Source organism: Streptomyces sp. NPDC058457, from assembly GCF_042720695.1.
Lineage (GTDB): Bacteria > Actinomycetota > Actinomycetes > Streptomycetales > Streptomycetaceae > Streptomyces.
Map to the genome: position 1 here is coordinate 90,757 of NZ_JBHXLU010000006.1, position 113,862 is coordinate 204,618.

93 protein-coding genes, 1 tRNA gene and 3 pseudogenes (1 of these 97 only partly in view) are annotated in these 113,862 nt (G+C 72.4%); 44 read left to right on the top strand and 53 right to left on the bottom strand.

Going from position 1 to position 113,862, the window contains the following annotated elements:
• Positions 1 to 143: 143 nt before the first annotated feature.
• From ACFWPS_RS07375 to ACFWPS_RS07385, 3 genes and pseudogenes are all read right to left on the bottom strand, one after another.
• Positions 144 to 590, bottom strand: coding sequence for a hypothetical protein (locus ACFWPS_RS07375; protein ID WP_383702020.1), 447 nt, complete (start codon positions 588 to 590; stop codon positions 144 to 146).
• Between the two features lie 59 nt (positions 591 to 649).
• The gene (locus ACFWPS_RS07380; protein WP_383702228.1) at positions 650 to 1,201 is read right to left on the bottom strand and encodes a SigE family RNA polymerase sigma factor; all 552 of its coding nucleotides are present in this window, start codon (positions 1,199 to 1,201) and stop codon (positions 650 to 652) included.
• 248 nt (positions 1,202 to 1,449) lie between these two features.
• A pseudogene (locus ACFWPS_RS07385) lies at positions 1,450 to 2,651 on the bottom strand (IS110 family transposase).
• A 717-nt stretch (positions 2,652 to 3,368) separates the two neighbouring features.
• On the opposite strand from ACFWPS_RS07385, the pseudogene ACFWPS_RS07390 reads away from it, so the two are divergent.
• Positions 3,369 to 3,494: pseudogene (locus ACFWPS_RS07390) on the top strand (site-specific integrase); the annotation flags it as partial.
• 423 nt (positions 3,495 to 3,917) lie between these two features.
• Here ACFWPS_RS07390 and ACFWPS_RS07395 read toward each other — a convergent pair.
• The 3 genes from ACFWPS_RS07395 to ACFWPS_RS07405 all read right to left on the bottom strand — a co-directional run bounded on the left by ACFWPS_RS07395 (position 3,918) and on the right by ACFWPS_RS07405 (position 5,921).
• The gene (locus ACFWPS_RS07395; RefSeq protein WP_383702022.1) at positions 3,918 to 4,466 is read right to left on the bottom strand and encodes a hypothetical protein; all 549 of its coding nucleotides are present in this window, start codon (positions 4,464 to 4,466) and stop codon (positions 3,918 to 3,920) included.
• Between the two features lie 60 nt (positions 4,467 to 4,526).
• Positions 4,527 to 4,862, bottom strand: a complete 336-nt coding sequence (locus ACFWPS_RS07400; protein ID WP_383702024.1) for a hypothetical protein — start codon at positions 4,860 to 4,862, stop codon at positions 4,527 to 4,529.
• A gap of 291 nt (positions 4,863 to 5,153) precedes the next feature.
• Entirely contained in the window at positions 5,154 to 5,921 is a 768-nt protein-coding gene (locus ACFWPS_RS07405; protein WP_383702026.1) for an SDR family NAD(P)-dependent oxidoreductase, read from the bottom strand.
• A gap of 133 nt (positions 5,922 to 6,054) precedes the next feature.
• Between ACFWPS_RS07405 and ACFWPS_RS07410 the strand changes: the two genes are divergently transcribed.
• Positions 6,055 to 6,726 carry a TetR family transcriptional regulator gene (locus tag ACFWPS_RS07410; RefSeq protein ID WP_383702028.1) on the top strand — a complete coding sequence of 224 codons (672 nt, stop codon included), beginning with the start codon at positions 6,055 to 6,057 and terminating at the stop codon, positions 6,724 to 6,726.
• Positions 6,727 to 7,258: 532 nt separating this feature from the next.
• Here the strand turns inward: ACFWPS_RS07410 and ACFWPS_RS07415 are convergent.
• Positions 7,259 to 7,332, bottom strand: a tRNA-Gly gene (locus ACFWPS_RS07415).
• A 272-nt stretch (positions 7,333 to 7,604) separates the two neighbouring features.
• On the opposite strand from ACFWPS_RS07415, the gene ACFWPS_RS07420 reads away from it, so the two are divergent.
• The 3 genes from ACFWPS_RS07420 (at position 7,605) to ACFWPS_RS07430 (ending at position 8,945) form a co-directional block, all read left to right on the top strand.
• Positions 7,605 to 7,763, top strand: coding sequence for a hypothetical protein (locus ACFWPS_RS07420; RefSeq protein ID WP_383702030.1), 159 nt, complete (start codon positions 7,605 to 7,607; stop codon positions 7,761 to 7,763).
• Positions 7,764 to 7,846: 83 nt separating this feature from the next.
• Positions 7,847 to 8,422 (top strand): dCTP deaminase, encoded by a 576-nt coding sequence (gene dcd / locus ACFWPS_RS07425; protein ID WP_383702032.1) that lies wholly within the window; start codon positions 7,847 to 7,849, stop codon positions 8,420 to 8,422.
• 19 nt (positions 8,423 to 8,441) lie between these two features.
• Positions 8,442 to 8,945, top strand: coding sequence for a phosphoribosyltransferase (locus ACFWPS_RS07430; RefSeq protein WP_383702034.1), 504 nt, complete (start codon positions 8,442 to 8,444; stop codon positions 8,943 to 8,945).
• Positions 8,946 to 9,024: 79 nt separating this feature from the next.
• On the opposite strand, the gene ACFWPS_RS07435 is transcribed toward ACFWPS_RS07430, so the two are convergent.
• The 6 genes from ACFWPS_RS07435 to ACFWPS_RS07460 form a co-directional block, all read right to left on the bottom strand.
• Positions 9,025 to 9,978 (bottom strand): YIP1 family protein, encoded by a 954-nt coding sequence (locus ACFWPS_RS07435; RefSeq protein ID WP_383702036.1) that lies wholly within the window; start codon positions 9,976 to 9,978, stop codon positions 9,025 to 9,027.
• 142 nt (positions 9,979 to 10,120) lie between these two features.
• Positions 10,121 to 11,551 (bottom strand): FG-GAP-like repeat-containing protein, encoded by a 1,431-nt coding sequence (locus tag ACFWPS_RS07440; protein ID WP_383702038.1) that lies wholly within the window; start codon positions 11,549 to 11,551, stop codon positions 10,121 to 10,123.
• Between the two features lie 108 nt (positions 11,552 to 11,659).
• A complete protein-coding gene (locus ACFWPS_RS07445; protein ID WP_383702040.1) occupies positions 11,660 to 13,129 on the bottom strand; it encodes an FG-GAP-like repeat-containing protein in 1,470 nt (489 codons plus the stop codon).
• A 112-nt stretch (positions 13,130 to 13,241) separates the two neighbouring features.
• A complete protein-coding gene (locus ACFWPS_RS07450) occupies positions 13,242 to 14,720 on the bottom strand; it encodes an FG-GAP and VCBS repeat-containing protein (RefSeq protein WP_383702042.1) in 1,479 nt (492 codons plus the stop codon).
• 391 nt (positions 14,721 to 15,111) lie between these two features.
• Positions 15,112 to 15,489 carry a hypothetical protein gene (locus ACFWPS_RS07455; RefSeq protein ID WP_383702043.1) on the bottom strand — a complete coding sequence of 126 codons (378 nt, stop codon included), beginning with the start codon at positions 15,487 to 15,489 and terminating at the stop codon, positions 15,112 to 15,114.
• A gap of 308 nt (positions 15,490 to 15,797) precedes the next feature.
• Entirely contained in the window at positions 15,798 to 16,187 is a 390-nt protein-coding gene (locus tag ACFWPS_RS07460) for a hypothetical protein (protein ID WP_383702045.1), read from the bottom strand.
• Positions 16,188 to 16,656: 469 nt separating this feature from the next.
• On the opposite strand from ACFWPS_RS07460, the gene ACFWPS_RS07465 reads away from it, so the two are divergent.
• Positions 16,657 to 16,977: an antibiotic biosynthesis monooxygenase family protein gene (locus ACFWPS_RS07465; protein ID WP_383702047.1), complete on the top strand. Its 321-nt coding sequence runs from the start codon at positions 16,657 to 16,659 to the stop codon at positions 16,975 to 16,977.
• 40 nt (positions 16,978 to 17,017) lie between these two features.
• Here ACFWPS_RS07465 and ACFWPS_RS07470 read toward each other — a convergent pair whose 3' ends face one another.
• From ACFWPS_RS07470 to ACFWPS_RS07480, 3 genes are all read right to left on the bottom strand, one after another.
• Positions 17,018 to 18,247, bottom strand: coding sequence for an NAD(P)/FAD-dependent oxidoreductase (locus ACFWPS_RS07470; protein ID WP_383702049.1), 1,230 nt, complete (start codon positions 18,245 to 18,247; stop codon positions 17,018 to 17,020).
• Positions 18,248 to 18,359: 112 nt separating this feature from the next.
• A complete protein-coding gene (locus ACFWPS_RS07475) occupies positions 18,360 to 19,304 on the bottom strand; it encodes an RNA polymerase sigma-70 factor (RefSeq protein WP_383702052.1) in 945 nt (314 codons plus the stop codon).
• 34 nt (positions 19,305 to 19,338) lie between these two features.
• Positions 19,339 to 20,241: a hypothetical protein gene (locus ACFWPS_RS07480; RefSeq protein WP_383702054.1), complete on the bottom strand. Its 903-nt coding sequence runs from the start codon at positions 20,239 to 20,241 to the stop codon at positions 19,339 to 19,341.
• A 293-nt stretch (positions 20,242 to 20,534) separates the two neighbouring features.
• Between ACFWPS_RS07480 and ACFWPS_RS07485 the strand changes: the two genes are divergently transcribed.
• Complete coding sequence (locus ACFWPS_RS07485; protein ID WP_383702056.1) at positions 20,535 to 22,751, top strand: SpoIIE family protein phosphatase; 2,217 nt, start codon at positions 20,535 to 20,537, stop codon at positions 22,749 to 22,751.
• A gap of 10 nt (positions 22,752 to 22,761) precedes the next feature.
• On the opposite strand, the gene ACFWPS_RS07490 is transcribed toward ACFWPS_RS07485, so the two are convergent.
• A complete protein-coding gene (locus tag ACFWPS_RS07490) occupies positions 22,762 to 24,903 on the bottom strand; it encodes a sigma-70 family RNA polymerase sigma factor (protein WP_383702058.1) in 2,142 nt (713 codons plus the stop codon).
• Positions 24,904 to 25,066: 163 nt separating this feature from the next.
• A complete protein-coding gene (locus ACFWPS_RS07495; RefSeq protein ID WP_383702060.1) occupies positions 25,067 to 26,443 on the bottom strand; it encodes a pyridoxal phosphate-dependent decarboxylase family protein in 1,377 nt (458 codons plus the stop codon).
• Positions 26,444 to 26,571: 128 nt separating this feature from the next.
• Between ACFWPS_RS07495 and ACFWPS_RS07500 the strand changes: the two genes are divergently transcribed.
• The 5 genes from ACFWPS_RS07500 (at position 26,572) to ACFWPS_RS07520 (ending at position 33,133) form a co-directional block, all read left to right on the top strand.
• Positions 26,572 to 27,063, top strand: coding sequence for a MarR family winged helix-turn-helix transcriptional regulator (locus tag ACFWPS_RS07500; protein ID WP_383702062.1), 492 nt, complete (start codon positions 26,572 to 26,574; stop codon positions 27,061 to 27,063).
• A 214-nt stretch (positions 27,064 to 27,277) separates the two neighbouring features.
• Positions 27,278 to 28,447: a sugar ABC transporter substrate-binding protein gene (locus ACFWPS_RS07505; protein ID WP_383702230.1), complete on the top strand. Its 1,170-nt coding sequence runs from the start codon at positions 27,278 to 27,280 to the stop codon at positions 28,445 to 28,447.
• Between the two features lie 25 nt (positions 28,448 to 28,472).
• On the top strand, positions 28,473 to 29,252 hold the full coding sequence (locus ACFWPS_RS07510) for an ATP-binding cassette domain-containing protein (protein WP_383702064.1): 780 nt from the start codon (positions 28,473 to 28,475) through the stop codon (positions 29,250 to 29,252).
• A complete protein-coding gene (locus tag ACFWPS_RS07515) occupies positions 29,243 to 30,481 on the top strand; it encodes a sugar ABC transporter permease (protein WP_383702066.1) in 1,239 nt (412 codons plus the stop codon). The genes ACFWPS_RS07510 and ACFWPS_RS07515 overlap by 10 nt, the downstream gene beginning before the upstream one ends.
• Positions 30,482 to 30,733: 252 nt before the next feature.
• Entirely contained in the window at positions 30,734 to 33,133 is a 2,400-nt protein-coding gene (locus tag ACFWPS_RS07520; RefSeq protein WP_383702068.1) for a SpoIIE family protein phosphatase, read from the top strand.
• A 1-nt stretch (position 33,134) separates the two neighbouring features.
• Here ACFWPS_RS07520 and ACFWPS_RS07525 read toward each other — a convergent pair whose 3' ends face one another.
• Positions 33,135 to 33,533, bottom strand: a complete 399-nt coding sequence (locus ACFWPS_RS07525) for a hypothetical protein (RefSeq protein WP_383702070.1) — start codon at positions 33,531 to 33,533, stop codon at positions 33,135 to 33,137.
• A gap of 405 nt (positions 33,534 to 33,938) precedes the next feature.
• Here ACFWPS_RS07525 and ACFWPS_RS07530 point away from each other — a divergent pair, with 405 nt between their 5' ends.
• From ACFWPS_RS07530 to pip, 3 genes are all read left to right on the top strand, one after another.
• Positions 33,939 to 35,891, top strand: a complete 1,953-nt coding sequence (locus ACFWPS_RS07530; RefSeq protein WP_383702072.1) for a BTAD domain-containing putative transcriptional regulator — start codon at positions 33,939 to 33,941, stop codon at positions 35,889 to 35,891.
• A 101-nt stretch (positions 35,892 to 35,992) separates the two neighbouring features.
• Positions 35,993 to 36,910: a peptidoglycan-binding protein gene (locus ACFWPS_RS07535; protein WP_383702074.1), complete on the top strand. Its 918-nt coding sequence runs from the start codon at positions 35,993 to 35,995 to the stop codon at positions 36,908 to 36,910.
• Between the two features lie 231 nt (positions 36,911 to 37,141).
• Positions 37,142 to 38,125: a prolyl aminopeptidase gene (gene pip, locus ACFWPS_RS07540; protein WP_383702232.1), complete on the top strand. Its 984-nt coding sequence runs from the start codon at positions 37,142 to 37,144 to the stop codon at positions 38,123 to 38,125.
• 20 nt (positions 38,126 to 38,145) lie between these two features.
• On the opposite strand, the gene ACFWPS_RS07545 is transcribed toward pip, so the two are convergent.
• Positions 38,146 to 39,168 carry an aldo/keto reductase gene (locus tag ACFWPS_RS07545; RefSeq protein WP_383702076.1) on the bottom strand — a complete coding sequence of 341 codons (1,023 nt, stop codon included), beginning with the start codon at positions 39,166 to 39,168 and terminating at the stop codon, positions 38,146 to 38,148.
• 149 nt (positions 39,169 to 39,317) lie between these two features.
• Here ACFWPS_RS07545 and ACFWPS_RS07550 point away from each other — a divergent pair, with 149 nt between their 5' ends.
• Together ACFWPS_RS07550 and ACFWPS_RS07555 are read left to right on the top strand one after the other, a co-directional pair.
• On the top strand, positions 39,318 to 39,959 hold the full coding sequence (locus ACFWPS_RS07550; protein WP_383702078.1) for a TetR/AcrR family transcriptional regulator: 642 nt from the start codon (positions 39,318 to 39,320) through the stop codon (positions 39,957 to 39,959).
• Positions 39,960 to 40,021: 62 nt separating this feature from the next.
• On the top strand, positions 40,022 to 40,195 hold the full coding sequence (locus tag ACFWPS_RS07555; protein ID WP_383702246.1) for a hypothetical protein: 174 nt from the start codon (positions 40,022 to 40,024) through the stop codon (positions 40,193 to 40,195).
• A gap of 26 nt (positions 40,196 to 40,221) precedes the next feature.
• On the opposite strand, the gene ACFWPS_RS07560 is transcribed toward ACFWPS_RS07555, so the two are convergent.
• Positions 40,222 to 41,403 (bottom strand): FAD-dependent oxidoreductase, encoded by a 1,182-nt coding sequence (locus ACFWPS_RS07560; protein ID WP_383702080.1) that lies wholly within the window; start codon positions 41,401 to 41,403, stop codon positions 40,222 to 40,224.
• A gap of 115 nt (positions 41,404 to 41,518) precedes the next feature.
• Here ACFWPS_RS07560 and ACFWPS_RS07565 point away from each other — a divergent pair, with 115 nt between their 5' ends.
• The 3 genes from ACFWPS_RS07565 (at position 41,519) to ACFWPS_RS07575 (ending at position 44,166) form a co-directional block, all read left to right on the top strand.
• The gene (locus tag ACFWPS_RS07565; protein ID WP_383702083.1) at positions 41,519 to 42,283 is read left to right on the top strand and encodes a TetR/AcrR family transcriptional regulator; all 765 of its coding nucleotides are present in this window, start codon (positions 41,519 to 41,521) and stop codon (positions 42,281 to 42,283) included.
• A 29-nt stretch (positions 42,284 to 42,312) separates the two neighbouring features.
• A complete protein-coding gene (locus ACFWPS_RS07570) occupies positions 42,313 to 43,188 on the top strand; it encodes a PhzF family phenazine biosynthesis protein (RefSeq protein ID WP_383702234.1) in 876 nt (291 codons plus the stop codon).
• 369 nt (positions 43,189 to 43,557) lie between these two features.
• Positions 43,558 to 44,166, top strand: a complete 609-nt coding sequence (locus ACFWPS_RS07575; RefSeq protein ID WP_383702236.1) for a TOPRIM nucleotidyl transferase/hydrolase domain-containing protein — start codon at positions 43,558 to 43,560, stop codon at positions 44,164 to 44,166.
• Positions 44,167 to 44,252: 86 nt separating this feature from the next.
• On the opposite strand, the gene ACFWPS_RS07580 is transcribed toward ACFWPS_RS07575, so the two are convergent.
• The gene (locus tag ACFWPS_RS07580; RefSeq protein WP_383702086.1) at positions 44,253 to 45,107 is read right to left on the bottom strand and encodes an LLM class F420-dependent oxidoreductase; all 855 of its coding nucleotides are present in this window, start codon (positions 45,105 to 45,107) and stop codon (positions 44,253 to 44,255) included.
• Between the two features lie 202 nt (positions 45,108 to 45,309).
• Between ACFWPS_RS07580 and ACFWPS_RS07585 the strand changes: the two genes are divergently transcribed.
• Positions 45,310 to 46,482 (top strand): right-handed parallel beta-helix repeat-containing protein, encoded by a 1,173-nt coding sequence (locus tag ACFWPS_RS07585; RefSeq protein WP_383702088.1) that lies wholly within the window; start codon positions 45,310 to 45,312, stop codon positions 46,480 to 46,482.
• 66 nt (positions 46,483 to 46,548) lie between these two features.
• Here ACFWPS_RS07585 and ACFWPS_RS07590 read toward each other — a convergent pair whose 3' ends face one another.
• Together ACFWPS_RS07590 and ACFWPS_RS07595 are read right to left on the bottom strand one after the other, a co-directional pair.
• Positions 46,549 to 47,067, bottom strand: a complete 519-nt coding sequence (locus ACFWPS_RS07590) for an adenylate kinase (protein WP_383702090.1) — start codon at positions 47,065 to 47,067, stop codon at positions 46,549 to 46,551.
• A 37-nt stretch (positions 47,068 to 47,104) separates the two neighbouring features.
• A pseudogene (locus ACFWPS_RS07595) lies at positions 47,105 to 48,163 on the bottom strand (chitinase); the annotation flags it as partial.
• A gap of 198 nt (positions 48,164 to 48,361) precedes the next feature.
• Here ACFWPS_RS07595 and ACFWPS_RS07600 point away from each other — a divergent pair.
• Complete coding sequence (locus tag ACFWPS_RS07600; RefSeq protein WP_383702092.1) at positions 48,362 to 49,402, top strand: NlpC/P60 family protein; 1,041 nt, start codon at positions 48,362 to 48,364, stop codon at positions 49,400 to 49,402.
• 15 nt (positions 49,403 to 49,417) lie between these two features.
• Here ACFWPS_RS07600 and ACFWPS_RS07605 read toward each other — a convergent pair whose 3' ends face one another.
• Both ACFWPS_RS07605 and ACFWPS_RS07610 read right to left on the bottom strand, forming a co-directional pair.
• Positions 49,418 to 50,080 (bottom strand): response regulator transcription factor, encoded by a 663-nt coding sequence (locus ACFWPS_RS07605; protein WP_383702238.1) that lies wholly within the window; start codon positions 50,078 to 50,080, stop codon positions 49,418 to 49,420.
• Positions 50,081 to 50,153: 73 nt separating this feature from the next.
• Positions 50,154 to 51,482 (bottom strand): sensor domain-containing protein, encoded by a 1,329-nt coding sequence (locus ACFWPS_RS07610; RefSeq protein WP_383702094.1) that lies wholly within the window; start codon positions 51,480 to 51,482, stop codon positions 50,154 to 50,156.
• 187 nt (positions 51,483 to 51,669) lie between these two features.
• Here ACFWPS_RS07610 and ACFWPS_RS07615 point away from each other — a divergent pair, with 187 nt between their 5' ends.
• The 3 genes from ACFWPS_RS07615 to ACFWPS_RS07625 are packed head-to-tail and all read left to right on the top strand — an operon-like array spanning position 51,670 to position 55,405.
• Entirely contained in the window at positions 51,670 to 51,915 is a 246-nt protein-coding gene (locus ACFWPS_RS07615; protein WP_383702096.1) for a hypothetical protein, read from the top strand.
• Complete coding sequence (locus tag ACFWPS_RS07620; protein ID WP_383702098.1) at positions 51,912 to 52,661, top strand: ABC transporter ATP-binding protein; 750 nt, start codon at positions 51,912 to 51,914, stop codon at positions 52,659 to 52,661. The genes ACFWPS_RS07615 and ACFWPS_RS07620 overlap by 4 nt, the downstream gene beginning before the upstream one ends.
• Before the next feature lie 2 nt (positions 52,662 to 52,663).
• Positions 52,664 to 55,405: an FtsX-like permease family protein gene (locus ACFWPS_RS07625; protein WP_383702100.1), complete on the top strand. Its 2,742-nt coding sequence runs from the start codon at positions 52,664 to 52,666 to the stop codon at positions 55,403 to 55,405.
• Positions 55,406 to 55,575: 170 nt separating this feature from the next.
• Here ACFWPS_RS07625 and gndA read toward each other — a convergent pair whose 3' ends face one another.
• Positions 55,576 to 57,015: an NADP-dependent phosphogluconate dehydrogenase gene (gndA, locus tag ACFWPS_RS07630; RefSeq protein ID WP_383702102.1), complete on the bottom strand. Its 1,440-nt coding sequence runs from the start codon at positions 57,013 to 57,015 to the stop codon at positions 55,576 to 55,578.
• Between the two features lie 329 nt (positions 57,016 to 57,344).
• Between gndA and ACFWPS_RS07635 the strand changes: the two genes are divergently transcribed.
• Both ACFWPS_RS07635 and ACFWPS_RS07640 read left to right on the top strand, forming a co-directional pair.
• Entirely contained in the window at positions 57,345 to 58,175 is an 831-nt protein-coding gene (locus ACFWPS_RS07635; RefSeq protein ID WP_383702104.1) for a M23 family metallopeptidase, read from the top strand.
• Between the two features lie 96 nt (positions 58,176 to 58,271).
• Positions 58,272 to 59,219 (top strand): glycoside hydrolase family 26 protein, encoded by a 948-nt coding sequence (locus tag ACFWPS_RS07640; protein WP_383702106.1) that lies wholly within the window; start codon positions 58,272 to 58,274, stop codon positions 59,217 to 59,219.
• On the opposite strand, the gene ACFWPS_RS07645 is transcribed toward ACFWPS_RS07640, so the two are convergent.
• The 8 genes from ACFWPS_RS07645 to ACFWPS_RS07680 are packed head-to-tail and all read right to left on the bottom strand — an operon-like array spanning position 59,216 to position 67,394.
• Positions 59,216 to 60,601, bottom strand: coding sequence for an NADase-type glycan-binding domain-containing protein (locus tag ACFWPS_RS07645; protein ID WP_383702108.1), 1,386 nt, complete (start codon positions 60,599 to 60,601; stop codon positions 59,216 to 59,218). The two genes, ACFWPS_RS07640 and ACFWPS_RS07645, sit on opposite strands and share 4 nt — an antisense overlap.
• Positions 60,598 to 61,158, bottom strand: coding sequence for a phage tail protein (locus ACFWPS_RS07650; RefSeq protein ID WP_383702110.1), 561 nt, complete (start codon positions 61,156 to 61,158; stop codon positions 60,598 to 60,600). The genes ACFWPS_RS07645 and ACFWPS_RS07650 overlap by 4 nt, the downstream gene beginning before the upstream one ends.
• Before the next feature lie 28 nt (positions 61,159 to 61,186).
• Complete coding sequence (locus ACFWPS_RS07655) at positions 61,187 to 63,148, bottom strand: putative baseplate assembly protein (protein ID WP_383702112.1); 1,962 nt, start codon at positions 63,146 to 63,148, stop codon at positions 61,187 to 61,189.
• A gap of 5 nt (positions 63,149 to 63,153) precedes the next feature.
• On the bottom strand, positions 63,154 to 63,597 hold the full coding sequence (locus tag ACFWPS_RS07660) for a GPW/gp25 family protein (RefSeq protein WP_351738448.1): 444 nt from the start codon (positions 63,595 to 63,597) through the stop codon (positions 63,154 to 63,156).
• A 40-nt stretch (positions 63,598 to 63,637) separates the two neighbouring features.
• On the bottom strand, positions 63,638 to 65,545 hold the full coding sequence (locus ACFWPS_RS07665) for a VgrG-related protein (protein ID WP_383702114.1): 1,908 nt from the start codon (positions 65,543 to 65,545) through the stop codon (positions 63,638 to 63,640).
• Complete coding sequence (locus ACFWPS_RS07670; protein WP_383702116.1) at positions 65,545 to 66,267, bottom strand: LysM peptidoglycan-binding domain-containing protein; 723 nt, start codon at positions 66,265 to 66,267, stop codon at positions 65,545 to 65,547. The genes ACFWPS_RS07665 and ACFWPS_RS07670 overlap by 1 nt, the downstream gene beginning before the upstream one ends.
• A gap of 22 nt (positions 66,268 to 66,289) precedes the next feature.
• Positions 66,290 to 66,712: a phage tail protein gene (locus tag ACFWPS_RS07675; protein ID WP_089100302.1), complete on the bottom strand. Its 423-nt coding sequence runs from the start codon at positions 66,710 to 66,712 to the stop codon at positions 66,290 to 66,292.
• A 52-nt stretch (positions 66,713 to 66,764) separates the two neighbouring features.
• Complete coding sequence (locus ACFWPS_RS07680) at positions 66,765 to 67,394, bottom strand: hypothetical protein (RefSeq protein WP_383702118.1); 630 nt, start codon at positions 67,392 to 67,394, stop codon at positions 66,765 to 66,767.
• A gap of 937 nt (positions 67,395 to 68,331) precedes the next feature.
• Here ACFWPS_RS07680 and ACFWPS_RS07685 point away from each other — a divergent pair.
• On the top strand, positions 68,332 to 70,227 hold the full coding sequence (locus ACFWPS_RS07685; RefSeq protein WP_383702120.1) for a hypothetical protein: 1,896 nt from the start codon (positions 68,332 to 68,334) through the stop codon (positions 70,225 to 70,227).
• Here ACFWPS_RS07685 and ACFWPS_RS07690 read toward each other — a convergent pair.
• The 4 genes from ACFWPS_RS07690 to ACFWPS_RS07705 form a co-directional block, all read right to left on the bottom strand.
• Positions 70,164 to 70,334 (bottom strand): DUF6760 family protein, encoded by a 171-nt coding sequence (locus ACFWPS_RS07690; RefSeq protein ID WP_361297466.1) that lies wholly within the window; start codon positions 70,332 to 70,334, stop codon positions 70,164 to 70,166. The genes ACFWPS_RS07685 and ACFWPS_RS07690 overlap by 64 nt on opposite strands.
• Positions 70,331 to 70,801, bottom strand: coding sequence for a hypothetical protein (locus ACFWPS_RS07695; protein ID WP_383702122.1), 471 nt, complete (start codon positions 70,799 to 70,801; stop codon positions 70,331 to 70,333). The genes ACFWPS_RS07690 and ACFWPS_RS07695 overlap by 4 nt, the downstream gene beginning before the upstream one ends.
• Positions 70,801 to 71,244, bottom strand: coding sequence for a phage tail protein (locus tag ACFWPS_RS07700; RefSeq protein WP_351494137.1), 444 nt, complete (start codon positions 71,242 to 71,244; stop codon positions 70,801 to 70,803). Before ACFWPS_RS07700 ends, ACFWPS_RS07695 begins: the two co-directional genes overlap by 1 nt.
• 62 nt (positions 71,245 to 71,306) lie before the next feature.
• Positions 71,307 to 72,890, bottom strand: a complete 1,584-nt coding sequence (locus ACFWPS_RS07705; RefSeq protein ID WP_383702124.1) for a phage tail sheath subtilisin-like domain-containing protein — start codon at positions 72,888 to 72,890, stop codon at positions 71,307 to 71,309.
• Between the two features lie 394 nt (positions 72,891 to 73,284).
• Between ACFWPS_RS07705 and ACFWPS_RS07710 the strand changes: the two genes are divergently transcribed.
• The 4 genes from ACFWPS_RS07710 (at position 73,285) to ACFWPS_RS07725 (ending at position 83,105) form a co-directional block, all read left to right on the top strand.
• Entirely contained in the window at positions 73,285 to 78,534 is a 5,250-nt protein-coding gene (locus tag ACFWPS_RS07710; protein ID WP_383702126.1) for a hypothetical protein, read from the top strand.
• 93 nt (positions 78,535 to 78,627) lie between these two features.
• The gene (locus tag ACFWPS_RS07715) at positions 78,628 to 80,109 is read left to right on the top strand and encodes a DUF4157 domain-containing protein (RefSeq protein WP_383702128.1); all 1,482 of its coding nucleotides are present in this window, start codon (positions 78,628 to 78,630) and stop codon (positions 80,107 to 80,109) included.
• A 103-nt stretch (positions 80,110 to 80,212) separates the two neighbouring features.
• Complete coding sequence (locus ACFWPS_RS07720) at positions 80,213 to 81,658, top strand: hydrolase (protein ID WP_383702130.1); 1,446 nt, start codon at positions 80,213 to 80,215, stop codon at positions 81,656 to 81,658.
• A gap of 4 nt (positions 81,659 to 81,662) precedes the next feature.
• Positions 81,663 to 83,105 carry an RICIN domain-containing protein gene (locus tag ACFWPS_RS07725; protein WP_383702132.1) on the top strand — a complete coding sequence of 481 codons (1,443 nt, stop codon included), beginning with the start codon at positions 81,663 to 81,665 and terminating at the stop codon, positions 83,103 to 83,105.
• Between the two features lie 198 nt (positions 83,106 to 83,303).
• Here the strand turns inward: ACFWPS_RS07725 and ACFWPS_RS07730 are convergent, their stop codons facing one another.
• The 3 genes from ACFWPS_RS07730 to ACFWPS_RS07740 form a co-directional block, all read right to left on the bottom strand.
• A complete protein-coding gene (locus ACFWPS_RS07730) occupies positions 83,304 to 85,265 on the bottom strand; it encodes an ATP-binding protein (protein WP_383702134.1) in 1,962 nt (653 codons plus the stop codon).
• Positions 85,262 to 85,921: a DUF4255 domain-containing protein gene (locus ACFWPS_RS07735; protein WP_383702136.1), complete on the bottom strand. Its 660-nt coding sequence runs from the start codon at positions 85,919 to 85,921 to the stop codon at positions 85,262 to 85,264. The genes ACFWPS_RS07730 and ACFWPS_RS07735 overlap by 4 nt, the downstream gene beginning before the upstream one ends.
• Before the next feature lie 117 nt (positions 85,922 to 86,038).
• The gene (locus ACFWPS_RS07740; protein ID WP_383702138.1) at positions 86,039 to 86,689 is read right to left on the bottom strand and encodes a LuxR C-terminal-related transcriptional regulator; all 651 of its coding nucleotides are present in this window, start codon (positions 86,687 to 86,689) and stop codon (positions 86,039 to 86,041) included.
• Positions 86,690 to 87,132: 443 nt separating this feature from the next.
• Here ACFWPS_RS07740 and ACFWPS_RS07745 point away from each other — a divergent pair, with 443 nt between their 5' ends.
• A complete protein-coding gene (locus ACFWPS_RS07745) occupies positions 87,133 to 89,865 on the top strand; it encodes a LuxR C-terminal-related transcriptional regulator (protein ID WP_383702139.1) in 2,733 nt (910 codons plus the stop codon).
• Positions 89,866 to 89,966: 101 nt separating this feature from the next.
• Entirely contained in the window at positions 89,967 to 91,280 is a 1,314-nt protein-coding gene (locus tag ACFWPS_RS07750) for an XRE family transcriptional regulator (protein WP_383702142.1), read from the top strand.
• A gap of 19 nt (positions 91,281 to 91,299) precedes the next feature.
• Here the strand turns inward: ACFWPS_RS07750 and ACFWPS_RS07755 are convergent, their stop codons facing one another.
• The gene (locus ACFWPS_RS07755) at positions 91,300 to 92,535 is read right to left on the bottom strand and encodes an amidohydrolase (RefSeq protein ID WP_383702144.1); all 1,236 of its coding nucleotides are present in this window, start codon (positions 92,533 to 92,535) and stop codon (positions 91,300 to 91,302) included.
• Positions 92,536 to 92,757: 222 nt separating this feature from the next.
• On the opposite strand from ACFWPS_RS07755, the gene ACFWPS_RS07760 reads away from it, so the two are divergent.
• Positions 92,758 to 92,982, top strand: a complete 225-nt coding sequence (locus tag ACFWPS_RS07760; protein WP_383702146.1) for an antitoxin — start codon at positions 92,758 to 92,760, stop codon at positions 92,980 to 92,982.
• A 6-nt stretch (positions 92,983 to 92,988) separates the two neighbouring features.
• On the opposite strand, the gene ACFWPS_RS07765 is transcribed toward ACFWPS_RS07760, so the two are convergent.
• Both ACFWPS_RS07765 and ACFWPS_RS07770 read right to left on the bottom strand, forming a co-directional pair.
• Positions 92,989 to 93,933, bottom strand: coding sequence for an MIP/aquaporin family protein (locus ACFWPS_RS07765; RefSeq protein ID WP_383702148.1), 945 nt, complete (start codon positions 93,931 to 93,933; stop codon positions 92,989 to 92,991).
• Between the two features lie 132 nt (positions 93,934 to 94,065).
• Positions 94,066 to 94,731, bottom strand: a complete 666-nt coding sequence (locus tag ACFWPS_RS07770) for an SDR family NAD(P)-dependent oxidoreductase (protein ID WP_383702150.1) — start codon at positions 94,729 to 94,731, stop codon at positions 94,066 to 94,068.
• A 124-nt stretch (positions 94,732 to 94,855) separates the two neighbouring features.
• On the opposite strand from ACFWPS_RS07770, the gene ACFWPS_RS07775 reads away from it, so the two are divergent.
• Both ACFWPS_RS07775 and ACFWPS_RS07780 read left to right on the top strand, forming a co-directional pair.
• Positions 94,856 to 95,209 (top strand): VOC family protein, encoded by a 354-nt coding sequence (locus ACFWPS_RS07775; RefSeq protein ID WP_383702152.1) that lies wholly within the window; start codon positions 94,856 to 94,858, stop codon positions 95,207 to 95,209.
• Positions 95,194 to 95,418 carry a hypothetical protein gene (locus ACFWPS_RS07780; protein WP_383702154.1) on the top strand — a complete coding sequence of 75 codons (225 nt, stop codon included), beginning with the start codon at positions 95,194 to 95,196 and terminating at the stop codon, positions 95,416 to 95,418. Before ACFWPS_RS07775 ends, ACFWPS_RS07780 begins: the two co-directional genes overlap by 16 nt.
• A 182-nt stretch (positions 95,419 to 95,600) precedes the next feature.
• On the opposite strand, the gene ACFWPS_RS07785 is transcribed toward ACFWPS_RS07780, so the two are convergent.
• The gene (locus tag ACFWPS_RS07785) at positions 95,601 to 97,694 is read right to left on the bottom strand and encodes an NACHT domain-containing protein (RefSeq protein WP_383702156.1); all 2,094 of its coding nucleotides are present in this window, start codon (positions 97,692 to 97,694) and stop codon (positions 95,601 to 95,603) included.
• A gap of 348 nt (positions 97,695 to 98,042) precedes the next feature.
• Positions 98,043 to 99,578, bottom strand: a complete 1,536-nt coding sequence (locus ACFWPS_RS07790; protein WP_383702159.1) for a hypothetical protein — start codon at positions 99,576 to 99,578, stop codon at positions 98,043 to 98,045.
• 372 nt (positions 99,579 to 99,950) lie between these two features.
• On the opposite strand from ACFWPS_RS07790, the gene ACFWPS_RS07795 reads away from it, so the two are divergent.
• From ACFWPS_RS07795 to ACFWPS_RS07805, 3 genes are read left to right on the top strand one after another with little or no spacing between them, the layout of a single operon-like run.
• The gene (locus ACFWPS_RS07795) at positions 99,951 to 100,421 is read left to right on the top strand and encodes a GntR family transcriptional regulator (protein ID WP_383702240.1); all 471 of its coding nucleotides are present in this window, start codon (positions 99,951 to 99,953) and stop codon (positions 100,419 to 100,421) included.
• Positions 100,418 to 101,194 carry a GntR family transcriptional regulator gene (locus ACFWPS_RS07800; protein WP_383702161.1) on the top strand — a complete coding sequence of 259 codons (777 nt, stop codon included), beginning with the start codon at positions 100,418 to 100,420 and terminating at the stop codon, positions 101,192 to 101,194. Before ACFWPS_RS07795 ends, ACFWPS_RS07800 begins: the two co-directional genes overlap by 4 nt.
• Positions 101,195 to 101,219: 25 nt before the next feature.
• Entirely contained in the window at positions 101,220 to 101,489 is a 270-nt protein-coding gene (locus ACFWPS_RS07805) for a hypothetical protein (RefSeq protein ID WP_383702163.1), read from the top strand.
• Between the two features lie 12 nt (positions 101,490 to 101,501).
• On the opposite strand, the gene ACFWPS_RS07810 is transcribed toward ACFWPS_RS07805, so the two are convergent.
• Both ACFWPS_RS07810 and ACFWPS_RS07815 read right to left on the bottom strand, forming a co-directional pair.
• Positions 101,502 to 102,170 carry a hypothetical protein gene (locus ACFWPS_RS07810; RefSeq protein ID WP_383702165.1) on the bottom strand — a complete coding sequence of 223 codons (669 nt, stop codon included), beginning with the start codon at positions 102,168 to 102,170 and terminating at the stop codon, positions 101,502 to 101,504.
• On the bottom strand, positions 102,167 to 102,373 hold the full coding sequence (locus tag ACFWPS_RS07815) for a hypothetical protein (protein ID WP_383702167.1): 207 nt from the start codon (positions 102,371 to 102,373) through the stop codon (positions 102,167 to 102,169). Before ACFWPS_RS07815 ends, ACFWPS_RS07810 begins: the two co-directional genes overlap by 4 nt.
• A gap of 179 nt (positions 102,374 to 102,552) precedes the next feature.
• On the opposite strand from ACFWPS_RS07815, the gene ACFWPS_RS07820 reads away from it, so the two are divergent.
• The gene (locus ACFWPS_RS07820) at positions 102,553 to 103,467 is read left to right on the top strand and encodes a formylglycine-generating enzyme family protein (protein ID WP_383702169.1); all 915 of its coding nucleotides are present in this window, start codon (positions 102,553 to 102,555) and stop codon (positions 103,465 to 103,467) included.
• Positions 103,468 to 103,483: 16 nt separating this feature from the next.
• On the opposite strand, the gene ACFWPS_RS07825 is transcribed toward ACFWPS_RS07820, so the two are convergent.
• Both ACFWPS_RS07825 and ACFWPS_RS07830 read right to left on the bottom strand, forming a co-directional pair.
• A complete protein-coding gene (locus ACFWPS_RS07825) occupies positions 103,484 to 104,206 on the bottom strand; it encodes a DUF4232 domain-containing protein (RefSeq protein WP_383702172.1) in 723 nt (240 codons plus the stop codon).
• Positions 104,207 to 104,344: 138 nt separating this feature from the next.
• Positions 104,345 to 105,073: a DUF6445 family protein gene (locus ACFWPS_RS07830; protein ID WP_383702173.1), complete on the bottom strand. Its 729-nt coding sequence runs from the start codon at positions 105,071 to 105,073 to the stop codon at positions 104,345 to 104,347.
• A gap of 214 nt (positions 105,074 to 105,287) precedes the next feature.
• On the opposite strand from ACFWPS_RS07830, the gene ACFWPS_RS07835 reads away from it, so the two are divergent.
• Positions 105,288 to 106,157: a DUF4142 domain-containing protein gene (locus tag ACFWPS_RS07835; RefSeq protein ID WP_383702175.1), complete on the top strand. Its 870-nt coding sequence runs from the start codon at positions 105,288 to 105,290 to the stop codon at positions 106,155 to 106,157.
• A 6-nt stretch (positions 106,158 to 106,163) separates the two neighbouring features.
• On the opposite strand, the gene ACFWPS_RS07840 is transcribed toward ACFWPS_RS07835, so the two are convergent.
• Positions 106,164 to 107,810 carry an alpha-amylase family glycosyl hydrolase gene (locus ACFWPS_RS07840; RefSeq protein WP_383702177.1) on the bottom strand — a complete coding sequence of 549 codons (1,647 nt, stop codon included), beginning with the start codon at positions 107,808 to 107,810 and terminating at the stop codon, positions 106,164 to 106,166.
• Positions 107,811 to 108,064: 254 nt separating this feature from the next.
• Between ACFWPS_RS07840 and ACFWPS_RS07845 the strand changes: the two genes are divergently transcribed.
• Complete coding sequence (locus ACFWPS_RS07845) at positions 108,065 to 109,006, top strand: LAETG motif-containing sortase-dependent surface protein (protein ID WP_383702178.1); 942 nt, start codon at positions 108,065 to 108,067, stop codon at positions 109,004 to 109,006.
• Positions 109,007 to 109,082: 76 nt separating this feature from the next.
• Here the strand turns inward: ACFWPS_RS07845 and ACFWPS_RS07850 are convergent, their stop codons facing one another.
• On the bottom strand, positions 109,083 to 112,415 hold the full coding sequence (locus ACFWPS_RS07850) for a S8 family serine peptidase (protein ID WP_383702180.1): 3,333 nt from the start codon (positions 112,413 to 112,415) through the stop codon (positions 109,083 to 109,085).
• 409 nt (positions 112,416 to 112,824) lie between these two features.
• Between ACFWPS_RS07850 and ACFWPS_RS07855 the strand changes: the two genes are divergently transcribed.
• Positions 112,825 to 113,862, top strand: partial view of a GntP family permease gene (locus tag ACFWPS_RS07855; RefSeq protein ID WP_383702182.1) — the 5' portion only. 597 nt of this gene lie beyond the right edge of the window; 1,038 of the gene's 1,635 nt are visible here — the first part of the coding sequence; the start codon lies at positions 112,825 to 112,827; the stop codon falls past the right edge of the window.

Genomic DNA, 113,862 nt, shown 5'->3' on the forward strand with positions numbered 1-113,862 from the left:
CCCGTTCGCCCCACCCCCCGCCACGCGTACCCACTCGGCCGGGCGGGCGCGGGGTGGGTCTCGGGGGGGGGGGGGGCCCGGGGCCCCGCGGGCCCCACCACCCCCTGTCCTGCCTCTGTCCGGTCAGGCCGGTTCCGCCAGGGTCAGCGGTAGCAGGTGGTCACGAGGACCCTGTCACCCGCGTGGACGACCGTCGGGGCATGCGGCGAAAGCGCGACCACCGCGTCCTCCTGCTTCTTGCAGTCGGACATCCGGACCCGGGTGAATTCGGGCGTGAGGCGGAAATGCACAAGCGCCACCCTGGCCCTCGCCGCGCTCGCGCCGGCCAGCTGCTCCCTGGCGATCGTGCCGTCGCTGGTGCGGACAAGCAAGGTGGTGCTGTCGGCGACGGTGCTGCCGGCGGCGGTCTGCACCGAGGTGTGCGAACCGCTGCCGGCGACGCCGGCGGCCAGGGCGGTGCCTGCGCCGCAGGCCACGACCAGGGCGGCGGCGATGCCCGCGATGGCGGTGGCCCGCCTGCGGCGAGCCCCGCGCTCGATGACGGCCGTGTCGAAGTGCGGCGTCTCGGCGGTGTTCACGAAGTCGTTCATAGCGTTCACCAGTTCCTGCTCGAAGAGTGTGCAGCCAGAAGGCCGCGAATCGTGTGATCTCATCGGATTCCTTCCGTGGGCTGCTGCGGTGAAGGGCTGGAGAGTGCGGGGAACTGGCCTCTGAGCTTGTCGATGCCGCGAGCGAGCTGGGACCGCACGGTGCTTGGTGAGATCTTCAGGTCGGCCGCGATCTCGTCATCCGACAGGTCATGGAAGTACCGCAGTACCACGACCGTCCGCATGCGAATCGGCAGACCCTGGAGGGCCCGGACCAGTTGGTCCCTCGTGTCCACCTGCCCGTACTGGTCCCCAGGGGCGGCACGGTCGCCGCCGTCCTGGTGCGGGACCGTGCGACGGAACCTCCGCCACCGGTCGTTGACCAGGTTCACCATGATCCGCCGCACGTAGGCCTCCGGAGCGTCCTTGGCGGCGATGGTGCGCCACTTGCGGCAGGCCCGCTCCAGGGTCTCCTGGACCAGGTCCTCCGCGGTCTCACGGTTTCCCGTCAAGACGAGGGCCCCGCGGAACAGTACGGCCGACCGGGCGACGACAAAGTCGTGGAAGTCGTACTCCGACTCCGACTCCGCCGGTCCGGGCTCACCGATTCCGATACGGACATCGCGCTCGGTTGCCAGGTCCACATCCCCATCCCTTCCTGTCACCCCTCCTCGACGGGAAAGCGGTCCCGTGTGCTGCACGCACATCGTGAGACCTGGGTCACAGCGCCGGGCCGCCAGAAGGAACGGGCCCGGCCCGGCGACCGGTGCGGACCAGGTTCGAGGCGGAAATGGACGCCGTCCGTGTCCCGCTTGCGGGCCCGCCCGCCCCGTCGCGGGGGGGGGTGCCTCTATGTCTTTGGTCAAGCGAGGCGTGGGGGTCTGGGTTCGTAGAGGGTGCCGTCGCGGAGCATCGCGAACAGCACGTTGATCCGCTGGCGGGCCAGGCGGAGAAGTGCCTGAGTGTGGGTCTTTCCGCGGGCCCGGCATCGGTCGTAGTAGGTGCGGGAGGCGGGATCGTGCAGGGCGGCGAACGCGGACAGGAACATCGCGCGTTTCAGTTGCCGGTTGCCGCCTCTGGGTGCGTGTTCGCCGTGGATCGAGGTCCCCGACGACTTCGTGGTCGGGGCGAGGCCGGCGTAGGAGGCCAGGTGGGCGGCGGTGGGGAAGCTGGTGCCGTCGCCGACGGTGACCAGCAAGGTGGCGGCGGTCCTGACCGCGACCCCCGGAATCGAGGTCAGGACCGCGGAAAGAGGGTGAGCCTCCAGCAGCTGTCCGATCTGCGCTTCCAGAGCTCGTCGCTGTTCGTGGACGGCCGCGAGCGAGCGGGCCAGGGACGGGATCACGATGTCGAGGGTGCCGGTGCCCGGGACCACGACGGTCTGCTCGTCGAGCGCGTCGAAGACCTCGTCGGTCAGCCGGGCAGCCATGCGCGGGGCCTTGGGCCGGATCACCTCAACGAGCCTGCGACGACCGGCCTTTCGCAGCGCGGCCGGGGATCCGTAGCGTCCAGCAGCCAGGTCACCGCGGGGTGGTCCAGGCGCGGCCCGAGGACGCGTTCCAGGCTGGGGTGGAACTGGGTGAGCAGGCCGCGTATCCGGTTGGAGGTGCGGGTGGCCTCGGCCGCCAGGTCCTGGTCGAAGCCGACCAGAACGGTCAGCTCGGCGGTGATCTCGTCGGCCAGCTGGAGCGAGCGCAGGGTGTGCGGCATGGTCCGGGCTGCGTCCGCGATCACCGCGGCGTCCTTCGCGTCGGTCTTCGCCTCGCCCGGGTAGAGGTCGGCGATCCGCCGCATGGACAGGCCGGGCAGGTAGGCGACCTTGCAGCCGGCGTCCCGGGCGACCGTGAGCGGGAGGGCTCCGATGGAGGCGGGCTGGTCCACGATCACCAGCACGGTGCCGAACTTCGCGGCCAGCTTGTCGAAGACGGCCCGCAGTTTCGGCTCGCTGTTGGGCAGCTGCTTGTCGAAGACTTTCTTGCCGGCCGGGGTGAGTCCGTGCCCGTGGTGGGCGCTCTTGCCGACGTCCAGACCGAGGAAGACGCCTATCTCGTCGCTGTTGTCCAAGCCGTCCTCCCGAACGGATGTCGTGCGTGCTGGCCTGGGCGTTGGCGTCGTGCGCGCATCCACGTTATGCAGACCTGCCACCCGCGAAGGGCCGGGCATTGCACCAGGCCAGGCGGTAGTCGGACCTCTCATCAGCGTCTCCAACGGCGCCTCTCGGGCCCGGTGGCACCACCCCCAGGTCATCGGTTCGACAGGGGGGACCAGCCATGCCGGGCCCGGAAGCCAGCGGCCCTCTTGCAGGACCGCGGAAAACCTTACGGGGGGAGTGTCCGACCAGCTGGTCAGGGCGGGTTGACCTGGTTTCTCAGCGGACCGCCAGATGATCTCCCCGACACGATCACGCTCGTGACATGCGCGAGCAGCCCAACCGCCCATCACGCCAGAGCCGTTGACCTGCACGAATCACGATGGAACTTCCTCGATGTGGACCCCGAGGTCACGAAGATGCCGGGCGTTGTCCGGGACCGGAAGATCGACTCGTCGAGCGACCCGGACACGTTGGGCCAGCGACATCGGTGGATTCATCGGCTTCGGCATCGCTGTTTCGTCGGCGGTCAGCAGACGCAGCGCGTCGCGATGGGTGAGATCCGGCGGAAGGTCGTCGTGGGACAGCCGTAAGCCGTAGGAGCGCAGTCGGGTCGCCGGCTCCCGGTTGCGTCCTTGGAAGTGGTGTACGGGTTCGCCCTGATCCGGGGGTTTGCTCCGGCGTCGGGGTGGGACACGACGGTCCGCGCCGGCCAGCCGTCCGAGAAGGCCGCGATGATCTACCAGCACTCCGACGACAAGCGGCAACGGGAGGTCGCCGCCGGGCTGGACGGCATGGTGCGCGCCGAGCGTGCGAAGCACCACACCGACGGCCGTCCGCACCACACTCAGGAGTCATCAGCGGGCTCATGGTGCGCTGGTGGTGCAGCACCCGCTCATTGGTCTAGACAACAAAGAACCCCCGGGTTCACGACCTGGGGGTTTCTGCTGGAGCGGGTGACGAGAATCGAACTCGCGCTCTCAGCTTGGGAAGCGACGGCGCTTGGACGGCTGCATGGACGCTGACCTGTGACTATGCACCTCAGGGGCGGATCCGTGAGTACGGATTCACACCCTTGTTGACCGCTGTTGTCCGCCCTTATGGGCACGCTATGGGCACGGCGCCGCAGCAGATCGCCGTCGGCGGCCCAGGTGACGTTCTTCAGGCTTGGGAGGACTCGGCTGCTAGGTAGGCCGAGCATCGCCATCGCGACTGCATACCTGGGCACCGTGCCCATGGGCTCATTCCGGCTCTGCCGAAGGTGCTCGCCTCACCCGCTCCGCGACGCTGAGGGTCACCTCCATCGTCACGTCCTCGCGATTGTCGTTGATTCTTACCGCGAGCGCCTGGATGGACTTCTGGTCGAACCGGAGCGGAGGCGGCCAGTCGAGCAGGGGACTGCTCGGGGGCCAAATCTGCAGGACGGAGTCACGGAAGTCCTCAAGAGGCGCGAGGTTGCCGTCGAAGAAGGGGATGAGGACCTGAAAGGCGACTTTGACGACTGAGAACGTGACGCACAGGCCGAGCAATTCGCCTCTCTGATCGTTCCTGGGCATGTAGATCGGACGCGACACCAGAGCCAAGGGATTGGGGTCGTGGTAAGCGGCGATCCAGACTCGAATGCCGTGATGTGGCTGCCGGTGGATCTCCAGACCCTGCCCGACGCCGTGCGGAACGATGTTGTCACCGATCGCGTCCATGAGGACGGCCATCTTGGCGGCCCGGCACATCCCAGCGAGGCGTCCGCTGACCGGGCGGCGCCGTTTCGTGCTGCTGGAGAGCCACCTCATTGGGCGACGGTACGGCGACACAACTGCCGGATGTGCCGGGGCGGACTGTTCCCTGGCCTGTCAGGGGGCGGGCTTCGCCGTTCGAGGGCGGATCACGCGGATGAGGATTCCGGGCCGCATCAGGGTGGCAGGTGGGGCGATGCCGCAGATGACCTTGACGAAGTCGGTGGCGAGGTTCGGACCGTGGCTCACGGCTGTGAGGACGCGGTCAAGGTATCCGGTGGCGAGCCGCATGCTGGGAACCTTCGGCCCCTCGACGCCTGGCAGGTCGGAGTCGGCGAGGGTACTCATCCACCAGGGCAAGGAAGTCACCCGGATGGCGTCGGCGAAGAAGCGGCGGGTCAGCCCGTCGAGCCCGTTGTCGAGGGCATGCCCGAGTGAGACGGCCTGGGACACAGCGACCATGATGCCTGTCGCGTAGACGGGGTTGAGGGTGCACAGGGCGTCTCCCCGGACGATCAGTCCGGCCGGCAGGCGGGCGTGGGGGGACAGGCGGGCGGACCGCCGAACCGGGCCGGACGACCCCGCCGTTGCGACAACCGATCGAGCTGGTGCCCGTGACCGAGGGTCTGTTGGTGCGGCTTGTGTGGGTTCGCTGGTCGGGCCCGTCGCGGTGGGTGTCCGCGACGGGCCTTGCCTTGTCCCGCGGTTGGGGTGGTCGGCATGCGGGTGGCGCATGCGTGGGGGCTACTTCGCCTGGAAGCCACCGTCGATGTTGAGGACCGTGCCGGCGACGAAGGAGGACTCGTCGGACAGGAGCCAGTGGATGCCCGCGGCGATCTCCTGGGGCAGGCCCATGCGGCCGATCGGATGCATCGCGGTGATGGAGTCCTCGTCGTACTGACCGAGCGAGATGGCGTTGGCGATGATGTCGGTCTTGATCGCGCCGGGGGCGACCGCGTTCACGCGAACGCCCTGGGAGGAGTACTCCAGGCCCGCGGTCTTGGTCAGGCCGACGACCGCGTGCTTGGTGGCCGCGTACGGGCCGCTCCACGGGATGCCGTTGAGGCCGGCGATGGAGGCCAGGTTGACGATGGTGCCCCCGCGGCCGCCGGCGAGCATCTCCTGGATCTCGCGCTGCAGGCACAGGAACAGGCCCATCACGTTCGTGGACAGCATCTCCTGGAACTTCACCGGGTCGGCGTCGGCGATCGCGGCGGTCTCGTGGGCCAGACCGGCGTTGTTGACCGCCTGGTCCAGGCGGCCGTAGTCGGCCAGGACCGAGTCGAACAGGGCCTTGATGCTCTCCGGCGAGTCCATGTCCGCCACCACGAACGAGGCACTGCCGCCGTCCTTGGTCAGCTCCTCGACCGCCCGCGCACCCACGTCCGCACGCCGCCCGCTCAGGACGACATGCACGCCGTCCGCGACCAGCAGCCGCGCGGTCTCCTTACCGATACCCGTCGCACCGCCGGTGATGACTGCAACCTTCTTGTCACTCTTGTTGCTGCTCATGATGTGGATCTCCTCTAGGAATCGCTTGCGCACGTCCCGCCCCGCCCCCTTAACGGACCGGCGGTCTCTTGAGATAAAACATAAGAGACCGTCGGCCTGATGTCAACAGACCACCGGTCTGTAGAATGGGGTCATGACAACCTTTCAACGTGCTCGCAGCGATGAGCAGCGGGAGATCCGCCGGCAGGCGATCCTGGACACCACGGCCGCGATGCTCGACGAGATGCCGGTCGCCGAGGTCAGCCTCAACGAGCTGAGCCGGCGCGTCGGCCTGGCCAAATCCAACGTGCTGCGCTACTTCGAATCGCGCGAGGCCATCCTGCTGGAGCTGCTGGACAGTGCATGGAAACAGTGGACGGCCGAACTGCCCGACCGGCTCGCCGCCGGAATCGACCCCGACCACCCGGTGGGCCGGCGTGGCGACGCATTCGCGGCCGCGTTCACCCACTCCCTTGCGGAGCACCGGGTGCTGTGCGACCTGCTCAGCGCGCAGGCCGGTGTCCTGGAGCACAACGTGTCCGCGGAGGTCGCCGCCCGGTACAAGAAAGCGGCCATCGGCAATGTCGTCGCGCTGGCCGATCTGGCGCGCCAGTACCTGCCCGAACTGGGCGACGGGGCGGAGCAGCTCAGCGCGCAGGTCTACATGGTGGCCGGCGCCGTCTGGACCCACGCCCGGCCCTCCCCCGGCATGCTGGCCGCCTACGACACGGACCCGTCCCTGGCCACGCTGCGCATGGACTTCACCTCCTCCCTGCAGGAGATGGTGGCGACCCTCATCGCCGGCACCCTCGCCCGTACGGCATAGGCGTCGGGAAGCCCGGCCAGGTCCGGGGCCGCAGTCCACCGGCAAGAGCATCGGTCAGCGGGCGACTTCCTGGTTTCTCAGCACCAGCAGGGCCCGCACCAGCGCGGTCGAACGGTGACGACGAGGCGCTCGTCGACGGGGATGCCGGCGTCGCGCAGGGCGGCGTAGTACGCGCGGGAGCACCACGCTCCTGCTGCAGCGGGTCCGACCTCCGCCGCCCGCCCCTCCCCGCCGACCGGACAGGCCCTGGCCGAACCCTTTGCAGCGCCCGCACCTGACGGGCACGGTGCCCGTCCTCATCAAGCTGACGTTTACACTTGCCACTTGACGGCCATTTGCGCACCACGTCACGCAGGTCACTTAAAACGGATCTCGCCATTCGAGACGTAACGCCGCCACCTGCACCGAAATCAGCCCCGGGGACTCTCCCGGGCACCCTTTCGGCTCGCCTTAGGGCACGCGAAGGGCACGCCGACCCCAAATTGGTCTAAACAGCAAACAACCCCCAAGTCGATGACCTGGGGGTTCGCAATGGAGCGGGTGACGAGAATCGAACTCGCGCTCTCAGCTTGGGAAGCTGATGTTCTACCATTAAACTACACCCGCGTAAGACGTCGACGGAGTCGCTGTCCGAACGCCCGCTCACTGTACCTCATGACGGACCCCCGGCGCTGTGACCGTGGGGTCCGTGCGTGTTTCACGGGGTGGGATCCGGCTGCGCCGGGCGGGAGTTGGGGCGTACGGTGGAGGTGTGGGAGAGGGGCCCGGCAGGCCGGAGTGCCGCCTGGAGAGCCGTCCCTTTGATCCCGTAATGTGGCTTTCCGTCGTCACGGCAGTAAGCCCGACGCGGCTTCTGGGGAAGGGACTTAAGGGACTTGATGGAACACACCGTCGTCCGCTGTGCCGAAGGGCACGTGTTCAGCACCGCTTCGTTCCCGATGCAGCAGGCCGAGCGGCTCGGCCCCGGTCGGCTCGTGCGGTGCCCGAAGTGCGCCCGGCTGCGCAGCGTCGTGCCGGTCGCTCTTGAGAAGCGGTAGCGGCAGAGGAGAACAGCGGTAACAGAGGCGCGTGGACTCGTCACGGTTTTCGCGGGTCCGCGCGCCTTGCGTATCCTCGGGACGTGCTTCTCTCAGACAAGGACATCCGGGCCGAGATCGACGCCGGGCGGGTACGGATCGATCCCTACGACGAATCCATGGTGCAGCCGTCGAGCATCGACGTGCGGCTGGACCGTTTCTTCCGGGTGTTCGAGAACCACCGGTACCCGCACATCGACCCCTCCGTCGAGCAGCCGGACCTCACCCGGCTCGTGGAGCCCGAGGGCGACGAGCCCTTCATCCTCCACCCCGGCGAGTTCGTCCTCGCCTCGACGTACGAGGTCATCTCGCTGCCCGATGATCTCGCGTCCAGGCTGGAGGGGAAGTCCTCGCTCGGGCGGCTCGGGCTCGTCACGCACTCCACCGCCGGGTTCATCGACCCCGGGTTCAACGGGCACGTGACCCTTGAGCTGTCCAATCTCGCGACCCTCCCCATCAAGCTGTGGCCGGGCATGAAGATCGGGCAGCTGTGCATGTTCCGGCTCTCCTCCCCCGCCGAGCACTCCTACGGCAGCGAGCGCTACGGCTCCCGTTACCAGGGGCAGCGCGGGCCCACCGCCTCCCGCTCCTACCTCAACTTCCATCGGACGCAGGTGTGAGGACCAGGAGGGACCAGGCATGAGCGACAGCGGTGTGCGGGAGAACCTGACCTACGAGCGGTTCGGCGTCGCCGTCCGCGAGCTCGCCCAGACCATCGCCGACGACGGGTACGAGCCGGACATAGTGCTCTCCATCGCCCGCGGCGGGGTGTTCGTCGCCGGCGGGCTCGCCTACGCCCTCGACTGCAAGAACCTGCATCTGGTCAATGTGGCTTTCTATACGGGGGTGGGGACCACCCTGGAGATGCCCGTGATGCTCGCTCCCGTTCCCAACGTGATCGACTTCAGCGACAAGAAGGTCCTCGTCGCGGACGACGTCGCCGACACCGGCAAGACGCTGAAGCTGGTCCGCGACTTCTGCCTCGACCACGTGGCCGAGGTCCGGTCCGCCGTGATCTATGAGAAGTCCCACTCCCTCGTGAAGTGCGAGTACGTGTGGAAGCGGACCGACGACTGGATCAACTTCCCGTGGAGCGTCGAGCCGCCCGTGGTGAAGCGGGCCGGTCAGGTCCTGGACGCCTGAGGCGCACAGCAAGCGAAGAAGGGCCCCGGCGGACTCGCCGGGGCCCTTCTCGTAGGCGGTGCCGAGGCCGGCACGCCGGCTAGAACGTGCCCAGCTTCACGATCGACAGCAGGGCGATCAGCTGGATCGCCGACGCGCCCAGGGCCTTCGGCCACGGCAGGTCGTGGGACTTGGCGACCATCAGGGTGAGGAGGGCGCCCGCCGCGACCCAGGTGGCCCAGCCGAGGAGCTGGACGAAGCCGGCGTTGCCGCCGAAGAACATGGCGAAGAGGAGACGGGGGGCGTCCGTGATCGACATGATCAGCATGGACAGGCCCACCGTCGGCTGCCAGGCGCCGTCGCCGCCCAGCTGACGGGCCAGGGTGTGGGTCACCACGCCCAGGACGAAGGCGGAGAGGACCATCGCGATCGCCGTCACGAGGACGATCGGGACCGCGTTGGTGAGGGTGGCGTTTATCGCGTCCGCGCGGGCGCCGTCGAAGCCGAAGACGGCGAGCAGGCCGTAGAGGAACGTCACGATCAGGGCGGGGGCCCACATCGCGTAGTCCCGCATCTGGAGGAACGTCTGGTTCGGGGCGAGGACGATCCCCTTCAGCAGGTCCTTCCAGTGCAGGCGCGGGCCGATCGGGCCGGACGGCGCCGCCGACCCGGCGTGGTAGGTCGCGCCCTGCGTGTAGGCGCCGGCCTCGTCGACCGAGAAGGCCTGGGTGTGGCCCGGCTGGTTCGCCGCGTACGGGTCGGGACTGCCGGCGCCGTATCCGCCGCCGTAGCCGTTGTCGTCGCCGAAGTACTCCGGGCCGTCGCCGCCGGCGGCCTGGCCCGGGTAGCCGCCACGCGCCTGCCCCTGCGGCCAGCCGGACCCGCCGCCGTTCTGCGGGTACGGCTGCGGGGCCGACGGGTACCCGTACGACGGTCCCGCCGGCTGCCCGCCGAAGCTCTGGGGCGGTGCCTGCTGCCCGTACCCGGGTTGTTGCGGTCGCGCTTGCGGGGCGCGGTCGTCCCGGCCGCCGCGTCCGTTCCTGAATCCAGCCACGTCCTCGAACGTACCTGGTCCCGGGGATCCGTGTGGCGGGCTCGGTCACCCGGGCCCGCCATTGCGGCAGAGCTGTGACATCCCCTAAGGGACCCTCAGGGCCGCTGAGGGGGACCCTCAGCGGCCCGCCGATCGCCGGCGCTCACTGCCCGAACAGCGAACCCAGCTGCGCCGACGTCCCCGACACGCCCACCGACGTCGCGTGGAAGGACACCGCGCCGGTCGTCGTAAGGCCCCCGGCGGAGCCGGGCAGGGTCCACACCGCGCCCTGTCCGCCGTTCTCGTGCCGGGCGCCGACCGCCAGATCGGCCCGGCCGTCGCCGTCGAGGTCGGCCAGGTGGACGGCGGAGCCGAAGAAGTCGTCGTCCTCGTTCAGGTCGGGGATGCCCGGGGTGTTCTGGGTGTACCGCGTCGAGCCGACCCCCGTCAGCCCGGCCGCGGAGCCGCGGAGCAGGGTGACCGTGCCGGTCTGCGAGGCCGTGGTGACCGTCTCGTAGGGCGTGCCGACCGCGACGTCGTCGTAGCCGTCGCCGTCGGCGTCACCGACGGCGAGCGAGTCGCCGAACGAGCTGGTGCCCTGGGCCCGGGTGGCGCCGGGGACGCCCGGGCTGTCCTGGGTGATCGCCGCCTGCGGGTCGGGGCTGATGCCGTGCGGGCCGCCGAGGTACGTGATGACCTCGCCGGGTCCGACCTTCGAGCCGTGGACCAGGACTCTGCCGGTGATGACGTCGTCGTAGCCGTCGCCGTTGACGTCGCCGGCGACGACCGGCTGCCGGCCGTCGGTTTCCAGCGTCCGCTGGGCCTTCGGCCGGGAGGCCGCGCCCAGGTACACCACCTCGCCGTCGAAGGGCTCGTCGGACTGTCCCACGATCGTCCCGCTGACGACGAGGTCGTCGACGCCGTTACCGTTGATGTCGCCGGCGGCCAGGTACCGGACGCCGTAGGAGTCGCCGGTGCGGAACGAGGGCACCACCCAGGTGCGGGACGCGGCCCCGCCGGCCTTGGTGAAGCCGCCCCGGAAGATCTGCACGTCGGCGCCGGTGCTGCCGACGGCCAGGTCGGCCCGGCCGTCCGCGGTGAAGTCGCCGACCGCCAGGGACATGCCGAAGCGGGTGTGGGAGGAACGGGCCGGGTCGGCGACGGCACTGCCGCCGGACAAGCCCTTCCTGCTCCCCCAGAGGATCGTGACCGACCCGGCCCCGCCGTCCTCGCCCCCGGCGCCGACGACCAGGTCGGCGTACCCGTCCCGGTTCAGGTCACCGAAGGCGAGCGCCGAGCCGAACTCGTCGCCCTTCTCGGCGGTGCCGGGGACGGACGCCGAGTTCTGGGTGACGACCGTACGGTTCGACGCCCTGACACCGGACGTGGAGCCGTAGGTGACGACCACCGCGCCGGCGTCCTTCCTGCCGGCGACCGTGGCACCCGGCGCGGCGGTGGCGAGGTCGCGGTAGCCGTCGCCGTTGAAGTCACCGGCCAGGCCGGAGGGGGCGGCCGAGGCGGTGGCCGCGGGAAAGGCGGTCAGGAGACCCGTGGTGAGGGCCGTGGCTAGCAGCAGGGTGGTGCGCTTGGGCATGGTTTTCCCCCGCGAGGCGGTGAGGTGACGAGGTGTGGTCGGATGACGGTGCGTCAGTTGGTCCCGGGGGTCCACCCCCGGGGCCGGTTCCGGGGCCGCCCGGGGTCGTCAGCCGGTGAGGCCCGTGCCGAACGCGCCGTACGTACGGGAGAGCCCGAAGGTGCCCGGGCCGAAGGACTTGGCACCCGTGGTGGTGATGCCGGAGGCGCTGCCGCGCAGGGCGGTGACCGCGCCGACACCCCCGTCCTCGAAGGAGGCCCCGACGGTCAGGTCCGCCTTGCCGTCCTTGGTGACGTCCGAGAGCACGAGGTCCGAACCGAAGTAGTCCATGGACTCGGCGGTGCCGGGGACACCGGCGGTGTTCTGGGAGATCGTCCGGGCGCCGGTGCGGGAGACTCCGTCGGCCGAGCCGTTCATCAGCACGACGAGACCGGTGTCCTCGGCCGCGCCGATGTCCTTGAAGACGACACCGATGGCGAGGTCGCCGTAGCCGTCGCCGTTGGTGTCCCCGATGGAGACGGCGCCGCCGAAGCCGTCGTCCGCCTTGTCGGTGCCGGGGACGCCCGTGGCGGACTGGGTGAGCTCGGCCATGGGGGCGTCGCCGTTGACCGGGCCGCCCTTGCTGCCGCTGATGACGACGACCTGTCCGCCGAGGGTGCCGGTGTGGTCGTCGTCCTTCGAGAAGACGTTGCCGATCGCGATCTCGTCGTAGCCGTCGCCGTTGATGTCGCCCAGGGCGAGGGAGGTGCCGCCGTTCAGCACCCGCGGCTGGGTCGTGACCACGCCGCCCGACGCACCGAGGTAGGCGGCGCCCTTGGACCAGCTGCCCGACGGGTCCGAGGCGAGCGCGGTGCGGTAGGTGAGGACGAGGTCGGCCTTCTTGTCGCCGTTGGTGTCGCCCGCGGCGAGCGCGTCGATACCGAACTCCGCCTTCTCCGGCGTGGGGACCTTCTGCGTGCCGCCGGTGGTACCCGACTTGGTGAAGCCGCCCTTGACGATGTAGGCGTACGACGCGGCCGTGCCGGACGCCAGGTCGGCCTTGCCGTCGCCGTTGAAGTCACCGGCGGCCAGCACCGAGCCCCAGGCCTCGTGCTTGGCGGCCGAGGGGTCCTTGACCGTCGTACCGTTCTTCAGGCCGCTCGCCGAACCCCACAGGATCGTGACCGAACCGCCGTCGGTGTCCGAGCCGCTGTCCTCGCCGGGCGCGCCGACGGCGAGGTCGGTGTAGCCGTCCTTGTTGAAGTCGGCGACGGCGAGCGCCCGGCCGAAGAAGTCCTCGGCCTCGGCGGTGCCGGGGACACCCGCGGTGTTCTGGCTGACCACCGTGCGCTTGGCCGGGTTGAGTCCGGAGGCGCTGCCGTAGACCACGGCGACATACCCGGCCATGCTCTTGCCGCCGACCTTGGCGTAGGGAGCGGCGAAGGCGACGTCGCCGTAGCCGTCGTGGTTGAAGTCGGCCTTGTAGGCATGAGCGGCGGCGGCGGACGCGACGGGGGCCGAGAGGGTCAGCAGACCGCCGGTCAGCGCTGCGGCGGTGACCGTCGCGAGGGCGAGGCGGTGGCGGCGATGTCCGTTCATGGGCAGGGAGCTCCTGAGATCGTCGTCATCGGTGGCGTCGGGCAGGCCCGCGGGTCCTACGACCGGCGGGCCCGCCCGAACGCCTTGTGGAGAAGTTCTTTTGACCTGCGGTTCAGTCGGCGAAGACGGCGCCGAGCTGCGGCACGCCGGTCGTGGAGACGCCCAGCTTGCTCGCGGCGAGGGCCCGGGAACCCGTCGTGGTGATCTTCGAGCCGTTGGACGGCAGGTAGGTCACCGCGCCGTCGCCGCCGTTCTCGTACGAGCCGACGACCAGGTCGGCCTTGCCGTCGCCGGTGACGTCGTCGAGCTTGACGTCGGCGCCGAAGAGGTCGTTCTTCTCGTCGTCGCCGGGGACGCCGGCCGTGCTCTGCGCGAAGGACTGGGCGCCGGAGGCGAGGTTGATCCCGGTCTTCGAGCCGTAGAGGACGGTGACCTGGCCGGTGTTGCTGTTGCTGCCGATGTCCTCGTTGGGCGTCGAGACGGCCAGGTCGGCGTATCCGTCGCCGTTGACGTCACCGAGGTCTATCTCCCAGCCGAAGCCGTCGCCCTTCTCGGAGGTGCCGGGGACGTTGCTGGTGTTCTGGTTGAACATGGTGACCTTGGCCGGGCCGGAGGCGCTGCCGTAGGTGACGGCGACCCGGCCGCCGTTGGCGGAGTCCGGGAAGACGGTCCCGTCGCTGCTGGCGTCCCAGGAGGCGCCGCTGACGATGTCGCCGAAGCCGTCGCCGTTGATGTCGCCGACGCCGGTGACGATGCCGCTCTTCAGCGCCTTGGCACCGGTGACGGTCAGGCCCGTGGAGCTGCCCGGCAGCCAGTAGTTGGTGTTCCAGTGGTCGCTGGTCTTCGTCTCGTACCCGTCGACGATCAGGTCGGTACGGCCGTCACCGTTGACGTCACCGGCGGTGAGCTTCATCGGGCCGTACGGGTAGGAGCTGGTGCCCGGCTGGATCGGCGGCTTGACGGTGTACCGGCCGCCGGGCGTGCCGCTGCCGGAGAAGCCGCCCTTGAACACCCAGAGGGTGGCGGCGGAGCTGCCGACGGCGAGGTCGGCCTTGCCGTCGCCGTCGAAGTCACCGGCGGCGAGCTGCAGCCCCCAGTAGTCGTGGCTGCTCGGCGACGGGTCCTTGATGTCGACGCCCTTGCCGGTGAGGCCGCTCTCGGAGCCCCACAGGAGGGTGACGGTACCGCCGTCGGTGTCGGTGCCGACCTTCTCCGAAGGGGAGCCGACGGCGAGGTCGTCGTAACCGTCGGCGTTGAAGTCGGCGTACGCCAGAGTCTCGCCGAAGCTGTCGCCGGCCTCGGCGGTGCCGGGGACGCCGGCGGTGTTCTGGCTGATGGTGGTGCGCTTGGCGGTGGTGACGCCCGAGGCGGAGCCGTAGAGGGCGATGACCTGGCCGGCGCCCTTGTGACCGTTGACGTAGGCGGTGGTGGCCGAGGTGGCGATGTCGCCGATGCCGTCGCCGTTGAAGTCGGCGTGTGCGATCTTGACGGAGTCCGCGGCCGACGCCGAGGCGGCCGAGAAGGTGAGCAGACCGCCCGTCAGCGCGGCCGCGGTGGCCGTCGCGAGGGCGAGTCGCGGGAACGTGTGCATGCGGGTCGTCTCCTGCGGCATGCGGGGGCCGTCCACACCCGGCGGACGGCCGGAGTCAGTGTTGTCCGGCGATCAGGAGACCCGCGTCAAGGGGTAAGGGTTGTACATGAGTTCGATGAAATCTCTGGGGCTGCTGTGCCCTACAAGGACCCCGGTCGGCACTGATGCAGGACGAACTCCGCAACAGGTGCGCTGATGCACCACTGACCGCGGTTGTTCAGCGGGATCGAGCGAGCTGCCGCCCTGACAGCCAAAGAGACGCCCCCTGCGCGGACGCCGCCCGGCCGGTCTCGGGTCGGGCGGCGTCCGTGCTGTCGGTGTGTCAGGCGATGGCCTCGCCGGGGCTCACCTGCGCGGTGGCGCCGGTGGCCGTGCGTAGAGTCGCGTCTTCCTACTGCTTGTTGATCGCGGCGGATACCCTGCCAATCTCGTGGACAAGGGACTGTCCCCAGCTATCAAGGAGGGCCAGGTCCTTAAAAAGGAAGAAGAAAAAGACTCCCATGGACGACAGTCCGACTGCAACTATGGTTACCAGGTAGCCTTTTGCGCCGACTAACCCGTCCGGGAGGCTGTCCGCAATGTACATACCATTGTATGCGGATGCACACAGTGCCACCAGGCACGCCAATATAACGAGCGCGGCGAGGTAGAAACCTGGGATTGAATATGAGGTTTTCCAGAGCGCACGCACAAGCCAGCCAGAGACGGATGGTGTCGCGGCGCACACCCATTCAACTGCCTGGGACTTTATCTTCTCGAACGGGAACATCAACCCTTGGGTGATGTACTGGTCTCGCCCCGCCATGTATACGCGAGAGTCCTGGTGCGCCTCACCGTGCATGTTGACGGCACCGTAAGAGGTTTGACTGGGAGGGGTTTGACCATAACCTGATTCCCAGGAGGTCTGTGAGTAGTTCGGAGCATCACTGTGCGGGTTAGGCGACCAACTGGGATAACCGTATCCGCTACCCCAGTCCGCCGGTCCGTAATTTGACCCGTCGGGGGCTTGCAAGTGCTCCGGATTAGCGCTATATGGATTTTCCGGCTGCCCCTCGTCGCGGTACGGGCCGTAGTCAGTCATGGTCGCCCGAAATGCTGGTCGTTCGCGGCGATGTATATGTGGCTATGGTCGTGCGCGTTTCCGACCTGGTTAATTTCCTTACCGCCCTGCTGTTGCGCGGGCGCGAAAACCTCCATCAGGGCTCGGCCGGCCACAGGGTCCGCTTGAATCAGGTCGAGGAAGTAATTTCGCCAGCGGCGGCGAAATTCGTCCTCCGCTCCATGTCTTGTGTCGGCGGCAAGTTGGACGAGGAATGCCTGGTGCTCGTCCAGGGAGCGGCCTACGGATTCCACGGCCTCGGGTTGAGAGCGTCGCAGAACGGCAACTATTCGAGCGCGCGTGCTCTGCCAGGCGTCAGTTGCCATTGCCGACACTACGGCGGTGCCGAGAGTGCTGGCCAGCGCCATTGCTGCAGGGTCCATTCCGCCTCCCGTGGGCTGAGGCAGATTGAACCTCAGGCCGAACAGGCTACCCAGAGCTCCTAGTCAGAGGATATAGGGCGCTTTCCTGTCGTGCCCTCATCTGCGTAGCGTACGTTGACTACGCAAGACGGGCCGTCTGAAAGTCACTTCGACTTGAATCCCGCAGAGGTTCGGCATCCGCAGTCGGAGCCACTGACAACAACTGACGATCTGCAGAGAATTAGCCGGCCGACGCTGAGACTTGACGCCGCAGGTCAGCACGCTGTGGGCCCGCGTGTTGTTCTTCACGAACGGATCCAGAGTCCATCGCTGCCGTTCGTCCATGCGGGCCTCATCCCGATGCCGGAGCAAACCCCCGGATCAGGTCGAACCCGTACACCATTTCCATGGACGCAACCGGCGGAGTACCAAGTCACTCACACCCTCCTGATCACCCTTGCGCCAGGATGGGCTCATGAGCGTAGTGAAGATCAACGTGCTGTCCGTCCCCGCCGAGCAGCGGGAGACGCTGGAGAAGCGGTTCGCCTCGCGGGCGCATGCCGTGGAGAACTCGGACGGGTTCGAGTGGTTCGAGTTGCTGCGGCCGGTCGAGGGGACCGAGCAGTACCTGGTGTACACGCGCTGGAAGGACGAGGAGTCCTTCCAGGCGTGGATGGAGGGGCCGATGAAGGCCGCGCACCAGGGGGGTGCGGAGGGTGAGCGGCCGAAGCCTGCGGCCTCCGGTTCGACCCTGTGGTCCTTCGAGGTGGTGCAGTCGGCGGGGCCGAAGGGCTGACCCGGAGACCCTGCCGACGGGGACCGGCGGCGGTGTGCGGTCAGGCCGGCGTCGTGGTCGGGAGCGGGGTGTCCGTCCGAGCCGGTTGCGGTACGACGCGGCGGCGCCGGGCCGGGAGGCCGAGCGTCGGGTGGGCGACGGCCCAGGCCGCGCCCTTGCAGATCAGTTCCTTGTAGCGGGCGGCGGTGCGGCCCGTGAGGGCGGCCCGTACGGCGCGGTCGTCGGCCGTGACGTACTGGATCAGGCCCTCCCCGCGGCCCAGCGAGACGCACTGGTTGAAGTAGCGGAGCGGGGTCTCGGGGAGCTTTCCGCCGGTCAGGCGGGCCGCGATGGCGTCGGCGGCCTGCCAGGCCATCGGGAGGCCCGAGGCGCAGGACATGCGCAGCGGATTGCCGGCCGGGCCCGTCGCCATGGCCGCGTCGCCGACGGCGTACACGTCCGGGTGCGAGACCGAGCGCATGGTCCGGTCGACGACGATCCGGCCGGCGCCGGTGACCTCCAGGGCGGTGGCCCGGGAGATCGGGTGGACGGCGAAGCCGGTGGTCCACAGGGTGACGGCGGCCGGGATGGCCGTGCCCTCTGCCGTGGTCACCTGGCCGGGCGCCACGGCGGTGACGGCGGTGTGCTCGTGCACGGTGACGCCGAGCCCGTCGACGACCTTCCGCAGATGCCGGCGGCCCTTGGGCGAGAGCCAGTCGCCGAGGGCGCCGCGGGCGGCGAGGGCGACGTCGAGGTCCGGGCGGGCCTCGGCGATCTCGGTCACGGCCTCCAGACCGGTGAGGCCGCCGCCGACCACGACGACGGGCTCCCCCGCCGCCAGACCGGCGAGGCGCTCGCGCAGCCGGAGCGCTCCGGGGCGGCTCGCGATCTGGTCGGCGTGCTCGGCGGCACCGGGGACGCCCTGGTCGTTCCAGGCGCTGCCGAGGGCGTACACGAGGGTGTCGTACTCCAGTTCCAGTTCCGGCGCCGGTGCGCCGTCCTCGCCGGTGCCGTCCATGGCGGCGGCGGTGACCGTCTTCCGGTCGACGTCCACGGCGGTGACCCTCGCGAGCCTCAGCTCCACGCCGGTGCCGTCGAACATCTCGGCGAAGGGCCGGGGCCTGAGCTCCTGGCCGGTCGCCAGCTGGTGCATCCGGACGCGCTCGACGAAGTCGGGTTCGGCGTTGACGAGGGTGATGGCGACGTCTTCGCGGCGCAGCCGCCTGGCGAGGCGGCCGGCGGCGACGGCTCCGGCGTATCCGGCGCCGAGGACGACGATGCGGTGCTGCATGTCCGTGCTCCTGTCATCCAACTGTTCAGCGGGTCGCCACCTGAACCGGGCGGCCCGCCGTTTCCTGACAGGAGTGCGGTGTGAAGCAGATCACATTGAAGTGGACGCCGCGTCAGAAGAGGCGGAGCAGGGGTTCGCCGTGGTCGGTCGCCGCCCACTGCCTGGTCGCCCGCTCCAGCTTGTCGGGGTTGACCTGGTTGCGGAACGCGGCGATGCCCTCGGCGGTGATCTCCAGGCACATCACGCCGAAGACCCGGCCGCCGACGACCGCCACCAGGGCGGGGCCGCCGTTGGCGGTCGTGGCGTACAGCTCGACGGAGCCGCCGGCCAGGGCCCGCTGCGCCGGGCCCTGTTTGAACAGGCCCCGCATGAACTTCGCGACCGCGAGGGCACCCTCGAACGCCCTGGCCGCGGCCGGGACCTTCCCGCCGCCGTCGCCGATCGCGACGGCGTCCTCGGTGAGCAGCCGGACGAGCGGCTCGGTCCGGCCGCTGGTGGCGGCCGCGAGGAACTCCTCGATGATCCGCCGGGCGGCGGCCTCGTCGACCGCCGTGCGGGTCCTGCCCTCCGCGACGTGCTTCCTGGCCCGGTGCAGGATCTGCTGGCTGGCGGCCTCGGTGAGGTCGAGGATCCGGGCGATCTCCCGGTGCGGGTAGTCGAAGGCCTCCCGCAGCACGTACACCGCACGCTCGGCCGGGGTGAGGCGCTCCAGCAGGACCAGGACCGCGTACGACACCGACTCCCGCCGTTCCGCGGTGTCGGCGGGGCCGAGCATCGGGTCGCCGGCGAGCAGCGGCTCGGGGAGCCACTGGCCCACGTAGGTCTCGCGCCGGGCACGGGCCGAGGTGAGCTGGTTGAGGCAGAGGTTGGTGAGGACCTTCGTCAGCCAGGCCTCGGGGACCTCGACACGGCCGGTGTCGGCGGCCTGCCAGCGCAGATACGTCTCCTGCACCGCGTCCTCGGCCTCGCTCGCGGAGCCGAGGAGCCGGTAGGCGATGGCCGCCAGGCGCGGCCTGGCCGCCTCGAACCGGTCCACGTCGGTCAGGGTCAGGGCCATGGGCCGGATCCTAGTCCGGGCAGTGGGCGGGGGCTCAAGCGCGGTGGCGGTAGTAGGTGACCGTGTCCGTCGTCGCGTAGTTGCCGTGGTCGACGTCGAGGACCGTGACCACCGCGATGTCGCCGTTCGTCGTGTCACGCAGGCAGAAGGTGCGGCCGGGCGGGGCGTCGCGGAAATGCAGGCGGTCCTTGGCGGGGTGGCGGACGGCCTTGGCGGCGCACTGCGTGGCGGTCGGTGCCGCCTTGCCGGACACGACGTAGACGTCGGTGAGCGGCTGGATCTCGAAGGCGCCGGCACCGTCGCCGCCGGCGTTGGTGCTGATGCTCCACTCGGTCTCCGCAGCGCCGGACACACCGGCGCGCAGGTCGAAGTAGTAGTGGTAGTCCTTCAGGAACAGCCTCCGGTGGGCGTACACCCGCGTGTAGCCCTCCGAGGCCGAGGAAGCCGGGTCGGCGTGGCCCTGGTCCGGTGCCAGCGCCTCGTAGACGATCCCGCTCGCCGTGGCCGCGACGGCCAAGGCCACCACGGCGGTGGTCACCCGGTCCCGGGCCCGTAACCGACGTCCGGGACCGGACGGCTCCGGCGTACGACCGGAAGGGTCCGGCATACGACCGGACGGGTCCCCGTCCGGGCTGCCGGACGGCTCCCCGGACGGCAGCGGGTCGGAGGGGTCCCCGGACGGCGGGGGGTCGGAGGGGTCCCCGGACGGCGGGGGGTCGGAGGGGTCTCCCGTCGGGTCTCCACCCGAGGCGGCCGACGGCTCTCCGGACGGGACGGCCTGGTCGGCCCACGGTGACACCGCCTTGTCCACCGCCCCGGACGCCGCGACCGCGAAGGCGATGGCGATCGCCCACCGGTCGGCCGAGTCATGGGCCGTCCACAGCCCCGTCAGCGCGTACGACCCGGCCAGTGCCGTGCCGAACGTCCCCAATGTCACAAGGAGTAAGACCGCTCTCCGACGCCCTGCGCTCACGTCCGCTCCCCCTGCCACTCACGGCCCACCCAGCTTGGCATGGAACCGACATGTCGGGGAGAGGCGATACCGGGCATCGCCCGCCCTGGCCGGACGGCGGCCCGAGCCACCGAGCCACCGAGCCACCGGGCCACCGGGCCGCTATTGCCGGAGGAAGTTATGCACATATTGTCGTGAATAGGTGGTACGCGCCTCCCCACGGGGACGCCCGCGTACGAGGCGTGCCTCCCTCCGCACACGACCGGAGGACGAACGTCATGCGGCTCCGTGCCCGGCCCAGGGGTGACCTCCCGGTCGACGACGCCCTGGGCGTGGCACTGGCCGGCATGGTGCGCCGGACGGGGGCGGCGATCGGCGGCCTGTACCTCGTCGAGGAGCCTGCCGCGCTGCTGCGCCTGGTGGCGCTGTGCGGACTGCCCGTCGACTTCACCGCGCCCTGGCAACGGCTGCCGCTGACCGCGCCGGTCCCGGTGGCCGACGCGATCGCGGGGGACCACCTCGTCTGGATCGGCTCCCAGGACCAGATGGCGCGCCGCTACCCGCGGGCGGCGACCGTCCTGCCGTACCCCTTCGCGCTCGCCGCGGTCCCGGTGCGCGGGGTGCGCCGCCGCTGGGGCGGGGTGGTGCTGATGTGGCCCGCCGACCACCCCTCTCGGGCCACCACCCGCGAACGCCACCACATCACCGCGAGCGCCCGCCGGCTGGCCCGGCTCCTGGACGACTCCCCGGTGCCGCCGGACCTCCCCGACCGGCCGCGTGTCGTGGCCGTGGACTCCCTGCACCACCCGGCCCAGACCGCGCCGGCCGCCGTCGACTACCTCGACCGGCTCCCCGACGGCGCCCTGGCCCTGGACCTGGAGGGACGGATCACGTTCATGTCCGCCCCGGCCGCACGGCTGCTCGGCCGGGACGCCGACCGGCTGCTCGGCACGCGGCCGTGGCAGTCGCTGCCGTGGCTGGACGACCTGAGGTACGAGGAGCGGTACCGTCTGGCGGTCGTCAGCCGGGCACCGGTCACCTTCAGCGCACTCCGCCCGCCGAACCGGTGGCTGACCTTCCACCTCCACCCGGACGCCAGCGGCATCAGCGTGCGCATCACCGCCGGTGCGGAGACGGCGGCCGGAGCGAGCGAGCGGGCGGAGCCCGCGCCGACCACGCCCGGACGCCTCTACCAGCTGATCCACCTGGCGGCCGCGCTCACGGAGACGGTGACCACCCAGGACCTCGTGGCGCTCATGGCGGACCAGGTCCTGCCCGCGTTCGGCGCCCAGGGGCTCGTGCTCAGCATCGCCGAGGCGGGCCGCCTCCGGATCGCCGGGCAGCACGGTTACTCCGCCGAAGCCGCCGAACGCCTCGACGCCCTCCGCCTCGACACCGGCGTCACCCCGGTCGGCCAGGTCCTGGCGAGCGGTGTCCCCGCCTTCTTCGGCAGCCCGGCCGAGCTGACCACCGTCTACCCCCGGGCACCCCAGGTCAGCGGGAAACAGGCGTGGGCCTTCCTGCCCCTGGTCATCTCAGGGCGGCCGGTGGGGTGTTGCGTCCTCTCCTACGAGCGCCCCCACACGTTCACCGCCGACGAGCGCGCCGTCCTCACCCCACTGGCCGGTCTGCTCGCCCAGGCCCTGGACCGGGCCCGCCTCTACGACACCCAGCACCACCTCGTCCACCAGCTCCAGCAGGCACTGCTGCCACGCAGTCTCCCCACCCTGCCCGGTCTCGACGTCGCCGCCCGCTATCTGCCGGCCGGGCACGGCATCGACGTCGGCGGCGACTTCTACGACCTGCTGCGCCTGGACGACACCTGCGCGGCCGCCGTCATCGGCGACGTGGAGGGCCACAGCATGGCCGCGGCCGCCCTGATGGGCCAGGTCCGCACCGCCATCCACGCCCACGCCACCGCCGGAGCCGCCCCGGACCAGGTCATCACCCGCACCAACCGGCTGCTCGCCGACCTGACCCCCGACCTCCTGGTGACCTGCCTCTACGTCCACCTCGACCTGGCCCGCAAGGAGCTCACCCTGGCCGGGGCCGGCCACGTACCGCCGCTGCTGCGCCCGGCGGCCGGCCGGGCCCACCCCCTCCACCTCGACCCCGGGCCGCCGCTGGGCGTCGACGTCTGCGCCCGCTACCCCGTCACCCGCGGCGCGCTTCCGGCGGGCGCCGTGCTCGCCCTCTACACCGACGGCCTCGTCGAACGCCCCGGGACCGACGTCGACCGCGCCACCGCCGACCTCGCCGAGCACCTCGCACACGCCGACGTCGACGACCTGGAACGCCTCATCGACAGCCTCGTCCACCAGGCCTGGCCGGCTGGCGGCCACACCGACGACCTCGCCGTGCTCCTGCTGCGCACCGGGCACCCGTCGGCCGAGCAGGTCGAGCAGGCCGAGCAGGCCGAGCAGGCCGAGCAGGCCGAGCAGGCCGAGCAGGCCGAGCAGGCCGAGCAGGCCGAGCACGGAGCGTCCGGTAGCTGACCTGACCCCGTCAGCGGGGATGGGCCGTGAAGACGTCGTGCAGGACGTCCATGTAGGCGCCGTGGCCGCTGGGGCTGGCCCAGGCCGTGGCGGACTCGGCGGCCGTGCCCTCGCCCCATTCGTTGTAGGTGACGAGCAGTTGGAAGGGCGCGCCGGAGGTGGCGACGGTCGTGGCGTCACGGCGGAAGCGGTCGAGGTCACGGGGAACGACCGGTTCGTCGGCGTCGTACTTGTAGAAGCCCGGCGAGAGGATCGCCGAGTAGCCCTGCTGGAGGTCCAGGCTGGACGCGTACTGGTGCCAGCCCTGCGGCTGGTTCGCGCACGTGCGGTAGCCGCCGAACACCTTCAGGACGACGTAGTAACCGGCGGTGCGGTTGGCCTCGGTCCACCGGTCGACCATGTCGCAGCCGTCGCCGCCCGCCGCGTACACGAAGATCACCGGCTTGCCTTCGATGTGCAGCCAGGTCTTCTGGTCCGAGTACTTGCGCAGGTACACGAGGTCGCTGTGGATCTGGGTCACGGACGGGTTCCCGTACGCCTCGTTCTCGTAGTACGTCGTCCAGGAGAAGCCCAGCTCGGCGCCCTCGGACATGAGCAGCGGCATCCGCTTGTCCTCGCGCTTGCCGGCGCCCCACCAGGAGGCGATGCCGGCCTGGAGGCCGCCGTACTGCATGTCCTTGATCTGCCGGTCGATGGTGGCGGGGTCGTCCTGGTCGTAGTCGGAGGCCGATGCGGTGTACTGGCTGCCGCCGTCGGTGTGCGGGTTCTTGTCGTACCAGGGGTAGTAGAAGGCGGCGCGGACCGGGAGCTTCGTGTCGACGGTCGTGGGGGCCGGGGCCACCGCGGTGGCCGTCGGCTTCTTGGAGGCACGGGGACGGGCCGTCGCGGACGTCGACGCCGATGCGGTCGACGGCGACGGGGAGACCGACGGGGGCGCGGAGCGGACGGTGGGCGACGGGGAGAGCGCGGCGGCCGTGGGGGCGGTCGGGGCGCCCGGGCCGGCGGCCAGGGCGACCGCGGCGATCGTGACACCGGCGACGCCCGCGGCGGCCAGCGAGAGCAGGCCGACGAGCTTGCCGGCCGAGGCCGCCTTGACCGCCGAGGCCGCCTTGACCGCCTTGCCCGACCTGGCCACGCGACCGGCACGGCCGGCGCGGGTGGCACGGACCGCGGGCGCGGCTTGCGCGACCGGGGCGGCGTCCGCGGCAGACATGGTGTGCGCTGCGGTGGTGGAATGCCCGGCTGCGGTGGTGGAATGCCCGGCGGCGGCGGTGTGCGTGGCAGTCGTGGTGTGCGCTGCGGTCGTCGCGCTGCTTCCGCCGCCCGCCCGCAGGGCCGCCGCCGTCAGCGCGACGACCGCGGGCGGGACCGGTACCAGGGCCAGGTCCGCGAGCAGCCGCTCGGCCGGGACCACGTCGGCCCCGTCGAACACCCCGTCGCAGGCCGGGCATTCACGGGTGTGCCGGGCCACCCGCTTGCGCCACAGACCGCTCGGCCGTCCGTCCCAGCCGTACAGCATCCCGTCCAGGCCCGGGCAGCGGGGCGCCGCCTCCAGCGCCCGCACCACCGCCCGCGCGACCTCCAGGCGTGCCTTCAGCCGCTGTACCCGGACGCCCGCCTGCGCGGGCGGGATCTCCAGGGCGGCGGCCAGTTCGGCACGGCTGAGCTGACCGGCCACCTCCATCCACCACACGGCGAGCAGTTCGCGGTCCTCCGCGTCCAGCCAGCGGGTCGCCTCGGCGGTCTCGCGCCGCTGCTCGGACAGGTGCAGCACGGTGATGGCGAGGTCGGCGAAGTCGGCCCCGGGATCGGCGAGTTGCGCGGTCTCGTCCAGCCACTCGGCGCCGGCCTGCGGCGGCGCCGCCCGCCGCAGCCGCCAGTGCCGGCGCACCTGGCGCATCGCGATCGCCACCAGCCACGAGCGGAACGCGGCGGGATCGCGCAGCTGCGCCACGTCGCGGACCATCTGGAGCATGACGTCCTGGACGACGTCGTCGGTGTCGGAGGGCGCGTTCAGGGCACGCCCGACGACGTTGTAGACGAGGGGCAGATGGTCCGCCACGAGCACGTCGAGCGCCCGCTGGTCGCCGGCCTGCGCGGCCCTGACGACGGCGGTCTGCGCGTCATGTCCACTGGGTGAGAAGTCGCTCATGCAAGGGGAGGGTCGGTCGACGCCGTCGGCATAACGGAAAACCGCGGCCAGACTAGCGGGCAGGTGTCCTCCGCCCGCCGGCGCGTACGACGGTGGGGGCGGGTACGGCGCCGTAGCGGTACGGGGCGGTACGGGCCCCTTCGTGCACGGCGCGGTGCGGCCGTCAGGTGGCCCGCGTAACCCCCCTGGCGAGCCGCTCCACCCGGTCGTGCAGGTCCTCGACATGGTCCTCCGACTCCGGCTTCATGAGGACGCTGCGCAGGATCCGGGCGCCGTCCGCGTCCGCCGTGACCTTGGGGTGGCGGGCGGCGAAGGCGTCTCGGTCGGCCTTGAGGGTGCTGAGGAAGACCGGGTCGGGGGCGGCCATGCCGTCGGTCAGGACGCGGGCGGAGGCGGCGTCGATCGCGGTGAGGGCGGCCGGGTCGGTGGCCGGGAAGTAGGTGACGATGTCCAGCTGGGGGCGCTGGTAGAGCTCCAGGGCGTCCGACGCCTCGATCAGGTCCGCCCAGCGCAGGGCGGCCCGGCGCCCGGCCGCCAGCACCTCGCCGAGGCCGTCGGGCGTGGGCGGCAGGAGCCGGAAGGTGAGCCACAGGGCCGCCGCCGCGGCACCGGCACGGGAGCACTCCAGGCTGATCTCGCCCAGGTGGAGCTCGCCGGAGGTGAAGTAGGTGTACGGCGAGTCGTGCAGGTAGAAGCGGCCGACGTCGGGGTCCCGGAAGAGGACGGCTCCGCAGCCGTAGGGCTGGAGTCCGTGCTTGTGCGGGTCGACGACGATCGAGTCGGCCCGGGCGAGGGCCCGCCAGGGCTCGGGCGGCAGCCCCTCGGGGCCGTCGGCGCCGGCGAGGAGCGTGAAGAAGCCGCCGTAGGCCGCGTCGACGTGCACGCGGACGCCGTGGCGCTCGGCGAGCGGCAGGATCTCGTGGACGGGGTCGACGGCGCCGAGGCCGGTGGTGCCGGTGGTGACGACGACGGTGCCGACGGCACCGGTCTCCAGTACGTCCGCCAGCGCGTCGAGGTCCATCCGGCCCCGGTCGTCGGTGCGGACGGGGTGGCTGGTCATGTCCAGGACGTGGCACATACGGCCGTGGGTGTAGTGGGCGTCGGCGCTGTGCGCGATGCCCCGGCCGGGGTGGAGCTCGCGGGCGACGAAGAGGGCCTCGAGGTTGGCGATGGTGCCGCTGGTGGTGAGGTGGCCGAGGTGGGTTTCGTACCCGAACATCGCGGCTAGCTGCGCGACCGCCTCGCGTTCCATCGCCGCCGTGGCGGGGCCGCCGTCCAGGGCGTGGTTGTTGGGGTTGATCAGCATCGCGGTGAGGTGGCCGACCACCGCGGCGGGGTGCGGGGGCTTGAGCATCTGGCCCGCGTAGTGCGGGTGGAAGAAGGGGTAGTTGTCCTTGAGCCGGTCCGTGAACTCGGCGAAGACCGGCGCGAAGCGGTCGTCGGCGACGTCGAGGGACGGGTGGCGCCGGTAGGGGCCGAAGGTGTCGGCCCACTCCTGTATCGCGTCGGTGGCTCGGCCGAGCCAGTGCTGCAGATCCACGGATCTTCCTCTCGCTCGCGGTGCTCTCACCGTACGATTTAATTGACTAGTCAGCAATCATCTAGTCAGCAATTGAGCGAGCAGTTATCGCCTCAGCAGTAAGTGCGGTCACAGTAAGGTCGGTCGCGATGAACTCCACGCCCCAGCACGACGCCGAAGCCGCCGCCCGCGCCGCCAACAGCCCGCTCGTCCGGGACTTCGGGCTGCTGATCACGTCCGCCACCCGCCTGGAGCAACGCATCGACAGCGCGCTGCGCCGGGAGTGCGGGATCAGCCACACCATGCTGGAAGTGCTGATCCTGCTCTGCCGCCGGTCCGGCGAGGAGATCTCCCAGCGACAGCTGGCCGACGGCCTCACGCTCACCAGCAGCGGCACCACCCGCCTGATCGACCGCATGGAGGAGGCCGGGCTGGTCCGGCGGGCGCCGTCACCCGGGGACCGGCGGGTGGCCCTGGTGGAGCCGACCACCGAGGGGCGGGCGGCGTTCCTGCGCGCGGCCGCGGTGCACGCCCGGATCGTGGAGGAGTTCTTCGTCGGACCGCTGACCGCCGACGACTACACGCGACTGACCGGCGCGCTGGCCTCGATCGACCGGGCCCTCCGCGAGGACACCGAGTAACAGCTTTACTACCCTAATACCGGACATTTGATATGGGGTAAGTCGGGGCAAATCCCTCGAAGAACCGGTCGTCGGTCTGGTTGCTGGTCTGGTTGCCGGTGTGGTCACTGGTCTGGGCAGGGGTCTCGTCATGAGTCTCGGCGTGGGTCTCCGTATGGGTCTCGGCGTGGGTCCGGGCACGGGTGCGGGCATGGGCCCGGAAGCGGGGCCCGGGATGGGTCCGGGCGCGGGGTCCGGCAGAGGACCGGGCGCGGGGTCCGGTGGCCGGATTCCGGGTGTGCGGTGTAGGGCGCTCGTCCGGGTGGTGGTCGCGGTCGCCGTCGGCGCCGGGCTCGTGCTGGCCGGGGCCTGTGGCGGTGCCGAAAGCGGAGGCGGGGGCGGAGGCGGGGGCGGGCCGGGGGCGGGGCTCAGTGTCGGCGTGCTGCTGCCGGGTGGCGGGGCCTCGCGGTTCGGGCAGTTCGACCGGCCGTTCATCGAGCAGAAGCTGAAGCAGCTGTGCCCGCACTGCCCGGCCGCGGCCGTCGTGGCCACCCCCGAGCCGGATGTCCAGCAACAGCAGCTCGACGCCATGATCACCCGACGCGTGGACGTCCTGATCCTCTCCGCCATCGACCCCAGGTCGCTGCGCTCGTCGGTGGAGGCCGCGCACCGGGCCGGCATCCCGGTCGTCGCCTACGACCGGCTCGCACAGGGCCCGATCTCCGGTTACGTCACCTTCGACGGCGCGGCGATCGGCAGGCTGCAGGGCGAGGGGCTGCTCAAGGGCATGGGGGCGAAGGCGAACGGCGGCCAGATCGTCATGCTGAACGGCGCCGCGGCCGACCCCAACGCCGGCTGGTTCAAGCAGGGCGCGCTCTCGGTCCTGCGGGGCAAGGTGCGGATCGGCAAGTCGTACGACACCCCCGACTGGCGGCCGGACAACGCCTACACCGAGATGGCCGGCGCCGTCTCCGCCCTGGGCGCGGACCACGTCGACGGCGTCCTGGCCGCCAACGACAGCCTCGCCGGTGCCGCGATCGCCGCCCTCGACGCCGGCTCGGTCCGGCCGCTGCCCCCGGTGACCGGCCAGGACGCCGACCTCTCGGCGGTGCAGCGGATCGTCGCGGGCCGGCAGTACATGACCGTCTACAAGTCCTACCGGGCCGAGGCCGACGCCGCCGTCGAGATGGCCGTCGCCCTGGGGCGCGGCGAGCCGGTCCCAACCACCGCCACCACCGTCGACAACGCGACCACCAAGGGCATCCCCGCGGTGCTGCTGCCGGCGTACTCGGTGACGACCGGCACGATCAAGGACACTGTGGTGAAGGACGGTATCTACACCATCGACCAGATATGCACCCCCAAGCTGCGGTCCGCCTGCGCCGAGGCCGGACTCACCTCATAGGGCCCGGGGAAGGAGGTGGTGGCCCGTGGTCCAGCCCCTGCTGGCGCTGCACGGTGTCTCCAAGCGCTTCGCCGCCGTCCAGGCGCTGGTCGACGTCGACCTGGAGATCCGGGCCGGGGAGGTGGTCGCCCTGGTCGGCGGGAACGCGGCCGGCAAGTCCACGCTGGTCAAGGTGATCTCCGGGGTCGGTCCCCCGGACCGGGGTGTCATCGCGTGGGAGGGCCGCCCCGTCCAGATCAGACGCCCCCACGACGCCCGGGCGCTCGGCATCGCGACCGTCTACCAGGACCTCGCCATGTGCGGGAACCTCGACGTCGTCGGCAACCTCTTCCTCGGCCGGGAGATCCAGCGGTACGGCGTCCTCGACGAGGTCGAGATGGAGCGCCGCGCCCGTGAGCTGCTGCGGACCCTGCCCATCGACATCCCGGACGTGCGGGCCCCGCTCGCCACCCTCTCCGGCGGCCAGCGGCAGGTCGTCGCGATCACCCGGTCGTTCCTCAGCGCGCCCCGGCTGCTCCTCCTCGACGAACCCACCGCCTCCCTGGGCATCGAACAGACCAACCACCTCCTCGACCTCGTCGAGGAGCTCCGCGACCGGGGCACCGGGATCCTCCTGATCAGCCACAACATGGGGGACATCAAGGCCGTCGCCGACCGGGTCGCCGTACTGCGGCTCGGCCGCAACAACGGCCTGTTCGACGTGGGCACCACCTCCCAGGAGCAGATCATCGCCTCCGTCACGGGCGCGGCGGACCACTCCGGCCGGCACCGCCCCTCCGCCGACCCAGGGGAGAGATGGTCGTGAGGGGGCCCTTCACCGGCCGCTTCCGGCAAAGCCGCCTCCGGCGAGACCGCTTCCGGCGATACGCCGGCACCGCGCGCCGTCGGCTGCACGAAGGCGGCCTCGGTCCGGCCCCGGTGCTGCTCGCCTTCGGCGTGATCTGGGCGGTCTTCCAGAGCCTCAACGCGAACTTCCTCTCGCCGCGCAACCTGTCCGTGCTCAGCGTGGACATCGTCGGGACCGGGATGATCGCCGTCGGTGTCGTCTTCGTGCTGCTGATCGGGGAGCTCGACCTGTCGGTGGGGTCGCTGGCCGGCCTGTCGGGCGCCCTGTTCGCGGCGCTGAACGTGAACCACGGGATGCCGCAGTGGCTCGCCGTGCTCGTCGCGGTCGGGACGGGTGCGGGCGCCGGGGCCTTCCACGGGTTCGTGTACACCAAGACCGGGGTGCCCGCGTTCGTCGTGACCCTCGCGGGGCTGCTGACCTGGAACGGCCTGATGCTCTACCTGCTGGGCCCGGAGGACGCCATCGACTTCGACGGGGACGGGCTGGTGGCCATGCTGACCAGCCGCCACTTCCCGGCCGCCGTCGCCACCTACGGCCTGGCGGCGCTCGGTACGGCGGCCTACCTCGCCGTCTCCTTCCACGACCGCGGCCGCCGGGCCGCCGCCGGCATGCCGAACCGGCAGGCGGCCGAGATCTGGGTCCGCACCGCCCTGCTCGCCGTCGCCGCCTTCGCCGCCGCCTACGTCCTGGACCGCTTCGAGGGCCTGCCCCTCGCCCTTCTGATCTTCCTCGCGGTCCTCGTCGCCTCCGACCTCCTGCTGCGCCGCACGGCCTACGGCCGCCAGGTCCTCGCCCTCGGCGGCGGCGCGGAGGCGGCCCTGCGGGCGGGCGTCGGAGTGGCCCGGGTACGGATCTCCGTCTTCCTCGTCTCGGGCGCGCTGGCCGCGGTCGGCGGCCTGTTCGTGGCCTCCCGGCTGACCTCGGCGACCACGGTGCCGGGCTCCGGCATGCTGCTGATCAACGCCATCGCCGCCGCCGTCATCGGCGGCACCAGCCTCTTCGGCGGCCGCGGCTCGACCTGGTCGGCGCTGCTCGGCGTCCTCATCATCCAGTCGATCGCCTCGGGCATGGCCCTGCTGGGGGTCCAGCCCGCGGTCCAGTTCATGATCACCGGCGGGGTGCTGCTGATCGCGGTGGTCTTCGACGCCCTGGCCCGGCGGGCGGCGGCGGGTCGGGCGCGGGCCTAGGTGTGCGTCCCGACAGTTCCCGTCGTCGCCCGGAGGGAAGCCTCGCGGCGTCAGGTGCGTGCTCAGGAGTCCTCCTCCCGGCCGGAGGCTGGGGAGGGAGTGCCGGGCGGCGTGCCGTCGTCGCGTGTCCGGTGCCGGTGCCGGTGCCGGTGCCGGTGCCGGTGCCGGTGCCGGTGCCGGTGCCGGTTGAGCGGAGCACGGCCTGGCGGGATCCTGGGAACGGGGCAGGGTACCCGCACGTCCGGAGGCACCATGGAAGGACGCATACCGGAGGACCTGGCGGTCGTCGTCGACGCCGACGGGGCGGTCCTGGTGTGGAGCGCGGGTGCCCGGCGGCTGCTCGGGTACGAACCCGCCGAGGTCGTCGGCCGCTCCACCCAGATGCTGCTCGCCGCCGAGCTGCCCCCGTCCGCGCGCCGGCACCTCGCCGACGGGCAGCGCTGGTCCACCGAGGTGGCGCTGCGGCACCGCAACGGCGACCGGGTCGTGGTACGCCTCCAGGGAATCCCGCTCGCGGACACCGGCGACAGGCCGCTCTGGCTGGTCACCGGTGCCGCGTCGACGACCGTGGCCGGACGCGACCAGCCGGGCGCCGCGACCCTGTGGGACCTCACGCTCGCCCAGCTGCCCACACCGGTGGCGATCTACGACCGCGAGGCCCGGTTCGTCGCCGCCAACGACGTCATGTCCCAGATCATGGGCCTGCCCGCGGCGGAGATGCGGGGCCTGACCCTGTCGGAGATCGAGCCCAGCTTCCCCTTCGACGAGTACGACCGCCTCCAGCGGCAGGTCCTGCGCACCGGGCGGACGATCTTCCACGAACAGCACGCCCAGGCGCCCGGCGAGACCCGGGAGCACTCCTGGTCGATGTACTTCTCCCCGCTGAAGGACGAGAACGGCACGGTGCAGGGCCTGTCCGCGGTCGTCTTCGACACCACGGAGCAGTACTGGGCCCGGCGCCACCTGGCCGTCCTCAACGACGCCGGCATGCGCATCGGCACCACCCTGGACGTGACCCGCACCGCCGAGGAACTGGCCGAGGTGGCCGTGTCCGGCTTCGCGGACTTCGTCACCGTCGACCTGCTGGAGTCCGTCGCCCTCGGCGACGAGCCGGAGCCGCTGAGACCGGGCGAGCCGGTCGCCGTCCGCCGTACGGCACAGCGGTCGGTGCTCGAGGGCTGCCCGGAGTCGGTGGCCGACCCCGGCGACGTGTTCCGCTACCCGGTGGACACGCCTCCGATGCGGACCCTGCTGGCCGGCCACGGCACCCGCCACCGGCCCGGCGACCCCGGCATGCAGGAGTGGCTCAGGACCTCCCAGGCCCGCGCCGACTCCGTCGCCCGGCACATGATCCACTCGGTGCTGATGGTCCCGCTGCGGGCCCGCGGCGTCACCCTCGGCCTGGCCCACTTCCTGCGGCACCGCACGCCCGAGTCCTTCACCGAGGACGACCAGCGGCTCGCGGAGGAGATCGTCGCCAGGGCCGCGGTGAGCGTCGACAACGCCCGCCGCTACACCCGCGAGCGCCGCACCGCCCTCACCCTGCAGCGCAGCCTGCTGCCCGGCCGGCCGCCGGGCCTGGCGGCGACCGAGGTGGCCTACCGCTACCTGCCCACCGGTTCCGGCGCGGACGTCGGCGGCGACTGGTTCGACGTGATCCCGCTCTCCGGCGCCCGGGTCGCCCTGGTCGTCGGCGACGTCGTCGGCCACGGCATCCACGCCTCGGCCACGATGGGCCGCCTGCGCACGGCGGTACGGACGCTGGCGGACGTCGACCTCGCCCCCGACGAACTCCTCACCCAGCTGGACGACCTGGTCATCCGGCTCGACCGTGAGGAGGGCCCGGAGGTGCCCGGCCGGACGGAGGCGGCGTCGTCCGGCGAGGTGGGCGCGACCTGCCTGTACGCCGTGTACGACCCGGTGACCCGCCGCTGCACCGTGGCCCGCGCCGGCCATCCGCCGCCGGCCCTGGTCACCCCCGACGGCGACGTCCGCTTCCTCGACCTCCCGGCCGGCCCGCCGCTCGGCCTCGGCGGCCTGCCCTTCGAGTCCGCCGAGGTGGAACTGGCGGAGGGCAGCCTGCTCGCCCTCTACACCGACGGCCTGGTGGAGACCGCCGGCCACGACATCGAGGTGGGCCTCGGCCTGCTCCGGCGCGCCCTGGCCGACCCGGCCGCGCCCCTGGAGGAGACCTGCGACCACGTCCTGCGCACGGTCCTGACCGACCGCCCGGCCGACGACATCGTCCTGCTGCTCGCCCGCACCGCCGCCCTGGACACCGCGCAGGTCCGCACCTGGCGGCTCCCCCGGGACCCGGCCGCCGTCGCCGGGGCCCGCAAGATGGCCTGCGAACAGCTGGAGGCCTGGGGGCTGACGGACACGGTCTTCGCCACCGAACTGATCGTCAGCGAACTGGTCACGAACGCGGTCCGCTACGGCGACGGTCCGATAGCCCTCCGCCTGATCCGCGACGCGTCCCTCATCTGCGAGGTCTCCGACGGCAGCAGCACCGCCCCCCACCTGCGCCGGGCCCGCGTCTACGACGAGGGCGGCCGCGGCCTGCTCCTGGTCGCCCAGATCTCGGAACGCTGGGGCAGCCGCCAGACCCCGACCGGCAAGACGATCTGGGCGGAACAGCCGCTGCCCACCTGACTCACCGGGTCAGCGGCAGGTCCCGCCGCAGGGTGTCGATCACGGCGGAGACGACGGCGGTGGCGACGAACGTCCCGGCCATGACCAGCACCACGCCGACCATGAAGAGCCCGCTGGCATCGTCCGCCCAGTCGACGCAGGCGGCGAGGGTCAGCCCCGCGGTGGTACCGCCCACGGCGGCCGCGCTGTGTCCCCGGGCCGCCGCCCAGCAGACGGGCACGAGCAGGGTGAGGACCAGCCCGACGACCTGCCAGACCTCGTACGGCCCGCTGGTCGACCCGTCGGGCTGCACGTCGTACCGCTGGTCCCAGCCCAGCCAGGCGGCCCAGGCCGCCACCGACACACCGGCGAGGACGCACACCGGTACCGACGCCCGGAACACAGGCTTGTGAAGTCGCATGGCCCCAGCGTTCCGGCCGGGCCGGTCACCGGACAGAGTGCGCGTACTCAGATCGGCCCTCTCGGCGCCCTCTCGGCGGCCTCTCGGCGGCCTGAGTACAGGCCGGCCGGCGCCCCTCATCACGAACAGCCGTCGTGAACGGCCGTCGCGAACGGTGGCGGCGAACTGACGTGGAGAACGGACGAGCCCGGCCCACCGCACCACTACCCGCACCACGAACAGCACCACGAACAACGCGGCAAACAACAACCCGACAACACCCGGGCAACGAACCATTGGTTGACTGCTTTGCCGAACCGTCATACGAAGCGGTGACGAATCTGCGTGCCCCGCATGTCCCGCATGCCCCGAGGCCGCATCCGGCGAAGCGCTTCGCACCCCGTACCGCCCAGGAGAGCCACCCCGATGAATCCCCGGCCAGGACAGGAGATGCGGTTCGGCGTGCTCGGCCCGGTGGAAGTGCTTCGGGACCACGTGCCCCTCGACCTGGGGCCCCGGCAGCGCCGGTTGCTGCTCCTGCGGCTGCTCGTCGAGGACGGCCGGTCCGTCTCGCAGGACACGATCCTGCGCGACCTGTGGCCGACGGACCGGCCGACCGGCGCCGCCTCCTCGGTGCGCGCGCACGTCAGCCGGCTGCGCTCGGTCCTCGACCCGGTACGGCAGGGCAGGTCCGCCATGCTGGTCAGCGGCACCGCCGGGTATGCCCTGAAGCTGCCCCGCGAGGCCCGGGACAGCGTTCTCTTCGAGGACGGCGTCGGCCGGGCCCGCGAGGCGATGAGGAACCGTCAGCTCTCCTTCGCCCGGCAGGAGATCGACACCGCGCTCGGGCTCTGGCGCGGCGAGGCCCTGGCCGAGGCCGGTGAACACGCCTTCGCGATCCGCGAGCGCACCCGGCTCGACGGCGCCCTCCACGACGCCAGGGAGCTGCGGGCCGCGATCCTCGTCCAGCAGGGCGAGCCGGAGCAGGCGATCGACGTCGCCGAGAACCTCGTCCTCAGGGCCCCGCTCCGGGAGACCTCCTGGGCGCTGCTGATGCGCGCCCTCTACACGGCCGGGCGGCCGGTCGAGGCGCTGAAGCGGTACGAGCGGTTCCGCGACATGCTCGCCACGGAGCTCGGGCTGGACCCCAGCCCCCGGCTGCGGGACCTGCACACCGCGATCCTGCGGCACGACGTCGTCGTCCTCGGCGCCGCCGGGCCTCAGTCCCCGCGCCCGGGGCCCGAATTCACCGCCGCCTGCACCCACCCGCGGCCGGCCGCCACGGCCGCGCCCTTCGTGGGCCGCGGTGAACAGATGGCGCAGCTGGCCGCCCTGCTGTCGGCCGCGACCGCGAACCGCCCCCACTGGGCCGTGGTCGGCGGCGAGCAGGGGGCGGGCAAGACCCGGCTGGTGGAGGAGGCCGCCGCCCGGGCCGAGGCCGCCGGTTTCACCGTCGCCCGCACCCGGGCCGGTCAGGCGCTCAGCGGCAACCGCGGGATCGTCCAGACCTGTCCCACCGTCCAGCTCCTGGACGCGCTGCGGCAGGACGGCAAGGACTCCGCCGAGGACGAGGTCGCGCAGAAGGACCCCCTCGCCACGGTCGTCCGCGAACTCACCCGGGCACCCACGCTCGTCGTCGTCGACGACCTGGACCGGGCGCCACAGGGCTTCCACCGTCTGCTGCGGCGGCTCGCCCAGGTGCTGCGGGAGGCCCCGGTGGTGTTCGTGTGCACCCTGCGCAACCCGGACGCCCCCATCTCCAGCACGCTGCTCGCCGAACTGGCCCTGCTCGGCGCGGCCTGGCTGACCCTGGAGCCGCTGACCGCCGACGACGTGGCCGACATGCTCACGGCACGCGGCGAGGAGGCCCCGCCCGGGACGGCGGCCGCGCTGCACCGGCGTGCCGAGGGGCACCCGTTCGCCCTGGCCGAGTTGCTCAAGCTGCCGCCCGTCCGGCGCCTCGGACCGGAGGCGCAGGTACCGGCCGCCGTCCGCAACATCGTCCACGCCCGCCTGGTCGAACTCCCCGAACCGGCCCGGGCCATGCTCACCTACGCGGCCGCCGACGACGGCCGGCTCGACCTCGGCCTGCTCGCCGAGGTCCAGGGCGTCGCCCCGGACGAGCTCCTGCATCTGATCGACGCCGCGGTGACCGCCCGGATCCTGGTCTGGGACGCCGATCCCGGCGCGCCCGGCACCGGCCGCTACCGGCTGCCCGAGCTGCCCCGCGACGTGGTGCTCAGCACCCAGACCCCGTCCTCCCGGCAGCTTCGGCACGCCGCCCTCGCCCGCACGCTCGCGGGCCGCGACGACACCGACCCGGCCCGCCTGGACCGGCACCGCCGGGCGGCGGGCCCGACAGCACCGACACCTCCCTGACCAGGGCACTCCCCCTGCCACCCCTGCCACCCCCCTCCACAGCTCTCCTCTCTCCGGCGGATCAGCAGATCCCCGGCAACACACTCACCTCAGGAGTCGTGATGAGCACGAAGACGGGACCCCAGCGCTACCCCGGGGCCAGCCGCGCCAACTGGTACCAGGACGACTTCGGCGGCGACCCGATGGAGGTCAACGTCGTCGTCCTGCACACCACGGAGGGCTACACCCTGCCCACCTACGACGGCGGCGCCACCGCCCCCAATCTGACGGCGGTGCCCGACCTCGCCGCCAAGAAACTGAAGTGGTACCAGCACTTCGACATAGAGACCTCCTCCCGGGCACTGGTCAATCTGAAGGGCGGTGTCGAGACCAACACCATGAACGTGTGCCAGATCGAACTGACCGGCACCTGCGACCCGAAGACCCACGCCAATTGGACGTCCGCCGGCCACGCCCACGTCTACTGGCCGGACGCGCCGGACTGGGCCCTGAAGGGGGTCGCCGGTTTCCTGGCCTGGATGCACGAGCAGCACGGCGTCGCGCTGTCCGGCCCGAAGTCCTGGCCCGCCTACCCCACGTCGTACGGCGACGGCGCGGGCCAGCGGATGACGGGCGCGCAGTGGACGGACTTCAGGGGTGTGTGCGGGCACACGCACGTCCCCGAGAACGTCCACGGCGACCCCGGTGCCATCGACTTCGCCCGGATCATCAAGTACGCGAAGGCCGACCTGGACGTGGACGACGACGACTCGGAGCCGAAGACCACCACCAAGCCGAAGATCCCCGCCTTCCCGGGCCGCAAGTACTTCGTGGCCGGGGCCTCGAACTCCTACGTCCTCAAGCTCGGCAAGCAGCTGGTCAAGCGCGGCTTCGGCGACCACTACAAGGTCGGCCCGAGCCGGACCTGGGGCGACGCCGACCGGCTGAACGTGCGGGACTTCCAGAAGTCCCGCAAGGAACTCCGCGGCGACGCCGACGGCACCCCCGGCCCGCTGACCTGGCGCCTCCTCTTCTCCTGACACCCCCGTGACACCCCCGGTGAAGGCCCGGGCCGGCGCGGCCCCGGGCCTTCACGGCCCCCTCCTCGGTCAACTCGGCGAAGATGTACGGCTGTTCCTGTCCCCTTCCGGAGGGAGAGCCGCATGCCCGAGCAACGCCCCATGCCCGAGGAGAGCCCGTTGTCCGAGGAGAACCTCATGCCCGAGCAGACCCCCTTGTCCGAGCAGAGCCTCATGACCGAGCAGAGCCTCATGACCGAGAAGTTCCCGCCGGTCGAGCCGTACGCCCATGGTCTGCTCGGTGTCGGGGACGGCCAGCGGATCTACTGGGAGACCAGCGGCAACCCCGAGGGCAAGGCGGCCCTGTGTGTGCACGGCGGCCCGGGCAGCGGGGGGCGCCGCTGGACCCGTCGGCTGTTCGACCCCGAGGTCTACCGGGTCGTCCTCTTCGACCAGCGCGGCTGCGGCGAGAGCCGGCCGCACGCATCCGACCCGTCGGTCGGCCTCGCGCACAACACCACCGACCATCTGATCGCCGACATGGAACGGCTGCGCGAGCACCTCGGCATCGACCGCTGGCTCCTGTACGGCGGCTCCTGGGGCTCGACGCTGATCCTCGCCTACGCCGAACGCCACCCGGAGCGGGTCTCCGAGATCGTCATCGTCGGCGTCACCATGACCCGCCCCGAGGAGACCGACTGGCTCTATCACGGCGTGGGCCGCCTGCTGCCCGGCCCCTGGGAGGCCTTCCGCGACGCCCTGCCGCCCGCCGACCGCGACGGCAGTCTCGTCGCCGCCTACAACAGGCTGCTGAACAGTCCGGACGCCGCCGTGCGGGTCGCCGCGGCCCGTGCCTGGTGTACCTGGGAGGACGCCGTCATCGCCCACGAGGTGCTGGGCAGTCCCGGCGCCTACAGCGACCGGCCCGACGACTCCCTGATGGCCTTCGTCCGCATCTGCGCGCACTACTTCGCCCATGACGCCTGGCTGGAGGACGGTCAACTGCTGCGGGACGCCCATCGGTTGGCCGGTATTCCGGGGGTGCTGATCCATGGCCGGCTGGACATCGGCAGCCCGCTGAAGACCGCGTGGGAGCTGGCGAAGGTCTGGCCGGACGCGGAACTGAAGGTGATCGACGACTCGGGCCACACCGGCAGTCCCACGCTGCGGCGGGCGACCCTGGCGGCGATCGCACGCTTCGGTGAAGCGAAGGAGGGTGACCGGGGCCGGGACTAGACCGACCCGCCTTGAGTGTGTCAGCCGCGGCGGCGCAGGGCCGGGTCGAGCAGGGCGGGCGGGGTGTCGTACTTCTCGTGTGCGGCCAGGTCGGTGCCGGGGGCGACGATCGCGTCGATCGCGTCCAGGACGTCGGCGGAGAGCACGGTGTCGGCGGCGGCGAGCTGGGAGCGCAGGTGCTCCGGGGTGCGGGGGCCTATGAGTGCGGTGGTCACGGCGGGGTGCGCGGTCACGAAGCCGAGGGCGAGCTGGATCAGGGTCAGCCCGGCCCCGTCGGCGACCGCGGCCAGCCGCTCCACCGCGTCGAGCCGGGCCTGGTTGGCCGGCAGGGTGAGGTCGAAGCGGTCGGGCAGCAGACCGGCGCGGCTGGTGGTGATGGACCTGCCCCTGCGCACGGCGCCGGACAGCCAGCCGGAGGCCAGCGGGCTCCACACCAGCACGCCCATCCCGTACTCCTCGGTCACGGGCAGGACATGGGACTCGACGCCCCGCTGGAGGAGGGAATAGCTGGGCTGTTCGGTGACGTACCGGCTCAGGTGATGCTCGCGGGCGGCCCACTGGCCCTGCACGATCCGGTACGCCGGGTAGGTCGAGGAGCCGAGGTGGCGGATCTTCCCGGCGCGTTGCAGATCGGTCAGCGCCGAGAGGGTCTCCTCATCGCTCGTGGCCGGGTCCCAGCGGTGTATCTGGTAGAGATCGACGTGGTCGACGCCGAGCCGCCGCAGGCTGTTCTCCAGCTCGGTGACCAGCCACCGCCGCGAACCGCCCCGGTGGTTGCGCTCGTCCCCCATCGGCATACCCGCCTTCGTGGCCAGCACGATGTCGTCGCGACGACCGGCGATCGCCTTGCCGACCATCTCCTCCGACTCGCCCTGCCCGTACATGTCGGCGGTGTCGATCAGATTGATCCCGGCGTCCAGGGCGGCGTCGACGATCGCGGTCGCCTCCTCCTGGGTGGTACGCCCGATCGCCCCGAAGTTCATCGCGCCGAGTCCGAGCGCGCTGACCTGCACGCCGGTTCGGCCCAAGGTGCGGTACTGCATGACTGGGTCTCCTCATATGACAGAAAGACAAGAAAGGCAGGTGAGCCAAAAGCCAAACGGAACCATGTCCCGTTTCATGTCTTCGACGATACGGAACGCTGTCCCGTTTAGCAACGCCCCGATAGGGTGACGGCGGAGGGAGCGCAACGATGAAGGATGAGGAGCGGCCGACCCGGCCACGGCGGACGGTCGAGGCCCGGTCCCGGCAGACCGTCGAGGAACAGACGGCCACGGCCCGGCCCCGGCGGGCGGACGCCCGGCGCAACGAGGTGACGCTGCTGGAGGCGGCCGCGGCGGCGTTCGTCGCGTCGGGCGTGGAGGCACCGGTACGCGACATCGCGGCCCGGGCGGGTGTCGGCACGGCGACGATCTACCGGCACTTCCCGACCCGTGCCGACCTGATCATCGCGGTCTACCGGCACCAGGTGGACGCCTGCGCCGAGGCCGGCCCGACACTGCTGACCACCGCGCCGACCCCGTACGACGCGCTGCGCGAGTGGATCGACCTCTTCGTGGACTTCCTGGCCACCAAGCACGGCCTCGCCGCCGCCCTGCACTCCGACCAGGCGGGCTTCGACACCCTCCACACCTACTTCCTGGACCGCCTCGTCCCCGCCTGCACCCAGCTGCTCGACGCGGCGACCGAGGCCGGCGAGATCCACGCCCACCTGACGGCGTACGAGCTGATGCGCGGGGTCGGCAACCTGTGCATCGGCGCGGAGCACGACCCCCGCTACGACGCCCGCCGCCTGGTCGGCCTGCTCGTCACCGGGCTGCGCCGCACGACGTGACCCGCCGAACATGACGGGTGGGCGCGGGGTCTGCGGCAACCCCACCGCCGGACGGCACCGGCGTGGCCGACGGTGCGATCGCCGGTGCGATCCTCGACATGTACCTCACCGGCGTCACCCTCCGCATCACCCGCGACAACGTCCGCGCCCACATCCCCGAAGCCCTCCCGGAGGAGCGCCTCAAGCCGGTCTTCGTACGGGGCGAAGGCGCGGACGCGGGCGCAGGCGCGGGCTGACCTCGGAACCTCGGACGCCCAGGCGGTCACGCGGTCTGTTCGGCTCCGGCTCCGGCTCCGGCTCCGGAGAACATGGCGATCAGGCCGTGGGGGGAGTCGTCGCCGAACATGCGCTCGTGGAGGTCGGCGGCGTCGGCGGCCTCCGCGGCGCTGCGCCGGAACATGGCCTGCTCGTACGCGGCGAGCGCGGCCTCGGTGTCGTCGGCGTGCGTGGCGAGCGCCTTGCCGAGTTCGGCACCGTCGTACATGGCCAGGTTGGCGCCTTCGCCGCTCGGGATCATGAGATGGGCCGCGTCGCCGAGCAGGGTCACCCCCGGCACCCGGTCCCACCGGTGCTCGGCGGGCAGGGTGTGCAGCGGACGCAGGACCGGCGCGGTGTCGGCGTCGGTGATCAGAGCGGTGAGCTCGGGTGCCCAGCCGTCGAACTCCGCCGCGATCCGCGTGGCGGCCGCGGCAGCCGCGGCGGGATCGGTGAGGTCGGCGAGGTCGGTGAGGTCGGCGAACCACTCCTGCGACCTGCGCAGCGCCACGTAGGTGTGGAGGGTGTCGCCGCTCTCCCGGTGGGCCTGGATCCCCTTTCCCGGCGCGAGCGCGCACATCGCCCCGCCGCCGACCGCCTTCGCGGCGGCCGGGTGCCGGGTGTCGGCGTCGAACAGGTAGTTCTCGACGAATGAGATACCGGAGTACTCGGGTGTGGCGTCGGAGAGCAGCGGGCGGACCCGTGACCACGCGCCGTCCGCACCGACCAGCAGGCCCGTGGTGACGGCGGTGCCGTCGGCGAACGTCACCTCGTGGCGGCCCTCGCCGGGGGCGCCGAGGGCGCGGACGCCGCTGACCTTGCGGCCCCACCGGACGGTGCCGGGCGGAAGCGATTCGAGCAGGATCCTGCGCAGCTCACCGCGCAGTATCTCGGGGCGGCCCCCTGTGCCGTCGTCGGCCTCCTCGAAGAGGACGGTCCCGTCGGCGGCGAGGACCCGGGTCGCCTCGCGCCCCTCCAGCACGAGGGCGCGGAACTCCTCGTACAGGCCCGCCTCCCGGAGCGCCGGCTGGCCGTTGTGCTCGTGGATGTCGAGCATCCCGCCCTGTGCGCGTGCCGTCGCGGAGGCCTCCGCCTCGTAGACGGTGGCCGGGATGCCGTGGACATGCAGGACGCGGGCGAGCGTGAGGCCGCCGAGTCCGGCACCGATGATCGTGACGGGTGTACGCATGGTGACTCCCCGGGGAAGGGGTCGGCCTCCTGAGGGCCAACCTTCTGGAACGAAATTCCATAATGGAATTCCGTTCCATGTTGGAACGACGCTCCAGCCATGTCAAGATGGCGCCATGGCAACGCGCACACGCCGGTCACAGCGGCGCACAGAGGCGCTCTCCCGCGAGCGCATCGTCGAGGCGGCCGTCGAACTGCTCGACACGGCCGGCGAGAGCGGGCTGACGTTCCGGGCACTGACCGAACGCCTCGCCACCGGGCCCGGGGCGATCTACTGGCACGTGGCGAACAAGGACGAGCTGCTCGCCGCCGCCACCGACGCGGTCGTCGCCGCCGCCGTGGCCGTCAGGGCTCCCGCCGCCGAAGCCCTGCCGTCGTCGGCGCCGGAGGAGCCCGAGCCCCCGGCCTCACCGCAGGACGGGATCCGGACCGTCGCGCTCGGGCTGTTCGACGCGGTCGACCGGCACCCGTGGCTCGCGACGCAGCTCGCCACGCAGCTCGCCCGCAGCCCCTGGGGGACGGTGACGCCACGGATCTTCGAGAGCGTCGGTCAGCGGGTCCGCGCCCTCGACGTGCCCGAGAGCAGCTGGTTCACGGTGACCTCGGCGCTGGTGCACTACGTCCTCGGCGCCGCCGGCCAGAACGCCGTGAACAGCGCGAGCGCCCGCGCCCTCCCGCCCGGCGTGGACCGCACCCGGTTCCTCGACACCGTGTCGACGGCGTGGGAGGAACTCGACCCCGACGAGTACCCGTTCACCCGGGCCGTCGCGGACCAGGTGCGCGGGCACGACGACCGCGAGCAGTTCCTCGCCGGCATCGATCTCGTCCTCGCCGGCATCACCGCCACCCAACACCGGGAGTCCCGCACCGCCCAGGAATAGCCGCCGGTCCGCCCCACGTTGCCGTGACCATGACGACGAACGCGGCACGGCCCGAGGTCCTGCGCTACACCGCCTTCTCCAGCTCCGCCGAGGGCGGCAACCCCGCCGGCGTCGTGCTGGACGCCACCGGTCTGGACGACGGCGACATGCTCGCCATCGCCGCCGAACTCGGCTACTCGGAGTCGGCGTTCCTGACCGCGCCCCCGGCGGGCCTCGGCGGCCAGGACGGACGGGCTTACACCATCCGCTACTTCAGCCCCAAGGCCGAGGTGCCGTTCTGCGGGCACGCCACCATCGCGACCGCCGTCGCGCTCGCCGAGCGGACCGGCCCCGGGGAGCTGGTGTTCGCCACCCGCGCGGGCACGGTGCCGGTGGCGGTGACCGAGGAGGGCGGGGCGGTCCGGGCCACGCTCACCAGCGTCGAGCCGCACACCGAGGAGATCCCCGACGCCGACCTCGCGGAGGCGCTCGCCGCGCTCGACTGGCCGGCCGCCGATCTCGACCCGGCCTTCCCGCCCCGGATCGCGTTCGCCGGTGCCCGCCATCTCGTGCTCGCGGCGGCGAGCCGCGCCCGCCTCGCGGACCTCGCGTACGACTTCGCGCGCCTCGAAGCGCTGATGCACCGTCTGGACCTGACCACGGTCCAGCTGGTGTGGCGGGAGTCGGCGACCGTCTTCCACGTCCGTGACCCGTTCCCCGTCGGCGGTGTCGTCGAGGACCCGGCGACCGGCGCCGCGGCCGCCGCGTTCGGCGCGTACGCCCGTGAGCTCGGCCTGGTCCCCGAGGACGCCGTCCTCACCCTGCACCAGGGCGAGGACCTGGGCCGCCCCGGCGAACTCACGGTGACCCTGCGCGCGGGCGACCCGCGCGTCCACGTCGGCGGCACCGGAGCCCGCATCGTCTGAGCCGCCGGGCCCGCTCCGAGCGCGGCGGCACCACGGATATTCCGTGGCACCGCCGCCGGACCCGGGCGGAGACTCGTCCCCATGACGGACACGCCGGACCCGGCGCACGCGGACGATGCGACGCAGGCAGAAGACGCGACGCACGCGGAAGACGCGGCGCAGGCAGACGATGCGGCGCACCCGGAAGACGGGACGAACGCAGCAAACACGGCGGACGGGGCGGACCCGATGCCTACGGCGCGCGCGGTCGGCCCTGCGGACGCGATGCCCACGGCGGACACGGCCCGCCCAGCGAACGCCGTGCCCACGCCCGACGCGGCCGACGCGGCCGACCCGGCGAACGTCGACGTCGCGCCCCGTGCGCCGGACATGGCGGCCTTCCGGGAGGCCGTCCGCGCATGGGCCGGCGGCGGGCCCGAGGCACCCGCGCGGGAACTCGCCGAGCGGCTCGGGGTGCGGGTCGCCGTGCTGCTCGAAGGCCCCAGCGACCTCGCGGCCGTCGACGCGCTGGCCGCCCGGCGCGGCCGGGACCCGGCGGCCGAAGGGGTCTGTGTGCTGTCGATGGGCGGGGCGATGAACGTCGGCCGGTTCGCCCGCCTCCTCGGGCCGACCGGCCTCGGCCTGCGCCTGACCGGGCTCTGCGACGAACGCGAACGCCCCTACTACACCCGCGGCCTGGAGCGGGCCGGCGCCGCGGAGCACGGCTTCTTCGTCTGCGCGGCCGACCTGGAGGACGAGCTGATCCGCGCCCTCGGCCCGCCCCGCGTCGCCGAACTCGTCCGCGCCGAGGGCGACCACCGCGCCCTGCGCACCTTCCTGAACCAGCCCGCTCAGCGGGGCCGTACCGAGCAGCAGCAGTTGCGCCGCTTTCTCGGTACGACTTCGGGCCGCAAGATCCACTACGGCCGGGTACTCGTCGAGGCCCTGGACCCCGACCGCGTACCCGCACCGCTCGACGCCCTGCTCACCGGTCTTTGAATCTCCGAGCTTTGGACCACCGAACGTCGTTGGACCACCGAACGTCGTCGGGTCCCTGAACCTCGTCGGGTCCCTGAACCCCGGGGCTACTCGCGCGCCAGCCCCAACGCCCCCGCCAGCGCCCGGTAGGCCGGCAGCGGGTCGGTGCCGTCGGGGTGCAGCACCTGCAGTGCCACATGGTCGGCGCCCGCGTCCAGATGGGCCCGGACGCCCTTCGCCACCCGGGCCGTGTCGCCGTGCACGATCAGCGCGTCGAAGAGGCGGTCGCTGCCGCCGTCCGCGAAGTCGGTGTCGTCGAAGCCGAGGCGGCGCAGGTTGCCGACGTAGTTGGTCAGGCCGAGGTAGAAGCCGAGCGTGGCGTCGCCGATCGCGCGGGCCTTGGCGGGGTCCGTCTCCAGGACCACCTTCTGTTCGGGGGCGAGGAGGGGGCCGGTGCCGAGGAGGTCGCGGGCCCCGCGGGTGTGCTCGGGGGTGACGAGGTAGGGGTGCGCGGCCGCCGTGCGGTCGCCGGCCAGGCGCAGGACGCGGGGGCCGAGGGCCGCCAGCGCCCGGCGGGCGACCGGGACACCGCCGGCGTCGAGGACGTCCAGGTAGTCGTTGAGGGCCTCGTAGGGCCGTACGAACTCCTTCGTGGCCTCCGGGTGGCCCGCGCCGATGCCCAGCAGGAAGCGGTCCGCGTGGCGTTCGGCGATGCGCCGGTACGAGCGGGCGATCCGGTCGGCCGGGTGGGACCAGATGTTCACGATGCCGGTGGCGACGACCAGGGTCTCGGTGGCATCGAGCAGCTGCTCGGCCACGGCCAGGTCCGGGTCGGCCACACCGCCGAGCCACAGCGTGCCGTAGCCGAGGCGTTCCAGCTCGGCGGCGAGGCCTGGCTCCGTCTTGTCGTGGCGCCACACACCGACGGCACCCAGGTCGATCTTGCGAGGGATCTCGTCCATACCCCGGACAACCGGCGTGCCACAGCCAGCTATTCCGATCACCATCGAAATAACCGGCGATCAGTCTCCGATATACCCCCGGCGATCACACTCATGAACTGCGATTACATACCTGACTCTTGACGCGTCCACAGCACCCCCCTAGCTTCGCAGAGAAAGCGCTTTCCGCAAGGTCCCCGATGGAGACGAACGGAGACGAACGATGCACGTGAGACCAGTCATCGCGGCCGTCGGCCTGCTCGCCGGCACGCTCGTCGCACTCTCCGGAAGCCCCGCGCAGGCCGCGTCCAGCGTGCTGTACGTGTCGCCCGGCGGCACCGACGGCGCGGCCGGCACCCAGTCGGCGCCGACCACGCTCACCTCGGCGATCAGCCGGATCGCCGCGGGCGGCACGATCTACCTGCGCGGCGGGACGTACGCCTACTCCGCCACCGTGACCATCCCGGCCGGATCCGACGGCACCGCCGCCGCGCTCACCACCCTCTCCGCCTACCCGGGCGAGACCCCGGTCCTCGACTTCTCCGCACAGAGCGAGAGTTCGTCGAACCGGGGCATCCAGCTCTTCGCGAACTACTGGCACCTGTACGGCCTCACGGTCGAGCACGCGGGCGACAACGGCATCTACGTCGGCGGCAGCAACAACGTCATCGAGCGGGCCGTGACCGCGTACAACCGCGACACCGGGCTCCAGCTCGGCCGGATCTCCTCCAGCACGCCCAGCAGCCGGTGGCCCGCCGGCAACCTCGTCGTCAGCTCCGAGTCGCACGACAACGCCGACAGTGACGGCGAGGACGCGGACGGATTCGCGGCGAAGCTGACCACCGGCACCGAGAACGTCTTCCGGTACGACGTCTCGCACCACAACATCGACGACGGCTGGGACCTGTACACGAAGACGGACACCGGAGCGATCGGGCCGGTCACCATCGAGTACTCGCTCTCCTACGGCAACGGCACGCTGAGCGACGGCAGTCAGAGCGGGGACGGCGACCGCAACGGCTACAAGCTCGGCGGCGACGACATCGCCGTCAACCACGTGGTGCGGCACAACATCGCCTACGGCAACGGGCACCACGGGTTCACCTACAACAGCAACCCCGGCACGATGACCGTCTCGAACAACGTGGGCATCGACAACGCCGAGCGCAACTTCTCCTTCGACAAGGGCACTTCGGTGTTCCGGACCGACACCTCGTGCCGGTTCGCCGTCAGCGGCTCCAACGACAAGACGGTCGGTGACGCCGACAGCTCCAACCAGTTCTGGACGGGCGCCAACGGCTCCCGGTGCGCCTCCTACTCGGGCACCCTCGGCTGGTCCTTCGCCTCCTCCGGCAAGCTGAACGTCACCTTCGGCGGGACGGTCGTATCGCCCTGACGGCGGGCTCCGCCGATGTGGTGCGGTCAGGGCGTCCACAGGGTGTGGACGCCCTGACCCGCCGGGTCAGAGGGATGCCAGCCAGGCCGCCGTGTCGTCCGGGTGGCCGAAGCGGAGGGTGTCGAGCGGGGCGAAGCGCGGATCGCTGGTACGGCTCCCGACCTCGCGTCGGCGGGTCCCGTGCTGCGACCAGGCCCACCAGGCCGGGTGTTCCCGGCTCAGCCAGCCCGTCCAGGTCTCCCTGTTGCCGCCGAAGAGGGACTCGCGCGTGACGGTGCGCCGCAGGGACCGGCGCAGCACGCGGGGCATGACCACGCGTCTGGGATAGTCCAGCCAGATCACGGTGTCGGCCCGGTCCCACAACAGGTCACGGACTTCGGGAGATCCGATGGAGTCGATGATCCAGCGCCGCTCGCCCACGAGCCTGGACACGTCCTCGGTCAGCCTGCTGTTGACCGCCCAGCCGGGACCGTCGAAGTACAGCGCGTCCATCTCGTGGTAGGGCAGGCCCAGTCGGCCGCTCAGGGTCCGGGCGAGCGTGGACTTGCCCGCGCCGGTGACACCCACCACCAGGATCCGTTCCACGAGCGCACCCTAACCCGGCCACGGGTTACGACCGCCTGCCGGCGAACGGCGCGAAGGTGTGGCTGAAGTACCAGGGGTCCTGGGCGATTCCGGAGCAGGCGTTGGCGCCGCCGGTGCCGACGCAGTCGCCGTTGTCGCGTTGGAGGGCCCAGAAGGAGAGGGTGTCGATGCCCCGGGCGGCGGCCCAGCGCTCGACCGTCGCGGCGTTCTGGGTGGTGAAGGTCTCCGCGGGGCCGAAGTCGTCGATGCCGGGCATCTCGGTGACGCCGACCTTGCCCCACAGATGCCTGGCGCTCTTGTGCGGGTACAGGGCCTGGAGCTGGGTGTGCAGGCCCTCGGCCGCGGTCCTGGTGTCGGTGGCCATGTCGTGGGCGACGCCGTCGTAGTAGTCGAAGGTCATGATGTTCACGACGTCCACGCGCGCGTGGTTGGCGACGGCGTTCTGCAGGACGGCCAGTCCGTTGGTCTCCAGGCCCTTGGTGGTCGTCGGCAGGGTGTAGGAGAACTGGAGCGGGCGGCCGGTGCGTTCGGCCCAGCGCTCGGCCTTGGCGACCGCCTTGTTGCGGCGGTCGATACCGGCCGTGTTCGCGAGGGAGTCCGCCTCGATGTCGAGGTCGATGCGGCTGATGCCGTAGGTCGTGACGAGCTTCTCGTAGACGCCGGCGATGGCGTCCACGTCGGTGCAGCTGTCGGCGAGTTCGGTGCCGGTGGTGTCGGCGCTGTAGCCGCCGAAGGAGGGGATGGCGTTGCCGCCGCGGGCCTGGAGGGCTGCTATGTCGGCGCCGAAGGTCCCGGGGCCGATGGGCTGGGTGGCGTCGCCGTTCCAGTCGGCGGTGCAGGAGCCCGCGTTCGGGGTCTGGAGGAAGGCCAGGGTGAGGTACTTGTTGCCGGACTCGGCGGCGAGCGCGGCGGGGCTCTCGCCGGTCCAGGCCTCGAAGTAGGGCGCCGCGACGTGGGCGGGCATCGGCTTCGCGGAGTGCTGAGCCGCGTGCGGGGCGGCGGCGGGGGCCGCGTGTGCGGCGCCGGCACCGAGGGCAACGAGCGCGGCGGACAGGACGGTTGCGGGCAGGGCGTGCAGGGCACGAGTGCGTCTCATGGACGCCCATATTTGGACTAGACCAATTAACTGTCAAGGTTCTTTACAACCACCAGACCTTTCCGCTCGATGTGACGTCAGGAAGCAGTTCCCTCCGATCAGTTCCGGCCAAGATTTTTCATGCGAAGATTTGAACTGACCATAAGAGAGTCATTAGGGTCTGTTGCCCGAACCTCTGCTCGGAAGGAGCTCGCCTCCGTGGCGTCCCACCGTCGTGCCAAGCAGCCGGGCCGTGCCCGCGTCACCGTGCTCACCTCCGCGGCCGCTGCCGCCGTGGCCCTCAGTTCACAGGCGGCCAACGCCGCGCCCAGCGAGAAGCCGAGCAAGAACGAGGTGAAGTCCCGGGTCGACAAGCTGTACGAGGAGGCCGAGCAGGCCACCGAGAAGTTCAACGGGGCCAAGGAGAAGCAGGAGAAGCTCCAGAAGCAGATATCCGCGCTGCAGGACTCGGTCGCCCGCGGACAGGACGAGCTCAACGAACTCCGCGACGGCATCGGCTCCATGGCCACCGCCCAGTACCGCAGCGGCGGCCTCGACCCGTCCCTCCAGCTGTTCCTCTCCTCCGACCCGGACAGCTACCTGGACAAGGCCTCCACCCTTGACCAGCTGAGCAGCCAGCAGGTCGAGACGCTGAAGAAGATCCAGGCCAAACAGCGCGAGCTGGCGCAGGAGCGGGCGGAGGCGACCGGCAAGCTCAAGGACCTGGCCGCCACCCGCACCGAACTCGCCAGGAAGAAGAAGGAAGTCCAGGCCAAGCTGGCCGAGGCGCAGAAGCTGCTGAACAGCCTCACCGCCGCTGAGAAGGCCGCCCTCACCGCCGAGCAGGAGCGGGCCAGCCGTTCCTCCAGCGAGCGGGTGGACCTCGGCGACGACACCTCCGCCACCGGCAGGGCCGCCGCCGCCTTCGCCGCCGCCAAGACCAGGCTGGGCACCCCGTACGTCTACGGCGCCACCGGCCCCTCCTCCTTCGACTGCTCGGGCCTGACCTCCTGGGCCTACGCGCAGGCCGGAGTCTCCATCCCGCGCACCTCCGAGTCGCAGGCGACCATCGGCACCAGGATCTACTCGACGTCCGACCTCCAGGTCGGCGACCTGGTCTTCTTCTTCAACGACCTGCACCACGTGGGCCTGTACGCGGGCAACGGGCAGATCCTGCACGCCCCGCGCACCGGCACGGTCGTCCGCTACGAGTCGATGTCCACCATCGGCGGCCCGTTCATGTTCGGCGTCCGCGTCTGATCGGCCGCGCAAGCCTCAGCGGCTGCGCCCCCGGGTGTCCTCCAGGTAGTGCAGGACCGCCGCCACCCGGCGGTCCACCCGGTCGGCCGGGGACAGGTCCAGCTTCGCGAAGATGGACCGGATGTGCTTGTGGACGGCGCCGTCGGTGACGACGAGCCGTTCGGCGATCGCGGAGTTGCCGAGGCCCTCCGCCATCAGCGCCAGTACGTCGCGCTCGCGCGGGCTCAGCCGTTCCAGGCGGGTGTCCTGGCGGGACCGGGTGAAGAGCTGGGCGACGACCTCGGGGTCGATCGCGGTGCCGCCGGACGCCACCCGGTGCAGGGCGTCCAGGAACTCCTCGACCCGGCCCACCCGTTCCTTGAGCAGATAGCCGAGCCCGCCGACCCCGCCGGTGAGCAGCCGGGTGGCGAAGCTCTGCTCGACGTACGCGGACAGCACGAGGACGGCGAGGCCGGGGTGGCGGCGCCGGGCCTCGACGGCGGCACGGATGCCCTCGTCGGTGTGGGTGGGCGGCATCCGGACATCGAGGATGGCGACGTCCGGCGCATACGCCTCGACGGCCTCCAGCGCCTCGTCCGGGGTGCCTGCGGTCGCGGCCACGTCCATCGCCTCGGCCCGCAACAGCAGGGCGAGCCCCTCGCGGAGCAGCGGGTCGTCCTCGGCGATGACGATCCGCAGGGACGGGCGTACGTCGCCGGGCTGAGCCGCACGCCGCGGTGCTGGTGCCGATGCCGGTGCCGGTGCCGGTGCTTCACGATCCACTGGGCAGGTCCACTTCCAGGGTTGTCGGGCCGCCGGGCGGGCTGGCCAGGCGGAGGGTGCCGTCGTGGGCCGCGATGCGGCGGCGGATGCCGGTGAGTCCGGAGCCGCCGGCCTCCTCTGCGCCGCCCCGGCCGTCGTCGGCGACGGTGAGGCGCAGCCGCCCGCCCCTGGCCCGGACGGCCACGGTGACCGAGCGGGCGCCGCTGTGCCTGGCGACGTTGGTCAGGGCCTCGGCGACGACGAAGTAGGCGGTCACCTCGACGGAGGCGGCACAGCGTTCGAGCGCGTCCACGTCGATGCGGCAGGGCACCGGGCAGTCGGCGGCCAGGCCGGACAGCGCACCCGCGAGCCCCCGGTCGTCCAGGACCGGCGGCAGGATGCTCCGCGAGACCGTGCGCAGTTCGGCCAGCGCCTGTTCTGCGGCGGACTGGGCGCGCTCCAGGATCTCCTCGGCGCGGGACGGATCGCGTGCCACCTGGCGGCGGGCGGCGCCGAGCAGCACGGTGACCGAGACCAGCCGGTTCTGCGTGCCGTCGTGCAACGCCCGCTCGATGCGCCGGAGTTCGGTGGCGTGGGCGTCGAGCGCGGCGGCCCGGGTGGCGGTGAGTTCCGCGACCCGCAGGGAGAGGTCCTGATCGGGTCCGGCGGCGAGCAGCCGCCGTCCGGGGCCCGCCTGGAGCCGGGCCATGCCGGGGGTCAGGCCCAGGATGACGGCGATCGAGCCGATGCCGAACGCGCAGACGGCGAAGGCCTCCGGCCAGGAGTGCGCGACGCCGAAGCCGACGGAGGTGGCGGTGGTGTCCTTGGGTACGAACTTCCAGTACAGCGGGAACGCCGTGTCCCGTACGGCGGACAGCGGCAGCAGGAACCCGGCCAGGCCCAGCAGCAGCCCGGCCGTGCCGTGCCGTGCCAGCCAGCGCAGCTCCCGCCGCGTGGCGGGGTCGCCGAGGGCGAACCGCAGCCGGGCCGGCGGGGCCGGCTCCGGGGCGGGGACCTCGGGGCCGCGCCGGCCGAGCCGTTCGCGTTCCCGGCCGGCCAGGGCGTGCAGCGCGCGCAGCAGCGGGGTCGCCAGAAGCAGTCCCAGGCCCAGCGGCGCGGTCACCGCGGCGGCCGCGAGCAGCGGGAGCAGGAGCAGGGCCGTCGCGGCCGTACCGAGCCCGCCGACGAGCTCCGCGAGCGCGCTACCGGCGGCCCGCACCGTCCGCCCGGCGACGGCCTTCACTCCCTCGCCGCCGCCCGCCGTCTGGCCGCCGCCCGCCGCTTCGCCGCGGTGCTCCGCCTCGCCGCCGTGCTCCGGCCGGGCACTGGTGACAGCCATCCGCAGCCCCCTCCTCTCGACTCCGACGACCCTAGGGCGTGGGGCTGTTCGCCGGGTCCCGGAACCCCGGAAGGTACAGCCTGCTGTACCTCCGATCCGGCGGTACACGGGATCGGCCGAGGGGGGTCACGGTCCGTAGCGTCGGTGCCCGTACCGCAGGACGTCGGCCCCCAGCAGGAGGTTCCCCGTGGCCCACCCCGACCCCTACCGCCTCACCGGCACACCGCCCGCCGACCACCGGGGCGACGGCACCGGAACCGGCGGCGTGGACCTCACGCGCACCCTGCTCTGGTCCCTGCTCGTCCTCAGCGCGGCCGCCGACATGGCGACCTCCTACGGCGGTACCGACCCCTGGATCAACGTGGCCTGCGGAGTGGTGACCCTGCTCAGCGCGGGCATCCTGGCAGTGCGCCGGCTGCGCGGCCGCCGATGAGCGCCAGCGCGACGGACACCGCCCGCCGGGCCCCGGCCATCGCGCTGGCGGGCGTCGGCAAGACGTACGCGGGCGGGGTACGGGCCCTGGACGACGTGTCGCTGACCGTGGAACACGGCACGTTCCTCGCCGTGATGGGCCCTTCCGGCTCCGGCAAGAGCACACTGATGCACTGCGCGGCGGGCCTGGACGCGCCGACGTCGGGCAGCGTCCGCATCGACGGCCACGAGATCGCCGGGCTGAACGAGACCAGGCGCACCGAACTGCGCCGGGAGCGCGTGGGGTTCGTCTTCCAGGCCTACAACCTGATCCCGTCCCTCTCCGTCGAGGACAACATCACGCTGCCGCTGCGGCTGGCCGGCCGCCGCCCCGACCGGGACTGGATCCGCACCCTGGTCGAACGCGTCGGACTGGCCGACCGGCTCCACCACCGCCCCGCCGAGCTCTCCGGCGGCCAGCAGCAACGGGCCGCCCTGGTACGGGCGTTGGCGGCCCGCCCGGCGGTGGTCTTCGCCGACGAGCCGACCGGCGCGCTCGACCTGCGCAGCGCCCACCAGGTCCTCGACCTGCTCCGGAGCCTCGTCGACGACCTCGGCCAGACGGTCGTGATGGTCACCCACGACCCGGCCGCCGCGGCCCGCGCACACACCGCGCTGGTGATGGCCGACGGCCGGGTCGTCGAGGCCCTGCACCACCCGATGGCGAGCCAACTGGCCGTCAGACTCGCCGCGTTGGGAGACCGCTAGCCATGTTCCACTTCGCCCTGCGGATGGCCGCGCACCGGATCACCTCGCTGCTCGCCGTGGCCTGCGCGGTCCTGGGCGGCGCCGCCCTGATCACCGCCACCGGGGTGCTGGCCGAGTCCGGGCTCCGCTCCCAGCTGCCCCCGGGCCGTCTCGGCGGCGCGGACGTCGTGGTCGCCGCCGACCAGGAGTTCCACGTCGCCGGCGACCTGCCGATCGCGCTGCCCGAACGGGCCACGGTCCCGGCCGGCCTCACCGCCCGACTGGCGAAGCTGCCCGGTGTCACCCTCGCGGTCGGCGACCTCGGTTTCCCGGCCGCAGTGACGGACGCGCACGGCCGCCTGCTCCCGGCCGCCGCCGGCCAGGACCCGGCGGCGGCCGGGCACGGCTGGTCCTCGACGAAGCTGCTGGCCGGCGCACGCGTCGAGGGCGAGGCCCCGTCGACCCCCGCCGAGGTGGCGGTGGCCGCGACGACCGGCCTGGCCGTGGGCGACCGCGTCCGCGTCACCGCGAACGGCCGCACGGCCACGACCTACCGGGTCACGGCCCTGGTCCACGCCCCGGACGCGGAGATCTACTTCACCGACACGAGGGCAACGGAACTGTCGCGCCGAGCGACGGAGACGCCCGGCGCGACGGACGGGGAGACGGCCACGGGCACGGACGCGGCCACGGCCACAGGCACGAACACGGGCAGGGCCACGGCCACAGGCACAGGCACGAACACGGGCAGGGCCACAGGCACGAGCACGGACGCGGCCACGGACGTGACGGCAGCCGGGGCGGCCGTGTCCGCCGTCGGGTCGGGCGCCGCCGGCCGCACCACCGCCTCGCCCCGCGCCGGCACCGTCGACCTCATAGGTCTGCGTACCGCCCCCGGAGCCGCGGGGCGGGTCGCTGCGGAGGTCCGTGAGGCGGTCGCCGGGACCGGTCTGAAGGTGTTCACCGGAGCCGACCGCGGTACGGCCGTGGCCCCCGGCGTCGGATCCGCCCGTTCCCTCCTCGTCCTCCTCTCCGGCTCCCTCGCCGGGATCGTCCTGCTGATCACCGGGTTCGTGACGACCGGCGCCCTGGGCGTGGCGATCGCCGGGCAGCGCCGCGACCTGGCGCTGATGCGGGCCGTCGGCGCGACCCCGCGGCAGATCCGGCGGCTGGCGGCGGCCCAGGCGACGGCCGTGGCCGCCGTGGCCCTGGTCCCGGGCATCGCCCTCGGCTACCTGCTGGCCGACCGCTTCCGCACCCTGCTCGTCCACCGGGACGTCCTCCCCGACCGGCTCCCCCTCACCCTCAGCCCGTTCCCCGCCCTGGCCACCGTCGTCCTCCTGGTCGCGGCCGTCCGGACCGCGGCCCGCTGCGCGGCCTGGCGCACCTCGAAGATGCCGGCCACCGAGGCGGTCGCCGAGTCCCGCAGCGAGCCCCGCACCCCCTCCCGTGCCCGCACGGTCGCGGGCCTGCTCCTGATCGCCGCCTCCGGCGCCCTGTCCGTGACCCCGCTGCTGCAACGCACCGCGATCGGCGCCTCCGCCACCTCCATCGCGGGCATCGTCGCGGCGATCGGCCTGGCACTGGCCGGACCCGCGCTGGTCCGGACGGCAGGGGAAGCGGTCGTCCGACGGCTGCGCCCGGGGGTTTCCGCGCCGACCTGGCTGGCCATGTCCAACGTGCGGGCGTACGCGCAGCGCGTCACCGGGGTGGTCAGCCCGCTCGCCATGGCGGTGGTGTTCGTGCTGACGTACGCGCTCGCGCAGACCACCGTGCTGGCCGCGACCTCGGACGACACCCGCGCCGGGACGCTCGGCCAGTACCGGCTGAGCGCGGCGGCCCTCGGCGGGCTGCCGACGGACACGCTCGCCGCGGTACGACGGCTGCCGGGCGTTCGGGCCGCGGCCCCCGTCGGCACCACCACCGTCGTCTGGCCGTACCGCCAGTTCGACGACACCGTCACCGAGTCCGCCGCCGCGCTGATCCTCACCCCCGCCGCGCGGGACGTCCTCGACCTCGGGGTGACCCAGGGCGGCCTCGGCGGCCTGACCGGCGCCACGGTCGCCGTCAGCAGCGAGGTGGCGGGGCCGCGCGACGCCGAACTCGGTGCCCGCGTCAAGCTGTTCCTCGGCGACGGCGCACCCGTCGAGGCGAAGGTGGTGGCCGTCTACGACCGCGGGCTCGGCTTCGGGCCGGTCGTCCTCTCCGACGACCTGGCCGCCGGGCACACCACGTCCGGCCTCGACCAGAGCGTCCTCGTCCGCACCGACGGCACGGCCACCGCCGAACGCGGGCTCACCGCACTGGCCGCCGCCCGCCCCGGCCTCGCCCTCTCGGACACGGCCCCGGAGGCGGGCGCGGACACCCCGCCCGAGGTGTGGGTGAACCTCGCCGTCATCGTCGTGCTGCTCGGCTACCTCCTGCTCAGCATCGCCAACCGGCTGGTCGCCGCCACCGCCCAGCGCCGCACGGAGATCGCCGCGCTGCGGCTGGTCGGTACGACGCCGAGGCAGATCCTCGCGATGATGCGCAGGGAGGCCGGGGTGATCGCGGCGGCCGCGCTGGTGTCGGGGGCGGCGCTGTCCGCGGTGCCGCTGGCGCTGCTGGGCGAGGGCTTCCTGTCCCGCCCCTGGCCGGCGGGCCCGGTGTGGCTGTTGCCGGCGGCGGCGGTGACGGTGGTGGTGACGGCGTACGTGACGATCGAGCTGCCGACGAGAAGAGCACTGCGGGTGGCGCCGGCGGAGGCCGTGAGAGTGGGCGCTTGAAGCGCCCCGTCTTTTAGGGGCGCGGGGAACTGCGCGACCAGCCACGACGGACCGGCAGTCGACCACTGGCCGGAATGGCGGTCCGAGAGTGCCACGCTCTCTCGTCAGTCGGCTGCGGCATCGTCGTGGCTTGTCGCGCAGTTCCCCGCGCCCCTTACGGGGCGCGTTGTTCAGCCCTGGGTTTCCGGGCGGCCCTCTGTTGACCAGTGGGTGTGGAAGGCGCCCTCTCTGTCGACGCGGCCGTAGGTGTGGGCGCCGAAGTAGTCGCGCTGGCCCTGGAGGAGGGCCGCGGGGAGTCGGTCGGCGCGGAGCGTGTCGTAGTGGGCGAGGGCCGCCGAGAACGCCGGCACGGGAATGCCCCGGCGGGCCGCGGACGCGACCGTCTCCCGCCACGGCACCTGCGCGTCGGCGATCTCCTTCGCGAACTCCTCCTCGGCCAGCAGGCTGACGAGGTCGGGGTCGGCCCGGTAGGCCGCGCGGATCCGGTCCAGGAAGGACGCGCGGATGATGCAGCCGCCCCGCCAGATCCGGGCCACCGCGCCGAGGTCGATCTTCCAGCCGTACTCGGCGGCCGCGTCCTGGATCATCGTCCAGCCCTGGTCGTAGGCGATGACCTTCGACGCGTACAGGGCGTGTTCGACGCGCGAGGCGAAGCGGTCGGCCTCGGTGGCGCTGAGCGGGGGTGTCGTGCCGCCCGGCAGACCGGCGTAGGCGGCGCGCAGTTCACGGCGGCCGGAGGCGGCGCGGGCGAAGGTCGCCTGGGCGATCGCGGTGACCGGGGAGGCCAGGTCCAGCGCGGTCTGCACGGTCCAGCGCCCGGTGCCCTTCTGCCCGGCCGCGTCGGCGACGACGTCGACGAAGGGCGCACCGGTGTCGGCGTCGACGTGGGCGAGGACGTCGGCCGTGATCTCGATGAGGTAGGAGCCGAGCCGGCCGCCGTTCCACTCCCGGAAGACGTCCGCGATCTCGGCCGGCGCGTACCCGCCGACCTGGCGCAGCAGGTCGTACGCCTCGGCGATGAGCTGCATGTCGGCGTACTCGATGCCGTTGTGGACCATCTTCACGAAGTGCCCGGCGCCGTCCGCACCGACGTGCGTGGCGCACGGCTCGCCGCCCACCTTGGCGCTGATGTCCTCGAACATCGGCCCGAGCACGGCGTACGACTCCGCGGACCCGCCCGGCATGATCGACGGCCCGTTGAGCGCGCCCTCCTCGCCGCCGGAGACGCCCACACCCACGAAGTGCAGGCCCCTCTCGCGGAGCGCGGCCTCGCGGCGGCGGGTGTCGGCGAAGTGGGCGTTGCCGCCGTCGATGACGATGTCACCGGGTTCGAGGAGCGGTACGAACTCGTCGATGACGGCGTCGGTGGCGGCACCCGCCTGCACCATGATCATGATGCGGCGGGGGCGTTCCAGGGCGGCGACGAACGCGGCGGCGGTCTCGGCACCGACGAAGTCGCCCTCGCTTCCGTACTCCTCGATCAGCGCGCGGGTGCGGGCGGGGGTGCGGTTGTGGACGGCGACCGGGTAGCCGTGCCGGGCGAAGTTCCGGGCCAGGTTGCGGCCCATCACTCCCAGGCCTGTCACGCCGATGGCTGCGGATGCGTTCACGGGGGGACTCCGTTCTGCGGACGCGTGCTGTGCCCGGAGGTACGGGCCGACGGCGGTCGGGCGTTCAGCTCAGGGCGGGCGAAACGGCGTTCGGCCTGGCGGCGGTCGGCCGGGCGGGCAGCGGCCGGGCGGGCAGCGGCCGGGCGGGCAGCGGCCGGGCGGGCAGCGGCCGGGCGGCGGGCGGGAACACCCGGCGCCGACCGGGCCGGCCGAGTCCGGAGCGGCCCGGTGCCGGCTGTGCCGGGGGGCGATCATCCGAACAGGCGAAAGTCGTGGCGGCGGGCGTGTGGGGCCGCCTCCCGGCGAGCAGGTCGTCAGAGGATCCGAAGATGCGAACGGATGATCTACGGCTGCTCGTCGCCGCGCTGGTGCTCCTCCTGACCGGCGCGTTCCTCACCACGCCCGCCAAGGCCGACCAGCGCCCGGACCACTGTGCCTTCGGGCCGCCCAGCGCTCCGCCGCCCACCACCCACCGCGACGGCACCGACCGCACGGGCCGCATCAACGGCAGGGATCGCACCGCCCGCTGGACCGCGCCCACGGTCCGCTACCGGCTCTCCGCCGGATACGGCGCCAAGGGCCACCTCTGGAAACACCGGCACACCGGCCAGGACTTCGCCGTCCACGCCGGCACGCCCGTGTACGCCGTCGGCTCCGGCCGGGTCGTGGCCGCCTCCTGCGGCGACGGATTCGGCAACCAGGTCGTGTTACACCATCCCGACGGCTACTACACCCAGTACGCCCACCTGTCCGTCATCACCGTCCGCCGCGGCCAGCGCGTGTCGGTGGGCCAGCGCATCGGCGCCGCCGGCGCGACCGGCAACGCGGACGGCCCGCACCTCCACTTCGAGGTCCGCACCACCCGGCACCTGGGCTCCGCGATCGCGCCGCTGCCGTGGCTGCGGCACCACGGCGTGAGCGTGCCCGGAACGGCGTCCCCGGACCACCCGCACCCGCATCCCCATCCGCACCCGAGCACCCCGGCCACTGCGCCCGCGAGTGCGGTGCCGTCGGCCGACGGGACGAAACCCCTGCCGCCGTGGCACGGCCGGCCGCCGAGGACACCGGGGAACCCGGCGCCGCACAGCACCCCGGCGAAACAGTGGGACCCGGCCACGCCATGGGATCCGACGACGCTGTGGGGCCCGACGACACGGTGAACCCGCCGGCACAGCGGTATCACGGCGACAGCGCACAGGGTCACGTTATGACCACATAGCGTGGCCCTCGCGCACGGAGCGGCCAGACTGCCTCCCATGGCACGTCTGAGGTTCCTGTGGGTCGCCGCGCTGGCCGCCCTCCTGCTGCAGCCCGTCTCCCGGCCGGAGACCCCGCGGCCCGCCGCGCCCGGGCCGTTCGGGGCGTACGTCGGGTACGGAGCGGACGGGGTGCGGCGGGTGGCGGCGCTCGGGAGCTGGCTGCGGGACGAACCCCGGGTCGGGCACACCTACCTGCCCGGGGACGTGTGGCGGAACATCGAGGGCGCCCCGGACTTCGTCCGGCTGTGGGCCCGGTGGCGGCGGGCCGAACCCGACCGGCTCCTCGTCCTCAACGTGCCGATGCTGGAACACACCGAGGCACACGTCCCGGACCCCGAGGTGCGCCGCCAGCTCCAGCTCGGGGCACGGGGGCTGTACGACGTCCACTTCCGCGCGCTGGCCCGCAGGCTGGTCGCGGTCGGCGCGCCGGACAGCGTCGTCGTGCTCGGCTGGGAGATGAACGGCGTCACGTACACACATCGCTGCGAACCCGACCCCGCCGCCTGGCGGGCCTACTGGCGGCGGATCGTGACGGCCATGCGGTCGGTGCCCGGCGCCCGGTTCCGGTTCGACTTCGCGCCCAACCGGGGACGGGACGCCATCCCCTGGACCGCGTGCTACCCGGGGGACGGGTTCGTGGACGTGGTGGGGATGGACGCGTACGACGCCCCGCGGGGGATGTCCTTCCAGGAGCAGCTCACCGAGCCGTACGGACTGCGGGCCCAGGCCGACTTCGCCCGGGCCCACGGCAAACCGGTCTCGTATCCCGAGTGGGGACTGTACGAGAACGGCGACGATCCCGCGTATCTGCGGGGCATGCTGGACTGGTTCGCGAGCAGCCGGCCGCTGTACCAGACGATCACCGACTACTGCCCGCACGGCGTGTGGAGCTGCCGGGGCAACCCCAGGTCCACGGCCGTCTACCGGTCCCTGATGAGGAGCTAGGAGTTCGCGCTGGACGGGCCGAAGAACTCGATCTCGGCGATGGCCACCTGGGTGCGGCCCGGCGCCCGGTACGACGACTCGATCGTGAAGCGGACGGAGACGACGTCCGCGGCCCGGAGGTCGCGGGTCTGGCCGCCGGCCGACTGGTCGAGGGTCACCTCGCGGGTCTCGGTCTTGCCGTCGGCGGTCTTGATGGTCGCCTTCAGACGGTGCGGCAGGGCCGAGTTCTTCAGCTCCTCGTTGTGGGTCGACTCGCCCGACGTGATGACGACGTTCAGAAGGCGGGTCGGCTCGTCGAAGTGCGCCTCGACCCACTCGCCCTCGCCGCCGCCGACGATGCCCGGGCCCCACCATGTGTTGTTCAGCTTGTCGAAGAGCAGGTCCGGCTTGTGGCCCGCGTACGAGCGGGAGGCGCGGTAGCTGTCCGGGGAGACCTGGGCGCGCTTGGCGAAGTGGTCGCGGGTGGCGCTGATCGCCTTCGGCGTGTTGACCGCCAGGACCGTGACTCCGGTGAGGACGACGGCGGCGACGATCCAGGTGAGGACACGGTCGAAGGCGCGGCGCAGGCGGGGGCGGTCGCCTGCCCACGGGGTCTCTCTGCGGCGGAAGTCGAAGATGCGGCGCCACCAGGGGCGGGGGGCCGAGGCGGCGGTGCCGGGGTGGCCGGCCATGGGCATGGCGCAGCGGGTGCAGAAGTGGCGGTCGGGGCGGTTGGGGGTGGCGCACCAGGGGCAGGGGGTGCCGCCGTGGGCGCCGAGGTCTTCGCCGGGGGCGCGGACGGAGGCGGGGCGTTGGGGGGTGGGGCGGCCGGGGAGGACGGGGGCGACGGGTTGGGGGGCCGGGGTGGGGGTGGGCTCACTCACCGGGATGAGGAGGAGGCGGGCCCTGTCCTGGTCGGGGGTGGATGCGGGTGCGGGTTGCGGGTCGGGGGTGGGGATCGGAGTGGTTTCGGCTGTGGGTGCAGTTGCGGTGAGTGGGGGCTGGTCGCGCTCACGCGGCGGTAGCCGCAAATCCGATTCAGCCCCGCGCCCCTGACGGGGCGCTGTCGTGGTCGCTGCTTCCAAGTCACCGCGCCCCTGAGGGGGCGCGGTCGTCGACGCTCCTTGCAGGTTCCCGTCGCCCGGAAGGGGCGCTGTCGTGGCCGCTGGTTCCAAGGAGGCTGTCCGTTGGGGGAGGCCCGTGGCGCCGTCTCTGCGGGTGAAGGCGTCCCAGGCGGGGGCGGCACCGGAGTCGGGGGCCGGGGTCGGGGCGGTGGCCGACGGCTGCTGTCGGGGCTCCTCGCTGTTGCCGGTCCAGCTCAGGACCGCGCCGCAGGCGTCGCAGAAGGACTGGCCCGGTTCGGCGACCGTGCCGCACTCCGTGCAGTTCCGGTTGGTCGTCATCGCTGCGGGGTCCTTTCGGCGGACGCGGTCACCTGGACCGTGTAGGGCATGTGAGCGGGGCGGGCGGCGGCCACGAGGTGTTCCAGGCGGACCTCGTCGGCCGGGGTGGGGGACGGGAGCGTGAGGTGGACGTGGAGGTGGGGGCGGGGGGCGCCGGGGAAGGGGCCCAGCGGGCGGGCGTTCCAGTCGGCGCCGCCGCTCTCCGTGATGTCCGGGGTCGCGCCGAAGGCCAGGCGGACCGTCTCGGACAGGCCGAGGCGGGTGCCCCGGATGCGGTGCAGGTAGGCGGCCGCCGCCACGGCCGCACGGAGCAGGGGTTCCGGTTCGGTGCCGTCCGTCTCGGCGCCGACCCAGGTGCCGAGCCACTCCGCGAAGTCCAGCGGGGCCAGGGCCGGGTCGAAGTAGCTGGGCAGGCAGTCGAGGACGTTCGGGATCGGGGCGATCACGTCGTCCAGGCCGGCGACGAAGCGCAGCGCCAGGTCGTCGTCGGCGAAGACCGCCGGGAGCATCGCGCCGATGGGGACGGAGGAGCCGAGGCCGTCGATGGAACCTCTCAACGGAGGCCTCCGGTCGGGTTGTTGCCGGTCATTCGCCGATCACCCTCACCCGGTGGTCGTAGGAGAAGACCAGGGACGGGGCGTCCAGGTCGATACGGTCGGTCGGGTCGCCGCGCTTGCCGGTGAGCGGGTCGGCGGGGTGGAGGACGACTTCGTCGACGAGTTCCACACCGGGGACGCGTTGCAGCACCGCGAAGACCTCGCCCGACTGCACCGGGCGCCCGAACCGCCAGCCCTTGCCGTCCGCGCCGCCGGTCAGCGGGTCCAGGTGGCGGTAGAGGGCTTCGTGGGCCTGGTGGCGGACCCGGTCGACGTCCACGCCGCGGAAGGCGTGGACGGTGGCGACGACCGTGACGCCCTGGTAGAAGGGCGGCCCGACCGCCAACCGGGTCCCGATCAGGCGGCGTTCGTCCAGATAGCGGGTGATGCGGTCGAGCAGGGCGTCGCCGGGGACGAGTTGCTCGAAGCGGAGCCGGCCGCCCGGGTCGGGGACCGCCTGGGGTACCACCAGGACCCGGACCGCGTACGAACCGTGCTCGCCCTCCTCGCCCTCCAGGCAGGTGATCCGGGCCGTCTCGGGGGCGGCACGGCGGGCCAGCTCCTCGTAGTCGCGCAGGGTCACCGCCCGCTCCTGGGCGCGCAGCGTGATCGGCGCGCGGACCTTCGCCTCGGCGACCGTCTCGCCGTCCACTCCGCCGCGCGCGGCCTCCCGGTTCACGACCTCCGCCACGTACGGGATGGAGGAGCGCAGGATCTGTACGGCCCCCCGGGCCACGTTGCCGTCCCGGCCGCCGCCCGTGCGGTAACGGCGGGCCCGGACGACCGCGCCCTTCGGGGCCACCGTGCCGTACTGGCGCAGCGAACCGTCCGGTTCGCGGACCGCGGGACCGAAGGCGATGTCACCGGTGGTCGCGTCCAGGGTGAGGTGCCGGTCGTACGGCCCGGAGGCCGCGAAGTGCGGGACGACCTGCCAGTCCACCCAGCCGCCCTCGCCGTCGTGCTCGGCGGTCTGCAGGAGCAGCGGCGGGGTGTCCCCGACGACGGGGGCGTGGGCGAGCCGCAGGCGCTGGCCGGGCAGGCCGGTGGACTCGCCGAGCGCCTCGTCCTCGACGGTCTCCGCGTGGACGGCGGCCGTGGTGCCGCCCACCGTGCAGGCCTCGACGAACCGGATCGTCGGAGAGGTGGTGTAGAAGGGCTGGTCGGCGTGCGGTTCGGTGACCCGGCAGCGCAGCCAGCTCGCCTCCAGGCCGCCGTTGCGGGACAGCACGTGACCGCCGGGGACGTGCAGCACGACCTCGCCGGGGCGGTTGAGGCCACCCGTGCCGTCCCGGTCGACCTCGCACTCCCGCCAGCCGTCCTCCGTCCACGCCTCCCACACCAGCGGGGGCTGCCGCGGGTCCACGCCGACACCGTCGACCCGGCTGTCCAGGTCCAGGGCGACCGCGCAGTGCGGGACGGCGGCGGAGAGGCCGAGCAGCATGCAGTCACCGGGGTTCGGGCTCTCGGTGAAGCACAACAGGTCCTTGCCCTCGGCGAGTTCATGGGTGAGGTCGACGACGGCCGCGCCGTGCTGCTGCCGCAGCAGGTGCCGCAACTCGCTCGGCACGATGGTCAGTTCGCGCTCGGTGCTGAAGACCACCGCCTCCTGCGTCTCGGTACGGCGGGTCGCCACCTCGGTGCCGACCGGCACCGGAACCGGTTCCTCCTGGGCCGCCGACAGCCAGAACGTCACGTCCGTACGGGCGGCGGACGGCGGGAACAGCGTGATGCCGACCAGGTCCAGGAAGGCGAGGTGGTTCTTCTCCGGGACCCGGTTGAGGCGGTACACGATCTGGTCGGCCATGTGCGCGACCGTCTCCACCAGCGTGATGCCGGGGTCGGAGACGTTGTGGTCGGTCCACTCCGGGGCGCGCTGCTGGATGTAACGCTTGGCGTCGTCGACGAACTGCTGGAAGCGCCGGTCGTCGAGGTTCGGGGAGGGCAGGGCCATCGGGATCAGCGGTCGCTTTCGGAGGAGTCCGGGGAGGCGGGGGGCAGGTCCGGCTCGTCGTGGGAGGGGATGACGTAGAAGGGGAACACCAGGCTGCGCGGGTTGTTGGTGCCGCGGATCGAGTAGCGGACGTCGATCATCAGCACGCTCGGGTCGGCGCCGGTGGTCACCTCGACGTCCTCGACCTCGATCCGGGGCTCCCAGCGGTCGAGGCTGGCGTACACCTCGTGCTGGATCCGGCCGGCGGTCTGCTCGTTGACCGGGGCGAAGACCAGGTCGTGGATGGCGCAGCCGAACTCCGGCCGCATCGGGCGTTCGCCCGGGGCGGTGGAGAGGATGAGGCGGATGGCCTCCTCCACCTCCTTCTCGCCGCTGACCAGGGCGATGCCGCCGGTGGGCCCGATCCGCAACGGGAACGACCAGCCGGAGCCGACGAACTGCTCTGCCATCAGCCCCGCACCCGCCCCTCGGGGAAGACCTGACGCCCGCTCACGGGATCACCATCACGGTCAGTCCGCCCATCGTCATCATGCCCAGGACCGGCACCTGGGGGGCCTGGATCCCCACGGTGGTAAGGGAGCTGATGGCGACGGCGGCGTTGCCGCGCAGCGACAGGGCGGCGTTCGCCATCACGCTCACGGCGGCGGCGTTCACGGAGACGGCGCCCGCGGGGGCCTTGATGTCGACGAGTTCCGCGCTCTGCAGGGACAGCGGTCCCCCGCTCCTGATGCTGAGCGCGCCGCCCGCCTTCAGGGACAGGTTGGCGCCGGCCTCGACCGACACCGACCTGCTGCCCTTGATGGAGACGCTGCCCTTGCTGTCCACGGTGATCTCGGTCTGCTGCCGGTCCAGGAAGACGGTGAGCTTGTCGTCGCCGCTGGCCAGCCGGACGCCCTGTTTGCGGCCCCGCTGGTCGAGCAGGTCCATGCGGTTGCCGACCCGGTCGGAGACGGTGTGCCGGGTGGCCCGGCCGCGCATGCCGTCGTGCAGCGGCACGTCCTTGACCCTGGTCGGCTTGTCCTTGCCGTTGTAGAGGCCGCCGATGACGTACGCGTGGTCGAGGGCGCCCCGGTCGAAGGCGACGAGCACCTCGTCGCCGACGTCCATCGGGAAGACCCCGCCGCCGCGGACCCCGCCCCACTGCACGGTCCGGGTCCAGTCGCTGACGTAGGTGTCGTCCAGCCACGGGAACTTGATCTTCACCCGCCCCTGCTGGAGCGGATCCTGTACGTCGGTGACGAGGGCCTGCGCCACGCTGAGCTGCCGGTCGCTGCCGGCGTCCCCGCCGCCGCCCGAGGCCACGCCGTACAGGGACCGCCACTGCCGGCCGCTGACCGTCACCCAGGTCTCGTAGTGCTTGGCGTCGCCGAAGACATGCCGTACCGAGGTGACCGTGTACTTCCCCTCGAAGGGGTCCCCGACGTCCGCGAGCGCCACCGGAACCCCGGGCCGCAGCTTGGGATTGCCCCGCACGACCACCTCCACCTCGGCGAACGTCGAGGTGACGTCGTCGGAGAGGGCGTCGGCCGCGTACTTCACCTCGGACTGCTTGTCGTACGGCGTGCGCGTCTCGACCAGCTTCGACGTCTTGAACTCGCCGGCCGCCGCGCCCGGGGTGGTGCCGATGCTGTAGCCGGTGTTGGCGGCGGGCGTCACGGTCGCCGTGAGCGCCTTCTTCGTCCGTACGTCCCAGCCGCGCGACTCGACCTTGTTCACCTGGTCGGAGGCGGTGACCGCGGTACGCAGCCGCAGGATGTCGTGCCCGGCCTCCAGCACGAACGGGCTCTTGTCGCCGTCGGTCTGCGGTGAGGGCGCCCCGGAGGCGCTCTTCTGCTTCACGAACTGGAACTTGCCGTCCGCGTCGACCGACATGACCATCTCGTTCTCGTCGGCGAGCCGGGCCAGGAAGTCCCAGTCGGTGACGTTCGACTGGCTGATGAACTCGTAGACGGTCCTGGTGGCCTGGATCCGCCCGATCGGCACCCCGTCCTGCGCGGCCAGCTTGCGGGCGATGTCGGAGGCGGTCTGGTTGCGGTAGGCGACCACGCGGCGCTGCCGCATCAGCCGGAACCCGTAGTCGTAGCCTCGGACCACGGCGTAGCTGCCGGTGCCGTCGTACTCGGCCTCCATCCCGGTGACCTCGCCGGTGAGCAGCGGGTCACCGGTGCCCTGCCCGTCGGAGACCGGTGTGATCACCACCGGGGTGCCGAACTGCACGCCCAGCTTGCCCAGCAGCTTGCGGGCCGGATCCCGGAAGGTCAGCTGGAAGGCGGCGGGCACCCCGACGCCCTGGTCCACGTGGGCGTCGACGAGATACCGCCCGTACTCCGAGGTGGCGGTCAGCTCCTTGCCGCCGATGACGACCTTGACGACGTTCGAGAAAGCATGCTTCACCATCAGGACCGCACCTCCTCGGCGGCCGGCAACACCAGTTCCGTCCCCGCGGGCAGCCACCCCGGGTCGTCGATCCCGTTGGCGTCCGCGATCGCCCGCCAGGCGGCCGCGTTGCCGTACTCCCGCCAGGCCAGCGACTGCAGCGAGTCCCCGGCGACGACCCGGTGCACGCGCTGCGCGGTGAGCGCGCCGGACGTCGGGTTCTGTCCCGCGGTCTTGCTCGGGATCTCGTGCAGCTGCAGCCGGCAGCTGGCCCGGATCGGCATCCCGCTGGTCCCGAAGAGGGAGTAGGAGACATCTGCGGAGGCGACGTACGCCGTGAAGTTGGCCGTCGAGAACGAGCCCCACTGGAAGACCACCCAGGGCGGCGACGGCTGCTTGGCGGCGATGCTCTTGCTGGTGACCTCGCAGCAGGCCAGCAGCGACTCCACCTTCTTCATCACGTCGTTGCTGTCCGGGTCGTCGGACCGGTCCAGGAAGATCTCCACGCTCATCTCACGCGGATGGGTGCCGAGGAACTCCGGCAGCGCGCCGTCCCGTTCGATCGGCGCCGACGACGACTTCCAGTCCGCCCGGCGGGCGATCGACAGCTGCGCCGGGTTGAACTCGAAGCCGAACGTCTTGATGATGCCGCCCGGGCTGGTGCTGGTGCCCACGGGCGGCTCGTGAATCGCGAGGGTGGCCCGCACGAGGCTCTTGCCGGCGCCCCGGCTGCTCCTGGCCATGATCTCTCCGTCTGCCTCTCCGTCAGTCCGTGAATCCGTGGTGGGCGATCTCCAGGACCTCCGTGGCCACGGACGGACTGCCCGCGTCCAGGGAGGGCCCCTGCCAGCTCACCGGCAGCACGTCCAGGAGCCCCCACCGGGCCACCTCCGAGCCGTCCGCGCGCAGCGCCGTGATCTGTCCGGTGGGCCGCTCGATCCCCGTCTGCACGGACGAGATCCACTTCGCGACCTTCGAGGTGTCCGGGGTGAGCGGGCGGGTCAGCCGGATGTGGGAGAAGGTGACCCGAGTCGGCAGCTGCCACACGAACCCGTTGTTGCCGCCTTCCTGCCGCTGCTCGATCTCCACCTGCGACGACAGTCCCTCGCACCCGTTGAAGTAACCGAGGTCCTCGCCGTCGATGGAGAGGCTGAACCAGACTGTGGTTCCGGGGTCCTGGCGATCCATCGGGGGCCTTTCTGTGGGGTCGGTGCGTCGCGGTCGTCGTGATCAGTCGCCATCAGGAGCGGAAGTCGCGGAGCTTGCCCACGCGTTCGCGGTCGCGGCGGAGTTCGGTGCGGACGTGGCGGGTGATCCGGTCGATGATCCGGTGGACGAGGGCGTCCACCTGGAACTCGGTGAGCGCACGGGGGTCGAAACCGCCGCCCTCGATCGCCGTGTAGCCGGGTGGCGGATCGTCGGCGGACGAGGCGGAGGCGGAGTACCCGGGTGGCGGCGGGTCGTTGGAGGGCGGTGGCTGCCTGGCCGTCCGGGCCCGAGGGGCCTCGGCGCGCGTGGTGTGGGTGGTGCTGGAGACCGGCGCCTTCTTCAGGGAGGTCGTGGGGCGGTCCACGGGGAGCGCGGTGGTGAGCGGGGCCCGCTGGACGACGAGGGGGGCGACGGGGAGCGGGGTGGTGGCGGAGATCGGGGTGGTGGAGCGCAGGGGGACGGGCTGGGCGGGCGTGGGGGCGGGGGTGGTGGTCGGCTTGACCGGCAGGGCGGCATGGGGAGCCGCGGCTCGCTGCACGAAGAGGGGCAGGGGGGCCGCCGGTCCGGTGGGCGGCGGGGTGGTCGCAGGGAAGGGCTGCTGGGCCCGGCGCTGCACGGCCGCCGGGGGGCCGCCGAGGCCGGGTACGGTGCCCCGCTGCACGGAGGGGGGAAGCGGTGAGGCGGTCGCCGAAGGGCCCGCCGCGGCAGGGCCGGGAAGAGCGGGTGGCGGCGTCGGTGCGGGGCCGGTGGGCGCCGGCTGGGCGGGCTCGGCCGTCGTCTTCGTCGTCGTCGGCAGGCTCGGTGCCGCGGCCCGCTGTACCGGCAGGGGCGGCGCTGCCCCGGAAGAACCCGCCGACGAACCACTCGACGAATCGCTCGCCGCCCGCCGCCGCTGCACGGACGGCACAGCTGCCTGGCGGCCGACAGACCTCACGGCAGCCGCGCTCGCGGCAGGGCCCGTGAAGGGGGCGCCGAGGCCGAGGCGGGGTGAACCGGGAGTGGTCGCACCGGCACGCTGTACGGAAGCGGAAGCGGAAGCGGGCACCGGCGTCGGCATCGGCGTCGGCGCGGGCGCGTGCCGGGCCTCCGTGGCCGGGCCGGAGGACGACGGGACGGGTCCCCGCTCGCGCGGATCTGCCGACGTCTGCGCATCCGGCGCCACTGCTCCCGGCACGGCGGCGGAGGCAGCCTGCGGGCCCTCCGCCGTCCGCCGCTGTACGGACACCTCACGGCCACCGCTCCCGACCGCGCGCGACAGCGGGGCACCGAGGCCGGGGCGCGAGGTGTCCGGGGACGTCGCGGCACGCTGAACGGGAGCCGACGCGGGAGCGGGAGCAGGAGCGGGCGTGGCAGCCGCCGTCGAGGTGCCGGCCGCGGCGTCCCGGCGGGGCTCACCCGGTGTCACGAGCATGGCAGCCGACGCGGTTCCCGGCTCCGCCGGACGGGGCGCTTCCCGTACGGCATCCGCGGCACCCGCGCTCTCCGCGGCCCTTCGCTGCACGACGGCCTCAGGGCCACCGCTCGCGGCCCGGGATGCCGATGGTCGCGCGCCCTGCGGGACGGCCGAGGCGCGGGGGACAGGGGGTGTGGCTCGCGACGTGGGCGAAGAAGCAGTGCCGGTGGCGTCGGTGGCCGCCGCGCCGGTCGTGGGCGCCGCTGCCGAACTCGTCGCCGTACGACCGCTTTCCGGCGACGGCGGAGTGTGCCGGGCGGCCGGGTGGTCCGTGCCGGTGCGGCGCTGCACGGAGGGCGTCGCGGGGCTGCTGGTCGCGGTCGGAGAGACCGGGGCGGGGCCGCCGCTCACCGTCCGCCGCTGCACAGGGGTCTGCGCCCCGGCGCCGGGCATGCCGGAAGGCCCGCCGCCGCTCGGGGGCGCGGAAGGGACAGAAGGAGGTGCCGTCGTAGGAGACGCGGGGGCCGTACGAGCCGTAGCCCCGGGCAAGCCGGGTGCCGAGGCCGTACCGCCACCGCCACCACCGCCACCGCCACCGCCACCGCCACCGCCACCGGAGGAACCCCTGGCCGGAGCCGGATCTGCCGTGCTCGGCCGGGCCGTTGCCGGTCCGCCGCCGGACGCGGAGCGCTGTACGACGGCAGGTGCCGGCGCCCGTCCGGGAGCAGCACCCCGAGGAGCGCGCGGAGTCCCGCCGGAGGAGGTACGGCCGTCAGCGCCATCACGCGGCCGCGACCAGCCCCCGCTCACCCGCACCGGATCCGCGCCGCCGCTCTCGACCGCCCGCTGTACGACCCCGTCCACCGCCCTCTCGTCGCCTGCTCGGTCACCCTCGGGCGGCGCCGGCACCGTGCCCTCGGCGACCATCGCCCTCGGCGCCGACGGCAACGTACGCCGCTGCACAGCCGTCACCGACGTGCTCGCCGGCGCCCGCGTCAGCGCGCTGCGGCGCGGCGGGACGGGAGGGGCAGGCGCAACGCGCGGACCGGTGGCGGGCGCCGGCACGACCGGAGTCGGCTGCGGCGCCCACGCCACCGGCACAGGCACGGGCACCGCCACCGGCACCGGCACCGAGGCAGCGGCTGTCGGCGTGACCGACCGCTGGACGGCAGGCGTCGCCCGCCGCCCCGCCCCTTCCACGGAGGGCGCCGGTCCCCCGGCCGGGACGCTCGACGGAGCCGACGGGAGCGCCGGGCCCGGCGCGCTCTTCCCGTTCCGTGCCGCTCCCGCCGTCACCCCCGGCGTCCGGGCAGCCGCACCACCACCGCGCCGTCCTGCCAAAGGCAACCGCTGCACCGCGGGCACCGCCGAACCGGCCGCACCCGCCGATCCGCCCGGTCCCACCGACCCGGCAGACCCCGCAGACCCGGCCGCCGACCCCACCGATCCGGCCGATCCCACAGACCCAGCAGCGCCCGCAGACCCGGCCGATCCCACGGACCCGGCAGCCCCCGCGGCTCTTGCGGCCCCCGCAGACCCCGCCGAACCGCCCCCGACCGCCCGCAACGGCACCACCGGCACCGAGGCCCGCCGGCCTGCCGTCCGCCCCGGCTGCCCCGCCGCTCCCGTCGGTCCCGTCAGCCCCGCCAACGGCAGTGCCTGCACCGGACGTTCGAGGCCGGACCTGGCTCCGGCCCCCGCTCCGGGCGTTCCCGCGAGGCCGCCGCCGGCCAGGCGGGCGCTGGACTCGCCGTCCAGGACGGCGTGCGAGCGCGTGTCCGTGAACGACGGGTTCTGCCAGGTCGGCAACCGGCCGCCGAACCCGGTGTCCGCGACCGGCCCGCCCGTCCCCAGCGCACGCTGGATCGGCGGCAGCCCGGACCAGGCCGCCGCCACCACGGGACGCGACGCCTCCACGGGACGACTCGACGCCTCCGCGGGACGCGCCGCCTCCGCGGGAACCTCAGGCCCGTTCCCGGAGTCGTCGGCCTCGGGCCCCCGTCCGCGCCCCCGCATCCGATCCCACAGCCCCACCCGTCAGCCCTCCGCCCCTGCGGCGGCCGTCGCCCTGGTCACCAGGGACGCGATCTCGGCCGTGTAGCGACGGCGGTCGGCGTGCTCCAGGTCCAGGATGTCCTCCAGGTTCCAGTGGAAGTGGTAGGCGACGTACGCGATCTCCTCGTGCAGCCGGTCGGTCGCGTACGTCACGATTCCCCCAGGCGGCTCCCGCCGAGTTCCACTTCGAAGGGCTCGGAGCAGTGCGGGCAGTTGACCGCGGCCCGGGTGTGGCCCTCCGCGTTGATCTGGCGGTAGAAGTCCTGCAGGAACGCCAGGTCGGAGGCGAACATGTTCTCCACGATCCCGTCGTGGACGAGGGCGAGCGTGCCGAGGCGGGTGATGACCCGGCCCAGCAGGACCACCGACAGGAACGCCGGGTTCTCCTGGACGCGGACGTCCCGGAGGGGGATCAGCTCGTCCCGCGCCGTCGACAGGCGCATCACGCCGTCGCGGTGGACGGTGCCCTGCTCGTCGACGTACCCGCGCGGGAGCTGGAACGGGAACTCCGTGCGCAGCACCTCGACGGGCGTCTGAGGTTGCTGGGGGGCCTGGGGCGCCGGCTCCTCCGGTGCGAGCGGCGCCCCCACTCCCTGGGCCCTGACAGCCGAACGCCTCATTACTCGATGACCAGTTCTTCGAACGTGATGGTCACCGACTCGGTCAGCGCGGACGCCTCGCCCGCCTTCACCGTGCTGGTGTCGATCTTGCTGCACCAGGCGTTGCGCAGGTTGTAGCGCTTCACCGGGTTGTTCTCGAAGTCCATCATGATGATGGAGGCGTTCTTGCGGGCCGTGGCCATCTGGCCGTTGATCGACTCGTTGATCCACTGGGTGAACGACGAGGACTGGGTCATGCCGCGGACGACCGTGCAGGTGCCGTTCTTCTTCACGCCCGGCAGGTTGCGGACGTGGTTCTTCCCGTCCGGCGTGTTCTGCTGGTAGGTGATGACGTCCTGCTCCATCGTCATGCCGCTGACCTCGGCGAGGTACTCGACCATCACGCCGTCGATCTGCAGGCCGAAATTGTGTGATGTGAGGGCGTCACCCGGCTGGAGACTCATGTGTTACTGCCCGTTCTTCTCAAGGTGCCGTGACATCAAGGGGGTTGGGGACCGAGGGCCCGTTATTCCTGCAACTCGCCGCTGCCGCTGCTGAACTGGGCCAGCCGGAAGATCACGAACTCGGCGGGCTTGACCGGGGCGATGCCGATCTCGCAGATCACGCGGCCGACGTCGACCGACTCCGGCGGGTTGGTCTCCTCGTCGCACTTGACGTAGTACGCCTCCTCGGGCCGCTGCCCGAACAGGGCGCCGCTGCGCCACTCGTTGACCAGGAAGGCGGAGATGTTGCGCCGGATACGGGCCCAGAGGTTGTGGTCGTTGGGCTCGAAGACCACCCACTGGGTGCCGATCAGGATCGACTCCTCCAGGTAGTTGAAGTACCGGCGGATGTTGAGGTAGCGCCAGGCCGGGTCGGAGGAGAGGGTGCGGGCGCCCCAGATGCGGATGCCGCGGCCGGGGAACGCCCGGATGCAGTTCACGCCGATGGGGTTCAGCAGGTCCTGTTCACCGCGGGTGATCTGGAGCTCCAGGTCCACGGCTCCGCGGATGACCTCGTTCGCGGGGGCCTTGTGGACGCCGCGCTCGGCGTCGTTGCGGGCCCAGACGCCGGCCACGTGGCCGGACGGCGGGATCAGCCGGGACTGGCCGGACGACGGGTCGAAGGTCTTGATCCAGGGGTAGTACAGGGCCGCGTACTTGGAGTCGTAGCCGGCCGTCTCCTGGCGCCAGACCCGGATCTGGCGGGCGTTGAGGCTGGGCGGCGGGTCGATGACCGCGACCCGGTCGCCCATCAGCTCGCAGTGCGCGATCAGGCCGAGCTGGACGGCCTTGACCTGCTCCAGGTCGATCGCGCCGCGCTGGTAGGCGGCCATCAGGTCGGGGACCGCGACCATGGAGATCTCGTCGACGGCCTCCAGGCCGCCGAAGCCGGTGCGATCGGCCGAGTCGCCGAGGTAGTCGGCGGGCCCGGGGTGGGAGCCGGCGTCCGCGACGGGGGACGCGGACGCCGGCGTCTGGGCGGGGGCCGCGAGGGCCACCGTCTGGTTCTCCGGACGGGCCAGCTGCGCGGCGGGCGCGGCCTCGGTCACGGTGATGAGCCTGGAGCGCTCCTTGACCTGCGTGACGACGTAGTTGCGGCCGCCCTTCTTCGCGGTCACGTCGAAGGTCTCGGCGGTCTTGCCGCCGTCCTTGACGACCAGCTTGAAGCGTTCGGCGGGGCCCTCGCCCTCCGGGTCGGCGACCTCGACGCTCAGGTCGCCGGAGGCGATGGCGCTGACAATGAAGGTGCCGAGCGGCTTGGCCTCGCCGGGCGGCAGCGCGGCCTGGGCGGCGGAACCCCGCAGGGCGGCGGGGGACTTGGCCTCGCCCCCGGCGCCCTCCGCGGTGCCGCCGACGCGGACGACGTACGCCGCCGAGCCGCCGTTGTTGAAGAAGCCGTAGACGGAGTGCGCGAGGAAGTAACCGTCGGTGAACTCACCGAAGGACGCGACGTACTGCGTCCAGTTGGTCACGAGCGTCGGCTCGTTCAGCGGACCGGTCGGGGCCAGGCCCACGAAGGCCGCCACCGACGTGCCCACCCCCTCGATGGGGCGCGAGCCGCTGGCCACCTCCTCGACGTAGACGCCGGGCGACAGGTAGGACGGCATGCTCTGCTCTCCTCGGGGTACGAGACAGGAACGCTTCCCACCCTCACGCGCGAGCGTGTCCGCCGAAACGGCCACCGGTGCCCGGGCCCGGGCACATCTGTTGCCCCCAAGGGCAGCCCTGGGGGGCAGCCGTTCGCCGTATGCCGCTGGTCACCGGGTCGAGAAGGTCTCAACTCCCCTTCGTTAACCGTTGCGTTCAGTGACCTTCCCCTTGTGGACCCTTCCTGTTCAGGCGTTACCCTGCACGGCCAGGCGGGCTGCGTCCCGTCACGGGCGCCCGCACGCGCCACCAGGACGACGCGGACGGGGCCCCGGTCCCGCCGGGACGGGAGTGCGCGGGGTGCGGCGGACACGGAAGCCGGTGCCGGGCGACGGCGGGGCGGGCGGAGCCGGGGTGAGGCGCACCGGCCAGGGCAGCGGCGACGGCTTCTCCCGCCGGCAGCCTTTGCTGTCGGGCGCGCTGGGCGGACTCCCGGCCGCCGTCGAGATGCAGAGCCTGCAGAGAACGGCTGGGAACGCCGCCGTGGCCGGCCTGGTCGAAGGCGGCAGGCCGCCCGCCCCTACCCGGACGCCGCCGCCGGTACCCACCGAGGCCCCGCAGCAGGGGCCGCTCACCCTTCCCCCGTACCTGAGGGCGATGACCTCGGCGGGCCTGTCCACCGCCTCCGGGCTGACCGGCCACCCGTTCGTCGCCGCGGAGGTGACCCGGGTCACCGGGCAGGACGGCGCCGAAGTGGAGGAGATCCAGCAGGAGCTGGCGGGACGGCCGGAGTCCTTCTACGGCCGCGGGCGAGCCTTCGCCGTGCGCGGGGCGAAGGGGGCGTCGTACGACGTCACCGTCGCCATCCGGCCGCGGGACGAGGAGGACGCGGCCGCGCTGTCGTTCGCGGACAGCGCCCAGGGCGAGGACGCCGACACCAAGGTCGACCACCAGCACAACTCGGCGGGCACGGTGGCCGCCGACACGGTCCGCGCCCGCCGGTGGGGCGCCAGCGCCTCCGGTACCGTCCTGGCCCCGACGCCCACGCCCGGTGTCCTGGCCGGCGCGCAGCTCGCCGGCGGAGCCGCCCTGACCTCCGCCCAGGACACGCACTCCAACCGCACCGTGTCCGAGCCCCGGACCTTCCGCAGCGGCGGCGGCACGGTCACGGCGCGGCGCCGGGTGAGCTTCGTCGTACGCATCAAGCAGCACGGCGCGCGGGGCCGGCACGTCGCGAGCGGCGACGGCAGCCTCGTCATGCGCGTCCCGCACGAGCACCTGGTGCAGCACGGCACCGTACGGCCGGTCCCCGGGCCGGAGCTGAGCGAGGAGCAGGCCACCTCCGTACGGCAGGCCGTGTCCATGGCGGCGCTGGCCGTGGAGGACCCCGGTGGTCCGCACGGCGGCGGAGGCGGTCTGTTCGACACGGTCGCCTCCGTGCTCGCGCCGTCGGTGACCGCGCCCGGCGCGCCCGGCCGGACCCGGCTGTTCCGGGCCACCTCCGGCACGACCGTGCTGCAGGACCTGCCCCGGCTGCTCGCGGGCTGGGTGCCCGGCGAGGACCTGCCCGCGAAGGACGGCAGTGCCGCGAGTGCGTACCGGATGCGCGCCGACATCGTCTCCCTGACCCCCGGCTGGGGCGCGGGGCAGACCCAGCTGCGCACCCACCAGCAGAGCGCGCACGGCGCGGGCCGCACCGCCTCGAAGGGCGCGAGCGGGCTGTTCGGGGCCGGTCCCGCGGTCGCCGTCGGCGCCCCGGGGGCACCACCGGTCGCCCGGTTCCAGGGCATGGGCTCCGTCGCCCTGAAGAACGCCCGGTTCTCGTCGTCCGACCAGACCGTGGCCACCCGCAAGGGCGCCGAGATCCGCGGTGACAAGGTGCTCTACCTCGGCCGGGTCCGGCTGACCGTGCAGGGCCTGGGGCCCGCGTCCCCCGCGCAGCGGCTGCACCCCGGGCTGCGCACGGCCGAGCACACCCTGGACAGCTGGGTCAGCCTGAGCGCCCAGGAGGCCCGGCACATCGGGCTGCCGCTGCCGGAGGGCGTCCAGGCGGACCCCCTGCACCGCAAGCCCACCGAGACCGCGCCCGACGGGACCCGGCGCGAGGTCGAACGCCACCTGCCGTTCGGCGCCGCCGGCAACAGCGTCTCCCTCACCCACCTGGACGTGCGCCCGCTCGTCGAGGCGCTGGAGCGGCTGTTCGCGTCCCGGCCCGAACTGGCCGGCTACCTCCCCGACTTCGGCACCGGAGACCGGCCGCCGGGGAAGGCCCCGGACCCGGAGGAGGCCGAGGCGCGCATGCGCAACTACCGCGAGCTGGTCACCGTGCTCTCGGAGACCAACCTGCGGGCCAAGAAGAACCAGCTCCTGGGCGCCGGTGTCCCGGTGCGGCTGCGCCGGAAGTCCACGCTGCACTCGTACGACGTGCAGGTCCGGGTGCGCGGGCGGGTCGGCGAGCTCAGCTATCTCGGCGACACCGACAACTGGCTGGTGCGCAGCAGTTCGGGCGTCGCCTCCGGCGGGCAGACCGGCCGTTCCACCGCCCGCAGGGCCGGCGTGCAGGGCAGCGTCAACGTCACGCCGCTGCCGGGCGCGCTGTCCTTCGGCGTCACCGCCAACGCCGCGGTGGAGAGCGCGCGCCGCGTCCAGGGCGGGCCCGCGGTCCGGGGCGACTCGCTCAACAGCGGTGACGTGAAGACGAGTACGTTCGGTACCCGGCTGATGCTCGACGCCAAGGTCACCATGACCACCAGGGAACGCACCCTGAAACGCTCCCTCACCCCCGGCAACCCGGGCCGCGAGCAGCCCGAGGCCCGGACCGTCGCCTCGCTGGGCGACCTCGACGCCGCCGTACCGCAGCACTTCGACGGGAGCGCGGAGGGGCAGGACGTGGAGCTGAGCTCGCCCGCCGCGCTCACCGTGGGCGCCGCCGAGCACCGCAGGACGGCCGCCCGGCGGTCCAGGCCCGCCCGGTTCCACCTCGCCTCCCAGGCCACCGGCATCCACGACATGCTCACCCGGCCGCCCGGTACGGACACCGAACGACAGGTACGGGACTGGGACTTCGTGGAGACCGTCGGCGACGGCAGGCAGTTGCGGCAACTGGCCTTCCAGCTGCTCGCCCTGGCCGCGCGCAAGGGTGACCGGGACAAGCCGGGCGACACCGCGTACCAGGCGGAGGGCCTCGCCCCGCGCCTCGCGCTGGAGGAGCGGCTGGGCCCGGAGTCCATCACCGCGGCGCTGCGGCAGGCGACCCGCACCGGCTGGGTGGTCGGCGACCTGCGCCACGCCCGGCGCACGGCCGCGCTGAACGGCGCCGTCGGCACCCGGCTGGCCCTCACCAACCCGCGGGTCCTGCACAGAAGGCCGGAGCAGAGCGGGGTGGGCGGGGCCGGCGTCGAGAACATGGTCCTGGGCGGCCATCAGGCGTCGGGGCAGCACGCGTCGACGAAGAGCAAGGCGGTGACCTTCAACGGCACCGGGTCGGAGCGCGGCTCGGGGTGGTCGCTGGCCGAGAGCGTGTCACCCGCCTTCGGCCAGGCGACGACCACGACCGACACGTCGGCGACCGGCGGCACGATCGAACGCAACTCCGTCCATCCGCGCTCCAGGCCGCTCTACCTCGTCCAGTGCGACCTGTCCGCGTGGATGGTGGCCGAGGTCGCGGTGAACGGCCGCGGCCCGTACGCGATGTCGCAGCGGCTGACGGTGCCGGGCGCGGTCGGACTCTGGCTCACCGAGCCGCAGTTGCGCAAGGCGGGCCTGCGCACGCCGGAGGAACGGGCCCGGGAGCAGGAGCAGGCACTGGCGGAGACCGCGGCCAAGTGGCGGCCGGTGTCGGGCGACCCGGCGTCGTCCGGCGACCGGGCGTCGGGCACCGCCGATCCGGGCTCCGAGTCCGGACCGAGGGAGGGGATGTCGGAGAAGGCGAGGGGCAAACTCCCGGAGCGGGCGACGGGCGAACTCCCGGAACGGGCGGGCGAACTCCAAGCGCGGGCGACGGGCTCCGGCGGCCGGGACGGCGACGGGCAGGAGCGGCAGGTCGCCCCGCCCGCACCGCCGCGGGACGTGTCCGGCGTGCCGGCGCTCGCCGCGCACCTCCCGCTCGGGGCCGGCCTGGTCGAGGGCATGCCCGACTTCGTGCCGCTGCTCGCACGGCTGCGGGCGGCGGTGCGGGACCGGGCGCTGGCGGCGGACCTGCTGCCGGCCCGGGTGCTGGACGACCGGTTCGAGAACGTGCAGCGGCTGCTGCGGGTGCTGGACCAGGACGGCGCGGTGGGGCTGCTCGCCGGTGCCATGGACGGCGGCGTTCCCGTCGAGCTGCTGCGGAACAGTTCCGTCCCCGGCCGCCGGGCCACGTCGTACTGGGCCGTCTTCCACGTCCGCCGCACCGGGCCCGGCACGGTGGCCGGGCCGTCCGGCAACGACCGGGAGATGGAGTTCGCGACCGTCGCCTACTCACAGCGTGCGACCAGCAGCCAGGAGAGCCTCACCAGCGGGGTCGACGCCTCGCTGACCGGTGCCGGCAAGCCGCACGACGACCTGGTCGGCAGCGCGGGCGCCGTCGCGGGCCCCGGCGTCGGGAAGACCACGTCGACCAGACAGGCCGCGTCCGCCCGGACGCAGACCGGGCTGCGCACCATCGTGGACACCGAGGCCGACTCGGTGAACGTGACGGTCCCCTTCCAGGCGGAACTCGAACTGCGCTCCGCCGACGGCCGGCTGGCGTCCGTGACCCTCGACGGGTCCTTCCTGCACCGCGTACTGGACAACGACCTGAAGGCCGTTGCCCGCGCCCGGCCGGAACGCGCCGCGGAACCCGCCCGGGGCAGCGCGGCCCCGGTGCCCGACGCCACCGCGACCGCCCTGGCCGCATGGCGTGCGGACGGCGCCCGACTGCCCATGGAGGCACAGGTCAACGGCTTCCGGGGCGCACCGCAGATCCGGGAGCTGATCGGCCGGGCCATGGCGCAGGCACACGCCGGCACCGGCTTCCGGAAGGCCGGTGACGCGGCGCACTACGCCCAGCGGGAGGCGGTGTCCACCGAGTGGCTCACGGCGGCACTGCCGCTCCTGGTGTCGGCCGGTGCTCAGCTGCCGTCGGTGCACGTGTCCGGCGTGGAGGGCCAGGACATCGCCTGCTCCCTGCACGCGCGGCTGCGCGACGGCGAGATCCTCGGCGGCGGCGACAAGATGACCTTCGAGACGGTCGCGCAGAGCGGCCCCGAGGGGCGCCCGGCCGCCGCCGACGCGCAGCACGCCTCCCACCACGGCCGTTCCGCGGGGTTCATGGGCGGCGAGGGCCCGGTCCGCGCCGACTACTCGGGCATGAACAACGTCCCCGGCACGTACGGCCGCGACGGCGGTCCCACCGACGCCGCGGGCAGCGCCTCCGGCACGGTGCCGCTGCAGAAACCGAAGGCCGCCGCGCTGCTGGTGCAGTTCACCCTGCAGGTCAGGGCGGTGGCCAGGGTGCGGCACCGGCACACCGGGGCGCTGCGGGATCCGGCGCGGGCGGTCGGCGTGCAGGACTACACCCTCACGTACCCGGTGGTGATCCGGATGCCCGAACCGGCCGTACGCCGCATGGCGGCCGCCGCACAGGGCGGGCACGCACCTGCCGACCCGCACCGCGTACTGGCCGCGGCGAACGGGGAGTCCTGAGGATGTTGCCCCCGAGACTGCCCGAACGCCCCTTGCCCGCCCGGCCCCGGCACTCGTAGTTGTGGTCGAGGGTCCGTCGCCGAAAGGTAGTTCATGCACGCGCAGGAGGAACACGACCAGGCCGGCCGCCCGCAGGCCGCCCGCCGCCCGGCGGCACGGGACACGTCCGCCGGTGCGGACCGCACGGCCGTGACCGGCACCGCGGCCGGGCTGCTCGCTCTCCAGCGAACGGCGGGCAACGCGGCGGTGGCCCGTACCGTCGAGGCGTCGCGCCACCGGCACGACGCGGGTTGCGGCCACCTGCCGGTGGTGCAGCGGCAGGCGGCCGGCGAGGAACTCCACGAACACGACGGGGCCTGCGGCCACGTGCCGGCGGTGCAGCGCCGGGCCCTGGTCCACCGGGTGGTCGAGTCCCCCGGCCAGAACATGGACCAGGCACTGCAGTCGGAGATGGAGACACGTTTCGACGGCGCGGACTTCAGCGGCGTACGGGTGCACACGGGCTCCCTGGCCCGGGAGTCGGCGAAGGAACTCGGCGCCAAGGCATACACCACCGGCCCCAACATCGTGGTGGGCGACACCATGACGAAGGAGGACTGGGCCCACGAACTGACCCACTACGAGGATCAGTTGAGGGGCCCGGTCCCCGGTACGGACACCGGCGCCGGGGTCAGCGTGTCCGATGTGAACGACTCCGGCGAACGGCACGCGGTGAGCAAGGCGCGTCGCGTGATGAGCGGGCCGGTGCCCCAGGTGCAGCGGGCGCCGCTGAACACCGGGTCGGGCGCCGTCCCGGCCCCGGTGCCGGCAGGCGCGGGCCCGGTGGCGGTGCAGCGCGTGCTGAGTCCCGGGTTCGTCGAGGGCGTGTCCGAGAAACTGGGCATCGAGATGGGCACCGTCAAGCTCGTCAAGGTGCCGAACGGCATACCCGCCGACCGGAGGTTCCGGGACTACGAGGAGGGGTACGTCGTCGGTCTGGCCGGAGCCGAACTGGACGAGAGCGTGCAGTCGCTCAACAACTACCCGGACGGAAGCACTCCTGCCAGCGTGGTGGTCGACCAGGCCGGCGGGGGCGGTTACCTGCGGGAGTCGGGCATCATCCTGGTCAACGCCGACCCGCCCGCCAAGTTCACCTTCGAGCAGGTCGTCCAGCACGAGATGGGCCATCTGGGGCAGGCCCAGGCCGGGTTCGACATCGACATGGCCGGGGCCAAACGAGCGTTGGTGGAGTACCACAACATCCTGGTGAACGAGAACCGGTTCGCGGACGAGATGCGCCTTGAGTACACGGACGCCGACAACAGCCTGTCGAGCAGGGCCAGGGAGCAGGCCGAGACGAACGAGGAGACGAGGCCGTTCACGCCGCTGGGCAACCCGTGGAGGTCGATGGCCGGCTACGTCGCGGCGCACGGCGGCGGATCCCAGCAGGACCTGTTGCGTGCGATCGAGACCGAGCTGACGAACCCGAAGTACGACGAGAAGGCCGGCAAGGGCCGGTTCGCCCCGTCCTTGCGGGAGAAGCTCCAGCGACGCATCGGGACGATGTACTGGAACCACATGTTCCCGGCGGAGTAGGGCCTGAAGGAGGCCGGGAGGCGCCCGAGCCCTGCCTCTTGGGGCACCTGAGCTGCCCCGACGCCTCCTGTGCCGTCCCGCCCTCGGCGCTAGCGTCCGGACGGTGAGCCTGTGGACCTCCCTCGAACCCGCCTCCGCGACCGTCGACCCGGGCGGCAGCACGCGCGTACGCCTGCGGCTGCGCAACACCGGCGACGTCGTCGACGAGTACCGCTTCGAACCGGTGGGTCCCATCGCCCCCTGGACGACCGTCGAGCCGCAGACGCTCCGGCTCTACCCGGGGACCACGGGCACCGTCGAGCTCACCTTCGCCCCGCCCCGCACCCCGGACGCCACGGCCGGCCCCAACCCCTACGCCGTCCGCATCACGCCCACCGAGCACCCCGAGGCCGTCACCGTCCCCGAGGGCAACCTCACCATCACCCCGTTCACCGAGATCCGCGCCGAGCTCGTCCCGCCCACCGTCAAGGGCCGGTTCCGGGGCCGCCCGAAGCTGGCCATCGACAACCTCGGCAACACCAGGCTCACCGCCTCCGTCAGCGGCAGCGACAACGGCGACCAGCTCGCCTACGACCTCCACCCCAGCAACGTCCAGATCGAACCGGGCCGCGCCGCCTTCATCAAGGCCACCCTCAAACCCCGGAAGATCATCTGGTTCGGGCCCAAGGAGCAGCGGCCGTACGCCCTCACCGTCCAGCGGTCGGGGGTGAAGCCGGAGCCCGTCGACGGGACGTACATCCAGCGCGGTTTCCTGCCCCGCTGGCTCGCCACCTTCTTCGGCACCCTGGTGGCCCTCGCCGTCACCTTCGCCCTGATCTGGTTCAACTACAAACCCCACGTGCAGAGCCTCGCCCAGGAACAGCCCGTGGAAGCCGGGGTGAGCAGCATCGCGCCCAGCCCGACGGTCACCCCGACCCCGCCCCCGGCACCCACCGAGACGCCGTCGACGGCGCCCGCGACGGACACCGGGAACGGCGACGGCGGTGGGAGCGGAGGCGGCGGAGGCGGGGGAGGCGGCGGCGCGACGGCCACCGTGACCGCCAAGCCCAAGCAGGACACCGCGGCGACCGCTGTCAACCGCCTCGCCGCCGACGACCCGTCCGGGCGGCACATCTGCTACCGCTCCTACGTCCAGGGCAGCGGCTGGCAGAAGCCCGTCTGCGACGGCACCATGTCCGGCACCGTCGGCAAGAACGTGCCGATCAAGGCCATCAACCTCGCGGTGTACGGCGTCCAGGGCTCCGCCGCCAACTGGTTCCACTACGACTCCCAGTCCACCAACGGCCAGGGCACGTGGTACCCGAACTGGACGGCGATCATCGCCGACGGCAAGGACAACTACATCGGCAGCACCAAGGCGGCCGACCCCTACATCGAGGGCTTCGCCTTCAACGTCGGCAGCGGCCAGAGCTGCAGCAGCGCGAAGGTCCGCGACCACGACTGGGGCGACCAGTGGTGCAAGGGTGCCCGCAGCGACAACAACGCACTCGACTTCGTCGGCACCCTCGACAACACGCTCTGGCTCGAAGCCTTCAAGCTGACGGTGTGAGCCGATGACTCTCTGGACCTCCCTCGAACCCGCCTCCGCCACCGTCGACCCGGGCGGCAGCACGCGCGTACGCCTGCGGCTGCGCAACACCGGCGACGTCGTCGACGAGTACCGCTTCGAACCGGTGGGTCCCATCGCCCCCTGGACCACCGTCGAGCCGCAGACGCTCCGGCTCTACCCGGGGACCACGGGCACCGTCGAGCTCACCTTCGCCCCGCCCCGCACCCCGGACGCCACGGCCGGCCCCAACCCCTACGCCGTCCGCATCACACCCACCGAGCACCCCGAGGCCGTCACCGTCCCCGAGGGCAACCTCACCATCACCCCGTTCACCGAGATCCGCGCCGAGCTCGTCCCGCCCACCGTCAAGGGCCGGTTCCGGGGCCGCCCGAAGCTGGCCATCGACAACCTCGGCAACACCAGGCTCACCGCCTCCGTCAGCGGCAGCGACAACGGCGACCAGCTCGCCTACGACCTCCACCCCAGCAACGTCCAGATCGAACCGGGCCGCGCCGCCTTCATCAAGGCCACCCTCAAACCCCGGAAGATCATCTGGTTCGGGCCCAAGGAGCAGCGGCCGTACACCCTCACCGTCCAGCGGGCGGGCGTCCGTCCACAGCCTGTGGACGGCACCTACATCCAGCGCGGTTTCCTGCCCCGCTGGCTCGCCACCTTCTTCGGCACCCTGGTGGCCCTCGCCGTCACCTTCGCCCTGATCTGGATCAACTACAAGCCGAAGGTCGGCAGCCTCGCCCAGGAACAGACCCAGGAAGCCGGGGTGAGCAGCATCGCGCCCAGCCCCACGGCCAGCGCGCCCCTCGCCGCCGCACCGGCGCCCTCGCCGTCCCGGACGGAGCAGCAGACGGACGACGGCAACGGCTCGTCCGACACCCAGGCGGGCGGCGGTGGCGGCCAGTCCCAGCCGACCCCGCAGGCGACGAAGAAGAAGACCGCGAAGCCGGTCGTCCCGGCGACGAACATCCTGCTCCGCAACACCACCACCAAGAAGTGCGCGGACGTCCCCGGCTACGGCAACGGCACCAGCAACGGCCCGGTGCGGGAGTACACCTGCGACGAGACCACGAACGACAACCAGTTGTGGAACCTGGAGGTGCAGTACGAGAAGGACGGCCCCGGCTCGTCCGCGCTCTTCCAGATCCGCAACGCCAAGGACCAGTTGTGCATGGACCTGCCCAACTACGGTTCGGCGAAGCTGTCCTCGCCGATCACCGAGTACAAGTGCGACGGCACGAAGGCCGACAACCAGCTGTGGTGGATCGACAAGCAGCCCAGCGGCGCCTACTGGATCCGCAACTTCGCCAGCGACAACCTCTGCCTGGACGTCGCGGGCTTCAGCACCGGCGGCAACGACACCAACCTGACCCTGTACTACTGCTCGGACTCCGACGACCAGGAGTGGCAGATCGTGCATCCGTCGGGGGACTGAACCCGCGCCGGTGACCGGCCAGGCGCTCCGCGGGAGATGCGGTTCGTTCGCCGCGGGCCGGTGGGGGCTGGTCGCGCAGTTCCCCGCGCCCCTTGCGGGGCGCGGTCCCGCACCCCGACTTCACCGAGATCGCTCAGGCGCCTCAAGCCCGCCGGCGGGACCGCGTCCGAGGCTGAGTGTGCAAGTAGCGGGGGCCGGTCACCAGGTCCCCGGTACCAGGCGGCCCGCCTTGCGGTACTCGCGGCGGGCGCCTTCCAGCAGGTCGGCCGCGGTGAGCGGCCGGTCACCGGCGGCGGCAAGGTAGGCGGCGGTCACCACAGCGCTGCGGATCGCACCGCCGGCCAGCTCGAAGTCCCGGGCCAGGGGGCGGAGTTCGATACCCGCCTCGCTGGGGACGTGCACCAGCCCGTGCCGCCACAGGGCCAGCCGCTGCTCCTCGTCCGGGAACGGGAAGTCGACCACCAGGTCGAGGCGGCGGGTGAAGGCCTCGTCGATGTTGGCGCGCAGGTTGGTGGTGAGCAGCGCGATGCCGTCGAAGGCCTCCAGGCGCTGCAGGAGGTAGGCCGACTCCAGGTTGGCGTACCGGTCGTGGGCGTCCTTGACCTCGGAGCGCCTGCCGAAGACGGCGTCGGCCTCGTCGAAGAGGAGCACGGCGTCGGTGCGGTCGGCCTCGGAGAAGATGCGTTCGAGGTTCTTCTCGGTCTCGCCGACGTACTTGTCGACGACGGAGGAGAGCTGCACGACGTACAGGTCCAGGCCCAGCTCGGCGGCGACGACCTCGGCGGAGAGGGTCTTGCCGGTGCCCGACTCGCCCGCGAAGAGGCCGAGCACTCCGCGCCCCCTGCCGCCGCCCGCGCTCAGCCGCCAGTCGCCGAGCACCCGGTCGCGGTGCCGGGCGCGCAGCGCCAGTTCCCGCAGTTCCGTGAGCGGCCGTTCGGGCAGCACCAGGTCCCGCCAGTCGACGGCGGGCCGGATCCGGCGGGCGTGCTGTTCGAGGCCGGAGGCGGACTGCTGGCGGGCGCCCAGCCGCAGATGGGCGGCGGTGAGCGCGGTGCCGTCGAAGGCGGCGAGGTCCTGCGCGGCGCGGGCCGCCCGGGTGAGGCGGTCACCGCCGAGGTGGTACGGGGCGACGGTGGCCGCGAGGTCGAAGCCGGGCTCGTCCGGCAGTACGGCCGCCCAGGCGTCCGGGGCGGCGGCGCGCCGGGAGGGCACCTCCAGGACGAGCGGGTCGCGGTGGTCGCACCACTGGGGGTCGTACGGGCGGGCAGTGGCGAGCAGCACGGTGACGTCCGCGGCACCGGTGCTCAACTCCCGCAGCAGGGGACCCGGTTGGTCGCTGTCGACCAGGATCGCGCGGCCGCTCAGGCGGGCCTCCCGCAGCAGCTCCGGGATCCGCTCCCCGGGCCCCGTGTAGTGCAGCGCAGCCCGCCCCGCGAGCCGCAGCGCGGCCGTCGCACAGCCGAGGCCCTCGCCCTCCCGGCGCTCCCGCAGGAAGGCGAGGAGCGGCCCGGCGGCGATCCGTGCGGCCAGCCGGCCCACGAACTCCGCGTCGGCGGGTTCGCCGTCGTACGACGGCTCCCGCAGGCTTCCGGTCAGCGCCGCGTCCGGAGTGTCGTCGCCGAGGAGGTGGGCCAGGACCCGGTCCGGGACGCGCAACGAACGGCTGAGGAAGGGCCGTTCGGGCTCCTCGACGGTGAGCAGGCCGAGCGCGGCGAGCGGGGCGGTGGCGTGGAAGCGGGCGCGGGCCGCCGCGAGGTGCGCGGGGGCGCCGTACAGGTCGAGGGCGAGGCCGACGGTGGCACGGCGGCGGCCGACGTCGTCGTTGAGGTAGCCGTACAGCGGCTCGAAGCCGCGGTCGAGGTCGGGGGCGAGGGCGATGAGGAGGAGGGCGGTGTCGAGCGGGGTGAGGCGCAGGCGGGTCGCGAGGTCCGCAAGGGGGTCGGTGAAGTCGTCGGTGAGGTCGGGGAGTTCGGCCGGTTCCGGCTCGGGGCGCAGCAGGTGCCGTACCGCTTCCTCGGAGAGGTAGAGGCCGCGCAGCGGGTCGCCTGCCGTCGGGTCGTCGGCCGAGCGGTGGGCGACGAGGGCGGCGACCCGGTCGCGCAGCGCGGACAGCCGGGTGAGGAGCGGGGCGGCCGGTGCCAGGGGGACGTCCAGGGTCACGCCCGGCCCCTCCGGGCGGCCGTGGCCTCGGCGACCTGGCCGGGCCGGTGGGCCCGCTCCTCAAGCACCGGTGCGGTGTCGTCCAGCCCGTCGCGTACCCGCACGGCGGCGCCCTCGGTGACCGGCGGACCGGCGTCGTACTCGGGGTAGGCCGGGAACGGCGCCGTGATCACGACGTCCAGGGACGGCTTGAGCTCGCCGCCGAGCGCCGACCAGATCTCGGCGAGGGAGCGGGCCTCGGTCTGGATTCCGGCGCACGAGAGGGGCACCGTCAGGCCCAGTGCGCCCAGCGAGCCCGGCAGTTCGTTCGGATGGATCAGCTCGCGCGGGATCAGGGTCGCGAGCACGGCGCTGATCAGCCGGTGTTCGTCCTCGGGCCGCTTGGTCCACGCCGTCACCAGGTACGACAGCCGGAACCACCGCGGCGGCTGGCGGCGCTTGACCACGACGTCCCGGTCGTCACGGATGTCGACGTGCCCGCGCTGCCGCCGGTTCACGTCCTCGCGGATGTCGTACAGGTAGCTGTTGATCACGGGCCCGTTGCGGCGGGCCGACCAGTCGCGGGTCGGGGCGTCGAAGGAGACCTCGATGCCGGAGCCTTCCAGCGCACCGCCGGTCAGCAGGTTCCGCAGCACCTGGTCCACCTCGTGGATCACGCCGTACTCACCACCCCTCGGCCCTCACACCCCATCCTGCCCTCCGCCCTCGCCGCCCCCGCAGGCACGGCCGGGCAGACCGGCCTGCCCCGGAACCGGTGTCCGTTGCCCGTTCGGTCAGATGTAGCCTTCCCGGAGGGCATGGGCGACGGCGTGGGCCCGGTTGCGCAGATGCAGTCGGGTCGTCAGCCCGTGCATGACGTTCTTGACGGTGCGCTCGGAATAGGACAGCTTGCTGGCGATCTCAGCGGTGTCGAGCCCCTCGGCGACCAGCCGCAGTACGTCCACCTCGCGGGCGGACAGCCCGGAGACCGGGGCGCCCGGGCGGCCGGCAGCGCTGCGGTGCAGGGTGCCGACCTGGTTGATGAGCCGGCCGAGCAGGTCGGCGGGCAGGTCCCCGTCGCCCCGGGCGGCCGCGAGGACGGCCTGCACGATGCGGAGTTCGGTGGCCTCGTGGCGCCATACGATGGCCCCGACCCCGCACTCGATCACATCGAGCAGCTCGGTCTCGCGCAGCGCCCCGACCACGAGTACGGCCCGCGCCCCCTCGCTGCGCACCACCCGGCGCAGCCGGGTCAGTTCCGGTTCGTCGAGGCTGTCGCTGATGAGCAGCGCCACCGTTCCGGGCCCGGTCTCGGACTCCTCACGCACCTCGACCTCCGGGTGGCGCCGCAGCTGGCTGAGCGCGCCTTCGCGGGAGATCGGGTCCGGCGCGTACACCGCCACGGGCGTGCGGCCGACCGACGCGAATGAGCTGTTGCTGACCAACCGCTTCCCCTATGTCCACGTGCCCGTCGCCTCCGAGGGAACAGTGACGGGCGGTAGTACTCCAGCCTGCTGTGGCCAAAGGGGCAAGGACAATCGTGGAGCACCACGAGAAGGACCACGAGATGTTCGGGGGCCGGGTAGGGGGTGCGTGGGGCTGTGGGTGCGCTACGGGCCGGTGGGGGTCGTTCGCGCAGTTCCCCGCGCCCCCAAGATAGGTGGGTGCACTGGTCCCACCTGCTTGGGGGCGCGGGGAACTGCGCGACCAGCCACGACGCACCCGCAGCGGCCCCACAACCCCAGGCACCCCACCCAAATCCACAGCCACGTATCAAATGTGCAGCCCCTGCAACAAACCCACCGACCGCCCCCACCACCCCACAACCTCTCCCACTCCCACCCGCTCTAACCCCCCGAACCCACCAGCGCACCGCGAGGAGCCAGGCATGACCCAGCCGTCCCCTGAACTCGCCGACGCCATCCACCTGTTGGCGGAGGAAGCCGAGCGCACGCGGTCCGGCGGCGGCCGGCTCGTACTGCTCCGGGGCGCCACCGGAACCGGCCGCACCACCGTCCTGGAGGCCGCCGCCGAGCAGGCGGCCGCCCTCGGTCTGAAGGTCCTCCGGGCCCGCTGCTCGCCCGGCGACACCGCCATCTCCTTCGCGACGGTCCTGCAACTCCTCGGCCCGGTCCCGGAGTTCGCCGACCTCGCGGTGGACGGGGACGAGCGGGCCACCGCCGCCGGGCTCTGGCGGGTGCTGCGCGCCTACGCCGAGGACTCGCCCCTCCTCGTCGCCGTGGACGACGTCCACCTCGCCGACGCCCCCTCGCACCGCTGGCTCGTGGAGTCCGCCCGGCACATAGACCGGTTACCGATCCTCCTCGTCGTCAGCGAACGCAGCCAGTACGACCTCGATCCGCCGGCCCCCGGCTTCACCCACACCCTCCCGCCGGCGCTGGTCCGCACCCACACCCTCGCTCCCCTCGCCCCGGCGGCAGCCACCGCCCGGGTGCGGGCCAGGTTCCCCGACGCGTCCCGGCTCTGGACCGACGCCTGTGTGCACGCGGCGGCCGGCAGCCCCCTCCTGCTGGGCGCCCTCCTGGACGACCTCGACGAGAGCCGGCACCCGGACGTGCCCGAGACGACGGCCGCCCTCTACCCGGGCGCCTACCCGGCCGCCGTCCAGTGGTGGCTGGACAGTGCGGGACCGGCCACCACCGAAGTAGCCCGGGCCCTCGCCGTCCTTGAGGAGGACCCCGGCACCTGCCTGCCGGAGAACGAGATCACCCCGCTGCTCGCCGAACTCGCCGACGCCGACCCCACCCGGGTGGCCGGCTGGCTCACCGCCATGACCAACCTCGGCCTGCTCACCCTGGGCGCCGACGGCCGCCCCCACTTCCCGCACCCCCTGCTGCGCGACGCGGTCCTCACCGGCGTCCCGGCCGCCCGCCGCCGCACCGCCCACCGGGCGATCGCCGAGGCGATGCTGCACCAGGACGCCCCCGCCGAGGCCGTGGCCCGCCAGCTGCTCGCGACCGGCCCGGTGGACGCCCCCTGGGCGCTGCCCCTGCTCCAGGACGCGGCCGCCGTGGCCCTCCACGAGGACCGCGCCGAGGACGCCGTCGGCTATCTGCGCCGCGCCCTGGAGGAGCCCCTCTCCGACGACCACCGGCAGCGGCTGCTGACCGAGCTGGGCTCACTGGAGTACGCGGCGCCCCGCTCCTCCGCCGCGATCCCCCGTCTCGCCGAGGCGGTCCGGCTGCCCGCCGCCCCGCAGGACCGGGTGCGCGCGGCCGTCGCCCTCGGCACCGCGCTGACCGGCCGTGGCCGCACCCGCAAGGCCGTCGAACTGCTCCGCTCCGTGGACGTCGAACTGGACGGCCGCCCCGACCTGGTCCGCACCCTGCACACCGCCTCCGTGCTCCTGTCCGACCAGGACCAGGAGGTACGGCAGGAGGTCTACCGGCGGCTGTCCGAGACCGCCGACCGGTCCCCGGAGCTGGTCGGCACGGCCGGCCAGGCCCTGCTCGTACGGCACGCGGCCTCCGCCGGCCTCGCCTCGGCACGGGACGCCATGCGGCAGCTGCGCACCCTGCTCGCCGAGCCCGCCGACCCGCTCACCGAGTCGTTCCTCGTCGGTACGGCGGCCACGGTCGCCCAGTGGGCCGACGAACTCGACGAGGCGAGCCGGCTGGTGGACCGCGGCCTGGCCGGACAGCGCCCCGACCTGCTGCACCCCATGCACCAGGCCCTGCTCAACAGCCGTACGGACATCGCGGCGGCCCGCGCCGACTACGCCCTCCTGACCGCCGTCCCCGACACGGTCACCCCCAGCAACACCCACGCGCACACGCTCATCGCCCTCGTGGAGACCGGCCGTGTCGCACAGGCCTCGGTTCTCGTCGCCGGGATCGACCTGCGGGAGGCGCCGGACTCCTGGGAGCTGAACCGGTTCCTGTACGCGCGGGGCGTGGTGCGGGCCGCCGCCGGTGACGCGGCCGCGGCGCTGCACGACTTCCTGGAGTGCGGGCGCCGCCAGACGGCCCGTGAGGTGATCAGCCCGGTGGTCACGCCCTGGCGCACGGCCGCCGCCGAGTGCCGGCTGGCCCTGGACCGCCCGCTGGAGGCCATCGCCCTGGCCGAGGAGGAGCTGCGGCTGGCCCGGGTCTGGGGCACCCCGCGCACGGTCGGCCGGGCGCTGCGCGTCCTCGGTACGGCGACCGGCGGCCGCCGTGGCCTGGAGCTCGCCGAGGAGGCCGTACGGCTGCTCCGGGCCGGCGGCCCGGCCGGTACCGAGCCGGCCCTCGCCCTGATCGCGCTGGGCCGCCAGCTGACCGCCGCCGGTGAGGCGGCCCGCGCCCGCGACTGCCTGCGGGAGGCCGAGGAACACGCCGAACGACTCGGCGCGGTAGGGCTGTTGGACCTGACCGAGGGGATCCTGCGGAAAGGCGGCGCCCGCTCCCCCAGACGCCGTACGGGCGCCGCCTCCCTCACCGGCAGCGAGCGTCGGATCGCCGAACTCGCCGCCGAGGGCCGCACCAACGTGGAGATCGCGGCCCTGCTCCATCTGGCCCGCCGCACCGTGGAGACCCATCTCACGCACACCTACCGCAAGTTGGGCATCCGCCGCCGCACGGACCTGCGCCCGGCCCTGGATCAGACCGCCCCCCGCCCGTAACGGGGAAGGCCGGCCGCTCACCGGCGAGAGGCCCGCGCGGCGGAACCCCGACCATCCGCGCCCCCTCCCGCCCTCCCTGCCGGCTCTCCCCGTCCCCCCTCTTGGTACCGCCGTACGACCCGCCGCCCGGGGCGCGTTGCACACCCGGTGGGCGCGTCCTGGACACCACCCCGGTCACCGCGGGCGAGGAGCCGCTGGAGGACCTGCTCGAACAGGCCCTGTCCGGCGCGGTGACGACCAGCGAGGACTGGGACCGGCTCGCCGACGGGCTGTGCGCCCGCCCGGACGTGGTGCTGATGCCGTCCGGCACCTGGTACGGCCTCACCGAACGCCTCGTCGAGGAGATGGTGATCGCCGACGACCTGCCCTGGATGCTCCGCTTCGAGACCCTCAACCGCCTCCTCAACCATCCGCGCGGCGGCCGCACCGTAGTCCTCGCCTGCGCCGAGCTCGCCGCGGGCCGCTCCCGGGCGACGGCCACCGAGATCGTGTGCGCCCTGGACAACTGCGGCCATCCCGACGCCACCGACCGCGTCCTCGCCGAACTCACCTCCCCGAGCGTCCCGTTGGCCCACCGGGGCGCGGTGATGGCCTGCTTCCGCAAGGTCGGCTACCGGCACTTCGACCGCGGCCAGCTGCGCACCCTGGTCCGTGCCCTGCGCGACGCCTCCGGCGCGGGCCCGGTCGCCGACCAGGTCGACCCGCTGCGCCGCTGGCTGGCCCGCACCCACCCCGAGCACGCCCGCGGCCTGCTGGGCGGCGGGAGTCAGGCACCGCCCCAGGCGGACCCGGCGGCCGGACTGCTCACCCCGGCCGTCCGCCGGGTCACCGCCCCGGTGCGCGCCATCGAACCGGACCTGGTCCCGGACACCACCGTCGTGCACGCCCTGGTCGCCGAGACCCTCACCTCACCGGTCTTCGACGTCCGGCTGTACGCGGCGTTCCTGCTGGCGGCCACGCCCTACCGGGAGCCGCTGGCCGACGCGGTCGCCGTCGAGCTGACCCGGCCGTCGAGCGTCCGCCACGAGGAACTGGCGGTGCCCCTGCTGGAGGCGCTGCGGATCCTCGGCGACCGCAGGCACCGGGCGCTGCTGAAGGCACTCGCCGTACGGCCGGGCGTGCCGCGCCGCACGGCGTACGTGGCGGTGCGCGCGCTCGGCCATGTGGCGGCCGACGACGCGGACTCCGGTTTCCTGCGCACCGCCGTCGCCCACCACCACACCGCCTGGCGGCTCACCCGGGACCCGGTCAGCGCGGCCACCGTGGAGAGCCTGGTCTACGCCCTGGGCATGGCGGCCCGGGACGACCTGCTGGCGGAGATCCGGTCCGACCCGGGCTTCCTGCCGACGGCGCGTACGGCGGCCGCGGGCTGGCCGGCGATCCCGGGACACCGGCGGGCGAGCGCGCTGCGGTGAGCCGGTGCGCCGGTGCGCGTCAGGGGGCGAGCCAGTGGCCCGCCGCCGCGAGCAGCGCCCGTACGCCCGTCTCGATCGTCGGGTCGGGGGCGGGGGCGAAGTGCGGGGAGTGGTTGGAGGGGATCTGCGGGGGGATGCCGTCGCGGATGAGGGCCTCCAGGTCGACGCCCTCGTAGAGCTTGTGGTCGGCGCCGCCGACGAACCAGTAGACCGAGGGCACCCCCAGGGCCGTACCGAAGGCCCCGAAGTCCTCGCTGTTGGGCACCGGCGAGGTCAACTCGAAGGTGAGGCCGGGGAATTCGGCGGCCAGCGCGGCCTGGACGGAGGCGGTCGCCGCGGGGTCGTTGTGGGTGACCGGGAAGGAGTCGATGGGCTCGAACTCCGGTTCCTTCGGCGCGGCGGAGGCGGCGGACTCGGCCCGTACGATCCGCTCGACCGCCGCCAGCACCCGCTCCCGGACGGCCTCCGTGGCGGACCGTATGTTGATCTTCAGCTCGACGGTGTCCGGGATGATGTTCTCCTTCGTCCCGCCGTGGATCGAGCCGACCGTGACGACGGCCTGCTGGCCCGCGGCCACCTCCCGGGAGACGACCGTCTGAAGCCGCATCACCACGGCCGCGGCCAGCACCACCGGGTCGACGGTGGCCTCCGGCGTGGACCCGTGCCCGCCCCGCCCGAACAGCGTGACCCGCATGCTGTCGGCGCCCGCCATCAGCGCCCCCGCCCGGGTCCCGACCAGCCCGGCCGGCGCGGCCGCCACATGCTGGCCCAGGCACACGTCAGGCCGCGGGAACCGCTCGGCGAACCCGTCCGCGAGCATCTTCGGCGCCCCGCCGACCTCCTCGCCCGGCTGGAACACGGCGACCACCGTCCCCCGCCAGTCGTCCCGCACCGCGGCCAGCCGCCCGGTGGCCCCCAGCAGCCAGGCGACGTGCATGTCGTGCCCGCACGCGTGCATCACCCCGTCGGTCTTCGAGGCGTACGGCAGCCCGGTCTCCTCCCGGACCGGCAGCGCGTCCATGTCGGCCCGGAGCAGCACGACGGGCCCGTCCCCGTTGGCCAGCACCCCGACCACCCCGGTGCCGCCGACCCCCTCGGTGACCTCCCAGCCCTGCTCCCGCAGCCGCCCCGCGACGACGGCCGCGGTCCGCTCCTCCTGGAAGGACAGCTCCGGGTGCGTGTGCAGGTCCTCGTACAGCGCCCGCAGCTCGGGGAGCTCTTCGCTCAGGCCGGACAGGAGGGGGCTGGTGCTCATGGGGTCGTCTCCCGGGGTGTGTTCGTCACGTGGCTGCCGAGTCAAGGATCAGGATCGACCTCGTGACCGGACTTCGCACGTGAACACCGGAAAACGACGAACGGCCGTCGTTCGTCTGCGGCGCCGTCGTGGCTGGTCGCGCAGTTCCCCGCGCCCCTTTCGGGGCGCTGTGCCTCGCGCGCCGTCTTGTCGCCGTCGGCCTCCGCTCGGGACGATTCCCGCATGTTTGATGGAATCGGCGGGATCGACGGGCTCAAGAACCTGGCGGACAAGGCGAAGGACGTCGCCGAGGAGCACGGTGACGCGATCGGGACCGGCCTGGAGAAGGCGGGCGACCTGGTCGACGAACGGACCGACGGCAAGTACACCGAGCAGATCGACACCGGAGTCTCCAAGGCGCAGCAGCTGGTGCAGCGCCTTGGCGAGCAGGGCACCGAGAAACCGTGACGGCCGCTACGGCTGCGACTCGTCCGTGGTCGGACGGGTCCGGCCCGGCTCCGGCAACTCGCCCAGCTGGAGCCGGGCGTGCAGGACGTCACCGATGAACAGGTCGTAGATCAGCACCCCGATCACGGCGCCGATCAGCGGACCGACGATCGGGATCCAGAAGTAGTTGCTGAACCACGCCCCGTCCCCCGGGAACGCGAAGCTCTTCCACCCGGCGAACCAGGTGAGCAGCCGCGGCCCGAAGTCGCGGGCGGGATTGATGGCGTAGCCGGCGTTCGCGCCGTAGGACATGCCGATCGCGGCGACGGCGAGGCCGATGACGAACGGCCCAAGGTTGGACCCCACGGCCGTGTTGCGCAGGTCGATGACCGCGACGACGAACATGACGAGGAAGGCCGTACCGACGATCTGGTCGATCAGCGGCCCCCAGTTCCCGCCGTGGAAGTACGGCGCCGGGAAGGTGGCGAAGATCGAGAAGGTCGCCTCGGTGTGCCCGCCCACCTTCGGCGGTTTCGACGCGGCGTCGAACGCGTTGATCGCGTCGTGGTAGACGAGGTAGACCAGCGCCGCCCCGGCGAGGGCGCCGAGCACCTGCGCCAGCCAGAAGGGCAGCACCTTCACCCACGGGAACTTGCGGCGCACGGCGAACGCCAGTGTCACCGCCGGGTTCAGATGGGCGCCGCTGACGCCGCCGGCCACGTAGATGCCGAAGGTCACGGCCAGGGCCCAGCCCCAGGTGATCAGGAGCCAGTCACCGGCGGCGAGGAAGATGGTCGTCGGCGTCGCCGCGCGCCCGGACCCGGGCAGGGCCGCGACGGCCGTCGCCACGACACCGCAACCGAACGAGATGAGAACGAAGGTCCCGAGAAACTCTGCCAGGCACTCACCGAGCAGGCCTCCACGGCGTCTGAGCCGGGAGGGCTTGAGGAGAGGAGGTATTTCCACGGCCATCGCTGGCCCCCTTCAGCCATCGCTGGCTCCCTGCGGGGAGCAATCAGGCGAACACCATTTTGTCCCACAAATGATGTTCGCGCAGATCGACGCTTTTGCGCAGACGAGGCAGGGCGGCCGGGCGACGGCCGGTCAGCTCTCCAGGTCGTCGGCGTAGTGCCGGAACCCGTGCCGGTCGCGGTGCATCCCCCACAGCGTGTCGGCGAGCACGGCGGGGTCCTTGCGGGCGTGCCCGGCGACGATGGCCCCCGGGATGACCAGCTGCGCCACGTGGATCCCCTCCTCCGCGAGCCGGTCGTGCAGCAGATGCCCGTACGCGCTCTCGGCGGCGAAGGCGATGGAGGTCCCGGCCCGGTCGGGGTGCGGGATGACGGCCGTACCGCCGTTGACGAAGAGGATCGTCCCGCGTCCCAGTTCCCGCATCCCCGGCAGCACCTGCTGCACGGCGGCGACGGGCCCGTACACCGAGAACTCGACCGGCCCGAGCAGGTCCGCGTGGGTGGTCTCCAGGACGGGCAGCATGAAGTCCCGCTGCGGTACCGGGCTGTACTGCAGGATCTCGACGGTCCCGAGCTCCTCGGCGGCCCGCGCCAGCGCCCCCGCGAGGGCGAGCGGATCCCTGACGTCGGCGGAGAACCCGCGGGCCCGGACGCCCTCGGCGGCAAGCGTCCCGGCCAGGGCCCCGAGCCGCTCCCCGTCCCGCGCCAGCAGCGCCACCCCGTACCCCTCCCGCCCGAACCGCCGGGCGACGGCGGCCCCGAGCCCCGGCCCGGCCCCCACGATGGCGATACTGGTCACGGCGTTCTCCCGACGGCTGAGGTGGCGATGCGACGTGCACCTAGGTCCGTACCGCGCCACCCCCGACTTCACACGTACGCACCGGGTCCGCGCCTCCCGACGCCCGTCCTGGCAGGATGGCGGCATGGAACGTGTGCTTGGCATCGGCGGCTATTTCCTGCGCTCCGCCGACCCGGCGGCCCTGAGCGCGTGGTACCGCGACTGCCTGGGTCTGGACGCCGACGACAACGGTCTGTGGCAGCCGGCGGCCGGGCCGACGGTGTTCGCGGCCTTCGAGTCCGGGACCGACTACTTCGGCTCCCCCACCCAGCAGACCATGCTCAACTTCCGGGTCCGCGACCTGGACGCGATGCTCGCGCAACTGCGCGCCAAGGGCGCGGACGTCGCCGGCGAGACCCAGGACATGGAGGGCGTCGGCCGCTTCGGCTGGGTCACCGACCCCGAGGGCAACCGCATCGAACTGTGGCAGCCGGCCTGACAGCGGGGCGCGGCACACTGCCGTCGCGGAGGCCGATCACCGCCGAGGTCTTTCTGCCTGTTCTCGGCGCGAACTTGATGCTGTTCGGTGGCGTCGAGCAGCGCGTCACGGCTCTCTTCTGGCTGGGCAGTGTGCTGGTCGTGGCCGGCCTCGGCATGGAGGCCGTGTCCCTCTGGAGAGACACCGACGAAATGCCGACCGTCCGGTGACGAAATGAGGAGGCGTTGACGGCACGGGTGTGGCGTTGTGCGGCCGGCGTTCGATGCCTGACGTGCATGCGGATGGTCAGGGTTGCGAGGTTGAGTCGGACGGTTCGTAGATGTGGGCGATGTGCTCGGTGACCGTCCCGAGCAGTGCTGCTGCAGCAATGCCCTTGTGTCACATGGCCTGATCAAGATTGACGTCCTGAGAGGTGCCGCTGGAAGTCGATGTGGCGGAACTGGTACACAGCCCCCGCCTGTCGCAGGACGCCCCGCCGCTTATGGGCGTCGGCTAGGAAACTCATCAGACGCCAGGGCACACGCCCCGCCACCGCCAGCCTGATTCGCGCCACCAGGAACGTCAGCCACATTGACCGGGCGAGTCCAAGCATGAGGCCGATCGGGAGCAACCACGAGAACATGATCGCAACCCCGCCCGCGGTCTGCCCGAATCCGGTCTCTCTACCGAAGAGAAACAGGAGCAGATTAAAGAGCACGGCCGCGAGTGGGCCCGAGAGGCCGCCCAAGACCGTAAACGTCCAGAAGGTGCGCCGGTCGCGAGCCAGAACCGCCCCTGGCCCCACTGCCTTGTCCAGGTCAGGGTGTACCGGCCGGAGCCCGCCCAGGAGGGCAAAGGGGAGCGCAAGGATGATCCCAGCGATGATCCCGGGAGCGGGCCCCGCCTCCGTTGCGAACGCAAGCCCGAAAAGGAACCCGAAGAAGGCCCCGGCGGTGAGCCCGCAAGTGCGCCATGTTTTCCCTCTCCAGCTCCAGCCGATGCCTGAGCTCGGGTTTCTGTCTCCTGCTGTTGAGGCGATCACCGGGGCCACTACTGCCGACGCGATCGCTGGCAGTGGCGCGAACGCGAGTCCGTTCACAAAGCCGACCCACAGCGTGTACGCGAGGACGCTGGGGAGCCCACCCATCAGTGCGGCCGTGAGTCCAACCGAAAGCATCCGACCGTTTGGGAGAGCTTTGGGAAGTTGCCACCATGCGAGGTTGGGGGTGCTGTTCAGGGTGTACTGGAGGTGGCTGGCGAGGAAAGTGAGGGTGCGCTGGGCTTCGCGGACGCTCCAGCGTGTGGGGTGGTGAGGGTGGGGGCGGTAGGCGGCGGGGATGAAGGCCGCGAACAGATGGGTGTCGAGGTCCGGGCGGGTGGGGTAGCGGGCTTGGTCGAGAAGTTCATCGGGGTCGGGAAGTTCGGTGATCTGTTCGTCGGGGCGAGGGTTGTAGATGGTGCGGGCCAGGAACAGGCCGAGCGGGGTGCTCAGTGCCTCGGAGACCGGGGTGTCCTTGCCCATCGCAACCGTGACCCGTCTCCAACGGGCTGCGGCCTGGGTGCCAGAGCCTCCCGCGTCGCGCTCCAGGTAGGCGGTCGCTTTCGCGGCATCTAGAGGCAGTAGGCAGATGCCTGCCGCTCCATTCAGGAGCACACTGGTCCCTGATGGAGTGGTCAGGGCGCTGCGGTACTCAGTGGTGCGGCTGGAGAGCACCAGTGGCTGCCCGGCGGGCAGTACCTGGTTGATGGCATGCAGAGCCCTGGCACGCACGGCCTGGGGGAGTTCGTCCAGGCCGTCGAGGATGGGCAGGATCAGCCGCTGCTTGAGCAAGGCGTGAGCCTGGCTGCCGGTGACGCCCTGTGGGGGATTGGCGGGTACCGGGTCGCGTAGAGCAGGGTGGTCTTGCGTGAGTTCCTGGGCCAGCCATGTGTACAGGTCCTGCCGGGCCGGGTCCCAGGAGGCCAGTGGAAAGAGGACCGGAACGGGCCCGCCGGGAGAGCGGTGTTCGAGCAGGGCCAGGAGGAGGCGGATCAGCAGCATGGTCTTGCCGGCACCAGGCTCGCCCAGGACCACCAGGCGACGGGTGGGAACGCGGTCGAAGGCCTTGGTGATCTCGCCTCCCTCGCCGGCCAGCCCTCTGGGGCTGACAGCCCACGCGGAATCGGCTTCCGAGGACTGGCCAGGCCAGTCCCCGGCCAGCTCCCTCAAGTGCGGCCATGACTCGACCAGGTCCGCGTCGGCCGCGACCCACTCGACCGGCAGCGGGAAAGGGTCATTGAGGCGGCGCACCTGTGCCTCGGCCTCCCACTGTTGGCGCACTCCCTGGGCGAGTTGATCGGCCACCTCCTCCAGGTGGGCGGGCGCCGGCCGGCTCTTGCCGGAGCCGAGCACGGCGACCACTGCAGCAGGGAGCGCCAGCAGGCCGGTGAAGGCGGAGACGACAGTGACCAGATCATTGACCTGATGGCCTCGCGCGATGTACCACGCCAGGAATGTACCAACCATGACTACATACAGCGGTCCAACCCATTTCGGTACGCGTCTCACATGGTGATAATGCGGGACAGTGAGCGGCGTTCCCATGATTTGACGTCGTCGACACCGTCGGACCGGCAGGGAATCCGTCGACCCCATCGTGAGATCGCCATGCGAGGGAAACGCTGCAAAGCCCAGGCCGGCGAGTTCCGTCGGTAGCCCCTGGAGGGCGCGGAGAGCGAGCCGTCGAGCCGTTGACCCCACCGGGCCTCAATGCTCCGGTGGCCGGGCCTCGATCAGGTGTGCCGCGATGTCGTCCGCCCAGGTCCAGGGGAGGGGCGAGCCGGGATCCGGCCGCCCCTCCGCGTCGGCGGTCGCTCAGCTCACGGCGTACGCGTTGTACACCGTGGTCGTCGAGGTGTCGCCGTGGGTGTCGGTGACCGTCGAGCGCAGACCGACCCGGCCGCCGGAGCCGGGGTTGTGGACGGCGATGGTCCACTTGCCGCCGGACAGCTTCGCGGTGGTCGCGTTCCAGTGGGCTCCGTTGTCGGTGGTGTACCAGGCACGCACGGACTTCACAGCGTCCGACAGCTGACGGATCGTGCCGTCATCCGTGCCGAGGCGCTGCATGCCCAGGTCGACGGTCGTGGTCGACCCGGCGACCGCCTGGTTCCTGCTGTTCAGCGCCTCCGGCCAGAACCGGGTGATGTAGTTGCGGATCTGCTGGTTCTTGCCCGCGTCCGCGTAGAAGTGCAGGGAGAGGCTGGCGGAGGTCGACAGCGAGCCGGACGGCAGGCCGCCGCGGTGGCCGGTCTCCGTGAGCGTGTACCAACCCGACCCGGGGATCCGCGGATGAGCGCCGATCTCGTGCGAGGGGCCGAACGTGTGCGAGTAGAGCGTCTTGCCCGCGTGGGTCAGCTTCACGGTGCCGGAGGCCAGAACCCCGCCCGCCGTGAACTTGGGGTCGGCGAACAGGTTGTCGTCCCCGAAGTACAGCTGGTGGTACCAGGTGTACGGCAGCCGCCCGCCGGGGCCCCAGACCGCGTGGCCGAGGGAGAGCGAGGTCGTCTTGCCGGCCGCGTACTTGCGGGACCCGCTGGAGATGAGGTCGTGGCCCTGCTGGCCCACGTCCCACTGGCCGGCCGGGACGTGGACGCCGAAGGAGTCGGGCAGGTCACGCTGGAAGTCGAGGATGCTCGTGGACCACGAGCAGGTGTCGCCGCCCGTCGGCTCGCCGTTGAACGAGAACCACGCCTGGCCGCTGTCGGGGCCGGAACGGGCGGACACCTTGAGGGTGGTCAGCCCGGACTTCCCGAGTTTCGCGGACACCCCGGACGGCACACCGCGGCGGTGCGTGGCGGACGCCAGCCAGAAGTCGCCGCCGCTCGTCGACCGCGGCTGGTACGTGGTGCCGTAGGACAGCTCGTACGCCGTGCTGGTGTTCGGGATGGCGTAGAGGTCGCCCGCCGATGCCGAGATGCTCATCTCGGCAGGGCTGTCGTCGGTGGTGCAGACGGCCGCGCTGACCGTGTGGTCGTATCCGCTGCCCGGGCCGGGACTGAGCGAGACCTTGACCGCACGCCCCTTCCGGCCGTCGAACGTGGTCGTCGTGGCCCCGGAGACCCGCACGCTGTGGCCGCCGACGACGGCGTCCTCGCTGTTGCCGCCGACGAAGGACGTGGCGAGCTCGTAACTGCCGTTGGGCAGCGACGTTTTCTTGTTGCCCTCGATGTAACGGAAGTCGTTCGTCTTCGTGTTGTAGACCGCCACCTGTGCGTAGACCGGCTTGCCGCTCCGGTCCAGCGTCCTGACGGTGAGCGATCCCTTGGTCGCGGCCGACGCGGTCGACGCGCCTGCCAGAAGGAGCGGCACAAGTACGGTGACGACACTCGCGGCCGCTGTGATTCGCCGCATCAGACCCCCCATAGGTACGCGACAAAAGCGAGTCACCTTAGCCCACCGGGAACACCCTCCCCGTGACCACCCCTCAGCGGCGACGCCCGAAGCCTCCGCCCGGCCCGCGCCGCCCACCAGGGGTGGGTCTCACCTCGAAGGACTCTCACCGTCACCCATGTGACAGAGGCAACCACAGCGGTGCTGCAACAGAATCCCGCGCGCGAAAGGCAGCGGTACCTCGTCGGTCTGACGGCAGTGGGCGTGAAGGTCCTGATAGCCGGGCAGGGCGGCCAGCGCGCACTCGGGCGAACTTGATGCCTGGGCGGGGACTCGAACGGTCATGGAGTGGCCCTCACCCGCCACCGGGAGCGGCTCGCCGCCTTCGGCTCTCTGCGACACGGAGGGCGCCCCGAAGCGCTTCGGTCAGGCATTCGGCGAGGAAGCGCCGGAGAGGTGCCCGCGCCGGCCGAGGTGGCGCGGCTGCTCGGAATCCCGGAGGACGAGCCGGTCGTCGTACGCCGTCGGCTGATCCTCCTCGACGACGAGCCGAACGAACTGACCGACACCTACTACCCGACCGGCATCGCCCGGGGTACCGGACTGGCGGCTACGGCCAGGATCTCCGGTGGAGCCGTCAGCCTGCTGGCGCGGCTGGGGCATGTCGGCGCACTGGCCCGTGAGGACGTGACGGCAACTCTCCCCGACGCGGAGGAGCAGAAGATCCTGCTGATCACACCGACGGACCCGGTCCTGCGGCTCACCCGGCTGACCCTGGACCGCGACGACCGGCCGATCCAGGTCGACCGTATGGTGATGCCCGCGCAACGGCAGCAGTTGCGCTACGAGATCAGGATCGGATGACCGTGCCGAAGGCAGAACCGGACGCCCACGACCGCCGCTCACTGCACGAGCGGATCGCGGCAGACCTGCGCGACGACGTCATGAGCGGCGAACTGCCGCCGGGCTCCAACCTGCCTTCCACCGCACAGCTCAGGACCCGTTTCGATGCCTCCAACGCCACCGTCCAGAAGGCGCTCCAGCTCCTCAAGGAGGAGGGTCTGGTGGTGGGCCGGGCGGGCGCGGCGGTGACGGTGCGCGAACACCGGCAACGTACGATCCGCCCGGCCGCCTCCCTGACACCGCCCATGGCAGGGGAGCCATACCCTTGGCTCTCCGAGGCCGCCGAGTGCGGCGTGACCGCCCGCATCACCCTCCTTGAGGTGGCGGAGACCCGTCCGCCCGCAGATGTCCGCACCGCTCTCGGCCTCCCCAAGGACGCGCTTGCCCTCCTCCGGCACCAGCTCGTTCTCATCGACGACGAACCGGCCGAACTGGTCAGGTCCTACTACCCGTTGGACATCGCCCGGGGCACGCCGCTGGCAGACCGTCGCAGGATCAAGGGCGGAACTCCAGCACTCCTCGCGGAGCTTGGTCATCCGCCCCGTCACAGTGTCGACCGGGTCTCGGCCCGCGTTCCCACCCAGGAACAGTTCCAGCTCCTCCGCCTGCCCAGCAGCCTGCCGGTCCTGTGCACCCTCCGCGTCGTCCACGCAGAGAACGGCCGGCCCGTCGAGGTCACGGCCATGGTGAAGGCGGGGCATCTCTACGAAGTGCAGTACGAGTTCACCACCTGAAGGCAGGGCGCGGCACACTGCCGTCATGCGGATAGCGATGGCGTTGATGGTGCTGGTGCTCGTGCTCGGGTCGGTCTCCGCGGTCGGCCATGCCCGCAAGGGCCGGTGGGGGAAGGCCGCCGAGGTCTTTCTGCCTGTTCTCGGCGCGAACTTGATGCTGTTCGGTGGCGTCGAGCGGCACATCACGGTGTTCGTCTGGCTGGGCATCCTGCTGGTCGTGACCGGCCTGGGCATCGAGGGCCTGTCCCTCTGGCGGGCCCGGGCCGCGGAGCAGCGGCAGCAGGCGGGCGAATGACCGTGCCGGGGGTCAGTCCTCCGGCGGCAGGCCCTCGATCAGGCGCTCCGCGATGTCGTCCGCCCAGGTCTGGGCCCAGTGACGGAGGGCGGCGATCGCCTGGTCGTCGAGGCCGAGTGCCGAGAACTCCCGGTCGTCGATCCAGTCCGTGCCGGTCAGGCGGGACTGGAGGTCGGTGAGGTCGAAGGTGTCCCGGGCGTGGCGGCGGCCCAGTTCTTCCAGGCCGGGGAGGGTCCAGCGGTCCGCGGCGGCGTGCACGATCAGGAGGTCGCGGGGCAGACCGCGGTCGGTCAGCGCCCAGACCCGCATGCCGACCACGTCTTCGAGGGCGAGGGTCGGGCCGAGTTCCGTCTGGACCGGTGGGTGCCAGAGGGCCTCCTTGAGGAGGTCGACCTCGCCTTCCTCCTCCACGACCGCCTCGGTCACGACGAGCTGGGCGGAGAGCGGGTCCGTCTCGCGGGCGGCGACACGCCAGCCGCGTTCCCGGAGGCCGGCCGCGACCGCTGCGGCGATCGTCCGCATGGGCTCCGGGTTCTGCGTGGCCACCTCCACGGTCCGGCCGGGGCGGTCGAACAGGCCATGGGCCTGGGCCGCGTAGTCACCGGTCAGCGCCAATGGATAGGGGGTGCCGACGAACAGGAGATCGGCGAGCAGACGCCGGTGCAGATCGGTGACCTTCACGCAGCGGCCCGGGTCCCGTACGGAAGCTCGGGAAACGTGCGCAGGCGCGGTTGATCGAGGTCGGACTCGGTCGGACCGGACCAGGCCAGGCGCAGCGGCAACCGCACCCTGCCGTGCGACGGGCCGCAGAGCTCGGAGAGCTCCCCCGGCAGTCGGCGGGCGAATTTCGCGCGACGGAGTTCGCAGACCGAGGACGGTGCCATGGCTCGATTATGGCCGGTCCCGCCTGCCCGTGGAGGCCGTCCCGCGCCGGGGCGAGCCGTGCCGCGGGGGCCGTCGGCTGAGCTGCGGCGGCCCCACAGCCGGCGGCCCACAGCCGGCGGCCCGCGCAACCGGCGGCCCCCGCGGCCGGCGTCACAGGTGGCTGCGGCACACTCCGCCCATGGAGTCCACCCAGCCGCCGCCGTCCGCCTGCTGCGCGCCCTCCGCCCCAGCGCACCTGCCGGTACGGCCCCTCCCCGCCCCCGGCGGCACCGCCCCCGAGCGCACCGGCATGGTCGCGCTGCCCGGCGGTGAGTTCCTGATGGGCGCCGAGGACGCCGACGGCTTTCCGTCGGACGGGGAGGGGCCGGTGCGGACCGTGCGCGTGGCGCCGTTCCGGATCGACGCCTGTGCCGTGAGCAACGACGAGTACGCCGCGTTCGTCGCCGACACCGGCCACGTCACCGACGCCGAACGGCTGGGCTGGTCGTACGTCTTCGCCGGGTTCCTGCCCGCCGCGCTGCGCCGCGGTGCTCCCCGGCCGCCGGAGACGCCCTGGTGGTGTGCGGTCGCGGGGGCCGCCTGGAACGAGCCGGCCGGACCGGGCAGCGGGCTCGACGGGCTCGGCCGCCATCCCGTCGTCCACGTCTCCTGGTACGACGCCGCCGCCTACGCCTCCTGGGCCGACAAGCGGCTGCCCACCGAGGCGGAGTGGGAGTACGCGGCCCGGGGCGGTCTGGAGCAGGCGCGTTACCCGTGGGGGGACGAGCTGGACCCGGACGGCGAGTACCGGTGCAACATCTGGCGCGGAACCTTCCCCACCCGCAACACCGCCGCCGACGGCTACCGGGGCACCGCCCCCGTCGACGCCTTCGCGCCCAACGGGTACGGCCTGTACAACACCTCCGGCAACGTGTGGGAGTGGTGCGCCGACCCGTGGTCGGACGGGCCCGGCGGCGCCCGCGTCATCCGCGGCGGCTCCCACCTCTGCCACGCCTCCTACTGCAACCGCTACCGGGTCGCCGCCCGCACCGCCAACACCCCCGACAGCTCCACCGGCCACACCGGCTTCCGCTGCGCCCGCGACGCGGGGTGAACCAAGGGACCCGTGGTCACTCGCCGACGGGACCGATGAACGACCCGGGGTGCGTCGCGCCGTCCTGGAGCACCACGGCACCGCCGTGCCAGGGCAGGTCGAACGACGTGCGCTGGTTCGGCGCGGTGACGACGACCGTGGTCGGCGTGAAGTCACTGGAGTCGCCCTGCGCCGGCACCAGGAAGGTGATCGCGAAGTTGGTGGAGGCGCCGTTCGCCAGGGTGACCCGCTTCGGGGTGGCGTTCGTGCGCGGGAGCGACCACTTCTGACCGCTGTTGACCAGGTCGACGCCCGGGAAGCCGTACATCGTGCAGGAGTGGCCGCTCTTGTTGGTGAACGCCACGACCGCGTGCTTCTGCTGGCCGGTGCCGCTGCCCGAGTCGGCCCAGGAGTAGCCGAGCTGGGAGGCCTGGCAGGCGGGCACCGAGCCGGCGGCGGAGGAACCGCCGGAGGAGCTGCCCCCGGAAGCGGACGAACCACCGGACGTCGACGAGGACGAGCCCGAGGTGCTCCCGCTCCCGCTGCTCCCCGTGCCGGAGGAACCGCTGCCGGAGCCGCCCGTCGAGCCGTTCGCCGTCGTGGAGTCGCCGGCGGCCGGGGCCGCCGTACCGCCGTCGGCGCTGACGGAGCCGCTCGCGGTGCCGTTGCACGCGGTCAGCAGGGCCAGCAGCGCGGCGGCTCCGGTCACGGCGACAGCGGTCTTGCGGACGTTCGTGCGACGGTTGCGAAGCTTCGACATGGGATCCCCCAGCGGCGGTGTCCTTCCCGGCTCTCTGCCGGACACCCCTTTCGATGCGGCTCCGGGACGGGAAGTTCGGAGATCACCGTCACGGACCCGTCGTGTTCGTGTCACGGCCGCTGTTACAGACGCGGCCGCTCACGCCATCCAGAAGAAGACCGCCGTCATCCGCTTCTCCTCCAGCGTCTTCCCGGCGTAACCGGTCGCGCTGTGCACGAGGTTGGCGCTGTAGAGGAGCAGCCGGTTGTACTTGTGCGGGACGCGCACGTCCTCCTCGAAGTGGTCGCCCGGCACGAACCGGGTCCCGAGCGCCTCGACGAGGTTGTTGTGCGGGGCCTGCACGATGTTGCCGCCGAGCCGGCCGCCGGGCAGCGACTGGCGGTAGAACGCGGTACCGCAGTCCTTGGCCACCCCGGGGTTGAGGTACAGCACCGCCGCGTACCGGCACAGCGACCGCGAGTCGGTGTGCGGGCGCGGCTCGCTCTCGCCCTCGCCGACCACCTGGACGCAGTTGTGGTTGAGGGTGCCGCCGCCGGGCGCCTGCTGCACCCACAGCTTCCCGGCCCCGGTCGCCTTCTTCACCAGCTCTTCCACGACCGCGAGTTCGGCGGGTTCCAGGCCGGGCATGGTGCGCAGTCCGGGCCAGGTCTCCGAGGTGTACGGGTATCCCCGGACCCAGTCGTCCTTGGCCAGGCACCGCTCCCGTACGGCGTCCACGTCCGGCAGGACGTCGTCGAACACCCAGTAGTCGCGGCCCTTGGTGGGCTTGCGGTAGGGCAGTACGGGCAGGGCGGGGCGCGCGGCGGGACCCCGCGGGGCCGCTCCGTTGGGCAGCCGGGGGACTCGGGGGGATGAGTGTGGGGGCATGCGGCGAAGCCTGCCCCCGACTTTGTCATGACCACTCTCACCAGAGAAAACCATCACCTTCTCCTGGCCAAGACATGGCAAGTCGGCACCCCGGGCAGAGCCGAGCCTCACAAGTTCTTTACCAAATCAAAAGGTTCCTCGCGCTTCCCCGTCCGTATTCCTCTGCGAACCGACCCCGCCTCTAGCGGGACCCCCGACCAAACAGGAGACACCGGTGCGCTTTTCGCGGAACGCGACGGGAACGCTGTTTGTTGGCGGAGCCCTGAGCTTCACCCTCGCGGCACTCGCCTACCCGAGCATGCTGGGGCTGAACACCGTGTCGAGCGATCCCACCCGCGTGATCGCCAACACCCAGTGGGGGCCCCTCACCGAGGCCGACCGGGACTTCGTGGTGAAGGTGCGGGCGGCCGGCCTGTGGGAGTACCCGGTGGGTCAACTCGGCGTGAAGAAGGGCCAGTCCCAGGCCGTGATCACGGCCAGCCAGCACCTGATCGACGGGCACTCGGCGCTGGACACCACCGACCGCAAGGTCGCCCAGATGCTCAACATCACCATCCCGAACCTGCCGAGCCCACAGCAGCAGGGGTTCGTCAACACGCTGACGGCGGACACCGGCAAGCAGTTCGACACCGACTTCGCCAACATCCTGCGCGTGACGCACGGTTCGATCTTCAACACGGTGGCGAAGATCCGGTCCACCACCGAGAACACGCTGGTGCGGGCCCTCGCCGACCAGGCCAACGACACGGTCCTCGACCACATCACGGTGATGGAGAAGACCGGCCTGGTCGACTTCGGCACCGTGCTCTTCCAGGAGACGACCCCGCCGAAGCTGCCCGCCTCGGACCTGACCCCGCCGCCCCCCGCGGCCGGTCAGCCCGAGGTGGTCCTCACCCCGCCGGCGAACGCCACCTCGACCCCGGTGGACCTCGACGGCCTCACCGGGGCGAGCAGCGGGACGGGTACCGGCACGGGCACGGGCACGGGTACCGGCACAGGAACCGGGACCGGGACGAACACCGGAACGGGCACCCAGACCACCGCGGTGAACGTGACCCCGGGCGCCACCCCCACCGCCGGCTGAGTCACGTCAAGCGCCCAGCCACACCGTGGTGTCGGGCGGCAGCGTGCCGTCATGCGGCAACGGCACGCTCGCCAGCAGCACTTCGCCCGGCGGCAGCGGCACCGGCGCGTCCGACACGTTCGTGACGCACCGCCAGCCCTCCGTCCGGGCGAAGTGCAGCACGCCTGTCGGCGCCTCCGCCCAGGTCAGCGCCTCGCCGTCAAGGAGTTTGCGGCGCAGCCGCAGTGCGGTGCGGTAGAGCTCCAGGGTGGAGCCCGCGGCACCGGCCTGCGCCTCGACGGCGTACGACGCGAACCACTCCGGCTGCGGCAGCCAGGCACCGCCGGACCCGAAGCCGTACGACGGACCGTCCGTCGTCCACGGCAGCGGCACCCGGCATCCGTCGCGGCCCTTGCGGGCATGGCCCGTCTGTTCCCAGATCGGGTCCTGGAGGACGGAGACGGGCAGGTCGGCGGCCTCGGGCAGGCCGAGTTCCTCGCCCTGGTAGACGTACGAGGACCCGGGCAGCGCGAGCATGAGGAGGGTGGCGGCGCGGGCGCGCCTCAGGCCATGGGAGACATCGACGCCCGGCGCGCGGCCGCCGGACAGCAGCCAGGCGTTCTCGTCCGTGCCCGGCGGGAGCATCAGCCGGGAGGCGTGCCGTACGACGTCGTGGTTGGAGAGCACCCAGGTGGCGGAGGCGCCGGCCGCGCGGGCGGTGGCGAGCGAGCCGGTGATGACCTCGCGGAGCGCCTCGGCGTCCCAGGGGGTCTGGAGGTACTCGAAGTTGAAGGCCTGGCCGAGTTCGTCCGGGCGGGCGTACAGCGCCCGCCGCGCGTCCGGTACCCAGGCCTCGGCGACGGCCGTGCGGGGCGGGCTGTAGCCGTCGAAGATCTTGCGCCAGTCGCGGTAGATCTCGTGCACCTCGTCGCGGTCCCAGTAGGGGTGGGTGCCGGGCACGACGCGCTCCAGCGCCTCCTCACCGGTCGGGCCGAGCTCCGCGACGTCCCGCAGCGGTTCGGCAAGGTCCTTCACCAGGGCGTGGGCCACGTCGACGCGGAAGCCGTCCACGCCCCGGTCGGACCAGAAGCGCAGGGTGGTGCGGAAGTCGGCGCGGACCTCCTCGTGCTCCCAGTTCAGGTCGGGCTGCTCGGGGGCGAAGAGGTGCAGGTACCAGTCGCCGTCCGGGACCCGGCGCCAGGCGCTGCCGCCGAACACCGACTGCCAGTCGGAGGGCGGGAGTTCGCCGTGCGCACCGCGGCCGGGCCGGAAGACGTAGCGGTCCCGGGCCGCGGAGCCGGGGCCGGACAGCAGCGCCTCCCGGAACCAGGGGTGCAGGCGCGAGGTGTGGTTCGGGACGATGTCGACGATCACCTTCAGGCCCAGCCGGTGCGCCTCGGCGGTCATCGCGTCGAAGTCGTCCAGGGTGCCGAGGCGCGGGTCGACGTTCCGGTGGTCGGCGACGTCGTAGCCGCCGTCGGCGAGCTCGGACGGGTAGAACGGGCTGAGCCACAGGGCGTCCACGCCGAGCGCGCCCAGATGGGACAGCCGCTCGGTGATGCCCTTGAGGTCACCGAGCCCGTCGCCGTCCGCGTCGGCGAAGCTGCGCGGATACACCTGGTAGATCACGGCCTGACGCCACCAGTCGGGATTCCTGGAGGAGAGGTCGACCACGCGCGTTCCTTCCTTTCGGACGGGGAGAGACCAACCAGAAGCCTGTCCATAATGCCGAGAAAGGGAACCTTCACACCGCACGGAGGGGATCATTCCCCGTGTGAGGGAGTTGTGGTGAACTCCCAACGGACCTTGAATCACGGCAGGTTGACAGGGTTCGGCGCGCCGAACCACCATGGGCGCACGCTGTGGCGCATGTGACCAATGGGCCCAGTGTTTCTTCGCATTCCGCGAGCATTCACGATGGGATATCCATGTCCATAGCCAGACATGTCACCGCGCGTCGCCTGCTGGGGACGGGCGTCGCTTCGTTCGCCCTGTGTGCCGCCTCCGTCGCCGGCGCGTCCGGCGCCTGGGCGAACAGCACCCCCGGCGGTGACGGCTGGAAGTCCGGCGGCCACTACAGCCCCGGCACCGGCGCCGGCACGGAGACCGGTACGGACAAGTGCCAGTTCTCGATCGACGGCTCCAACTTCTTCGACTCGGTGAAGGTCGACGACCAGAACCTGAAGGTCACCGACGACGGCAAGGTCCACATCAAGGTCCGCGCCGCCGCCGACGCCGCTTCCTGCACGGCCTCGCTCGCCTCCTACATCGCCCACGGCTCCTCCTTCGCCACCTCGGGCCAGCAGATCTTCGTCGACTTCGACTCGGTGACGGTCAAGCAGGGCCAGACCGACTCCCTCGACATCGCGGTCCCGGACGCCGGCTGCTTCGCGCAGATCGACCTCTACCGCGGCGCGACGAAGTTCGACGGGAACAAGGACGCCAACGACGGCTTCGAGCACGGCGACCTGCCGGCCGGCCCGGACCACCCGGTCATCAAGGACAAGCTGATCGCGTCCTGGAACGGCGGTACGAAGGACTGCTCGACGACCGAGTCGTCCTCGCCGTCCCCGTCGCCCTCCGCCTCCGAGTCGGAGTCCACCCCGGCCACCCCGCCGCCCGCCGAGACCACCACCCCGGCGCCCTCGGAGAGCTCGGTGACCGGCACGGCCTCCGCGTCCCCCTCCCCGTCCGAGTCGACGACCTCCCCGGTGTCGGCCCCGAGCACCAACTCCGGCGGTGGCGGCGACCTGGCCCACACCGGCGCCAGCTCCAGCACCGGTTACATCGCCGGCGGCGCGGCCCTGCTGCTGGCCGGCGGCGGCGCGATCGTCGTCGCGACCCGGCGCCGCAGGGCGACCATGGCCTGATCCCATCGGGTACGTACGCCCCGGCCGTCGGTGACGGCCGGGGCGTACGCGTCTGTGGCCGGGGCCGGTGCTCGGCTCACCTGCCGAAGTACGCGTCGTACACGGTGACCGCCGACGCGTTGCCCTTCCTGTCGGTGATCCGGTACCTGAAGGACACCGACCTGCCCTTCGCCGGGTTCTTGTAGGTGATGCGGCCACGGCTGACGGTGAGCTTCGTCCAGTGCCCGCCGCCGTCGTAGGAGACCCATACCGCGAGGGACCCGAGGTTCCTGCCGGCCGCCGAGCCCTGGACGGTCACCGGGACGGTGACCTTGCGGCGGGCCGGGGCATGGCCGGTGAGGTCGGTCTGCGCGGCGATCCGCAGGGCGGAGGCCGGCAGGGCGGTCGGCCCCGAGGTCTTCTTCGAGGTGAAGGTCCAGGTGGCGTCGATGCGCGAGGAAGTCCTCGCCACGCCCGCCGGGCGCCGCACGGAGGTGGAGAGCCGGTAGGCCGCCTGCGCGGCCGGCACCTTGAACACCTCCAGGCCGTACAGCGGGTCGGTGTTGCTGCCGACCTTGGTGCCGCCGCGGAAGAGGGTGGTGCGCACCGAGGAGAAGTCGGAGGAACCGGCGTGGCCGGCGCCGTCGGAGAACAGCGGGATGTCGCCGGAGATCTCGTTGCCGTCGCGCCCCAGGCCGTAGTCGGCGGTGAGCAGGGGGGCGATCACCGCGGTGTTGAACGTGGTGGTGTAGGTCCGGCCGCCCTGGTAGGTCCGCCCGGCGCCGGAGGTGTAGTGGGCCGCGCTGACCGGATAGCCGTACTCGTCGGGCTCGGCCGCGTACTGGTCGAAGCTCGCCGTCCAGAAGACGCCGCTCCCCGCGGACAGGTGCAGGGTGCGGGTGCCCGGCAGCCGTTGCGTGACCGGCTGGGTGACGCCGGTGCCGTCCGGGGTCTCCGCCAGCAGGGTGACCGCGCCGGTGCGGCCGGGCACGGAGCTGCCGAGGCGGGCCCTGACGGTGGCCAGCGCGCTCGCCGGATAGTGCTTGGTGAGCGCCTTGAACGTGGTCGGTTCGGCGGTGGTGAAGATGTCGTACTCGCTGCCCGCACCCCGCGTCCACTGGCCGGTCCACCGCTCGGTGAGGCCCTGGACGGCCGTGCCGAGGTGGGCGACGCGCAGGTCGGCGAACGAGGTGGCGTGGACGGAGAAGTCGGCGATCGCGTCGGCGTACTGGTAGCCGACACCGGCGTCCGACGACTTGGCGGCGCCGTCCGGGACCGTGATGTCCGAGGCCCTTGTCCGGTTCAGGTCCACGGTGACGCCGACGTCCTTGGTGACGTTCAGCACGGGCTGAGACAGCCAGTCGATGCCGCCCTCGTCCGAGGTCAGGCTCTTCAGGTTGACGGAGTCGAGGACGTACCTGCCCTTGGGCACCCGCATGGTCACCGTGTCGTCCGTGCTCTGCGAGCTGTAGTCCAGCCCCTCGCCGACCCCGGAGTAGCCGGTCAGGGTGGTGAGGTGCACCGGGGACTGTCCGGCCCGGTTCACGAACTTCAGTGTCACGTCGTACGACTGCACCTCCCGCTGCACGCCGACGGTGGTCCGGACGGTCCGGCCGCCGCCGGTCGCGACCACGTACCCGGAGCAGGCGCCGTCGACCGTGCCCACCTTGGTGTTCACGGTGACGCCGACCGAGGCCGTACCGCCCGCCGGGACGGTCACCGAGGTGGCGCCGAGGGTCAGGAATCCGGCCGGGGCCTTGCCGCCGTCGGGGTCGAGGGCCGTCGAGGTCAGCTTCAAAGTGACCGCAGTGGTACCGGTGTTGCGGTAGGTCAGCTGCTTGGTGACCGGGGTGTCGTCGGTGTGCGGCCACCGCTGGATGCCGTACGACAGGGACGGCTGCTCGGCGAACACGGTCTGCGTGATGGCCTGGTCGACCTGGATCCGCCCGGTGCCCTGCTGGTACGGCGTGTAGTCGCCCGCCTTGGCCGAACCCATCAGCACCGCCTTGAGCTGCGCGTACCCCCAGTCCGGGTGCTCCTGCTTGAGGATGGCCGCGGCGCCCGCGACATGCGGGGTCGCCATCGACGTACCGGAGATGGTCAGGTAACCGGGCGGGTTCTCCCCTTCCTCCTTGTCGATGGTGCTGCCCGGGGCCGCGGCGGCGGTGATGTCCACCCCGGGCGCGGTGACGTCAGGCTTCACGGAGCCGTCGTAGACGGGGCCGGTGGAGGAGAAGTCGGCCAGCTTGTCCTTGCCGTCGACAGCTCCGACGGAGAGCGCGTCGGCCGCGCTGGACGGCGAACCGACCGTGCCCGCGCCGAACTCCCCGTCGTTGCCGGCGGCGACCGCGAACAGGATGCCCTTCTCCTCGGACAGCTTGTTCACCTCGGCCTCGACCGGGTCGGTGCCCGGGGTGTCGGTGGAGCCCAGGCTCATGTTGACGATGTCGGCGCCCCGGTCGGCGGCCCACTCCATGCCGGCGATGATGGCGGAGTCGTCGCCGCTGCCGTCGTCGCCCATCACCTTGCCGTTGAGCAGCTCGGCGCCCGGCGCGACCCCGGTGAACCTGCCCCCCGAACCGGCGCCGGTACCGGCCGCGGTGGACGCGACGTGCGTGCCGTGGCCCTGGTGGTCGTCGGCGTCGGCGGAGGCGGAGAAGTTCTTCGCCGCGATCACCTGGCCCTTGAGGTCCGGGTGGTCGGCGTCGATGCCGGTGTCCAGCACCGCGATCTTCACGCCCTTGCCGGTGTACCCGGCCTTCCAGGCCGTGGGCGCGCCGATCTGCGGCCCGGACCTGTCGTCGCTGACCTTGCGGACGGCGTCCAGCCAGACGTGTGCGACGCCCGGGGCGGCCCTGCCGCCTTTCGTCACCGCGTCCCAGAGCCTGCCGGGGTCCTGCTCCGGCGCCCGGACCGCCTGCGCGTCCAGGGACCTCAGGGTACGGCGCACGGTGGCCGCGTCCTCGACGTCGGCGCGGGCGGCCGCGGCCGCGCCCCGGTATCCGACGATGACCTTGAGACCGTTCTTCTGGTCCGCCCGCTCCTTGTTCAACTCGGTGACGTCGAACAGCCGTTGGTCCAGTTTCCCGGCGGCGACCAGGGCGGCCGCGTCGGTGGGCACGACCAGGGTGTGGCCGCCGACGGTACGGGTCTGTACGGGCACGTGCTCCCGGCCCTCGGCGTGCTGCACACCGAGGACCCTGCCCCGGGCGTCCACGGTGACCCGGTCGCCGGTGATGAGGGTGACGCTGTGGGCCCCGGCTTCGACGGACGCGGGGCGGCGTGAAGTGTTCGCGGTGACCGTGGCAGTGGCCGTGGTGGCGGTGGCGGCTGTGGCGGTGGCGGCGGCCTGGGTGAGGGCCAGGCCGGCCATGGCCGTCGTGGTCGTCAGCGCCAGGCAGGCGCGTGTCAGGCTTCTCTTCCTCGGCATGGTTCCCCCCGGGACGTCGTGCCGGTCCGTCTCTCGCTCACCATGAGGCGTGCCGCAGCGCGCGGGTTCCCCAACTCCTGTTCGGTTACGAACAGTTGACGATCGGGATCGGCCCGGTACCAAAGGCCGCGCACAGCTTCGCGGCGGAGGCAACCGACCGCCGGCGGCCACCGTCAAGGAGGGTGATCAGGGAACGCGGCCGGACGAACGATCCGAGGCCGGTCCCGAGACACCCCCCACTCCGCCATCGCGCGGCGCACACCACGCGCCGCCGCCCCGGCGTGTCCGCATCCACCCACTCACTCACGTGAACACCCAGAGTGGGCGCAGCAGCTCGGCACGATCCCGAACGAGATCGTCAGCCGGCTCGCGCACACCCGTATCGCCCGGCACTACGTCCGAGGCGGCCGTGGCACACACCATCGGCCCCTGGCTGCTCCTGCTGCTGGTCGGCGCCATCGGCGTGATCGTCGTCCTGGTCGCGCGGCTGCGACTGCACCCGTTCCTGGCGATCACGCTGGGAGCGCTCGGTTTCGGGGCGGCGGCGCGGGCCGCCGGGGCACTCGTGGTGCCCGGGCACCCGGTGCTCACCGGCCTCACCGGGCACCTCACGCAGGGGTTCGGCGCCATCCTGGGCAGCGTCGGACTCGTCATCGTCTTCGGCACCGCCATCGGCAAGATCCTCGAACGCAGCGGCGCCACGGTCACGCTGGCACGGGCCGCGCTGCGGCTGTGCGGGCGGTTCCACCCCGCCGTCGGGATGTCGGTGATGGGCTGGGCGGTGTCGACGGCGATCTACTGCGACTCGGGGTTCGTGGTCCTGTCCCCGGTGAAACGGTCGGTCGCCCGGGACACCGGGGGCAGCCCGGTCGTCCTCGCGACCGCCCTGTCGACGGGCCTGTACGCGTCGCACACCTTCGTCCCACCGGCAGCGGGCCCGGTCGCGGCGGCCGCGGCCATGGGCATCACCGGCGGGGGTCTGATCTGGCTGATCCTGGCCGCGGTACCGGTGTCGGTGGTGTCGGCAGGAGCGGGGCTTTACTGGGCGACGCGGTGGGCGGAGCGGGGGGAGTCAGGGCAGCGGGGGGAGTCCCGACGGCCGGGTGAGCCGGGCGTCGCGGGGAAGTCGGGCTCGGACACGGATCCGGACTCGGACTCGTACTCGGACCAGAACCCGGACCCGGACCCGGACTCGGCCTCGGACACGACCTCGGACACGGGCCCTCCCGGTGCTCATACCCACCTGGTCTCCGCGGACAGGCCGGTAGGCGAAGTCGGCAATGTCGGCGGGACTGCCGGAGTCGGTGAAGTCGGTGAAGTCGGCTGTTCCCGGCCGGTGTTGTGGCGGGCGGTCGGACCGCTCCTCGTGCCCGTGGTGCTCATGGCGGCGGCGGCCGTGGCCCCCCTCGTGACGGGCGGCGGCTCGCGCGCCGCCGGCTGGCCGGGC

Bases quoted from the DNA above. Each gene is read 5' to 3' on its own strand.
- ACFWPS_RS07375 (WP_383702020.1), bottom strand. From the start codon at position 590: ATGAACGACTTCGTGAACACCGCCGAGACGCCGCACTTCGACACGGCC.
- ACFWPS_RS07395 (WP_383702022.1), bottom strand. From the start codon at position 4,466: ATGAGGTGGCTCTCCAGCAGCACGAAACGGCGCCGCCCGGTCAGCGGA.
- ACFWPS_RS07405 (WP_383702026.1), bottom strand. From the start codon at position 5,921: ATGAGCAGCAACAAGAGTGACAAGAAGGTTGCAGTCATCACCGGCGGT.
- ACFWPS_RS07410 (WP_383702028.1), top strand. From the start codon at position 6,055: ATGACAACCTTTCAACGTGCTCGCAGCGATGAGCAGCGGGAGATCCGC.
- ACFWPS_RS07420 (WP_383702030.1), top strand. From the start codon at position 7,605: ATGGAACACACCGTCGTCCGCTGTGCCGAAGGGCACGTGTTCAGCACC.
- ACFWPS_RS07430 (WP_383702034.1), top strand. From the start codon at position 8,442: ATGAGCGACAGCGGTGTGCGGGAGAACCTGACCTACGAGCGGTTCGGC.
- ACFWPS_RS07440 (WP_383702038.1), bottom strand. From the start codon at position 11,551: ATGCCCAAGCGCACCACCCTGCTGCTAGCCACGGCCCTCACCACGGGT.
- ACFWPS_RS07445 (WP_383702040.1), bottom strand. From the start codon at position 13,129: ATGAACGGACATCGCCGCCACCGCCTCGCCCTCGCGACGGTCACCGCC.
- ACFWPS_RS07450 (WP_383702042.1), bottom strand. From the start codon at position 14,720: ATGCACACGTTCCCGCGACTCGCCCTCGCGACGGCCACCGCGGCCGCG.
- ACFWPS_RS07455 (WP_383702043.1), bottom strand. From the start codon at position 15,489: ATGTTCCCGTTCGAGAAGATAAAGTCCCAGGCAGTTGAATGGGTGTGC.
- ACFWPS_RS07460 (WP_383702045.1), bottom strand. From the start codon at position 16,187: ATGGCGCTGGCCAGCACTCTCGGCACCGCCGTAGTGTCGGCAATGGCA.
- ACFWPS_RS07465 (WP_383702047.1), top strand. From the start codon at position 16,657: ATGAGCGTAGTGAAGATCAACGTGCTGTCCGTCCCCGCCGAGCAGCGG.
- ACFWPS_RS07470 (WP_383702049.1), bottom strand. From the start codon at position 18,247: ATGCAGCACCGCATCGTCGTCCTCGGCGCCGGATACGCCGGAGCCGTC.
- ACFWPS_RS07475 (WP_383702052.1), bottom strand. From the start codon at position 19,304: ATGGCCCTGACCCTGACCGACGTGGACCGGTTCGAGGCGGCCAGGCCG.
- ACFWPS_RS07485 (WP_383702056.1), top strand. From the start codon at position 20,535: ATGCGGCTCCGTGCCCGGCCCAGGGGTGACCTCCCGGTCGACGACGCC.
- ACFWPS_RS07490 (WP_383702058.1), bottom strand. From the start codon at position 24,903: ATGAGCGACTTCTCACCCAGTGGACATGACGCGCAGACCGCCGTCGTC.
- ACFWPS_RS07500 (WP_383702062.1), top strand. From the start codon at position 26,572: ATGAACTCCACGCCCCAGCACGACGCCGAAGCCGCCGCCCGCGCCGCC.
- ACFWPS_RS07505 (WP_383702230.1), top strand. From the start codon at position 27,278: ATGGGTCCGGGCGCGGGGTCCGGCAGAGGACCGGGCGCGGGGTCCGGT.
- ACFWPS_RS07515 (WP_383702066.1), top strand. From the start codon at position 29,243: ATGGTCGTGAGGGGGCCCTTCACCGGCCGCTTCCGGCAAAGCCGCCTC.
- ACFWPS_RS07520 (WP_383702068.1), top strand. From the start codon at position 30,734: ATGGAAGGACGCATACCGGAGGACCTGGCGGTCGTCGTCGACGCCGAC.
- ACFWPS_RS07525 (WP_383702070.1), bottom strand. From the start codon at position 33,533: ATGCGACTTCACAAGCCTGTGTTCCGGGCGTCGGTACCGGTGTGCGTC.
- ACFWPS_RS07530 (WP_383702072.1), top strand. From the start codon at position 33,939: ATGAATCCCCGGCCAGGACAGGAGATGCGGTTCGGCGTGCTCGGCCCG.
- ACFWPS_RS07535 (WP_383702074.1), top strand. From the start codon at position 35,993: ATGAGCACGAAGACGGGACCCCAGCGCTACCCCGGGGCCAGCCGCGCC.
- pip (WP_383702232.1), top strand. From the start codon at position 37,142: ATGACCGAGAAGTTCCCGCCGGTCGAGCCGTACGCCCATGGTCTGCTC.
- ACFWPS_RS07545 (WP_383702076.1), bottom strand. From the start codon at position 39,168: ATGCAGTACCGCACCTTGGGCCGAACCGGCGTGCAGGTCAGCGCGCTC.
- ACFWPS_RS07550 (WP_383702078.1), top strand. From the start codon at position 39,318: ATGAAGGATGAGGAGCGGCCGACCCGGCCACGGCGGACGGTCGAGGCC.
- ACFWPS_RS07560 (WP_383702080.1), bottom strand. From the start codon at position 41,403: ATGCGTACACCCGTCACGATCATCGGTGCCGGACTCGGCGGCCTCACG.
- ACFWPS_RS07565 (WP_383702083.1), top strand. From the start codon at position 41,519: ATGGCAACGCGCACACGCCGGTCACAGCGGCGCACAGAGGCGCTCTCC.
- ACFWPS_RS07570 (WP_383702234.1), top strand. From the start codon at position 42,313: ATGACGACGAACGCGGCACGGCCCGAGGTCCTGCGCTACACCGCCTTC.
- ACFWPS_RS07575 (WP_383702236.1), top strand. From the start codon at position 43,558: ATGGCGGCCTTCCGGGAGGCCGTCCGCGCATGGGCCGGCGGCGGGCCC.
- ACFWPS_RS07580 (WP_383702086.1), bottom strand. From the start codon at position 45,107: ATGGACGAGATCCCTCGCAAGATCGACCTGGGTGCCGTCGGTGTGTGG.
- ACFWPS_RS07585 (WP_383702088.1), top strand. From the start codon at position 45,310: ATGCACGTGAGACCAGTCATCGCGGCCGTCGGCCTGCTCGCCGGCACG.
- ACFWPS_RS07610 (WP_383702094.1), bottom strand. From the start codon at position 51,482: ATGGCTGTCACCAGTGCCCGGCCGGAGCACGGCGGCGAGGCGGAGCAC.
- ACFWPS_RS07620 (WP_383702098.1), top strand. From the start codon at position 51,912: ATGAGCGCCAGCGCGACGGACACCGCCCGCCGGGCCCCGGCCATCGCG.
- ACFWPS_RS07625 (WP_383702100.1), top strand. From the start codon at position 52,664: ATGTTCCACTTCGCCCTGCGGATGGCCGCGCACCGGATCACCTCGCTG.
- ACFWPS_RS07635 (WP_383702104.1), top strand. From the start codon at position 57,345: ATGCGAACGGATGATCTACGGCTGCTCGTCGCCGCGCTGGTGCTCCTC.
- ACFWPS_RS07640 (WP_383702106.1), top strand. From the start codon at position 58,272: ATGGCACGTCTGAGGTTCCTGTGGGTCGCCGCGCTGGCCGCCCTCCTG.
- ACFWPS_RS07645 (WP_383702108.1), bottom strand. From the start codon at position 60,601: ATGACGACCAACCGGAACTGCACGGAGTGCGGCACGGTCGCCGAACCG.
- ACFWPS_RS07655 (WP_383702112.1), bottom strand. From the start codon at position 63,148: ATGGCCCTGCCCTCCCCGAACCTCGACGACCGGCGCTTCCAGCAGTTC.
- ACFWPS_RS07660 (WP_351738448.1), bottom strand. From the start codon at position 63,597: ATGGCAGAGCAGTTCGTCGGCTCCGGCTGGTCGTTCCCGTTGCGGATC.
- ACFWPS_RS07665 (WP_383702114.1), bottom strand. From the start codon at position 65,545: ATGGTGAAGCATGCTTTCTCGAACGTCGTCAAGGTCGTCATCGGCGGC.
- ACFWPS_RS07670 (WP_383702116.1), bottom strand. From the start codon at position 66,267: ATGGCCAGGAGCAGCCGGGGCGCCGGCAAGAGCCTCGTGCGGGCCACC.
- ACFWPS_RS07675 (WP_089100302.1), bottom strand. From the start codon at position 66,712: ATGGATCGCCAGGACCCCGGAACCACAGTCTGGTTCAGCCTCTCCATC.
- ACFWPS_RS07695 (WP_383702122.1), bottom strand. From the start codon at position 70,801: ATGAGGCGTTCGGCTGTCAGGGCCCAGGGAGTGGGGGCGCCGCTCGCA.
- ACFWPS_RS07700 (WP_351494137.1), bottom strand. From the start codon at position 71,244: ATGAGTCTCCAGCCGGGTGACGCCCTCACATCACACAATTTCGGCCTG.
- ACFWPS_RS07705 (WP_383702124.1), bottom strand. From the start codon at position 72,890: ATGCCGTCCTACCTGTCGCCCGGCGTCTACGTCGAGGAGGTGGCCAGC.
- ACFWPS_RS07715 (WP_383702128.1), top strand. From the start codon at position 78,628: ATGCACGCGCAGGAGGAACACGACCAGGCCGGCCGCCCGCAGGCCGCC.
- ACFWPS_RS07725 (WP_383702132.1), top strand. From the start codon at position 81,663: ATGACTCTCTGGACCTCCCTCGAACCCGCCTCCGCCACCGTCGACCCG.
- ACFWPS_RS07745 (WP_383702139.1), top strand. From the start codon at position 87,133: ATGACCCAGCCGTCCCCTGAACTCGCCGACGCCATCCACCTGTTGGCG.
- ACFWPS_RS07755 (WP_383702144.1), bottom strand. From the start codon at position 92,535: ATGAGCACCAGCCCCCTCCTGTCCGGCCTGAGCGAAGAGCTCCCCGAG.
- ACFWPS_RS07760 (WP_383702146.1), top strand. From the start codon at position 92,758: ATGTTTGATGGAATCGGCGGGATCGACGGGCTCAAGAACCTGGCGGAC.
- ACFWPS_RS07765 (WP_383702148.1), bottom strand. From the start codon at position 93,933: ATGGCCGTGGAAATACCTCCTCTCCTCAAGCCCTCCCGGCTCAGACGC.
- ACFWPS_RS07775 (WP_383702152.1), top strand. From the start codon at position 94,856: ATGGAACGTGTGCTTGGCATCGGCGGCTATTTCCTGCGCTCCGCCGAC.
- ACFWPS_RS07785 (WP_383702156.1), bottom strand. From the start codon at position 97,694: ATGGTTGGTACATTCCTGGCGTGGTACATCGCGCGAGGCCATCAGGTC.
- ACFWPS_RS07790 (WP_383702159.1), bottom strand. From the start codon at position 99,578: ATGCGGCGAATCACAGCGGCCGCGAGTGTCGTCACCGTACTTGTGCCG.
- ACFWPS_RS07800 (WP_383702161.1), top strand. From the start codon at position 100,418: ATGACCGTGCCGAAGGCAGAACCGGACGCCCACGACCGCCGCTCACTG.
- ACFWPS_RS07805 (WP_383702163.1), top strand. From the start codon at position 101,220: ATGCGGATAGCGATGGCGTTGATGGTGCTGGTGCTCGTGCTCGGGTCG.
- ACFWPS_RS07815 (WP_383702167.1), bottom strand. From the start codon at position 102,373: ATGGCACCGTCCTCGGTCTGCGAACTCCGTCGCGCGAAATTCGCCCGC.
- ACFWPS_RS07820 (WP_383702169.1), top strand. From the start codon at position 102,553: ATGGAGTCCACCCAGCCGCCGCCGTCCGCCTGCTGCGCGCCCTCCGCC.
- ACFWPS_RS07825 (WP_383702172.1), bottom strand. From the start codon at position 104,206: ATGTCGAAGCTTCGCAACCGTCGCACGAACGTCCGCAAGACCGCTGTC.
- ACFWPS_RS07830 (WP_383702173.1), bottom strand. From the start codon at position 105,073: ATGCCCCCACACTCATCCCCCCGAGTCCCCCGGCTGCCCAACGGAGCG.
- ACFWPS_RS07845 (WP_383702178.1), top strand. From the start codon at position 108,065: ATGTCCATAGCCAGACATGTCACCGCGCGTCGCCTGCTGGGGACGGGC.
- ACFWPS_RS07850 (WP_383702180.1), bottom strand. From the start codon at position 112,415: ATGCCGAGGAAGAGAAGCCTGACACGCGCCTGCCTGGCGCTGACGACC.